This window comes from Mesorhizobium sp. C432A (assembly GCF_030323145.1).
Classification (GTDB): domain Bacteria; phylum Pseudomonadota; class Alphaproteobacteria; order Rhizobiales; family Rhizobiaceae; genus Mesorhizobium.
In genome coordinates, this window is the sequence record NZ_CP100470.1 from 1,533,932 (window position 1) to 1,646,082 (window position 112,151).

The window sequence follows — 112,151 nt, forward strand, 5'->3', positions numbered from 1 at the left end:
TTCAACGCCGGCGCCGTCTACGATCTGACCGAAAGGATGCAGCTTTTCGGCAATTTCTCGCAAGGCTACAGCCTGACCGACATTGGCGGCTTCACCCGCCGGGCCGGGTTGAACTCCAACGCCGAAACCTGCGACGCCTATGGCACCGCCATCCGGCCGCTGCTGCCGTGCACCAACGCGCCGGATTACGCGATCAGCTATGCCGATATCGCGCCTGAACCCCAGCTGGTGAACACCTGGGAAGCCGGTCTGCGCGGCGATTGGGGCGACTATCGCGGCGGCGTCAGCACCTATCTGTCGACCTCGGACAACGGCGTCAGCTACGACATCGTCAACAACCGGGTGTCGCAGCAGAAGGAACGTATCTGGGGCGTCGAAGCCAATCTCGAGGCAGACCTCAGCGGCATGTTCACGGTGGGCGGATCGGTCGGCTATGTCGAAGGCAAATACGATGCGGATCACGACGGCCACATCGAAGCTAACGAGTATGTGCCGAACAACCGTATCCCTTCGACCTACAAGGGCCTGGTCTATCTCACGACCCGTTTCGAGAACGAGCTGACCCTGCGCAGCGAGTTGGAGCTGTTTTCAGGGCGCGACCGCATCGCCACCCAGGAACTGGACGGTGCAGCACTGGTCAATCTCGCCGTCTCGAAGACGTTCGCCAATGAAAGCGTGCTGAACCTTGCCGTGCGCAATGTGTTCGACACCTATTACATCAACCCCTCCGCATCGGCGACGCGCGGCGCCGACGTTCCGGGGCTGGGGCGTTCGGTCGCTCTGTCCTACCAGATCACCTTCTGAGGGCGGCGATGGCGGTGTTTCTCCAACGAAACGGTGCGCTGGTCTCGCTGCTGGCAGAAGCGCCCGCCGATCCGGCGGATGGCGAGCGCTATGTCGAGGCGCTCGGCCGCCTTTCGCTGGAACAGGAGCCGTTCGTGCTCCTGGTCGATATCGGCATCGAGATCGCGCTGAGCGACGCCCAGCGCAAGGCGCAAAACCTCTGGTACAAGGCGCAACGCGAGCAGCTCGAAAAAGCCTGCCGCGCGTGCGCGCTGGTGCGCTCCGCCGCAGACGACAACATGCAGCGCGTCTGGCAAAGCCTGTTCGGTTTTCCGGTGCTCGTCACCCGCAGCCGGGCGGAGGCCGACGCCTTCCTGAGCGGCTACGCACCGAAGGACTATGCCAAATGAGCGCCGACGCAGACCGGCCGGCGTCTGCCGGGCTTTCGCGCCTGCGGCTTTTCGTCGTCCTGGCCTGCCTTTATCTGGCGCAGGCGATCCCGAGCTATCTGTTTGCCGCGGCGATCCCGCCGATCCTGCGCGAGCAGGGGGTGTCGCGCACCGCCATTGGCTTGATCGCGCTGCTGATGCTGCCGCTGGTGCTGAAATTCCTATGGGCGCCGCTGGTCGACCGCTTTCGGCCAATGGCCCGCGCCCATCGCGCCGGCTGGGTCATCATCACCCAGATCGGCGTCATCGCCGGCATCGCCGCCATGCTTTGGATCGAGCCGACCGATGTCGCCGGTATCTTTGCCGTCGGCCTTGTCGTGAGCCTGTTGATGTCGACCCAGGACATCGCCACCGACGGCTACGCGGCCAAATATCTCGACCCGAAGGACAGGCCGATCGGCAATGCGATCCAGGGCGGCGCCGTCGCGCTCGGCGTCGTTCTCGGCGGCACGCTCGGCCTGTTGGCTTATCATCATGCCGGCTGGCAAACCATGGTGGCCATGGTGGCCGCGCTGTCCATCATCCCGCTGGTCGCCGCCTTCGCCATGCGCGAGACCGATCCCGTCGCCAGCGCGCCGCAGGCGGCCATCGACCGCCCCTCGATCCTGCGCTTTCTGCGCCGGCCGGAGGCACGCCAGATCCTGTGGATCGCGCTCATCTACCGCGCCAGCGAGGGGCTGGTGAAGTCGATGGAAGGCTCCTATCTCGTCGATGCCGGCGTGCCGCTCGATATCATCGGTTATCTCTCGGGCGGTGCCGCGCTCACCGTCGGGCTCGGCGGCTCGGCGCTGGCGGCGTGGCTGCTGCACAACAGGGGCGCCGCCTCGGTGCTCGGCCTGCTCGGCGCGCTGCGAACCATCTGCTTCCTGATCTTCGCGCTGCACGCTTTCGGCGCTATCGCCGGCTTCTGGCCGATCTTCGGCGCCTCGTTCCTGCAGACGCTGGTGCGCTACATGGAGATCGTGGCGCTCTACAGCCTGTTCATGTCCGTCACGTCGTCGGACCAACCCGGCACCGATTTCACCATCCTGTCCTGCGCCCAGCTCATCGTCTACCTCGTCGGCTCCATGCTTGCCGGCCGCCTTGCCGACATGCTCGGCTACTCCGCGTTGTTCACCCTGGCGACAGTGCTGTCGGGCATCGCCGTGGTGGCGACCTATCGCATGCTGAATGCCCATTTCGCCGATGCCGCAAAGACCCAGCCAGGAACGCCGATGCCGCTGCCGGAGGTCGCCGAATGAGCGCGGGTTCGCTAGTGCTTATGAATCATGGCTGCAAGACCGGCGGCGGCCAGAGCCAGCGCGGCGCAGCCGGCCAGCGGCGCAAAGGGCCAGAGCGTGAAGGCGAAGCCGCCGGCCAATGCGCCGATGCTCTGGCCGAGCACATGGGTGCTGGTGAGCCAGCCGGCCGCCGCGCCCTGCTCGCCGGGCTCCAGGCGCTTCATCAGCCAGGCGGTGTAGCCGGGTGTAGCCAGCGCAATGCCGGCCGCTGCCACCACCAGAGACGCTGCCGAGGCAACATGGCTGGCCGTGACGGCCAGCGCCGTCATGCCGACGCAAACCATGAGACAGCCGACGATGACGCTGTTGCGCTCCGCCAGCCGCAGGCGCGCCATGAGCAGTCCCTGGACCAGAACCATGACGACGGCGACCAGCATCAGGGCCAGGCCGGTCAACGTCGTGGCCTGCGTCGCACCAAGGCCAAAACGCTGCTGGGTCATCGGGCCGAGCATCATCTGCACCTGTCCGAAGCCGAGCGTCAGGCACAAGCCCATCGCCAGGCAAGGCAGAGCGCGGCGATCGAAGGGCGATATTCCTCGGCCGACGTCGGCCGCCCTGCCGTCGGTCCGTCCGCCGGCTTCCCCTTTGCCCCGCGCGAGCCACAGCAACAGCGGGCTGAACAGGAACAGGATGGGCGGCAGCAGCGGCGACAGGACGGCAGCCGTTGCCGCCAGCGCGCCGGCCAGCCGCCCCATGCTGACGCCGGCGCCAAGCAGTCCCAGCGCGGCCTGTCGCCTGTCATCGGCAACCGAGCGGCTGGCCCAGACCTGCGCCGTCGGCATGACGCCGGACGCGGCAAAACCGTACACGGTTCGCGAAAGCATCAGCAAAGCGATGCCCAGCGCGGCTCCCGTGCCGGCTATCAGCAGAATGGCGAACACCGCCTGGCCGGCCAGCATGGCGAGGCCGAGCAAGCGCAGCAGCCTGGCATGGCCAAGCCGCTCGCCCATGCGACCCCACAGCGGCGAGCCGACCAGAAAGGCCGCCGCGCCGACAGCAGTTGCCGCGCCGATGGCAAACGTGTCGAGCCTCTGCCGCTCCATCACCAGGGGAACGAGCGATACGAAGGCCGACTGGCCGAAGCCGATTGCCGAGACCGCGGTTGCCAGGCGGCGCAGAAGCGAAGATCGATTTTTCATACGGGTCGTCACAAGACCAAGCTTATTTCTTGTTCAGAATAGATAATCAACAGAAATGTTTAAAGACGACAACGTATAAATGCAATGCATGCAGTTATTGGGATTTATGGGGGATGCACATGGAGCAAGTAAAACCAGAATCTTTCTCTGCATTAAGCCCGTTACTCAATGCGTTGCTGCGGGAATGGGATAGCTGGGAATTCGTCGACGCCAGGCAAACCGGGCTGTTTCGGCCGCAGGCAGCCGTGCTGCGTCTGAATTTCCCTGCCTCGCGCGCGGCGGTGCTCGTCGAGGCGCGGCATCGCTCGAAGGTTGGTTACCACGATTTAGCGATGCCGCTCTGGCGCCTCGATATTAGTAACGAGGGGGCCGATGGCGAAGCGACCGAGATCGACCTTTTCAGCCTTTTGGCGCTGATCCTGGCGGATCCCGACATTGCCGGCCGGGCGACAGCGAAAAGCCGACTGACCTTCCTGCGCCGCAGCCTGGCCAGCATCGCCGCAATCGCTGACGCGACTGCGGCGCGTGGATCGTCGCGGCCCTTCTCCGAAGGCGATCCTGATTTCATCGATGCCGAAAGCGCCCTGCGCTTCGGCCATGCCGTGCATCCGGCGCCGATGAGTCGCGAAGAGTTCACGCACACGGATTCCGCGCGCTTCGGGCATGAATACTGCAATGCGTTCAAACTGCGCTGGTGGGCCGTCGACCCGACCATCCTCACTGGGGGCAGCGTCGAGCCGCTAGATGTCACCGAGATGGTCCGCGGGCTTGCCGCCAGCGATCCGCAGCTGCTTGCTCGGGCTGGCAAGCAACAGGGCAAGGTTCTCGTTCCGATGCATCCGTGGCAGGCCGTACGGCTCATGCTGGAAGACCGCGTCGAGCGCCTGTTTTGCGCCGGCCGTATCGTCGATGTTGGGCTCGGCGGACCAGCGTGGCGGGCCACGACCTCGCTGCGCACGGTTCATTCAGCTGAAGCCGAGTGGATGCTGAAATTTTCGCTCAGCCTGCGCCTGACCAATTCCAGGCGCATCGTCGAGGAGCATGAGTGCCGGCGCGGCCTTTCGGTGCACCGGCTGGTCAAGGGCAAGCTCGGCTATGCCTTGCAGCGGCGCTGTCCGACCATGACGGTGCTGGGTGAGCCCGCCTGGTTCGGCCTGCGTGGCGAAGACGGCCGGCTGATGACGGATACCATCGTCTCGTTTCGCGAAAATCCGTTTCGCCGCACGGGCAATCCGCCGGCTGCCGTCCTCGGCGCGCTTTGCGAGCGCCATCCCGGCCGTACCGAAAGCCATCTGTCCGACCTGGTCCACCGTATCGCCCGCGACGAGAAGCGACCTGTCGAGGAAACGGCGCGTTTGTGGTTCGAGCGTTTCCTTCATGCCGCCATCGAGCCGTTTATCGTTGCCTTCTCGGAATTCGGCCTGCTGTTCGGCGCCCATCAGCAGAACCTCGTCGTCGGTCTTTCCGGAGGCTGGCCGAATGCGCTCTATTTTCGCGACTGCCAGGGCACCGGTTATGTCGAGGAATTCCTGCCCAGGCTGCGCAAATTCGTGCCCGAGGCCGGTCAGGCGGGCGATCATGTCTTCCCAGCGGAAGCGGCCGCGAAGCTGTTCGGCTACTATCTGGTCGTCAATGGCGCTTTCGCCGCCGTCGCAGCCCTTGCCGCCGCTGGCCTCACCAACGAAGACGATCTGCTGGCGATATTCCGCCGCTCGCTCGAGCGGCTGGCCGCCACGCCCATGGCTGACCGGTCCTGCGTCGACTATTTGCTTAACGCGCCGACGCTCGCCGCCAAGGGCAATTTCCTGATCGCGCTGCGCGACATCAATGAGAACACCGAAGTGACCGACCCGCTGGCAGGTTACGTCGAGCTTCCGAACCCCCTGCATGTGAGAGAATACGCATGAACATCGAGGCTGCGAAAAACTGGTCACCCGCCACCGTCGCCGGCAACGAAGGATGGCAGCATCTGGCCTCGGCCGCGGAGCCGCTCGCCATCCGTGCCGGCGATGGCCATGTCAGCCTGGTCAACGCTGAGGGAACAGCGGTGGGACAGGCCCGCATCTCCGACGCGGATGGCCGCCTGCTCATCGACGATGTCGCGTTTATTGGCGGCCGCCTCGACCAACCGCAAATCCTGGCAGGTCTCGTTGACGCCGCGCTGCGCCTGCATCCTACCTTCGACCGCGCCTTCCTGCCGGCGGCCAAGACGCTGTGGCCGGTTTCGGCGCTGGCCACCGAGACGGTTCTGGGTGAACCGGAATGCGCCGTCATCCATCGCTCGGTCCTGCGCCAGCTGCCGCTGCTGTGGCGCAGCCAGGCCTCGCATGTCACCTATCCGGCATTGACGACCGCTATCGGCCCGCAAGACCGGCTGCCGCCATTGCGCCAACCGCGCCCCTGCGGCCCGATGTACGAACGCTGGATTCCGGAGATCGGTCTCACCGTGTCGCTGCGCCCGATCGACCGCCGGACCGATCTCGACCTCTTCCATCGCTGGATGAACGATGGCCGTGTCGCCTTCTTCTGGGAACTTGCCCAGAGCCATGAAGAGCTCGACAAATATCTCGCCGAGCAGGAAAGCGATCCGCACATCTTCGGCGTCATCGCCAGCTTCGATGGGGAGCGGACCGGCTATTTCGAGTTCTACTGGGCCAAGGAGGACCGGCTCGGGCCTTATTACGAGCCGCTCGACTGGGATCGCGGCTGGCATGGGCTGATCGGCAATACGCGCCATCTCGGCCGGCCGAAGACGCTGGCTCTGTTCCGTTCCGTCACCCACTATTTGTTCCTCGACGAGCCGCGCACGCAGCGCATCGTCGGCGAGCCACGCGCCGCGCACCAGAAGATGCTGAGCTATTGCGCCGACGCCGCCTACGACAAGGTCAAGGAGTTCGACTTCCCGCACAAGCGCGCGGCGCTGGTCTGCTGCGAACGCGAGCGCTTCTTCCGCGAGGTGCCGCTGTGACGGTGCAGCAACCGATCGCCAAAGCGGAGGAGGCGACACGCTGGGCTGCGATCAACCGCGACGCCGTCGCCAAGGCCATTTCCGAACTGACCTTCGAGGAGTGCCTGTCGCCCCGCGAGCTTTCGCCCGGCCGATGGAAACTGACGCTCGGTCCCGGCGTGACCTATCGCTTTGTCGCGACGCGGCGCCTGTGGGGCCAGATCGCCGTCCGTCCGGAGACGCTGACCCGCGATGCCGGCATCGAGCTGCCGGTCGACGATGCGGTCGCTTTCTTCGCCGACGCGCGCGAGACGCTCGGCATGTCGCCGGCAACATTCTGCACCTATGCGAAGGAGCTTTACAATACGCTGATGGCCGACATGCGGATCGCCAAAGCCCGCGGCAATCGACCAGCCGCCGATCTAGCCGCGCTGCCGGATACCGAGTTGCAGGCATTGCTCGACGGCCATCCGAAGGCGCCCGCCAACAAGGGACGGCTTGGCTGGGGACGGGACGACTTCGAGCGCTACGCGCCAGAATCGGCTGCCGCATTCCAGCTCTTCTGGCTTGCCGCCGCCAGCGATCGCTGCCTGCTGGCGCTTGACTGCGGGCTCGACGAAGAGGCGCTGCTGCAGGCCGCACTCGGCGACTACGAACGCGCAAGGCTCGAAGCGGCCTTCACTGCCGCCGGGGCCTCGCGACCGACGCACAGGTTGCTGCCGGTCCACCCCTGGCAGTGGCAGGCGATGATCGCCTCGCAATATGGTAGCGAGATCGCCGCCGGCCGGCTGGTGCCGCTTGGCCAGTTCGGCGACGCGTTCCTGCCCCTGCAGTCGCTGCGCACGCTTGCCAATGTGGCACGGCCCGAGGCGCTGCACGTCAAGCTGCCGCTGACCGTCCTCAACACCTCAGCGTGGCGCGGCGTGCCGGGCAAATACATGGCGATCGGCGCCGATCTGTCGCGCTGGCTGGCCACGGTGGCGGCCGCGGACCCGGTGCTCAAGGACGTCAAGGTGCTGAAGGAAGTAGCCGGCGCCTTCTATCCGCATCCGCACTATACCGGCGTTGAAGGCGCGCCCTATCAGTTTTGCGAGATGCTGGGCGCCATATGGCGCGAAAGCCCCGAAAAGGATCTGACAGCGGGCCAGCGGCCGATGATGATGGGCGCCCTGCCGCAGCGCGACGCGCATGGCAGGCCGATCGCCAGCGCCCTGATGGAGCAGTCCGGCCTTGGTCCGGAGGCATGGCTCGATCGCCTGTTCTCCACGGCCTTCGTGCCGCTCTACCACTTCATGTGCCGTTACGGCGTCGGCTTCATCGCCCATGGCCAGAACGTCACCATCATCCTCGACGGAGCGACGCCTCTCGGCGTGGCGGTCAAGGATTTCCAGGGCGACCTCGATCTCGTCGACCAGCCGTTTCCCGAACTGGCCGGCCTCGACCCCAAAATCCTGTCGACGCTGAAGCGCCGGCCGCCGGCACATCTTCTCCAGCATCTGCAAACGGGACACATCGTCAGCGTTCTGCGCTTCCTATCCGAGGCGCTGGCCGCCTATGACCGCTTCGACGAGAGGACTTTCTACGCCATCCTGGCCGCCGCCATCCGGCGCTACCAGGCGCAGAACCCGGATCTGTCGGAACGGTTCGCGCTCTTCGATCTGTTTGCTCCGAAGATCCCACGCATCGCCATCAACAAGGTGCGCTTCGCCATCGGCTACGGCGACAGCGGCGAACGCCCTCTGCCCGACCTTGGCACACCGCTCGACAATCCGCTTAACCCCGAGTCAGCCCGGCGATCTCCCATCAGCCCAGCCAGCTCCATAAGGAGTTCGCCATGACCCATACGCTTGACCTCGCAGGCATCGGCATCGGGCCGTTCAATCTCAGCCTCGCCGCCCATCTCGATGCGGTGGACGGCGTCGAAGCGCGCTTCTTCGATCGGGCGACGCGGCTCGAATGGCATCCGGGCATGATGCTGCCGGGCGTCGAACTGCAGACATCCTTCCTCAAGGATCTCGTCACCGCGACGCATCCGACCAGCCCATGGTCGTTCATGTCCTATCTGGTCGCGCAGAAGCGGTTCTATGAATTCCTCAACGCGGATTTCTCAGCCATCCCGCGGCCGGAATTCGCCCGCTATCTCGGATGGGTCGGCGAGAACTTGTCTTCGCTGCGCTTCGCCAGCGCCGTCGACCGGATCGACTTCGACGGAACGAATTTCAGGCTGCGTATCGGCCGCGAGCAGGTGAACGCGCGCAATCTCGCCATTGCCGTCGGGCTGGTGCCTAACATCCCCGCCTGGGCGCGGGCGGCGGCCTCCGATCAATGCTTCCACAACGCCCAGGCCGCCAACCGCCTCGATCGCCTGAGCGGACAGCGTGTCGCCGTGATCGGCGGTGGCCAGAGCGGCGCCGAAGTGCTTCTGCATCTGATCTCCTCCGACGGCTTCGCCGGCCGCGAAATCGAGTGGATCTCGATGCGGCCGAATTTCCTGCCACTGGACGACTCGCCTTTCACCGACGAACTCTTCACGCCGGGCTATGTCGAAAACTTCCATCGGCTGCCGCAAGGGCGGCGCGAGACGATCCTGGAACAGCAGCTGCTTGCCGGTGACGGCGCATCGACGAGCACGCTGAAGGCGATCTATCGCCAGCTTTACACGCTGCGGCACCTCTCGGAGGAAACGACGGCGGTCAACATGACGCCGCACCGCGAAGTGCTGAACGTGACGCGGGAAGGCAGCGAATACCGGCTGATCATGCGCAACGGCTTCGACGGCGCCATCGAGACGCGCACCGTGGATGCGGTGGTTCTGGCCACCGGCTATGCCTTTGCCATTCCTGATTGCATGGCACCGCTCATGAACAGGATCGCGCTGGACGAGCGCGGTCATTACAGGCTCAACGCCAGCTTCGAGGTCGAATGGGACGGGCCCGACGACCGCCGGATCTACGCGCTCAATGCCGGCCGGCTCAGCCATGGCATAGCCGAGCCGCAGCTCAGCCTGATGGCTTGGCGCAGCGCCAAGATCGTCAATTCGCTGCTCGGGCGGGCACAGTTCGATCTCGATCTGCCCGATCCGCCGGTTGCCTGGAGTTCAAGGCACACGATACAAAGCCTGCATCATCTCGGCGCCAATGCGAGGATGACCGAATCGGGCGCCCGGTGATGTTTGTGGAGGCGGGCCGAAGAGCGTGGTACGGCGCGCGTTAAGGTTGACATCGACCCGTAAAGCTTTTCTGTGAGAGAGATCGTTCGGTCCTGCTGGAGGCTCAGCGCATGAAAACCCTTGGCCTCATCGGCGGCATGAGCTGGGAATCGACGGCGATCTATTATCGCCTGCTCAACGAGATCGTGCGCGAGCGGCTGAGCGGGCTGCATTCGGCAAAGCTGTTGCTCTATTCCTTCGACTTCGCCGAAATCGCCGACCGGCAGCATCATGGCGACTGGGACAGTGCGGGCGTGCTGCTGGCGGATGCCGCGCGCAAGCTGGAGGCGGGCGGCGCAGAGGGGCTTTTGATCTGCACCAACACCATGCACAAGCTCGCCGACCGGGTGCAGGCGGCGGTGTCGATCCCGCTTATCCACATTGCCGACGCCACGGCCGTCGCGGTCAAGGGCGCCGGCGTCAAGCGGCCGGCGCTGCTGGCGACCCGCTTCACCATGGAGCAGGATTTCTACAAGGGCCGGCTGACGGAGAAATACGGGCTGCAGCCCGTGGTGCCGGACCAGGCCGGGCGCGACATGGTGCACCAGGTAATCTACGACGAGCTTTGCCGGGGCATCGTCAACGCGGCATCGAAGGCGGCCTATATCGACGAGGTCGCCCGTCTGCGGCGCGATGAGAAGATCGATGGCGTCATCATGGGCTGCACCGAGATCACCATGTTGATTGGCGAGCGCGATTTCGACATTCCGGTGTTCGACACCACGCGCATCCATGCTGAGGCGGCGGTCGCATTCATGCTGCCCTGAAGGGTCAAAACAAGGATCAGGGCTGGGCAGCCACGGCGACATTGCCGCTGCCGGCCACTTTCAGCTTCCATCGATCTGCTTCCGTGCCGGCCAGATTGAGGTGCCCGGTCAGGAAATAAAGGCGACCGGTGTCGGGGCCTTTGGCTGTGCAAAACCGGTCCTGCAGATAGGAGGGAGGCGTCGCCTGATAATACAGGTTGGCCACGATGCTGGCCGGACGCGTGCGCGGCCTAAACAGCCTTCCGCTCCTTCACGAATTGCGCGCCGAAACTGCCGCGCGCTTGACTTCTTTTTGCAGCGACATTCAATGCATCCGGCATTGCTGTGAGGGGATGAAAGCAAGATGGAATTTGCGTTTCCGTGGCCGACCAGCCAGGGCGAATGGCTGGCTTGGTCCAGCGCCGTCGTCACCTTGGCGCTCGGTCTGCTGTTTTTCCTCGCGCCAGGGCTGGCATTTCGGATTCTGCGGCTGCAGGTCCGGCCCGAAAGGGCAGCGGCAATCGCGGAAGGGCGCGGCCGGATGTCGGGCTTCTATCTCGGCGTCAGCCTGTGCTGCATTCTGTTGGCGCAGCCGTGGCTCTATATGGCACTCGGCTTTTCCTGGCTGTTCACCGCTTTTGGCCGTTTGCTGTCGATGATGTCGGACGGCGCCAACACGCCTTTCAACTGGGCGTCGATCGTCGTCGAACTCGTCCTGGCCGCGTTGCCGCTTGCCTTCGTCTTCGGCTTTCTGCCCTGAATCGGCAGCCAATCCAAAGGCTTCGGTTGAACTCTGCGGCCGGATGCGACAATAGTGCCCGAAAAGCATGCGGGACGACGCATTGCGGTCTTAAAATGCCTGTGCTAGACGGCAATCGACTTTCGGCCGGGGATAGCGGAAGCCGCGCCTCCGTGCTTGGAAAAACTTAGTAAGGTCAAAGATTTAGCCAGAGTTTTTGCTCGCGCCAACAATCTGCGGCCCCTCAGACAAGAGAAAAGACGGTCCGTGGCTCAATCGTCATCGCCAATCTCGGGTGTCGCAGAACGCTACGCGGGTTCGCTGTTCGAACTTGCGCTGCAATCGAATTCGGTGGCCAAGGTCGAGGCCGACCTCGACAGTTTCGCCAGGATGCTGGATGACAGCGCCGACCTGACGCGCCTCATCAACAGCCCGGTGTTCTCCAGCGAGGACCAGGCCAAGGCAATCGCGTCGATCGCCGACAAGGCCGGCATCACCGGCCTGACCGGCAATTTCCTGCGCGTCGTCGCCCGCAACCGCCGGCTCTTCGCGGTGCCCGGCATGATCAAGGCTTTTCGCAAGATCGCCGCCGAACAGCGCGGTGAGACATCAGCCGAGGTCACTTCGGCGCATGAACTGACGGCTGCCCAGCAGACCGAACTCAAGGCCGCGCTGAAAGGCGTCGCCGGCAAGGACGTGGCCATCACTGTTACCGTCGATCCGTCGCTGCTCGGCGGGCTGGTGGTCAAGATGGGCTCGCGCCAGATCGATACGTCGCTCAAAACCAAACTCAATTCGCTCAAGCTTGCACTGAAAGAGGTCGGCTGATGGACATCCGCGCCGCGGAAATTTCCGCAATTCTCAAAGACCAGATCAAGAATTTCGGCAAGGAGGCCGAGGTCTCCGAAGTCGGCCAGGTGCTGTCCGTCGGTGACGGTATCGCTCGCGTCTACGGCCTCGACAATGTCCAGGCCGGCGAAATGGTCGAATTCCCCGGCGGCATCCGCGGCATGGCGCTCAACCTCGAAGCCGACAATGTCGGCGTCGTCATCTTCGGCGCCGACCGCGACATCAAGGAAGGCGACATCGTCAAACGCACCGGCGCCATCGTCGATACGCCTGTCGGCATGGGCCTGCTCGGCCGCGTCGTCGACGCGCTCGGGAATCCGATCGACGGCAAGGGCCCGATCAAGGCGACCGAACGCAAGCGCGTCGACGTCAAGGCGCCAGGCATCATCCCGCGCAAGTCGGTCAACGAGCCGATGTCGACCGGCCTCAAGGCCATCGATGCGCTGATCCCCGTTGGCCGCGGCCAGCGCGAGCTGGTCATCGGCGATCGCCAGACCGGCAAGACCGCGATCATCCTCGACACGATGCTCAACCAGAAGGCCGTGCACGACAACGGGCCGGAAAAGGAAAAGCTCTACTGCGTCTACGTCGCCATCGGGCAGAAGCGCTCGACGGTCGCGCAGTTCGTGAAGGTTCTCGAAGAGCGCGGCGCCCTTGAATATTCGATCATCGTCGCCGCCACAGCTTCCGATCCGGCGCCGATGCAGTTCCTGGCGCCGTTCACCGGCGCCACCATGGGCGAATATTTCCGCGACAACGGCATGCATGCGCTGATCAGCTATGACGATCTGTCGAAGCAGGCCGTCGCCTATCGCCAGATGTCGCTCTTGCTGCGCCGCCCGCCGGGTCGCGAAGCCTATCCGGGCGACGTGTTCTACCTGCATTCGCGCCTGCTCGAGCGCGCCGCCAAGCTCAACGACGATCTGGGCGGCGGTTCGCTGACCGCGCTGCCGATCATCGAGACGCAGGCCAACGACGTGTCGGCCTACATCCCGACCAACGTGATCTCGATCACCGACGGCCAGATCTTCCTCGAAACCAACCTGTTCTTCCAGGGCATCCGTCCGGCGGTCAACGTCGGCCTGTCGGTGTCGCGCGTCGGTTCGTCGGCGCAAATCAAGGCGATGAAGCAGGTCGCCGGCTCGATCAAGGGCGAGCTCGCGCAGTACCGCGAAATGGCTGCGTTCGCGCAGTTCGGCTCCGATCTCGACGCCGCCACGCAGCGCCTGCTCAACCGCGGCTCGCGCCTGACCGAACTGTTGAAGCAGCCGCAGTTCTCGCCGCTCAAGGTCGAGGAGCAGGTCACGGTGATCTTCGCCGGCGTCAACGGCTATCTCGACAAGCTGGCGCTGAACCAGGTCGGCAAGTTCGAGCACGGCCTGCTCAGCCATATGCGCTCGGCCGGCAAGGACGTGCTGGACGGCATCCGCAAGGAAAAGGCGCTGTCGGACGATCTGCGCGCCAAGCTGAAGGCCGAGATCGACGCCTTCGCCAAGACCTTCGCTTGAGAAGAAGCCGGACGCTCGGGATCAGGTTTGAAGCATGCCTTCATTAAAAGACCTTCGTAACCGTATCGCCTCGGTCAAGGCGACGCAGAAGATCACCAAGGCGATGCAGATGGTCGCCGCGGCGAAGCTGCGTCGCGCGCAGGAAGCAGCGGAGGCGGCGCGTCCCTATTCCGAGCGGATGGGTGCGGTGCTGGCCAATATCACGCAGGCGATCGGCGGCGGCGGCGATGCCCCGGCGCTGATGACCGGCACCGGCAAGGACGATGTGCATCTGCTCGTCGTCTGCACGGCCGAGCGCGGCCTGTGCGGCGGCTTCAACTCGCAGATCGCACGTCTGGCCCGCGACCATATCCGCCGGCTTCTGGCCGACGGCAAGCAGGTCAAGATCATCTGCGTCGGCAAGAAGGGTTTCGACATTCTGCGCCGAGACTATGCCTCGCTGATTATCGACCGCGTCGACCTACGCGATGTCAAGAAGCTCGGCTTCGTCAATGCCGATGCGATCGCCCGTAAGATCATCCATCTGTTCGGCGAAGGCGGCTTCGATATCTGCACGCTGTTTTATTCGCAGTTCAAGTCGGTGATCAGCCAGATTCCGACCGCGCAGCAGATCATTCCTGCCGGCGTGGCTTCGGCTCCCGCCGAAGCGACCGCCGGTGGCAATGCCGTCTACGAATACGAGCCGGAGCCGGGCGAGATCCTCACCGACCTCATTCCGCGCAACATCTCGGTCCAGGTCTTCCGCGCGCTGCTCGAAAACGCAGCCGGCGAGATGGGCGCCAAAATGAGCGCCATGGACAATGCAACGCGCAATGCCGGCGACATGATCAACAAACTGTCGATCACCTATAACCGCCAGCGGCAGGCGCAGATCACCAAGGAACTGATCGAAATCATTTCGGGCGCCGAAGCGCTCTAGGCGCGACCGCCAGGAGGTCATCGACCTTCTGATGGAGCGTGAGAAACAAAGGACGAGAAGGGTAAAGACGATGGCGAAAGCAGCGACCCCCGCGAAGACGGCCCCCAAAGCGGCCGCAAAGGCTCCGGCAGCAGCGGCGAAGGCCGCTCCGGCCAAGAAGGCGGCCGCGCCCGCCAAGGCCGCGGCCCCGGCAGCGAAGACGACGAGCGTTGCCGTCAAGAGGACCGGCGCCATCGGCAAGGTTCGCCAGGTCATCGGCGCCGTCGTCGACGTGCAGTTCGGCGATCATCTGCCGGCCATTTTGAACGCCATCGAAACCTCCAATGTCGGCAACCGCCTGGTGCTCGAAGTTGCCCAGCATCTGGGCGAAAACACCGTGCGCTGCATCGCCATGGATTCCACCGAAGGCCTGGTTCGCGGCCAGGACGTCTATGACACCGGCGCGCCGATCACCGTTCCGGTCGGCCCGGGCATGCTCGGCCGCATCATCAACGTCATCGGCGAGCCGGTCGACGAAGAAGGCCCGGTCGACGGCATCGAGATGCGCGCCATCCACCAGCCGGCGCCTACCTATGTCGAACAGTCGACGGAAGCGCAGATCCTGATCACCGGCATCAAGGTGCTCGACCTTCTGGCGCCCTACGCCCGCGGAGGCAAGATCGGCCTGTTCGGCGGCGCCGGCGTCGGCAAGACGGTTCTGATCCAGGAGCTGATCAACAACGTCGCCAAGGCGCATGGCGGCTTCTCAGTGTTCGCCGGCGTCGGCGAGCGCACCCGCGAGGGCAACGATCTTTATCACGAGTTCATCGAGTCCGGCGTCAACAAGAAGGGCGGCGGCGAAGGCTCCAAGGCGGCACTGGTCTATGGCCAGATGAACGAGCCGCCGGGCGCGCGTGCCCGCGTCGGCCTGACCGGCCTGACGGTCGCCGAATATTTCCGCGACCAGGGCCAGGACGTGCTGTTCTTCGTCGACAACATCTTCCGCTTCACGCAGGCCGGTTCTGAAGTGTCGGCGCTGCTCGGCCGTATTCCTTCGGCCGTGGGTTACCAGCCAACGCTGGCCACCGACATGGGTGCGCTGCAGGAACGCATCACCACAACGACCAAGGGTTCGATCACTTCGGTGCAGGCGATCTACGTGCCGGCCGACGATTTGACCGACCCGGCGCCTGCGACCTCGTTCGCCCACCTGGACGCGACGACCGTGCTCAACCGCGCGATCTCGGAAAAGGGCATCTACCCCGCCGTCGATCCGCTCGACTCGACCTCGCGCATGCTCGATCCGCTGGTCGTCGGCGAGGAGCACTATGCCGTCGCCCGCCAGGTGCAGTCGATCCTCCAGCGCTATAAGTCGCTGCAGGACATTATCGCCATCCTTGGCATGGATGAGCTGTCGGAAGAGGACAAGCAGACGGTGGCCCGCGCCCGCAAGATCGAGCGCTTCCTGTCGCAGCCGTTCTTCGTCGCCGAAGTGTTTACGGGTGCGCCGGGCAAGCTGGTCGACCTCGCCGACACAATCAAGGGCTTCAAGGGCCTCTGCAACGGCGACTACGATCACCTGCCGGAAGCCGCCTTCTACATGGTCGGCGGCATCGACGAAGCGGTCGAGAAGGCTCAGCGCCTGGCGGCTGAAGCAGCGTAATCAAGGCAATAGGGAGTAGTCAGTAGTCAGTAGTGAATAGCGGCGGGTGATCAGGACAGCTGTCCTCTCCCTACTCCCTACTCACTATTCCCTACTCACTAAATTGACATGGCTGAAGCTTTCAAGTTCGAACTGGTCTCGCCGGAGCGCCTCCTGGTTTCCGAGCAGGTCGAGTCCGTCGTCATTCCAGGCGCCGAAGGTGAAATGACAGTCATGGCGCACCATGCGCCAGTCATGACCACGATCAAGCCGGGCGTCGTCACGCTGAAGACCGCCGGCGGCAAGGAAGAGCGCTATGTGGTGTTCGGCGGCTTTGCCGACATCGTCCCTGCCGGCTGCACGCTGCTCGCCGAATCGGCGGTCGCCGTCGGCGATATCGACCGCGCCGATCTCGCCCGCCGCATCCAGGAAGCCAAGGAAGACGCCGCCGACGCCAAGGACGACCAGAGCCGCAGCAAGGCGGAGCAGTTCCTTAGCCAGCTTACCACGCTCGAAGGCGCGCTGCTGCCGGCGTAAGCCGCAGAATGACTTGAAGAAAAGGCCGGGCTCAGCCCGGCTTTTTTGTTGCGGCCGCCATCCTGGATCGTCTCGCATAGGCGCAGGGCCTTGGCGGGATTTCAGGGCGGGCAGCCAGCATGATCAGATCGGGTGGCGGCATGCCGGCTGCCAGTCAGGGCGAGATGAGCTTGTATTAGGCGATGGCGCCGGCGGAACCGCGATTTGGCTGCGGCGGTACAGTCGGATCGGGGCTTGCCCCTGCTTTCTGGTTGTTCGACAGTCCAGCTGTCTATCGATTTGGGGTGGCCGATGACGGAACAGACAACGCAACCGGAAGCGGCCTCGCGATCCCGGTGGACGACGGCGCTGATCGCGGCCTTTGGCGGTCCGTTCGGCGGGTTCCTTTGGATCGGCGCCGGCCGACCGGCGGTTGCCAGCCTGGTGGTGATCAGCGCCATAAGCATTGCGCTGACATATGTGGGATTCCCGGTTCTGCCGGGGGTCGATCTCGCCTGGCTGGTGGATCTCTCCAGTTTAGGTCTCATGGTCCTGTGGGTAGCGCTCGTCGTGCCTTTCGCGTCACGATACAGACCGAACCGGTGGTATTCACACGGCCTTTCGGTGCTGCTGTTGGCCGTGCTGACCTCCTACGGAGCCGCGTTAGCGATCCGCACATTCCTCTTCCAGCCGTTTTCGACCCCGGCAGGCAGCATGACACCAACGCTGGAACTCGGCGACTATTTCTTCGTCTCGAAGTTTGCCTATGGTTACAGCCGCTACAGTGTTCCTCTTGGGCTGCTGCCCTTCGAAGGCCGGATCTTTGCCGCCGAGCCGAAGCGCGGAGATATTGTGGTGTTCAAATTTCCAGCGGATCCGAGCATCGACTACGTCAAGCGGGTCGTTGGACTGCCGGGCGACAAAATCCAGATGGTCGACGGAATCCTTCGCATCAATGGTGTGGCGGTCAAACTCGAGGATGTTGGTCCGTACAGCTCCGAGGACTCTCCCCAAAGCGCCAGACTGCAGCGTGAAACCCTCCCCAACGGCGTTTCCTATTCCGTCATCAGTCTTACGGACAATTCAATAACCGACAACACGCGGGTGTTCGACGTGCCCGAAGGCCACTATTTCGTGCTTGGCGACAACAGGGATAATTCCTCCGATAGCCGGCTCAGTGTCGGCTTCGTTCCTGCCGAAAACCTGGTCGGTAAGGCAGTGCGACTGTTCTGGAATTCGCAAGGCACGGAGTATTCGTCGCGGCAGAGGCTGGACGCTCCGGCGGGACAATAGGCTTGAAATGGGCGGTTCCGGACCAGCTTCAGCCTACGTTTGTCGGCTCCGGTATGCCGAGCGCTGAGAGCGCAAGCACGATCCCGCCTTGCAGGATATGCTCGCGATGAGCGGCGACCAGTTCGATCAGCGTCTGCCGCTCGGGCTTGCCGCTGGCGAAGCCGGCCCAGTCGAACACCGCCGCTACTCGTTCCAGCATCCGTCGTTCGTCGAGCGCCGCCAGCGCCGCGTCGAGCGGATCGGTAAAGTGGGCTTCCGGCAGGTCCTTGCCGCGCGCCTCGCAGGCGGCGATCCAGGCGGCGATCACCAGCGTCAGATGCTCCGGGACCAGGCCGGCCTGGATGCACTCGATGGCGGTAGCGACAATGCGCTGCGGCAATTTCTGGCTGCCGTCATTGGCGATCTGCGCGGTGCGGTGGGCCAGCGCGGTGTTGGAGAAACGTTCGGCAAGTTCGGCCGTATAGGCTGACGTGTCGAGCCCGGCATCCCCAGGCAATGTCGGGATGGCCTCGGCCCAGAGCCGGTCGACGAACGCGCGGATCGCGGGATCCGCGAAGGCGCGGTCGACGGTGACGTGGCCGCTGAGCAGGCCGATATAGGCGATGCCCGAATGGGCGCCGTTGAGCAGCCGAAGCTTCATGTCCTCGAACGGCCGGACATCCTCGACCATGGTGACGCCGAATTTCTCCCAGGCCGGGCGGCCGGCTGGAAACCTGTTTTCGATCACCCATTGCCGGAACGGTTCGGTCATCACCGGCCAGGCGTCCTCGAGGCCGAGTTCGACCGCGATGCGCGCCCGGTCGGCATCGGTGGTTGCCGGCACGATGCGGTCGACCATGCTCGATGGGAATGCAACGTCATCGGCTATATGACCGGCGAGGGCAGCGTCGCCTGAAGCAGCAGCGCCGGCATCGCGCAGTTTTGCAAACCCGACCAGCAGCCGGTGCAGCGTGGCGCCATTGGCCGGCAGGTTGTCGCAGCAAAGCACGGTGAAGGGCGGCGTGCCGGCGGCCCGGCGTCGCACCAGCGCTTCCGCCAGGAATCCATGCGCTGTCCTGGGAGATCCGGGATTGCCCAGATCGTGGACGATATCGGGATGGTTTTCGTCGAGGCTGCCGTCGGCGGCCCTGAGATAGGCCTTTTCGGTGATGGTCAGGGTGACGATGCGGGTGCGCGGGTCGGTCAGCGCGGCCAGCACCGCGCCGGGGTCTTCCGGCGCGACCAGCATCGACTGGATCGAGCCGATAATGTGCAGCGCTTCGCCATCGCTGCCGCGCACCGCCAGCGTGTAGAGCCCGTCCTGTGGCGTCAGCGCATCGCGCGTGTCGGGGCTGCGCAGCGAGACGCCGACAATGCCCCAGCCGGTCTCGCCGGCCGCTAGGCAGTCATCGACATAGGCGGCCTGATGGGCACGGTGGAAGGCTCCAACGCCGAGATGGACGATGCCTGGGGCGACACTGGCGCGATCATAGGCGGGGACGGCGACCGAGGCCGGCAAGGATTGCACTGTTGCGTTGGAAAGGCGTCTGCTGGTCATGGCGCGGCTTGTCGCTGGATGGTGTGCGGGGCGGGATCTGCTAGCGGCGTAACATCCGCTCTTCCGCCGCACAATGACCTGACGCCGGTTAAAAGTCATCATACAACAATCCAGTTTTTGTATGTTGACATTATTTCTTTCCAATCCTACCGATATCGCCCCTGGGAGGAACGACGTGGCGGGACTGACCGATCCGGATCTGCTTTTTGCCGCCGAAGGGCGCGCGCTGTCGATCGCGCGCGATCTCCATGCCGGCATCAAGGACCTGCCGATCATCAGCCCGCACGGCCACACCGATCCGCGTTGGTATGCGCTCAACGAGCCATTCCCCGATCCCGCGCAATTGCTGGTGGTGCCCGACCACTACATTTTCCGTATGCTGTTCAGCCAGGGCGTGCGGCTGGAAGATCTCGGCGTCCCGACCCTCGACGGCTCGCCGGTCGAGACCGATCCCAGGGCGATCTGGCGGCGCTTCGCCGAGCACTATTACCTCTTCCGCGGCACGCCGACGCGGTTGTGGCTCGACCATGTGCTCGAGCATCTGTTCGGCATCGAAGAGCCGCTCAACGCCAGCGCCGCTAGCCGCCATTACGACACCATCGCGGCGCTTTTGCAGCGCGACGATTATCGCCCACGCGCGCTGTTCGAGCGCTTCAACATCGAGGTCATCGCGACGACCGAGGGCGCACTCGACGATCTCCAATGGCACAAGACGATCCGCGACAGCGGCTGGCAGGGCCGCGTCATCACTGCCTACAGGCCGGATGCTGTCGTCGATCCCGACTTCGAAGGATTTTCGGCCAATCTCGATCGTCTGGGCGAGATCACCGGCTGCGACACCGGCACATGGGCCGGCTATCTCGACGCGCATCGCAATCGCCGCGCTTTCTTCAAAAGCTTCGGCGCAACCTCATCGGACCACGGCCATCCGACGGCCGAGACCGCCAATCTTTCCGATGCGGCGGCGGAAGAGCTGTTCAACCGCATCCGCCGCGGCTCGGACGACGAGCGCGAGCGCAAGCTGTTTCGCGCCCAGATGCTGACCGAGATGGCCAAGATGAGCCGCGACGACGGGCTGGTCATGCAGATCCATCCCGGCTCATGGCGCAACCATTCGCCCGGAATTCTTCAGAGATTCGGCCGCGACAAAGGCTTCGATATTCCGACCCGCACCGACTATGCCGCGGCGCTCAAACCCTTGCTCGACTGCGTCGGGCTGGAGCGCGACCTCTCCATCATTCTGTTCACGCTCGACGAGACCAGCTACGCGCGCGAACTGGCGCCGCTGGCCGGCGTCTATCCGGCGTTGAAGCTCGGGCCGGCCTGGTGGTTCCACGACAGTCCGGAAGGCATGCGCCGGTTCCGCGAGATGACCACCGAGACCGCCGGCTTCTACAACACCGTCGGCTTCAACGATGACACCCGTGCCTTTCCGTCGATTCCCGCCCGTCACGATGTGGCGCGCCGGGTTGACTGCGCCTTTCTCGCCCGTCTCGTCGCCGAGCACCGGCTGCGTGAGGACGAGGCGCATGAGCTGGCGCGGGAGCTTGCCTACACGCTTGCCAAGAAGGCGTACCGGCTGTGAGCCGGGCGCGTGGAATTTTAAAAGGGAGGAAGACAGTCATGTTGCATTTTTCAAAACTGATGGCAGCCACATTCGCCTTCGGCTCGCTGATGATCGGCGTTGCCGGCGCCCAGACCGTACTGCGCTCGGCCGACACCCATCCGGACGGGTATCCGACCGTCGAGGCGGTCAAATATCTCGGCGAGCTCATCAAGGAGCGCACCGCCGGCCGCTATTCGGTCGAGGTCTATCATTCGGCGCAGCTCGGCGAGGAAAAAGACACGATCGAGCAGACGCAGACCGGTGTCATCGATCTGAACCGCGTCTCGATGGGTCCGTTCAACGGCATCGTGCCGGAAACCGCGGTGCCGTCGCTGCCCTACATGTTCCGTTCGGTCGAGCACATGCGCCATGTCATGGACGGGCCGATCGGCGACGAGATCCTCAAGGCCTTCGAGACGCATGATCTGGTCGGCCTTGCCTTCTACGATTCCGGCGCCCGTTCCTTCTACAACACCAAGAAGGACATCACCTCGATCGCCGATCTGAAAGGCATGAAGTTCCGCGTCATCCAGTCCGACGTGTTCGTCGACATGGTCAACGCGCTTGGCGCAAACGCCACGCCGATGGCCTATGGCGAGGTCTATTCGGCGCTCGAAACCGGCGTCATCGACGGCGCCGAGAACAACTGGCCCAGCTTCGAATCCGCCAAGCACTACGAAGTCGCCAAGCACTATACCGTCGACCAGCACCAGATCGTGCCGGAAGTGCTGGTGATGTCGAAATCGAGCTGGGACAGACTGACGCCGGAAGACCAGGCGATCGTCAAGCAGGCGGCCAAGGATAGCGTCGTCAAGATGCGCGAATTGTGGGACGCGCAGGAGAAGAAGTCGCGAGAGATCGTCGAGAAGGCCGGCGTCAAGGTCAGCGAGATCGACAAGCAGCCGCTGATCGATGCGATGAAGCCGGTCTACGACAAGTATCTGAAGACGCCGGAGCTCAAGGACCTCGCGACGCGCATCCAGGCGACCAAGTGATTTTCTGGCGGGGCGGCATGGCGCCGCCCCGCCAATCGCTTTTAGGGGACGGAAAGACCGGGAGGATCGGATGACTGCGGGAACGGCCAGGAGCGGAGCGCCACCGCGCTTCAGCGCGGTGCTTTCGAAGATTTGCGACGGTGCGCTCTATCTCGCGGGCATCGGGATGGTCGCCATGACCGCGCTTGTTGCCTACCAGGTGTTTTCCCGCTTCGTGCTCAACGCGTCACCGAGCTGGACCGAAGTCACCGCCATCATGCTGATGAACTGGTTCATCTTCCTGGGCGCTGCCGTCGGCGTGCGCGAGAATTACCATATGGGCTTCGACGTGCTGCTCTATATCCTGCCCAAGGGCAGCAAATGGGCGCTGCGCACCCTGTCCGACCTGATCGCGTTCGGCTTCGGCTTCGGCATGGTCTGGTACGGCTGCAAGCTGGTCGGGCTGACCTGGCACACTGTCATCCCGGCGCTCGAACTTCCCGGCGGTTTCGACTATCTGCCGCTGGTTGCCGGCGGCTTTCTGATCTGCCTGTTCTCGGCCGAACGCATCGCGCTGCGCTGGTCCGGCGCCGACATCGACAAGGATATCAATCTCGAAGAAGTGCCGGAAATGCCGGCCGTGCAGGAGGCCTAGATGGAACTCTGGATCCTGTTTGGCGTCTTCACGCTTTTGATGTTTGCCGGCACGCCGATCGCCTTTTGCCTGGGTGCGGCGTCCTTCGCCACCGTGCTTTATCTCGGCCTGCCGCCCCTGGTGGTGTTCCAGCAATTGAAGTCGGGCATGTCGGCGTTCTCGCTGATGGCGATCCCGTTCTTCATCTTTGCCGGCGACCTGATGGTGCGCGGCGGCATCGCGCAGCGCATCGTTTCCTTTGCCGGCTCGCTGGTCGGTCATGTCCGCGGTGGGCTCGGTCAGGTCAACATCATCGCCGCGACGTTGTTCGGCGGCATTTCCGGCTCGGCTGTGGCGGAAGCCGCTGCCGTCGGCGGGCTGATGATCCCGCAGATGAAAGCGCGCGGCTACGGAGCCGACTATGCCGTCAACGTCACCTCGATGGCGGCGCTGATCGCGCTGCTTCTGCCGCCGTCGCAGAACATGATCATCTATTCGATCGCCGGCGGCGGCAAGATTTCGATCGCCGACCTGTTCACCGCCGGTATCCTGCCTGGTCTGCTGTTCGCCGCTTCGCTGATGGTCACCGCCTATTTCGTCGCCCGCAGCCGCGGCTACCCGGTCGAGGCTTTTCCCGGCTTCTCGCGTGTCGGCCAGCTGGCGGTCATCGCCATCCCCGGACTTCTGCTCATCGGGATCATCTTCGGCGGCGTTCGCTCGGGCATTTTCACGGCGACGGAAAGCTCCTGCATCGCCATCATCTACGCTTTGCTGGTCACCGTCTTCGTCTACCGGTCGATGGCCTGGGGCGATTTCGTCCATGCCACAAAGGGCGCGGTGCGCACGACCTCAATGGTGCTGCTGATCATCGGCACGGCGGCCTCGTTCAGCTGGCTGATGGCCTATCTCAAAGTGCCGGTGTTGCTGATCGCAGGCATGAACGCCATCTCCACCGATCCGCTGGTGGTGCTGCTTCTGCTCAACGTCTTGATGCTGCTGCTCGGCACCTTCATGGACATGGGGCCGATGATCATCATCTGCACGCCGATCTTCCTGCCGCTGGTCACCCATTACGGCGTCGACCCCGTGCATTTCGGCGTCATCACCATCCTCAATCTCGGCATTGGCCTCAACACGCCACCGGTCGGCACGGTGCAGTTCGTCGCCTGTGCCGTCGGCAAGATTACGGTCTGGGAAGCGATGCGCTCGATCTGGCCGTTCTATGGCGCGGGCATCCTGGTTCTGGGGCTGGTGACCTATATTCCGGCGATTTCGCTCTGGTTGCCGAGCGTGTTCAAATAGGCGTCTTCAAACAGGGGTGCGATATGGCATCGGATAGCGCTGTTGATCTCAGGGTCGAGAGAAAACCCAAACTGTCGGAGACCGTCGTTGCGGCGATCCGCAAGCAGTTGCAGGCGGGCGAGATCCTGCCCGGCCACAAATTGCCGACCGAGGGCCAGCTGACCGAGACCTTCGGCGTCAGCCGCACCGTCATCCGCGAAGCGCTGGCCAAGCTCGCCGCCGACGGGCTGGTCGAGGCGCGCCAGGGCGCAGGCGTGTTCGTCACCGAGCACATCTCAACGATGTTCGGCGCGCTCGCCGCCGACATGGGCAGCAAGGATTCCATCGCGCTCAATGTGCTCGAAGTGCGCCTGGCCGTCGAAATCGAATCGGCCGGGCTCGCCGCCATTCGCCGCAACGCCGCGCAGGAAGCAGCGATCCAGGAAGCGTTCTTCGAATTCGAACGGCTGCTTCTCAACAGCGAGCCGACCGGTCCGGCCGATCTCGCCTTCCACCGGGCAATCGCCAGCGCCACCAACAACCCGTTCTATGTCGAGATGCTCGATGTGCTCGGACGCCGCGCCATTCCCTGCGACGTGACCTCGCCCTGGTCGACGGAACTTGTGCAATCCGACAGCTATCAGCGCGGGCTGCAGCGCGAGCATCTGGTGATCCTGAATGCGATCACGTCAGGCGACGCCGAAGCCGCGCGCGAGGCGATGCGCACCCATCTCACCGCCAGCCAGCAGCGCTACCGCGAGCGCCTGCACGCCCGCCAGGTCTTTTATGCCGACTCGGTCAGGGCGACGGCATCCGAATAACCATTTCAGCCGGAGCAGTAATGTCTCAAAGTCACCCGCATACCGATTTCACCTCGCGTTTCGCCATCGACCCGGTTGCCGCGGCTTCTATGGGCACCGACGAACTGCGGCACAACTTCCATATTGACGACCTGTTCCAGCCGGGACGCGTCAGCCTGACCTATGCCCATTATGACCGCATGATCGTCGGCGGCGCCGTGCCGGAAGGGACAGCGCTGCCGCTGGAAGCGATCAAGCCAACGGGGACCAGGAATTTTCTCGACCGCCGCGAGCTGATCATCGTCAACATCGGCGGCGCCGGCTCGGTGACGGCAGATGGCGACACCCACCAGTTGCAGGCGCGCGACATGCTCTATCTAGGCATGGGCAGCACCGACGTGGCGTTCGCGTCGGCCGACAAGGCAGCGCCGGCCAAATTCTATCTGCTCAGCGCCCCGGCGCATCACGCCTATCCGAACCGGCTGATCCGCATCGGCGACGCCAAGCGGCTCGACCTCGGCAGCAAGGAAACCTGCAATGAGCGCTCGATCTTCCAGTTCATCCATGCCGATGGCGTCAAGACCTGCCAGCTGGTCGTCGGCATGACGCAGCTGGCGCCGGGCTCGGTGTGGAACACCATGCCTTGCCATGTGCATGACCGGCGCATGGAGGCCTATCTCTATTTCGACCTGCCGGAGACGGCGCGCGTCTTCCATTTCATGGGCGAGCCGGACGAAACCCGCCACATCGTCATGGCCAATGAGGAGGCAGTGCTGTCGCCCGGCTGGTCGATCCATTCAGGGGCAGGCACCTCGAATTATTCCTTCATCTGGGCGATGGCCGGCGACAATGTCGACTACACCGATGTCGACCCGGTGCCGCTGGGCGAACTGCGTTGAGCGGCCCTTCCTCCTTCAGCCTGGCCGGCAAGCGCGTCCTGGTCACCGGCGCAAACACCGGCATCGGCCAGGGCATCGCGGTCTCGATCGCGCGCGCCGGCGGCACCGTCATCGGTGTCGGCCGCTCGGCGATGGACGACACGGAAAGACAAGTCGCGGAAGCCGGCGGCCAGTTCGAGACTGTGCGGTGCGATCTCGCCGATCATGTTGCCGCCAAGGCCATGCTCGACCAGGTGTGGGAGAAGACCGGCCCGATCGACGGGCTGGTCAACAATGCCGGCATCATCCGCCGCGCCGATGCGGTCGATTTCTCGGAAACCGACTGGGACGACGTCGTCGACGTCAATCTGAAGACGCTGTTCTTTCTCAGCCAGGGTTTTGCCAGGCGCGTGCTGACCGACCCGAGGCGGCGCGGCAAGATCGTCAACATCGCCTCGGTGCTGAGTTTCCAGGGCGGCATCCGCGTCGCGTCCTATACCGCGTCGAAACATGGCGCGCTCGGCATAACCCGGCTGCTGGCCTGCGAATGGGCGGCAAAAGGCATCAACGTCAACGCCATTGCGCCCGGCTATATCGAAACCAACAACACCGAGGCGTTGCGCGCCGATCCCGACCGCAGTGCTGCCATCCTGGCGCGCATTCCGGCGGGACGTTGGGGCGGGCCGGAAGACATAGGCGATGCCGCCGTGTTCCTGCTGGCGCCAGCGTCCGACTATATGCATGGCGCGGTGGTTCCCGTGGACGGCGGCTGGCTGGCGCGATGAGGAGATGGTCATGATTGAAGCCAAGATTTTCGCACAGCCCGGCGAGAGCGCGTGGACGCCGACGCCGGACGGCAACAGGCGGCGCGTTCTCGTCTCCACCGATGAGCTGATGATGGTCGAGTTCGGCTTCGACAAGGGCGGCGTCGGCGCGCTGCATTCGCACCCGCATGTCCAGGCCAGCTATGTCGCCGAAGGCCGCTTCGAGGTGACCATCGACGGCCGCACCGCGACCATCGAGACCGGCGGCAGCTTCATCGTGCCGTCCAATCTGGTGCACGGCGTCAAGGCGCTGGAGGCCGGGCGCCTGGTCGACAGCTTTACCCCGCACCGCGCCGATTTCCTGGCCTGACCTTTTTCGGCAATTCCAGAAACAGGAAACCCGCGCCTCCTGGGGAGGCGCGGGCTGTTGCCTGTGCGCTCGTGGCGCAGCGGTACTCGAAACATCGCCGCAGGGTTGGACGGTGCCGCAACATGGTGAAGATAGGTTTAACGATGCCAATCAGGTCGACCGGCCCAACATCAAGCTTGCCATCGAGCCCAAGCAGGACAGCAAGCGGCAGTTGCTCAACTTCATCGAGCGCCATCAGGGGCGCAGCGGCATCGTCTACTGCCTGTCGCGCAAGAAGACCGAAGAGATGGCGGCATTCCTCGAAAAGAACGGCGTCCCCGCGCTCGCCTATCACGCCGGCATGAGCAAGGAGGCGCGTGATGCCAACCAGAACGCCTTCATGACGCTGTCGGGCGTCGTCATGGTGGCGACCATCGCCTTCGGCATGGGGATCGACAAGCCTGATGTCGCGTATGTCTTCCACACCGACCTGCCGGGCAGCCTCGAGGCCTATTACCAGGAAATCGGCCGCGCCGGTCGCGACGGCCGGGCGGCGGAGGCGCATATGCTTTACGGCCTTGGCGACATCCGCATGCGCCGCATGTTCATCGACGACGAGGACGCCGCTGTCGAACACAAGCGCCGCTCGCATGGCCGGCTCGATACGCTGATCGGCTATTGCGAGACGGCCGAGTGCCGCCGCCAGGTGCTGCTCGGTTATTTCGGTGAAGAGGCGGTCCCTTGCGGCAATTGCGACAATTGCCTGGAACAGGCGCCGCGCGCCGACGGCACCTCCGAGGCGCGCCTCATCCTGGCGGCGGTGGCGCAGAGCGGCGAGCGCTTCGGCGCCGGCCATGTCATCGACATCCTGATCGGCCACGAGACTGAAAAGATCGCGGCAAGGGGGCATCACAGGCTGGCAGCCTTCGGCAATGGCGCCGCGCACAAGAAGGATTTTTGGCAATCTATGATTCGCCAGCTGGTCGCGAACGGTTTCCTGATGCCGGACCCGGCCGGCCATGGCGGGTTGGCCATCGCGGACAAGGGCCACGCACTCGGCCGGGACGAGGTGCCGTTCCAGTATCGGGTCGAGATGCGCACGCGCGCCGCGCGCCGCGCGGCTCGCGCCGGGCAGAGCCCCCAGAGCGAAAATGTAGATGCGTCGCTGCTCGCGGCGCTCAAGACGCTGCGGCTGCGTCTGGCCAAGGAACGCCAGGTGCCGGCCTATGTGGTGTTTTCGGATCGTACACTGATCGACATGGCCGAGCGTCGTCCGCAAGACCTCGACGATTTTGCCGGGGTGAATGGCGTCGGCGCCGCCAAACTCAAGGAGTTCGGCAAGGCTTTTGTGAGCGCCATTGCCGCGCACCTTTCCGAGACGCCAGGCTGAAAGGGTTTTGCTGGACCAAAGCCCGATCCGGCATCAGTACGCCTTCAACTTGCCCGCCCGCTTATCCTTTCATTTTGGCGCTACCCTGCCGTAGGGGAATGGCCTTCTAAATTGTATGGAACCGTGACGACAACACACATTCCTGAATCTATGCGGTCGATTCTTCGGATGTAGCCGTGACTATGGAAACCCGCTGTTGCGCGCGGATGGCGGTTTTCTCGGCCTTGGAGACGCTACCTCGGCAGCCGCTATCCGCTGACCCGAATGGTATGATTCAGACCATCTTTGTTGTTGAAAACCCGCTTTCGACGGGAGTATAAAACTCGAGGTTACCATTGCTTTTCGTATAGAGGCTGTGGTGGAAACGTGGGTCCAATCCGCAAAGCATTGCCTTGCGTGGAAGTGGTCGAAGCCGGCGGCGGATGGTCCGTTCCTGTGGCCAAGGAAGACCAGGAAATTACCCGATCATTCGTGATTGAACCGTTTGCGCTGTCCTATGCTGAGGGCCAGCGGATACGCCTGCATCTCGACAAGTTCGTTCGTCTGTAGAGAGGCTAAGCCCGATGAAAGACCGGTGGGAACCTGACCACCAGTTCATTGAAAGCGCCCGCCGTAGCCAGCTCCGAGCGGAGAGCCAACTGGACTCCCTGCAATCGACCATCGCCGAAACGCGACGCGTCCTAGAGGCTTCACGGAAGCTCTTGGAAAAGATAGGGAATGGCCGGTGCAGGTTGGGCATGCTTGTGGGGCTTCACCGCACCGGCCACTGCGGGAAGATATGAGGCCCCCCGCGCCGCCTAAGATATAGGCATATTAGCAATCGCGCAATTAACCCTATTGCGCTACCCAGCCGTAGAGGCAAGGAAATCGGAGAAGTTGGTGCCGGTTAACCGCCAGCACGCGAGCAAGTCATTCTGAAAGCATGAAAAACGCGATTTTGCTCGTGCCAATTGAGCGTCTGAAATCTAGTTCCTCCTGCCGATTATCCCTAAGTTAACTGGAATACTTATATCCCCGAAGGGTTGCGAATCAGTCGATTGTCAAGCGCATGCCATGGAGCAAGCAAGGGATCGATTTGAGCAGAAGGGCCGCAGCGGTCGAAGCGCGCTGGGAAATCCGAGCGGCTTCGGCAATTGTCCGCTCTGGCTCGCCCGCTACAACTCGACTCGCGCAGTGTGGACGGAATCACCGGCCATGTGGACGAGAACAATCTGGCGATGTCGTTCACCGAGTTTCGTTCGCGCTACAGCCTCTAAGGGCAAGGTAATCAAGGCGCTCGGATCGCCGCCTCAGGCGGCTTCGCGTTCGGCCTGCGCAGTCGGGTCCGGCTCCTGGCGGCTGTACTGCCGCGGCGAACAGCCCATGACGCGCTTGAATGCCGTGCTGAAGGCGCTTTCGGATTCGTAGCCGAGCGCCAGGGCGATGACGGAAACCGGATCGCCGGAATGCATCAGCCTGTCGCCGGCCAGCATCATGCGCCAGCGCGTCAGATAATCCAGGGGTGAGGCCCCGACCGTCTGCTTGAATCTGAGCGCAAAAGTCGATCGCGACATGCCGGCGCGCTCCGCCAGTTGCTGCAATGTCCAGCCATGCGCCGGGTCCTCGTGCATGGCGCCGATCGCCGCGCCGATCTGCCTGTCGGTGAGTGCGAACAGCCAGCCGACATTGCCTTGCGCGGTCATATGCAGGCGCAAGGCCTCGATCAGGATCATGTGGGCGAGGTGCTCGACGATGAGAAAGCCGCCGGGACGCCGCTGGCGCAATTCCTGCATCATCCGCTCCACCGGCCAGCGAAGCGCCGAATGGTCGCTCTCGCCGCGGATGTGGACGATGGGCGGCAGCATCCGCAACAGGATGCCGGCATGGTCGCCGGACAGCGTGAAGCGACTGCTGACCAGGAGGAAATCGCCGCCGCCATTATGGACGGTGATGCCGCCGGTCCGCGCCGGTGAAAAGATCGTTCGCGCATCGACCGTCGGCAGGCCGAGATCGCTGGCAAGGCGGAAAGGCCGGCAGCGCGGCAACAGGAAGCAGTCGCCCACGTCCAGCCGCACCGCGTCAGGGACGCCCTCGACCGACAGCCAGCATCGGCCGGACACCACGGCGCCGCATTTGATGGCGGCCTGCTGGTCAGGGAACTGGATCGCCCAGTCGCCACCGGTTTCCAGCCCAGCCGACAGGTAATTGCGCGGCTTCAGTAGCGACAGCACGTCTGACAGCGGATCCATGAGCGTTCTCGGACGATTGCGAAGATATCTCGGATTTTACAGTATAGATCGTATGATCGCAACCTTCTATCTCCTTCGGCAACGGGCTGCCTGTACGGCCTTCGCCGAAAACCAAGGAGAAATGATCATGCGTGTGTTCGTTACCGGGGCTACCGGTTTTGTCGGTTCGGCTGTTGTGCGGGAATTGCTCGGGGCGGGCCATCAGGTGCTTGGCCTCGCGCGGTCGGAAGCAGGTGCGGAGTCGATCGTGGCCGCGGGCGCCGAGGCGCATCGCGGCGATATCGAGGATTTCGAGAGCCTGCGCAGCGGCGCTGCCCAATCGGATGGCGTCATCCACACGGCCTTCAACCACGACTTTTCGAGATTCGCCGCCAGTTGCGCAGTTGACCAGCGCGCCATCGAAACGCTCGGCGCGGCGCTCGAGGGTTCCGAGCGGCCGCTGCTTGTCACCTCCGGACTCGCCGGTTTTGCTCAGGGAAGGCCGGCAACCGAAGACGACAAACCTGCGCCTCCATCGGTCTCCATGCCGCGCGCTTCGGAAGCAACGGCCGTGGCGCTCGCAGCGCGCGGGGTGCGCGCATCGACGGTGCGGCTGGCGCCGACCGTCCATGGCGAGGGCGATCACGGTTTCGTGCCGATGCTGATTGCCATTGCGCGTGAAAAGGGCGTCTCGGCCTATGTCGGCGACGGCGCAAATCGCTGGGCGGCGGTGCACCGGTTCGACGCCGCCACCCTGTACAGGCTGGCGCTGGAGAAGGGGGCGGGCGGCGTCAGCTATCATGCGGTTGCCGAACAGGGCGTGGCGAGCAAAGAGATCGCCGAGATCATCGGCCGCCGGCTCGGCCTGCCGGTCGTTTCCATAGGCCCCGAGGAGGCGGCTGCGCATTTCGGCTTTCTCGGGCATTTCATCGGCAGGGACTTGTCGGCGTCAAGTGAGCAGACCCGCACTGCGCTGGGATGGCAGCCGACCGGGCTTGGGCTCATCGCCGATCTCGACCGTCCCGGCTATTTCGAGGCCTGATCAGGCCGGCCAGTCGCGTTGCATTGCACGACCGACAGCCTGGCGATCAGCGGCAGTGCCAGCAACACGGCCAGACGCAGCCCGCCGAGCGGGCAGCACCGTCGTGCTGCTGGAACCGCCGCCACATCTGTATGGCGGCAAGCAGAACGAACACGGCGTAGGCCGACCGCAGCCCGGACGAGCTGCTCGCCCGTCGCCGGAAAGCCGGCGAAGACATGGCCTCGTCATGGCAGACCTACCTTGCTACGGGGATGCGCGCGCGATTCCCGCGCCTAGTTAGAGATCGCCCTTCCTCACCTTGCCGTAAACGATATTCCGGTTCGAGCCATAGTAGACTTTCGCGTCGAAAGGACTCCCGCCGAGGGCGGCATTGATGATGTCCCACATATCGTCGGCCGAACGTAGGATGAGCGGCCAATCCATGAAAGTCTCCATGTAACCATCCGTCGTTATCTCGTCGCTGAAATTGGCAAACAGGAATTCGCCACCGGGCTTGACGAGTTCCATGGCTCTTTGAAGCAGGCGGACGCCGATGGCACGCGGCAGGTAATCGTAAAGCCCCGATGCGTAGACGAGATCGAATGTGCCAAGGGCGTAGGCGCGGCGTAGGATGCCGCGTACGGAACCCTGGACTGCCTCGACTGCCGTGCCGGCAAAGTCGTGGTTCACCGTGGCTACGCTGACGGGGTCCTGATCCAGGCCGATCCAACGTTGCAGTTTATGCCTGGCCAACGCGTCGGAGCGTTCGGCTTCCCTGAGGTGGCCGCAGGCAATCGCCAGCACCTCAGCCTTTTCCACACTGCTGGCCGTCTCGTCCACGGTCCTGGCCAGAATATCCCGCCGCTCGCGCCCCGCCACCGAACTGGCAGCTTCACTGGTGTACGCATAGATTTGCCGACCAAGTAAGGTCGACGAGGCCACGATCTCGTCGGCGATCGGATGCTTGTAGTAAATATCCAGCAGGCCTGCATCGCCCGAATACCCGCGCGGTTTTTCGACCGACCACCGCGTGAACGGGTCCTGGAGCAAATATTCCGCGACCCGATGCTGCTGAGCCAAAGGAACGAGTTTCTGCCAAACCGCGGTAGCAACCTGCCGGCGGAGCTTGTGGAGTCGCCCCGCCAAACGATGGACGACGGGGGCGGCCGGTTTGTTTCGCGCAAAGGCTTGATGAGCAAGGTCCAGTATCAGGGCGAGCTGGGCCGTGCTGTCCCTCAACTCGTCGGAGTCAGCCGCCTCTTCGGAGGTCGCAACATGTTTCTTCATCAGCCTGGTGGTGACCAGGCTGTATTGGTCGAGCTGCAGTTTTGGCTTGATAGGCATGCCGTTTACTCTCCGGTTTACCGCCCCGGTCCCCGGCCAGCAGCATAGGTGCGCCGCCAACCAATGCTAACAATTTTAATAAAATTTTAGCAAAATTTTAATCAACGGGACGGCCATCAATCCTGCAAACTGGCTAAATCCGAACCGCCCGTTTACCCTCGGTTAGCGACATCTGACTTTTCTTGCGGACAGGGACGTCTTCATTCCCCGACCGCAGGCGACGTCGGCTGTTGCATTCGCTACTGCAGATCGCGGAGGAGCGTTGCGATGCAACTGAGCGAGGACGTTGCCCAGAAGGTGGCGGCAGCGATTGGACGTCCGCGGTGGCATTCCGCCGATCCGGAACTCCTGACACTGTTCCTGCAGAAGGATGCCGATGAGAATCGCAGCCTTGTGCGATGGGGTATTGCGGCTGCTGTATTCAGCTATGTGGCCTATGGCCTTTTCGATTGGTTTCTCTTTCCGGATGTCGCCGGCCGGCTTGTTTTGACGCGCGTTACGCTAGGGATCACTTCCCTGGCGCTTGTCGAATTTGTCGCCCGACGGGGCTTTGCCCTTGCCACCTTGCACCTTGTAGCAGCGCTGGCGATTGTCTCCGGTGCCCTTGGGTGGCTCGTCTCCGCTGTTGGAACAGAGCATCAGGATGCCCTCTCCCATTTCATGGTTTTTGGCACAGTGTTCATCCTGGGTGCGAATCTGTTCTTCAACTTCCGTTTTTGGCTTTCAGCCCTTGCCTCCGCGACGGTCGCCGCAAGCTTTGTGTACGCCGCGATGTTCTCCCTTCAGGCCGACATCGCCGGCCGCATCGTGCTGTCGGCCTATTTCGTGAACTGTCTCGTCTTGTCGCTTTATCTTTCCTGGCGGCTGAGCCTGGAGCGGTACCAGACTTTCCTGCACGCGCTTCGGGCGCAGTTCCAGGAGCAGGCTGCTATCAAGAAGGGGCAGAAGCTAACCGAAATCGCCGACACCGATCCGCTCACGGGAATGAAGAACCGCAGGGCGATCATTCGAGAATTCTCGGAGCTGCGCGAAGACTGGGCCGCAGACGACGACGAGATAGGGCTCATTCTGATCGACGTCGACTACTTCAAAAGGTTCAATGACGGACTTGGTCATCAGGCCGGCGACGATTGCCTGATCAAACTCGCCCATGTCCTTTCCGAGATGGCGGCTGCCAACAACGCCATCGCGGCCCGCTATGGCGGAGAAGAATTCGTCATTCTCTGCAAGGTCACCGGGCGGGCTCACCTTCATGAGATAACGAATAAATTCTGTCGCGCTGTAGAGGATTTGGATATCTATCACCCTGATCGGGGCGACAAGCTCAACATCGTCACGATCAGTGCCGGAGCGTCGTTGACGCGCGCCGATCAGAGCATAGAGCTTAGAATCCTGCTGCAGGAAGCTGACCGCGCACTCTACGCTTCCAAGTTTGCCGGTCGGGCTACGTTCACGATTTACGACCCGCACGCCACCAGCCAGGATCGCTCCGGCGAAAATCTTTCAGAACTGCTGAAGGTGGCAGTTTCCAACCAGCTCGTTTCCGTCGCTTACCAGCCAATTCGCGAGCTGGCGTCGGGGCGCGTGCTGGGGCACGAGAGTCTGATGCGGCTATGTGACTTCGACGGCACCATGATCAGTCCGTCCGTATTCATACCCCTTGCCGAGCAGACCGGAGCGATCGTGGAGCTGGGTACGTGGCTGATCGATCGAGCGTGCGGCGACATGGCGGAATACGGTTTGGGCTCGGTCGTGACGGTGAACGTCTCCGTTCTTCAGCTCAAGGCTCCCAACTTTTCGCTCCGGATCACCGAAATCCTTGGCAGGCACGGCCTTGCGCCCCAGAAACTGGCCATCGAAATCACCGAAGGCAGTGACATCTTTCTGGAGGCGCAAGCGGTCAGAAACGTGGAGCGGTTGCGAAAACTGGGCGTTCAGATCTGGCTGGACGACTTCGGAACGGGATTTGCCGGCCTGACATGGCTCCGCCGCTTCAAATTCGACGTGGTCAAGATCGATCGCAGCTTCCTCCACGATTGCCAGACGTCTCGTGGCTTGAGCCTGTTGCGGGACATGGTCGGACTGCTGCGCAATCTCGGCCATGTCGTGCTCGCCGAGGGTGTCGAAACGGAAGAGCAGTATATATTGCTGCAGCGCCTGGGGGTAAATTTGATGCAGGGCTTCCTCACCGGGCATCCAGTCCCGATCGAAGAAGTGAACCAGATCAGACAAGGGCTCGTTGCCTAGCGGCAGCCTCTACGCTGAAGCTTCGGAGGGCATCCTGCTTCGTTCCGGTCCCCCTACGCTACTTCGTAGCTTCGGGCGACACTCCTACGCCCAGATGCGGTTCCGGGTGGCCTGCCACCCGAAGCCCGCAGGGCGTAGGGTGGCGGAGAGGGAGGGATTCGAACCCCCGATGGGCTTGCACCCATGCCGCATTTCGAGTGCGGTGCATTCGACCACTCTGCCACCTCTCCGCGGTCATGGTCGGCCGTTGCCGGCGCGGCGCACTAGATAACGGCTGGGCGGGCAGGTTACAAGGCCAAATCCACGGGGAAATTCAGCTTCCTGTGCGGGCTTTGCCGGGAGGGCTGCGCCGCGGCCACGTCGGCAGATAGGCCAACCGGTCCTCGACCGGAGGGATCGGGCGCGGCAAGGATGGCCAAGGATTCCGCCCGTTTGCCTTGACTCGTACCGAACCTTCGGTTAGGGGAAGCGCGCAATCGGCGTGGAGGGTTCTTCCACGCCGCTTGTTTTTCGAACCCGCAGACTGACAAAAAGACGGCCGAACCGCGTGACGCGGCTCATCGAGGCCGACCGAACAGCGAAAGGCAAAAAATGTTCGCAGTCATTAAAACGGGCGGTAAGCAGTATCGCGTTGCCGCCAACGATCTCCTGAAGATCGAGAAGCTCGAAGCCAATGTCGGCGATATCGTCGAAATCGGCAGCGTCCTCGCCCATGGCGAAGGCGAAAATGTCACCTTCGGCGCCCCGTTCGTCGATGGCGCTCTGGTCACGGCGGAAGTCGTCGAGCAGGGCAAGAACCGCACCGTCATCGCTTTCAAGAAGCGCCGCCGGCAGAATTCGCGCCGCAAGATCGGCCACCGCCAGCTTCTGACCACCGTGCGGATCGCCGAGATCCTGCTGGGTGGCGCCAAGCCTTCCAAGAAGGCCTCAGCCAAGGTGGAAGCCAAGGAAGTCAAGGCTGACGTAGCGCCCGAGGCGAAGGCCGAGGCCGCGCCGAAGGAAGCCAAGGCGAAGAACGAAGCCAAAGCCGAGGCTGCTCCGAAGGATGAAGCCAAGACGGAGACCGCCGTCGCCGCGCCGCTGTTCAAGGCGCCGAAGGGCGAGCCGGACGATTTGGCCGTGATCAAGGGCATCGGCCCGGTTGCCGCCGGCCAGCTGCACGAGCAGGGCATCACCACCTTCGCCCAGCTTGCCAAGCTGTCGGACAAGGACGTGGCCAAGATCGACGCGCACATGCCCTTCAGCACCGACCAGATCAACGACTGGCGCGAGCAGGCCAAGGAACTGGCGAAGAAGTAAAACGAACCGGCGACAAGGTCGCCGGATCGGACTTGAAACGGAACGCGAACGCGTTCATAAGACCATTCAAGCGCCCCAGGGCGCATCGGAGTTAGTTAGATGGCACACAAGAAAGCTGGCGGCTCGTCGCGCAACGGTCGCGACTCGCATTCCAAGCGTCTGGGCGTGAAGAAGTTCGGCGGCGAAGCCGTCATCCCGGGCAACATCATCATCCGTCAACGCGGCACCACCTGGCATCCCGGCGTCAATGTCGGCATGGGCACGGACCACACCCTTTTTGCGCTCGAGACCGGCGCAGTCACCTTCAACAAAAAAGCCAACGGCCGAACCTACGTATCGGTCAACCCGATTACCAAAGCCGCGGAGTAGCCGGTTCCGCACTATAAAACCGGCGCCCATCTCGGGAACCGGTGTCTGGCCAAACCAGTGAATGGAGCCAGGAAAAGGATCAGGGGAGATGGGTTTTCCATCTCCCCTTTTTTCTTGCCTGGAGGACGTCGAATGGTTGCCGAAGCGGAAGACACCGAAGACGAAAGTTACGCGATAGATTGCCCGGTGCTGGCCACGGAGCGGCTGGTGATGCGCGCCCCGTGTGAAGCCGACATCGCGCAACTGGTCGAGCTTGCCGACAACCGTCACGTCGCCGAGATGCTGGCCCGCATGCCGCACCCCTATGGCGAGGCCGAGGCACGCGCCTTCCTGGCCATGACCAGGTCGCGCCGGGCCGGCATCGCCTACGCCCTGACGCTGGCCGGCACCGACATTTTCGTCGGCTGCGCCGGCCTCAACATGACCGATCGCGGGCTGGAACTCGGCTACTGGATCGGCGAGCCCTATTGGAAGCGCGGCTATGCGACGGAGGCCGCGCACGCGTTGGTCGACCTCGCCTTCCAACGGACGTCGATCCAGGTGCTGCAGGCTTCGACGCGGGTGATCAATCCGGCCTCGCGCCGGGTCATCCACAAATGCGGCTTCCAGTATGCCGGCCAGGGCATGCTGAACTCGATCGTCGCCGGCCAGGTGCCGGTCGAGCGGTACCGGCTGGACAGAAAGACCTGGATCAGCCTGCGCAATTGGGTGCATTTTTAGGTGTTTTGATATTCAGGTGAGGCCGGCCTGCAAATGCGGGTTTATGCGCTTCCGGTGCACGTACTTAAGTACGCTCCGCTCCGGTTCTCGAAAACCAGTGTTTTCGGCTCGGCCTGACCTGAATCTCAACACACCTAGGCGCGTGCCTCCAAACGACTGGTTTGGCAACGTTGGTTGTGGATCGGACTCAACTCAGCCCATCTCGACCCAAATCGGGAGATGGTCCGAACCGACCGCTTGACGGTCGACCCACAGGCGCTTCAGCGATCCGGCGAGCGAGGCCGAGGTAAAGATGTAGTCTATGCGCTTGTGGCGGCTTGTGTCTTCGGGTCGCGTGGGATCGACCCAGGTGACGACGTCTGGTGTGTTCAGGCGCTGGGCGACGTCGACGGCGAGATCGGCGGTCAGCGGCATACCGAATTCATGGTCCGGGCGGCCGACGAGTTCGACATATTCGGGCGAGCCGGGCAGCATGTTGAAGTCGCCCATGACGATGAAGGCTTCGGGATAGGGCAGGTCCGGCAGGCCGATCTCGGGAATGCCGGAGAGGCCGCCGCCCTCGAAGGCATAGTTCAACAGGCGCTGGCGCAGGAACCGGATCTGGTTGGCGCGTTCAACCGGACTGCGATGGTCGAGATGCGTGGAATAGAAGCGGATGAAGCCGAGCGGGGTCTCGACCAGCGCCTCGAGTGCGCCGCGCTGGAAGTTCATCGCCTCAAGGCTGCGGCTGCGTGGCAAAAGCAGATTGCGCGACAGATGGATCGGTGTCTTCGACAGCACCATGTTGCCGAGCTGGAAAGTGGTGGTGATGGCGCGGCCGGCCTCCAGGCGCGAGCCGACATTGACCTCGAAATTGCTGCCGTAGGCGGCAAAATATTCGGGCAGCGCCTCGCCGATCTCGGCCACCATGTCGCGGTTGCCGTTCCTCGGATTGTTGCGGGTCACTTCCTGCAGCGCGATCACGTCGGCGCCGCGAACCGCCTCGGTGATGCGGCCGAGATCGTAGCGGCCATCCAGACCGATACCGTACTGGATGTTGTAGCTTACAACCTTCATTCCCGCGCCCCTCAAGCTCCGTACGCGACACTGCTACCGCGTCCCCGACAAAAGGGCATCCGGCGCTTTAGTCGCAAAACGGCCTCGCCCTTGGCCGCGCCTTGGTTTAGAGCAAGGCGCAAGATCTAAAGCAAAGCCGCAAGGCCAACAGAAACTGCGTAGTCCAATGAAATTTCTCGATCAAGCCAAGGTTTATATCCGCTCCGGCGACGGTGGCGCCGGCTCTGTGTCGTTCCGGCGCGAAAAATTCATCGAGTTCGGCGGCCCGGATGGCGGCGACGGTGGCCGCGGCGGCGATGTCTGGCTGGAAGCGGTCAATGGGCTGAACACGCTGATCGACTATCGGTACCAGCAGCACTTCAAGGCCAAGACCGGTGTCCACGGCATGGGCCGCAACATGACCGGCGCCAAGGGCGCCGATGTGACGCTCAAGGTGCCGGCCGGAACCCAGGTGTTTGCCGAGGACAATGAGACGCTGATCTGCGACCTGACCGTGGTCGGCCAGCGCTTCCTGCTGGCCAAGGGCGGCAATGGCGGTTTCGGCAACCAGCATTTCAAGACCTCGACCAACCAGGCGCCTCGCCGCGCCAATCCGGGCCAGCCCGGCGAAGAGATGAATGTCTGGCTGCGGCTGAAGCTGATTGCCGACGCCGGCCTGGTCGGGCTGCCCAATGCCGGCAAGTCGACTTTTCTGGCAACCGTCACCGCAGCCAAGCCAAAGATCGCCGACTACCCCTTCACCACGCTGCATCCAGGTCTCGGCGTTGCCCGCATCGATGCGCGCGAATTCGTCATCGCCGACATTCCGGGCCTCATCGAGGGCGCGCATGAGGGTGTCGGCATCGGCGACCGGTTCCTCGGCCATGTCGAGCGCACGCGTGTGCTTCTGCATCTGGTTTCGGCGCAGGAGGAAAATCCGGGCAAAGCCTACAAGACCGTGCGCGCCGAGCTCGACGCCTATGGCAATGGGCTGATCGAGAAGGTCGAGATCGTGGCGCTCAGCCAGGTCGATATCCTCGATGCCGATGAGCGCAAGAAGAAGGTTGCGTCGCTCAAACGCGCTGCCGGCCGCGCGCCGATGCTGCTGTCGGCGGCCACCGGCGAGGGCGTCGAAGCGGTGCTGCGCGCGCTGATGGCGGTTGTCGGCGAAGCGCGCGACAGGGCTGCCGCTCCCGTCGAGACCCGCTGGGACCGATAGCGATGACGGCGCAGTCGCTGACAAAATACCGGCGCATCACGGTCAAGATCGGTTCGGCCTTGCTGGTCGACCGCACCAGCGGCCTGAAGCGCGACTGGCTTGCCTCGCTTGCCGAGGATATTGCGGTGCTGGCCAATGGTGGCGCCGAGATCCTGGTCGTGTCCTCCGGCGCCATTGCGCTCGGCCGCACCATTCTCGGTCTCGGCAAACGGGCGCTGAAGCTGGAAGAAAGCCAGGCGGCTGCGGCCGTCGGCCAGATCGCGCTGGCCGGCGCGTGGTCGGATGCGCTGGGCAAGGGTTCGCTGAAATCGGGCCAGATCCTGCTGACGCTGGGCGACACCGAAGAGCGCCGCCGCTATCTGAATGCCCGCGCGACGATCTCGACGCTGCTCAAGATGAAGGCGGTGCCGGTCATCAATGAGAACGACACGGTGGCGACCTCCGAAATCCGCTATGGCGACAATGACCGGCTGGCGGCCCGGGTGGCGACGATGATGGGCGCCGACCTGCTTGTGCTGCTCTCCGACATTGACGGGCTCTACACGGCGCCGCCGGCGCGCGATCCCGCTGCGAAATTCATTCCGGTGGTCGACCGCATTACACCCGATATCGAAGCGATGGCGGGGGCGGCCGCTTCCGAACTGTCGCGCGGCGGCATGCGCACCAAGCTCGACGCGGGCAAGATCGCCACCGCCGCCGGCACCGCCATGATCATCACCTCGGGCACCAGGCTGTCGCCGCTGATGGCGATCGAGCGTGGCGAGCGCGCCACCTTCTTCAGGCCGAGCGCCAATCCGGTGAAGGGCTACAAGAGCTGGATCGCCGGCCAGCTCGAACCGGCGGGGCGGCTCACCGTCGATGCCGGCGCCATCGGTGCGCTGCTGTCCGGCAAATCTTTGCTGCCGGCCGGCGTCAGGCTGGTCAGCGGCAATTTCTCGCGTGGCGACACGGTGGCGATCCTGTCGCCCGAGGGCCGCGAGATCGCGCGCGGGCTTGTTGCCTACGATGCCGCCGATGCCGTAAGGATCGCAGGCCTGAAGACCGCCGAGATCGAAACCGTGCTCGGCTACGAGGCGCGCTCGGCGATGATCCACAGGGACGATCTGGTGGTGAGCGATCCGGGTGACCAGATACGGCCTGCCGGCCAGCTATGGGCCGGGGCGAGGTAAGCGGAGGATGAGCCATGCTGAAACTGCATGAACAATCCGGGGATGACACCGTCGCGCTGATGGCCGGTATCGGCCGCCGCGCCCGCGCGGCCGCCCGACCGTTGGCCATTGCGACCGCCGCCGCCAAGAATGCCGCGCTTCTCGCCATGGCCGACGCGATCATCGCGCGCCAGCAGGAGATTCTCGACGCCAACGCCATCGATGTCTCTAACGGACACGAATCCGGACTGTCCGGCTCGTTCATGGACCGGCTGAAGCTCGATCCGGCGGGCACCCGTGCCATGGCGGATGGCATCCGTGAAATCGCCGAGCTCAGGGACCCGGTCGGCGATGTGATTGCCGCCTGGGATCGCCCCAACGGCCTGCAGATCGAGCGCGTGCGCACGCCGCTCGGCGTTGTGGGCGTCATTTATGAAAGCCGGCCGAATGTGACGGCGGATGCCGGTGCGCTCTGCCTCAAGGCCGGCAATCCGGTAATCCTGCGTGGCGGCTCGGACTCGCTCAATTCGTCCGCCGCCATTCATGCCTGCCTGGTCGAGGGGCTGAAGGCCGCCGGCCTGCCGGAAGACGCCATTCAGCTGGTGCCGACCACCGACCGCGCCGCCGTCGGCGAAATGCTGAAAGGGCTTGGCGGCAATCTCGACGTCATCATTCCGCGCGGCGGCAAAAGCCTGGTCGGGCGCGTCCAGAGCGAGGCGCGGGTGCCGGTCTTTGCCCATCTTGAAGGCATCTGCCATCTCTACATCGACCGCTCGGCCGATCTCGACATGGCGGTCAGGATCGCCGTCAACGCCAAGATGCGGCGCACCGGTGTCTGTGGCGCTGCAGAGACTTTGCTGGTCGACCGCGCGGTGGCCTCCACGCATCTGGTGCCGATCCTCGACGCGCTACGCGCCGCCGGCTGCGAGATCCATGCCGATCAGGAAGTGATGAAGCTGTTCTTCGACGCCAAGCCGGCGACCGATGCCGACTGGGTGACCGAATATCTCGAGGCCATCATCGCGGTAAAGCTGGTAGACGGAATTGCCGGTGCCATCGACCATATCGAGACGTTCTCCTCACACCACACAGAGGCGATCATCGCCGAGGATACCAAAGCGGTCGAGCGGTTCTTCAACGAGATCGACTCGGCGATCCTTTTGCACAATGCCTCGACGCAGTTCGCAGATGGCGGCGAATTCGGCATGGGAGCCGAGATCGGCATCGCCACCGGCAAGATGCATGCGCGCGGTCCGGTCGGCGTCGAACAGCTGACCTCGTTCAAATACCGCGTGCGCGGGTCGGGACAGGTGAGGCCTTGAATCATTCGCGTCAGGGCTTGAGGCATTGAGCCCAGACACCCCCCTCTGTCCTGCCGGACATCTCCCCCGCAAGGGGGAGATCAGCTTTTTCTTCCGCTTTCGCCAATCACTAACGTTGCAAGAAAAGTGCCTTTGCCGAAGCTGCTGATCTCCCCCTTGCGGGGGAGATGCCCTGTAGGGCAGAGGGGGTGCCTAGCACCATGCTGTCGTCCCTTCAGCCCGCCATCCCCTCGCACTACCTCCGTATGCCGCATGCCGAGAAAGGCCTCGCCGTCGGCCTGTTCGGCGGATCGTTCAACCCGCCGCATGCCGGCCATGCGCTGGTGGCGGAAATTGCGCTCAGGCGGCTGGCGCTCGACCAGCTATGGTGGATAGTGACGCCTGGCAATCCGCTGAAGAGCACCAGGGAATTGGCGCCGCTGAGCGACCGGCTGCTCCAGTCGGAGCAGGTCGCCAAGAACCCGAAGATCAAGGTCACCGCCTTCGAGGCGGCGCATCATATTCGCTTCACCGCCGACACGCTGGCGCTGGTCAAGGCACGCAATCCCGGCGTCGACTTCGTCTGGATCATGGGCGCCGACTCACTCCGCGATTTCCACCGTTGGCAGCGCTGGCGCCAGATCGTCATGACCTTCCCCATCGCGGTCATCGACCGCCCGGGCGCGACGCTGTCCTTCCTGTCCTCGGTCGTGGCCAAGACGTTCGACTATGCCCGCGTCGACGAGGGTGACGCGCCCCGGCTCGCGCGCATGAAGGCGCCGGCCTGGACCTTCATCCACGGCCCACGCTCGTCGCTGTCATCGAGTGCTATTCGCCAGCAAGCCAAGGGGTAACTCCGTAAGACCAGATCGCCGATGTCGCTTTTACGGCGGCCTTTCGCGATTGGCTGGGCGATGCTGCGCTGGATATGGCCAATTCAGTGAACCAGACCGACATCGACCCCAATCATGGCGCCCCGCCGGCGCCCGTGATCGCCATTGCCAGCGTAATCGTGTCGATGGCGCTGATCGCGGTCGGCAACGGGTTGATGTTCGCCTATATCCCGGTCCGGCTTGGGGTCGAGCGCTTCGATCCGACCTGGGCCGGGCTGATCATCACCGGCCTTTCCGCCGGCGGACTTGCCGGCTGTATCCTGACCGGGCCGCTGGTGCGCCGCGTCGGGCACGCCCGCGCCTTCATGGTGCTGTCGGCGCTGATAGCGCTGTCGAATGCTGCCATTGGCGCCGGCACCTACCCGCTGCTGTGGATCGCGGCGCGCGCGCTTTACGGTTTTGCAATATGCGGCCTGTTCATCGTCGCCCAGAGCTGGCTCAACGATGCCGTCGCAAACGCCATTCGCGGCCGGGTGATGGCGGTGTTTTACGTCGCCTATGTCGCCGGACTTGGCGTCGGCTATGCCCTGCTGGCGGCGGTCGACATCGCGACGGCGCAGGCGCCGCTGATCGGCATTGCCTTCACCGCGGTGTCGATCCTGCCGGTCGGCATGACGCGGTTGGCTCAACCGCCGCCACCTCGCGCAGCCTCCGTGGCGCTTGGCCGCGCCTGGCGGATCTCGCCGGTCGGCGTGGCCGGCATGCTGGCCGTCGGCGGCCTGTCGATGGCGATCGCCGGGTTCGCACCGATCCATGCCACGGCCAAAGGCTACAGCCAGGCCGATGTGGCGCTGCTTTTGTCGGCCATGCCCGTCGGCACGCTGATCCTGCAGATACCGCTCGGCTGGATTTCCGACCGTACCGATCGCCGTTACGTGCTGGCCGGCGCTGCGGCACTGGCCATCGTTGCCGGTATTATGGCTATCGGCTTTGACGGTGGCGCTCTGGCGGTGCTGGTGGTGATCTATGTGATCTGGGACGGCGCTTCGGAATCGATCTATTCGCTGGCCAGCGCGCATGCCGCCGATCGCGCCGGCAAGGACGACATGGTGGCGCTGTCGAGTTCGCTGCTGTTTGCCTGGTCGCTGTCGGGTTTCATCGTGCCAGGTATCGTGACGGCCCTGTCGGCCGTCTATGGAACGCAGGCCTTCATCTATGTGGCGATCATCATCGCCACCGTGTTCTGCCTGTTCGTGCTGTGGCGAGTGGCGACGACGCAGGCCGTTCCCGCCACGGCGACCGGCAGTTTCGCGCCGATGTCGGCGCAGGCGCCATTGCCGGTGGAGCTCGCCTACGCCCCGGAAGATCAGCGCTGAACGGTTTCACAGCTCCTACTGCCTGGTGGCGGCAGTTTCCTGTCGGGCCTCCGGCGGAGGTGCGGGAACCGAAATGGCCTCGGCGTCGAACGCCTGCTTGACGCGTTTGGTGAGATCGATCTGGGTGGCGAAGAAATCCGCCGCCGTGGTCCAGTAGCGCAAGGTGATGGCGACGCTGGCATCGCCCACCGTGGCGACGAAGGCGATCGGCGCCGGCTCTCGCTTGACGCGGCGCTCGCTGCCGGCAACGCCCAGCATGGTTTTCTGCGCCAGGTCGATGTCGTTCCAGGAGCCGATGCTCAGCGTGATATCGCCGCGGCGCACACCATTACGGGTAAAATTGCGCACCGGCTGGTTCCACAGCGTCGAATTGGGCGCCAGCACATAGACGCCGTCTGTCGTGCGGAGCTTGGTGGCGAACAGGCCGATTTCCTCGACGGTGCCGGAAATGGCGCCGACCTCGACATATTCGCCGATGCGGAATGGCCTGAGCGCCAGAAGCATGATGCCTGCGGCGATGTTCTGCAGCGTGCCTTGCAGCGCCAGGCCGATTGCCAGCCCGATGGCGCCGATGGCGGCGATGATCGAGGCCGTCTGAACGCCGAACTGGCCGAGCACCATGATGATGACCAGGATCAGGATGGCGTAGCGCACGATCTTCGAGAAGAAATGGCGCAGCGTCGCGTCGAAACCATGGATATGGCCGAGGCCGGCTGAGATCGATCGTTCTGCGAGCCCGGCGACGAGATAGCCGACGACCAGCAGGATGATGGCGCCGATGGCGGAGAAGGAATAGGAAACGATCAGCGTGCTGAGTTGCGCAAGGCCAGCCTGCACGGTGAGCAGCGTGTTCTGGGGGTCGATTGGCATCAGGAAAATCCGTTTGGGGGTGTGTCGATAACCCCTGCCGCGGCCATGGGTTCCGATTTTTCTCAAGGCTCCGGAACCGGAAGTCGTGCACTGCGTTCGCGCTGGCAGGGCCTCCCGTCTTGAAACTGCAAGGGAACTCTGCCTATCTATAGGGTGTCACCTGATTTCGTGGGTGATTTGGTTGTTCTTGCTGCGAAAGGAAATACACTGAGAACAGCATTGCGGAAGAAGGCTGACATCATGCCTTCGCCGGCCAGGATCAGCGTAGATGACGCCGTGTCCCGTGCCATCAAGACAGTCCTTGCCAGTCTGGAAGACTCCAAGGCCGAAAATATTGTCTCAATCGACATTCAGCGGAAATCGAGCCTCGGCGACTATATGGTCATCGCGTCGGGCCGGTCGCACCGTCATGTCTCGGCTGTCGCCGACCACCTCCTCAAGGCGCTCAAGGATGCCGGTCTCGGCACGGCGCGCGTCGAGGGGCTGTCCGGCGCCGACTGGGTCCTGATCGATTCAGGCGACATCATCGTCCATGTCTTCCGCCCAGAAGTCCGCGAATTCTACAATCTTGAAAAGATGTGGCAGGCGCCGGACCTCGAGGAAGAGACCTTGCACTGAGCTCCGTCTCATGTCGTAACCATCCTGGGTGCGACATGGATTGAAAGCTCGCCGAGGCAGGGATGAAGATAGCAGTTCATGCCGTGGGCCGGATGAAGGCCGGCCCCGAGAGAGAACTCGCCGACCGCTATTTCGAGCGTTTCGCCAAGAGCGGCCCGGCGATCGGGTTCGAATTCTCTGGTGTCGCCGAGATCGCCGAGGGACGAGCCCAGAACGCCAATGAGCGCCGCCGCGAGGAAGGCCAGAAGCTGCAGGCACAGCTGCAGCCGGGCACGGCGCTGTTCCTGCTCGACGAACGCGGCAAAAACCTGTCCTCAGACGATTTCGCCAGCCGTATCGGCCAGCTGCGCGATGGCGGACGCAAGGCGTTGGTCATCGCCATTGGCGGCGCCGACGGGCACGACCAGTCGATTCGCGATCAGGCTGAGCTGATAGTCTCGTTCGGCGCGGCGACCTGGCCGCACCAACTGGTGCGCGTCATGCTGGGCGAGCAGCTCTATCGGGCGGCAACGATTCTTTCGGGACATCCCTACCACCGTTCGTAAATCAGTGGGTCGAGGATCAATCGTCCGGATTTCCGCCCCAATGCGCGGCTGTTTTGTGCTAGGCTTCGGTTCGATCATGGTTGATGGTTCGTTAACGAAGCCACGCATAGAGTCGGGCTTCAATGGCTGACAACGGGAAATCACGAACGGGCTTCCGGCACGCGCGCTGCGGCATCGCTGCAGCAGTGGTTTTGCTGTCGCTCGGGCTTGCGCGGGCCGAAAATACGCTGGACGTGGCGCCCGACCCCGATCTGAGCCGTGCCGAATATGAGAAGGTGTCGGCCGAGATCACGCTGTCGTCCGAACGGCTGGCCAAGCTCGCCGCCGACATTGCTTCGGTCAAGAAGGACCATGCCTCGATCACCGCGGCGCTTATCCAGTCGGCGATGACCGAGCAGAAGCTCGGCCAGGACATCGAGGATATCGGCGCCAGGCTCGAAGGACTGAAGGGCGAGGAACAGAAGATCCGTGTCTCGCTGGCGGCGCGGCGCGACGTGCTGGCCGAGGTGCTGGGGGCGCTGCAGCGCATGGGGCTCAATCCGCCGCCGGCGATCCTGGTCAAGCCGGAAGACGCACTGTCGTCGGTGCGCAGCGCCATCCTGCTCGGCGCAGTGGTGCCGGAACTGCGCCAGCAGACCGACAAATTGCTGGCCGACCTCAGGGAACAGACCCGGGTGACGGCCTCGATCGAGGCCGAGCGGACGCGGCTGACAGCGGCGGTCGGCGAGCAGACGGCGGAAAAGAAACGCCTCTCCATGCTGCTCGAAGCCAAGCAGAAGCTCGAGGCGGACACCTGGACGGCGATGGCCGCTGAAAAGCAGCGGTCCCAGGCGCTTGCGGCCAAGGCCGGCAGCCTGAAAGAGCTGATCGCTTCGCTTGAAGCCGACAAGAGCCGCAAGGCGGCGGATGCCGTCAAGGCAGGCGAACAGAAAGCGGCCGACAGCGATAAGCCGGACGCCGATAACGCCGATGCAGGCACAACCGCGTCGACGGAGCTGGCTTCGCTGCCCGTGCCGGAAGGCAACCGCCTCACCGCCGCCGCGCCGTTTTCGGCACTTCAGGGACAAGTCTCGCTGCCGGTCACCGGCAAGATCAAGCTGCGTTTCGGGGCCGATGACGGTAACGGCGCGGTGATGCTTGGCGACATGGTTGCGACACAATCGGGAGCCATCGTCACGGCACCGGCGGACGGAAATGTGCTTTATGCGGGGCCTTTTCGCTCCTATGGTCAACTCTTGATCCTCAATGCGGGAGACGGCTATCATGTCGTCCTGGCGGGGATGAGCAGAATCAGCGTCGCGTCTGGCCAGTCGGTGCTCGCAGGAGAGCCGGTCGGCGCGATGGGAGAGGCCCGGGTGGCAAGCACCTCGGCCTCGAAGAATGGAAATGCCACGCCGGAACTCTATGTCGAGTTCCGCAAGGATGGAAAACCCGTCGATCCGACCCCATGGTGGGCGGACCGCTTCTCTGGAAGGACGTGAAATGATGCGGAAACTGTCGCTTCTTATTGCCGGTGCGCTGATGGGCGCGTCAGCGATGAGCCTGGTCTATGGCGCCCCCGGCTCGACGGCGAACGCTGCAGGCTCCGAGACCTACAAGCAACTGGCGATCTTCGGCGACATCTTCGAGCGCGTGCGGGCGCAGTATGTGACGCCGCCGGACGACAAGTCGCTGGTCGAAAACGCCATCAACGGCATGCTCACCTCGCTCGACCCGCACTCCTCCTACATGAATGCCGAGCAGGCGCAGGACATGCGCGTGCAGACCAAGGGTGAGTTCGGCGGCCTCGGCATCGAGGTCACCATGGAGAACGACCTGGTCAAGGTGATCACGCCTATCGACGACACCCCGGCTGCCAAGGCAGGCGTGCTGGCCGGCGACTATATCGCCAAGATCGACGGCCAAGAGGTTCGCGGCCTGACGCTCAACGATGCAGTCGAAAAGATGCGCGGCCTGGTCAACACGCCGATCAAGCTGACCATCCTGCGCCAAGGCGCCGACAAGCCGATCGAGCTGACGGTGGTGCGCGATATCATCAAGGTCAAGGCGGTCAAGTTCCGGGTCGAGAACGACATCGGCTACATGAAGATCACCTCCTTCACCGAAAAGACCTATGACGACCTCGAGAATGCCATCGACACCATCAAGAAGCAGGTGCCGAACGACAAGCTCAAGGGCTATGTGCTCGATCTCAGGCTCAACCCGGGCGGCCTGCTCGACCAGGCGGTGAGCGTGTCCGACGCCTTCCTCGACCGTGGCGAGATCGTCTCGACCCGCGGCCGCGACCCGAAGGACGTCACACGCTTCGACGCCAAGGCAGGCGACGACATCGGCGCCAAGCCGCTGATCGTGCTCGTCAATGGCGGTTCGGCCAGCGCCTCCGAGATCGTCGCCGGCGCGCTTCAGGACCTGCGCCGCGCCACAGTGGTCGGCACGCAGTCGTTCGGCAAGGGCTCGGTGCAGACCATCATCCCGCTTGGCGAGAACGGCGCGCTGCGCCTGACGACGGCGCTCTATTACACGCCGTCCGGCAAGTCGATCCAGGGCAAGGGCATCACGCCCGACATCAAGGTCGACCAGCCGCTGCCGCCCGAACTGCAGGGCAGGGACCTGACCCGCGGTGAATCTGACCTCAAGGGCCACATCAAGGGCGCCGACGAGAGCGATACCGGTTCGGGCTCGGCTGCCTATGTGCCGCCGGATCCGAAGGACGATCTGCAGCTGATCTATGCCGAACAGCTGCTGCGCGGCCAGAAGACCGACCCGGCATTCCCGCCGAATCCGGAGAAGGCAGTGCTTAACCAATAAAATCGACTGGTAGCTCTGGCTGCCCAATCGAAGCGATGCAATGCTGCCGGGACCGTGAGGTTCCGGCAGTTTGATTCGGGGGCAGCTGGGCGCTGCGCCTCAAAAGGCGCAGGGGACGCGCCGTCAGTTTTGGATCTGCGCATGGCGAAAAGATTTCGCTGATCACGCGCCCGGGGATGCGGCTTGGCTGACGTCGGCAAGGACATCGAACGCCCGCTCGGACAGACCGTCCGACCGCGTGCTGCGTCGCGCGGGATCAGCGCTGGCGCCGTCGCGGCGACGCTGGTCGTGCTGGCCGCGGTCGGCATCTCCGGCGCGATCGCGCTGCGCGAGAAGCCGTTCCGCAAACCGGAAGCAATCGCGGTCTCGACGCCAAAGGTGACGGCGGCGGCCGAGCCCGCGGCCGCAGCACCCACTGCTCAAGCGACGGCGGCAGCGCCGAAGGCGGAAACGCCCAAGGCCAGCGGTCCGCAGATCATCCATGTGCAAACCCAGGAGGGTGACGGCCCGCCCAATGCAGCCATTGTCATCCACGACCCGTCGACGATCGGCCAGAACCTGAAGATCGCGCATATCCCCGACAGGGCGCTGATCGAGGCCAGCGACACCGGCCCGTTGCCGGTTCGCGCCGCTGACGGCCGGCGGCCGTTCGATGTCTATGCGCGGCCGTGGTCGGGTTCGCGCGGCGCTCGCGTGGCAATCGTCATCGGCGGGCTTGCCGTGTCGCAGACCGGCACGCAGGCGGCAATCGCCAAGCTGCCGGCTGAAGTGACTTTGGCCTTTGCGCCGCAAGGCAACAGCATCGGCCGGTGGATGCAGGCGGCACGGCAGAGCGGGCATGAGGTGGTCATGCAGGTGCCGCTCGAACCGTTCGACTATCCCAATGTCAATCCCGGCCGCAACACGCTGACAGTGGCGGCAAGCCAGGACGACAATCTGAAGAATCTGCGCTGGGCGCTGTCGCGGACCACCAACTATACCGGCGTCATGAACTATATGGGGGCGCGCTTTTCGGCCGACGCGACAGCGATGGGGCCGTTCATGGCCGAGCTTGGCAGGCGCGGCCTTGCCTATATCGATGACGGCTCGTCCGCACGGAGCCTGGCGTCCGATCTCGCCTTGAAGGACGGTGTGCCGTTCGTCGCCGGCGATACGGCAATCGACGCCGTGCAGGACCGCGGCGCCATCCTGAAAAAGCTCGACGCGCTGGAAGCGACCGCGCGTGCGAAAGGCTCCGCCGTCGGCATCGGCTCGGCTTTCGACCTCACCGTCGACACCGTGGCGTTCTGGGCGGTCGAAGCGAAAAAGCGCGGCATCGAGATCGTACCGATCTCGGCGGTGGCCATCGACCCGGAAAAGGGCTGATCATGACGAAGAAACCTGTCGACCCCGAGACGCTGCCATACCGCCCCTGTGTCGGGCTGATGATCCTCAATGGCGACGGGCTGGTCTGGGTCGGGCACCGCATCGCCGAACCGGACAGCGAATTTGCCGGGACCACGCAGCTCTGGCAGATGCCGCAAGGCGGCATCGACGAGGGCGAGGAGCCGCTGCAGGCGGCCGGGCGCGAGCTCTATGAAGAGACCGGCATGCGCTCGGTCACGCTGCTGGCCGAGGCGCCGCATTGGATCAACTACGACCTGCCGCCCGATCTGGTCGGCATCGCCCTCAAGGGCCGCTATCGCGGCCAGACGCAGAAATGGTTCGCCTACCGCTTTCACGGCGAGACCAGAGAGATCCAGATCAATCCGCCGCCAGGCGGCCACACCGCCGAATTCGATGAATGGGCATGGCGGCCGATGCAGGACCTGCCCGATCTGATAGTGCCGTTCAAACGCAAGGTCTATGAGGATGTGGTGGCGGCGTTCCGTCATCTTGCCTAGCTGGATGTGACGGTTCGCACGGCACCTGATTCGTGCTTTATTGATCGGGACACCCGCAGCCACGAGACCCATATGAACGACGCCGGGCAATGGCCTCTTAGCGCAGCGTATGGGCTGCCCCTCACCCGCCTGCCGGCTTTCGTCACTCGAAAAGCCAAGCAGTTGGCTTTTCGTCCGCTTTACGCCGACCGCTCCTCAACTCCCCGTATAGGGATAGGGAGAGATATCCGGCAGGACAATGAGGGGCAGCGCCGACTTCAGCGGGTCTGCGATGCATAAAGCCAAAGATACCATCAGCGAAGCGGCGGCCGGCGCCATTCTCACCATCGATCTCGGCGCTATCCGAGAGAATTACCGGCGGCTCAAGGCAAAGCTCGGCGGCGTGCGCTGCGCCGGCGTCGTCAAGGCCGACGGTTACGGGCTCGGCGCGCGGCAAGTGGCGGCGGCACTGGTTGCCGAAGGCTGCGACAGCTTCTTTGTCGCGCATCTCACCGAGGGTGTCGCGCTGCGCGACGCACTCGGACCGAAGCTGGAAATCCATGTGCTGAACGGGCTGCCGCCGGGCTCGGAACCCGAAGCGGTGGCTGCCGACCTTGTTCCCGTCATCAACAGCACCGGGCAACTGAAGGCGTGGAGCAAAGCCGGCCAGAAGGCCGGCCGCAAGCTCAAGGCCGCCATCCAGGTCGACAGCGGCATGTCGCGGCTGGGCATGGCGCCGGCAGAGGTCGAGGCGCTTACGGCCGATGCTTTCGCCGGCGTCGATGTCGTTCTCGTCATGAGCCATCTGGCCCGTGCGGACGAACCGACCAATGCGGCCAATGACGCGCAACTCAAAGAGTTCGAACGGCTGCGCAAAATGCTGCCCAAGGCGCCGGCGTCGCTGGACAATTCTTCCGGCATCTTTCTTGGGCCGCGCTATCAGTACGACCTCGCGCGTCCGGGCGCTGCGCTCTACGGCATCAATCCGACGCCTGATGAGGCGAACCCGATGCTGCCGGTGGTGCGGCTCGAGGCAAAGATCATCCAGACACGCGGCATCGATAAGGGCGCGGGCGTCGGCTACGGACATGCGTTTCTGGCCAGCGGTCCCTTGCGCGCGGCCACGATCTCGCTCGGCTATGCCGATGGCTGGCACCGGCGCGCGGCTTCGGCTGCCTGGCTCGACGGCGTGCGACTGCCCTTTGTCGGGCGGGTGTCGATGGATTCGATCATACTCGACATCTCGGCCCTGCCGGCCGGCCGGCTGCGCGAGGGCGACCTTGTCGAACTCCTGGGCCCCTCGCAGAGCGTCGATGACGCCGCCGGTCATGCCGGCACGATCGGTTATGAAATCCTGACCAGTCTCGGCCCCCGCTTCCACCGCCGCTATATCAACGAATAGAGCCGCGACACGCCGCCCCTTGGCGGACGCCGCAGAATCCGGCAGACAGGAGGCGGCGGCCCTCTGACGGAAGTCGTCGTGGAGAGTGATGCGATGAAGATCTTCGTGTTGGGCGGCGGCGTTATCGGGGTCACCACTGCCTATTATCTCGCTGAGGCCGGCCACGAGGTGACGGTGTTCGACCGCCAGAAAGGGCCGGCGCTGGAAACCAGCTTCGCCAATGCCGGCGAGATCTCGCCGGGCTATGCTTCGCCCTGGGCCGGCCCCGGCATTCCGCTGAAGGCAATCAAGTGGCTGTTGATGAAGCATGGCCCGCTGGTGGTGCGGCCGGCCTTCGATCCGTATATGTGGACATGGCTCATCAAGATGCTGCGCAATTGCACCGCGGATCGCTACGCCATCAACAAGGCGCGCATGGTGCCGCTCGCCGAATACAGCCGCGACACGCTGAAGGCGCTGCGCGAGGCGACCGGCATCGCTTATGATGAGCGGACCAAGGGCACGCTGCAGCTGTTTCGCACGCAAAAGCAGCTCGACGGCACCGGCGGCGATGTCGAAGTGCTGAAGAAATATGGCGTTCCCTACGAGTTGCTCGATCCCGAAGGCTGCATTGGGGCCGAGCCGGCGCTGGCCGGCGTGCGGGAAAAGTTTGTCGGCGGGCTGAGATTGCCCGGCGACGAAACTGGCGACTGCAAGATGTTCACCGATCGGCTGGCCGAGCTCTGCGTGGCGCGCGGCGTCACGTTCGAGTACGGCACGCAGATCCGGCGCTTCTCCAAGAACCGCAATCGGATCGTCAGCGTCGGCACCGACCAGCGCTCGCGCGCGGCCGACGCTTATGTGCTGGCGCTGGGCAGCTATTCGGCGCGCTTCATGCGCCTGCTCAGGCGCCCGATCCCGGTCTATCCGGTCAAGGGCTATTCGATCACCGTTCCTATCAAGGACGCGGTCGCCGCCCCGGTGTCGACGGTAATGGACGAAACCTACAAGGTGGCGATCACCAGGCTCGGCGACCGCATCCGCGTCGGCGGCACGGCGGAGATTTCCGGCTTCGATCTCAGGCTGCACGAATCGCGCCGGCGCACCCTCGAACATTCGGTCGGCGATCTGTTCCCGGATGGTGGCGACCTCAAGGCAGCGTCCTTCTGGTGCGGACTGCGGCCGATGACGCCGGACGGGCCGCCGTTGGTCGGCCGCACCGAGTTCTCCAACCTCTATCTCAACACCGGGCACGGCACGCTTGGCTGGACCATGGCCTGCGGCTCGGCCAAGGTGCTGTCCGACATCATCTCCAGCAAGGTGCCTGATATCGATGTGCGGGAGCTGGGGCCGGAGCGGTATTTGAGGTAGGGGTGCTTTTTAAAGCTCGCGGGCCAGCACCCCCTCTGTCCTACCGGACAGAGGGGGTGTAAAGGATCGCTACAGAACGGCATTCCTTCAGCCTCGCCAGCCCCTCAAAACGCCTCCTTCACCCAACCCTTCGAGAACAGCCATCGGTAGGCCCACGGTATCGTCACCTTGGTCGATACCGGGTTCGAATGGGCGACATAGTCGTCATAGACCGGCTGCATCCTGGCGTAGAAGGCAGGGTCGAGCACCGTCATGCCGTTCTCCAGATCGTGGAAGAAACTGCGGTTGTTGAGATTGACCGACGAGATCGTCACCAGCCTTTCGTCGATCATCATGATCTTGGAGTGCAGCACGACATCGGGCGCCTTGAATTCGCGGATGTTGATGCGGTCGCCATATCTCTCGACGAACAGCTTGTTGAGCGCGGTCAGCAGCTTGCCGCCAATATCGCCCTTGAGGTCGATGCGGCCGACAATGTCGATCCTGACGCCGCGCGCCAGCGCCCGCTCGATGGCCAGGCTGAGCTTCGGCGTCAGATTAAGGTAGGGATTGACGATCTCGATATGGTGCCGGGCAGTGTCGATCAGCTCGACGAAATAGGTCTCTAGCGCATGGTTGTCCTCGTAGGGCACGGAAATGAAATGGCGCACCGTGCCCGGCGGGCGCCGGCTGTCGGAGCGCACCGGAATGGAGAAGGGTCTTGCGATGTTGGTGTCGGCGTCGCGCAGCCACAATGTCGAGAGATGCGCGGCCAGCGTCTCGACCGTGGCCGGGTCGGCAAACTCGATGTCGAAATCGCTCCAGTTCGAATAGTAGTTGAGCGAGAGGCCGTCGGTCTTGCCGTATTGCTCGAGGTTCGGATAGCGCGACAGGTCGATCGGCCTGTGGAACAGGAAGCCGTCATGAATGTTGCGGCCGCCGATGATGACGCGCGAGCGGGCGGGATCCTCGGCAAGTGTCGCCAGCATCTTGACGTGATGGGTCTTGTGCAGCTGTGACAGCTGCTCGTCGACCGGCGCGCCGTGGTCGGCCCGCCAACGATATTCCTGCAACTCGACATTGGGATAATCGGCCGCCAGCCGGTGCAGCAGCGCGTCGTCCTTGTCGCGCTCCAGCACGTCTGTGACCATGATGCGCACTTTGGTGCCGAGGCCTGCGTGATGGCGGATCAGCCGCTCGATGACGCGGCCGGAAAAATCGGCCTTGAACTCCAGCGACGACAGATAGACCAGCTTGAGTTTCGGCGCGCGCGAGAAATCGAGCGGCAGTTCGGGGTCGGCCTTGTCGAAGGCGCTGTCGGGTAAAGGCGCGCCGAGCAGCGCTTCGACCTTGGCGTTGAAGCCGTCGCGCGACTTGCGTAACAGGCGCGGTGACCCGAGTGGCAGCGAACAGGTCTGCGACAGCCAGCGGCCGGCATAGAAGACGCGGGCGAGTTCATCCAGGCCGGATGGACCGGGCACTGGACAACGCTCGTAGCGGCTGTCGAGCGCGGCTATCGCCGGATAGGCAACCTCTTCGCGCAGGATGGTGAGCGGGGCGCCTGTCGGCGCCAGGCTGGAGCTGAGCTTGAGACTGCAGCGGTTCAAACCATCGCTGGGGAACAGGCTGGCGGTTTGCCCGGCCGACAGGCGGAGGCGGAAGGCGGCACCGCTCGCCACGCTGCGCGAGCCACCGCCGGCGCGAATCGCCAGCGCCCCGTCGCAGGCGCCCGATATCTCAACCGGCTGCTTTCCCGCCTGGCGCATCACGATCTCGATCGAGCGCGCCTGCAGGCCGGAAAAGCTGAACGTCTTTGGCGCGGAGGGCCGCGCGGCGGCGTTGACATAGAGCGTCTGCCGCGACACGCGCCAACGGCCGTTGAAATGGCCTTCGCCGGCTGTGCCGCTCACTGCCGGCATCTGTTCGGCGGTAACCGGCTTCGCCAGCCGTTCCAGCGTCCGGTAGGTGGCCTGGAAATCGCGGTTGGCGATGGCGTGGCGGTCATGTCCGAACGGACCGGTGCCGTTCGCCCTGTCGATGGCGCCGATCTGGTTGTGGGCGAGCAGCGCCAGAAACTGCCTTTCATAGTCGCGGGCGCCGGCATCGCCGAAAAACGCTGCTGCTGCAGTCTGCGGTCCCGGCGTGTCGGCCGATAGCGACGGCCGGCCGCAATCCTTCGCATCGGGAAAGAAATCGCAGCTGTGCCGGATCGGGGCGGCGCAACCGGCAAGGGCCGCCAGCCCCAGCCCGGCCAAGGCCAGGCAGATGGCGCGGTTCATCCGGTCGCACCGTTCATCGTCTTCAGTTCAGCCGGATCGCGCGGCGGCAGGAAGCCTTGCGGAAACACCTTGCAGACGGGAAGCGCGAAAGTGGCGATCAAAAGCTCGGCCTCGCCGCGCATCTTTTTCGGCGCTGTCTTGTCATCACGGATCGCCTTTGCCGAGGCGACGAGCGCGCCGTCGCAGTCGCAATGATTATGGCGCGCGATGTAGCAGGCGTCATGGATTTGGCAGGCGCTGTCGAGGCGATTGACAGGGCGAGCCGAGAGGTCGCCGGTGCGGGTGCCGGGACCGCAATAATTGCCGAAGACGAAAGGCGACGGGCGGGCCATTGCGATACGGACCGGCTTGGGCAGTTCGGCTTCCGGAACTTCGGTCCATGGATTGGCGCAGGCGGAAAGCGCGACAAGCGGCAAGATGGCGAGCACCGCTCGCATTTTGATCCGCACCAGCTTTGCAAAAAAGTGTCCCACCCGGCGCAGCCAATCCTTAATGATAGGCGACATCGCGCTTGTTGCCACACTGGCCGATTTTGTGGCGAAGGCAAGGCGGCGCGGCCATCAGACAAACAGCCCGCGCTCTCTCTCGACCGCCTTGGTGATGAAGTTGGCGACGATCTGCACGCGGCGCAGCGGCCGGACCGATTCATGATAGACCAGCCAGTAGGCGCGGCGGATCGGCGTCACGATGTTGACGGGGATCAGCTCCGGCATCGAGCGGGCGACAAAGGTGTGCAAGATGCCGATGCCGGCGCCCGACCGCACCGCTTCGGCCTGGCCCAGCGCTGAGGAGATGGCGAAGCTGGTGCGCCAGTCCGGGCTGAACTCCGCCGCATAGTCGAGCGACGGGCTGACGATCAGGTCTGGGACATAGCCGATCAGCGTATGCTGGCCGAGTTCGGCAGCGGTCTCGGGTAAGCCGTGCGCCTGCGCATAGTCCCGCGAGGCAAACAGGCCGAGGGTGTAGTCGACCAGCTTTCCCGCCACCAGCCTGCCTTCGCTCGGCCGCTCGACGGTGATGGCGATGTCGGCCTCGCGCCGCGACAGCGAGAAGGAACGCGGCACCGGCACCAGCTGGATGGTGAGTTCGCGGTGCAGCGCGGTCAGCGCGCCAAGACGCGTGGCGAGGAATGCAACGCCAAACCCGTCGGGCGCGCCGATGCGCACCGTGCCTGAGATATCGTCGCCTTCGCCCGACACGGCGGAGCGCGCGGCGATCATGTCGGCTTCCATGCGCTCGGCAATGTCGAGAAAGCGCTGGCCGGCCGGCGTCAGCTCGCTGCCGGTGGTAAGCCGGCGAAACAGTTTTGTCCGTAACGCATCCTCAAGCGCTGCGATGCGGCGCGAGACGGTGGCGTGATTGAGTTCCAGCCGCTTGGCGGCGCCAAGGATCTGCCCGGCGCGGGCCACGGCGAGGAAGATGCGGACGTCATCCCAGTTCATTGGGGTGGTCCGGGCTAGCGGCGAACGCGGCGTTCCCGCCCACCCCCTCTGGCCTGCCGGCCATCTCCCCCGCAAGGAGGGAGATTGGCAGCTCCGCCACCTGCGTCTCTTTTGCTGCGTTGAAGATTTGCGAAGGCGGCGGCCACATCTGATCTCCCCCCTTGCGGGGGAGATGTCCGGCAGGACAGAGGGGGGTGTGACGGAGCGCAACCTTCGGGCCTTTCAGCAATCTGTAATTTGCGGCAATTAATGCACACTCGTCCTTCGTTGTCTATTTCTTGCACAACGGTTGCGTTTCCCCTCGCGTTGCCTTCGCGCCTGCAAAGGCGTTGAATGCTTCATCACAAACTCAGGGAGAGAAACCATGATCGAATACGGTCATTTCATCGGCGGCAAGCATGTCGCCGGGACCAGCGGGCGCAAGCAGGACGTCATGCAGCCCATGGATGGCTCGGTGCGCGGCACGGTGGCGCTGGCTTCGCCGGCGGAACTGCGTGCGGCTGTCCTGAATGCCAAGGAAGCACAGATCAAATGGGCTGCGACCAACCCGCAGCGGCGTGTGCGCGTGCTGATGAAGTTTCTGGAACTGGTTGCCCGCGACTATGACGAACTGGCCGATCTCCTGGCGCGCGAGCACGGCAAGACCATTGCCGACGCCAAGGGCGACATCCAGCGCGGCCTCGAAGTGGTCGAAGTCTGCATCGGTGCGCCGCACATGATGAAGGGCGAGTTCACCGACGGCGCCGGCCCCGGCATCGATGTCTATTCGATGCGCCAGCCGCTTGGCGTCGTTGCCGGCATCACCCCGTTCAATTTCCCGGCCATGATCCCGCTGTGGAAGATTGCCCCGGCGCTGGCCTGCGGCAACGCCTTTATCCTGAAGCCTTCCGAGCGTGACCCTGGCGTGCCGATGCGCATCGCCGAACTGTTCCTCGAGGCTGGCCTGCCGGCTGGCGTCCTCAACGTCGTCAATGGCGACAAGGACGTCGTCGACGCCATCCTCGACGATCCTGATATCAAGGCTATCGGCTTTGTCGGCTCGACGCCGATCGCGCATTACATCTATTCGCGCGGCACGGCGGCGGGAAAACGCGTGCAGTGCTTTGGCGGCGCCAAGAACCACATGATCATCATGCCCGACGCCGACATGGACCAGACGGTCGATGCGCTGATCGGCGCCGGCTACGGCTCGGCCGGCGAGCGCTGCATGGCGATCTCGGTTGCCGTTCCCGTCGGCAACGACACCGCCAACCGGCTGATGGAAAAGCTGATCCCGCGTGTCGAAAGCCTCAAGGTCGGCCCGTCGACGGATTCGTCCGCCGATTTCGGCCCGCTGGTGACGGCGCAGGCATTGGAACGCGTCAAGGGTTATGTCGACACCGGCGTCAAGGAAGGCGCCAAGCTGGTCGTCGATGGCCGCGGCTTCTCCATGCAGGGCTACGAGGATGGCTACTATATGGGCGGCTGCCTGTTCGACAATGTGACCGCTGACATGCGCATCTACAAGGAAGAGATCTTTGGTCCGGTGCTGTCGGTGGTGCGTGCGCCGACCTATGAGAGCGCCATCAAGCTCGCCAACGATCATGAGATGGGCAATGGCGTGGCCATCTTCACCCGTGACGGGGATGCTGCTCGTGATTTTGCTTCGCGCGTCCAGGTCGGCATGGTCGGCATCAACGTGCCGATCCCGGTTCCGATCGCTTACTACACGTTCGGCGGCTGGAAGGCGTCGTCCTTCGGCGACCTCAACCAGCATGGTCCGGACGCGTTCCGCTTCTACACCAAGACCAAGACGGTGACCTCGCGCTGGCCCTCAGGCATCAAGGACGGTGCCGAGTTCGTCATCCCGACGATGAACTGACCGGACGATTTCGAAGATCGGCAAGAAGGCCTGGGTTCAACGTTCCGGGCCTTTCTTTGTACGAAACCGACATTGGCCATCACGTTCAAGCGATGGAACCAAGAGCCGGTCATCTGCCTTAAATTGCATTCCTGCCGTGGTGCAGGCCATCAAAATAGCGCCGGTAGCAGCCGGGGTTCTCGTCTGGCGCAAGGAGGTGTCAGATGACACGACGTCTTGTGGCGGCGATGTTCTTTGCGGTGTTCGCGATGTCCGGCATCGCCCAGGCTAAAGCGGATCAATGCGCGGCGCGGACCGACCTGGTCAAGGCGCTCGGCGAGAAGTTCCACGAAAACCAAGCCGCTCGTGGCCTGGTGAACCCAAATGTGGTGCTTGAGATATTCGTCTCCGACCAGGGCACCTGGACCATCCTGGCCACCGACACACACGGCCAAAGCTGCATCATCACGGCTGGCGAAGGCTGGGACGGGGCGACCATGGCCGCAGTCTTGCCGGGCACCTGATAAAGACCGGTCGGAAGTCTGGAGCAGAGACGGAGTTCAGCGTGTGGCGGCCACTTCGGCATGGCCGCGCAGCAGTGCCATAAGGCGTTTGGCGTCCTTGGCGGCAGCCTCTTCGTCACCGGCCAGGATCGAGCGGATTAGCGCGACGTGGTGTTCGGCCGATTCGGCCAGCCCTGTGTCGGCCTTGTAGCGAAACCAGAAGCGGCGGCTGTGGGTCTGCAGGGGCGCGGCCAGACGGGCCGCAAAAGGGTTGTCGGCGGCCATCGCCAAGGCCTCGTCGAGCGCCTTGTCGGCTTGGATGAAGGCCAGCACATTGCCCGAGATGACGGCCTTCTGCATGGCAAGGGCTGCCTCATGAAACAGGTCGGCGGCCTCACGGGTGACGAAGCGGGCGGCCGAGCGCGCCAGCACCACCTCGACGCCGCGCCTGGCATCCAGCACGCGCAGCCAGTCGCCGGGATGAAGCGGGGCAATTGCGATTCCGGCGCGTGGCCTGACGTCGAGCAGTCCTTCCCAAGCGAGGCGCTGGATTGCTTCGCGGACCGGCGTACGACCGAGCGCCAGCTTTTCGATCAGCGCGCCTTCCGTCACGAAGCTCGCCGGCGCCAGTTCCAGCGTCACGATCATATGCTCGAGTACATGGTAGGCCTTGGCGGCGGCCGGCTCGGGGTATGCTGTCTCACTGGATATCAAAGGTGGGCTCCTGATATATCTTCCATATATCACAACGGATTCCTCATTGACAGCCGGTTTTCCAACAGATATACGGCTGATATATCAGATGGAGAGACGATCATGTGGACCGGAGTTTTCCCCGCCGTCACGACCAAATTCACCGAAGACGACCGCCTCGACCATGCCGAAATGGAGCGCTGCTTTGCGTTGCAGATGGAGGCAGGCTGCGACGGTATCATCGTCTGCGGTTCGCTCGGCGAAGGGCCGATGCTGTCGCATGACGAGAAGATCGAGGTGCTGAAGACGGCGCAGAAAGTTGCAGGCAACAAGCCGGTGCTGCTGACGGTCAACGAGGCGGGCACCCGTGAAGCCGCAAGCATCGCCAGGCGCGCCGCAAAGGAAGGCGCCAACGGGCTGATGGTGGTGCCGAGCCCGATCTATCACACCAACCCGGAAGAGACGGTCGCCGCCTTGCGCGCCGTCGCTCAGGCCGGCGACCTGCCGGTGATGATCTACTCCAACCGCCTCGCCTACCGCGTCGACGTCACCGTCGACCAGATGGAGGAACTGGCCGCCGACAAGCGCTTCGTCGCCATCAAGGAGTCCTCCGACGACATCCGCCGCTCGACAGAGATCATCAACCGCTTCGGCGACCGCTACGATCTGTTCACCGGCGTCGACAATCTCGCCTTCGAGGCGCTGTCGGTGGGCGCCATCGGCTGGGTGGCGGGTCTGGTCGTCGCCTTCCCGCGCGAGACCGTCGCCATCTACCAGCTGATGAAGCAGGGCCGCCGCGAGGAGGCGCTTTCGATCTACCGCTGGTTCCGGCCGCTGCTCGATCTCGATGTCTCGACCTATCTGGTCCAAAACATCAAGCTTGCCGAAGTGCTCGCGATCGACACAAATGACCGCGTGCGCATGCCGCGCCAGCCGCTGTCGGGCGAGCGCCGCAAAGCGGTCGAGAAGATCGTCAAGGACGCGCTGGCGGTACGGCCGAAGCTGCCGCAGTTCTGAAGGCTTTCTTCTCCCCATTCACGGGGAGAAGATGGCGGCAGCCGGATGAGGGGCAGCGCCGACGTGCAAGGAAATTCCAGGGACACAGAGGAGGGCCGCCCCTCCTCATCCGCCCTTCGGGCCCCTTCTCCCCGTGAACGGGGAGAGAGGGTAGATATCGCCATTGTCGGTGGCGGCATTGTCGGCATCTGCGCGGCGGCCATGCTGGCCGAGGCCGGGCGCAGCGTCACGGTCTTCGACCGCACCGGCATCTGCGAGGAGACAAGTTCCGGCAATGCCGCCGCCTTCGCCTTCTCCGACGTGCTGCCGCTGGCGCATAAGGGCATGATGCGGCACTTGCCGAAATGGCTTGCCGATCCGCTCGGGCCACTCAGCATCCCGCCAGCCTATCTGCCGAAGCTGTTGCCTTGGCTGTTGCGCTTCTGGCGCGCCGGCGCACCGGCAAAATATGAGGCGAGCCTTGCTGCTCAGGCAGACATGATGAAGCTCGCCGAGGCCGAATGGATGGGACTGCTCGACCGTTCCGGCACGCGGCCGATGCTGCGCGAAGACGGTTCGCTGGAACTTTATGAAAGCGAGGCCGAGTTTCAGGCCGGCCTCCCGGGCTGGGCGGCGCGCCAGCGCTTCGGCATCGACTTTCGCCATGTCGAAGGCGACGAACTGGCGCGGCTGCAGCCGGGACTGTCGCCGCGCTTCATCAAGGGCACCTTCGTGCCGGGCTGGAAGACCGTCGCCGATCCGAAACTGCTCGGCAAGGCGGTGTGGGCCTATGCCGAAAGGCTGGGCGCGCGTTTCGAAAAGGCGCGCATAGAGCGCGTCGCCGCCAACCCTGATGGCGCGACGCTGACGCTGACCGACGGCACGACCAGGCAGGCAAGACATCTTGTCGTGGCCGCCGGGGCATGGTCGCATCTGCTGGCGAAGGCGCTTGGCGACACCATCCCGCTCGAAACCGAGCGCGGCTACAACACCACACTGCCGAAGGCCGCTTTCGACGTGCAGCGAATGCTGATCTTTTCCGGCCATGGCTTCGTCATCACGCCACTCGACACGGGCTTGCGCGTCGGCGGCGCCGTCGAGTTGGGCGGTCTCGACCGGCCGCCGAATTTTGCGCGCTCGAAGGCCATGCTGGAAAAAGCCAGACAGTTCCTTCCGGGGCTGGACGCGTCAGGTGGCCGCGAATGGATGGGCTATCGCCCGTCGCTGCCGGATTCGCTCCCGGCGATCGGCACGGCGCGAACCGCGCCCAACGTTGTCTACGCCTTCGGCCATGGCCATCTCGGCCTGACCCAGGCGGCGGCCACCGGCCGCTTGATCCGCGATCTTGTTCTCGGGCAGACTTCGCGGATCGATCTTGCCCCCTTCAGCCCGCAACGGTTTTGAGTTCGAGGAAATCATGGCCAGAAAATCCTTCTTTTGCATCGACGGCCATACCTGCGGCAATCCGGTGCGGCTGGTGGCCGGCGGCGGTCCCTTGCTCGAGGGGTCGACGATGATGGAGCGGCGGGCGCATTTCCTGGCGGAGTATGACTGGATCCGCACCGGGCTGATGTTCGAGCCACGCGGCCACGACGTCATGTCGGGCTCGATCCTCTATCCGCCGACGCGCGAGGATTGCGACATAGCCATCCTGTTCATCGAGACGTCGGGCTGCCTGCCGATGTGCGGCCACGGCACGATCGGCACGGTGACGATGGCCATCGAACATGGGCTGATCAAGCCGAAGACACCCGGCGTGCTCCGGCTCGACACACCGGCCGGGCTGGTTATCGCCGAATACAAACAAGTCGGCGACTATGTCGAGGAGGTGCGCATCACGAATGTGCCGTCCTTCCTTTATGCCGAGGGACTGACGGTCGACTGCCCGCTGCTTGGCGAGATCACTGTCGATGTCGCCTATGGCGGCAATTTCTACGCAATCGTCGAGCCGCAGGCGAATTTTCGCGACATGGCTGATTATTCCGCCGGCGATTTCATCGCCTGGAGCCCCGTGGTGCGGCAGCGGCTCAACGAGAAGTACTCGTTCGTGCATCCGGAAAACCCCGGCATCAACCGGCTGTCCCACATGCTGTGGACGGGCGAGCCGACAATGGCGGGCGCCGATGCGCGCAACGCGGTCTTCTATGGCGACAAGGCGATCGACCGCTCACCTTGCGGCACCGGCACCTCGGCGCGCATGGCGCAGCTCCATGCCAAGGGCAAGCTCAAGGCCGGCGACAGTTTTGTCCACGAATCGATCATCGGCTCGCTGTTCAAGGGCAAGGTCGAGAAGGACGTCACTGTTGCCGGCAAGCCGGCCATCATTCCCTCGATCGGCGGCTGGGCGCGGATGACCGGCCTGAACACCATCTTCATCGACGACCGCGATCCGTTCGCGCACGGTTTTGTGGTTAAGTGATACGGTAGGCTGCCGATCATCCACCGAGACCCAAGACTTGGACCCAGGGCGGGACCTCTTGGCGAAACCAGTCAGCGAAAGGTTAGCGCGTTGGGCGAGGCATCCACCGCCATAGTCTGTTGCAACTGGTCAGTACGGAATGTGGCTAAAAAACGAAGCTCGCCAACAACGCAAAGATTCGTCTCATCACCGAATTTTGACCGGGATTTCTTCGAAATGAGGTCGCTGGTCCGGCTGAATCGTCAAAGACATTGCGTTATGCCAATGATAGGGTCCGCGATAGTCCAGGGGTCGGGAGCAAAAAAACGGGCAATCGGAAGGCGTGGCGGAAAACACGCTCGACGTTTGAAAAATCACGTTGCAATCCGGGCTCGAAACTTTACGACTAGGGGAAATACGAAAAGGAATGCGTCTGCATGGGCGACATTCCAGGGGAGCCATGTACACATGCAGTACTTTGTCCAGCAGCTTATCAATGGGCTGACGCTGGGATCGATCTATGGGCTGATCGCAATCGGCTACACGATGGTCTACGGCATCATCGGCATGATCAACTTCGCCCACGGCGACATTTTCATGGTCGGGGCATTCGCCGCCCTCGTTGTCTTCCTCATCCTCGGCTCCTTGTTCTATTCGGTCCCGGTCGTCCTGGCGCTGCTGATCATGATGATCGTGGCGATGCTGCTCACCAGCCTCTACAACTGGACGATCGAGAAGGTGGCCTACCGGCCGCTGCGCGGTTCGTTCCGGCTGGCGCCGCTGATCACCGCCATCGGCATGTCGATCGCGCTGTCGAACTTCATCCAGGTGACGCAAGGTCCGCGCAACAAGCCGATCCCGCCGATGGTCAGCCAAGTCTACAACATCAACGGCATCAGCGTGTCGCTGAAGCAGATCATCATCGTCGTCGTCACCGCCCTGCTGCTGGCGCTGTTCTGGTACCTGGTCAACAGGACTTCCCTCGGCCGGGCGCAAAGGGCGTGCGAGCAGGACCGCAAGATGGCGGCGCTGCTCGGCGTCGATGTCGACCGTACGATCTCGATCACCTTCATCATGGGTGCAGCGCTTGCGGCCGTCGCGGGCACGTTGTTCCTGATGTATTACGGCGTCATCGCCTTTTCCGACGGCTTTGTGCCGGGGGTCAAGGCCTTCACCGCAGCCGTTCTCGGCGGCATCGGGTCTCTGCCGGGCGCGGTGCTTGGCGGGCTTTTGATCGGCTTCATCGAGAGCATGTGGTCGGCGTATTTCTCGATCGACTACAAGGACGTCGCGGCGTTCTCGATCCTGGCGATCGTGCTGATCTTCCTGCCTTCCGGCATTTTGGGCCGGCCAGAAGTCGAAAAGGTCTGAGACAATGGCGGTTTCCGTATCCTCGGAGCGCGACACCGTCGCCTCCCCCGTGCAGCGTGCATTGCGCGAAGCGTTCTATGCCGGCGCCATCTCGCTGGGGTTGTTCATTCTCTTCATCGGCCTGAAGACCGACCAGAACATAAGCAACCAGCTGATCCTGGTGCAGCGCTGGTTGCTGCTCATCACCGTGGTCGTGCTGACCATGCTTGGCCGCTTCTTCTACATTGCATATGGCCAGCCGTTCATGGCCAATCAGAAGATCACCAATGTCGCCACCGGCCTGTTGCCGGCGAGCGTCGCGTCGCGCTTCTTCCTGCTTCCGGCCTTCATCGTCGCCGTCGTGCTGGCGGTTGTCCTGGTTGCGTTCGGCAGCGCCCTGCCGGTGTTGGTGGGACCCGATCTGGCCGGCTACCTTCAGTTCCTGCGCGCATTGGCCGTCATTTACGCGCTCGCTTGCGTGATCTTCTATTTCCGCTCCTTCATCCACGCCAATTTCACCAAGCTCGGGATTGCGGCGCTGGTGCTATACCCGATCCTCGTCGTCGTGGTGCTGTCGATCTACGCGTGGTCGATAACCGGCGGCCTGCAGGGCTCGTTGAAGTGGGTCGACAATTTCGGCATCCAGATCCTGATCTATGTGATGCTGGCCTGGGGACTGAACATCGTCGTCGGCCTCGCCGGCCTGCTCGATCTCGGCTACGTCGCCTTTTACGCGGTCGGCGCCTATGCCTATGCGTTGCTCGGTTCGCAATACGGCCTGTCGTTCTGGATCCTGCTGCCCGCCGCCGGCGCCATGGCCGCCTTCTGGGGCGTTATGCTCGGCTTTCCGGTGCTCAGGCTTCGTGGCGATTACCTGGCGATCGTGACGCTGGCCTTCGGCGAGATCATCCGCCTGGTGCTGATCAACTGGCGTGAAGTCACCAACGGCTCGGCCGGCATCTCCGGCATCCCGAAGGTCACCTTCTTCGGCCTGATGACGTTTAATTCGACCGACCCGAACTACATCGGCAAGGTGCTGCACATTGCCCAGTCGAGCGCCTACTACAAGATCTTCCTCTACTATCTGATTCTCGGGCTGGCGCTGCTGACCGCCTTCGTCACCATCAGGCTCAGGCGCATGCCTGTCGGCCGCGCCTGGGAGGCGCTGCGCGAGGACGAGATTGCCTGCCGCTCGCTTGGCATCAACACCACCACCACCAAGCTCACCGCCTTTGCCACCGGCGCCATGTTCGGCGGTTTTGCCGGCGCCTTCTTCGCCGCACGGCAAGGCTTCGTCAGCCCTGAATCCTTCGTCTTCCTGGAATCGGCGATCATCCTGGCCATCGTGGTGCTCGGCGGCATGGGCTCGCTGGTCGGCATCGCGGTCGCCGCGCTGGTGATGATCGGCGGCACCGAGGCGCTGCGCGAACTCGATTTCCTGAAAAGTGTCTTCGGAAAAGATTTCACGCCGGAGCTTTACCGCATGCTTTTGTTCGGCATGGCGATGGTCATCGTCATGCTGTGGAAGCCGCGCGGCTTTGTCGGCAGCCGTGAACCGACGGCCTTCCTCAGTGAACGAAAAGCGGTCTCCTCCTCCTTCACCAAGGAAGGGCACGGCTGATGAGCGCGACCTCCATTCAGAAGACCAATCCGGGTATGAAAGACGCCATCCTCCAGGTCGAGCATCTTTCGATGAAGTTCGGCGGCCTGATCGCCATCGGCGATCTGTCGTTCCAGGCCAAGCGCGGCGAGATCACCGCTCTGATCGGACCCAATGGCGCCGGCAAGACCACCGTCTTCAATTGCATCACCGGCTTCTACAAGCCGTCGGAAGGCATGATTACGCTCAACCGGGCCGACGGCTCGAGCTTCCTGCTCGAACGGCTGCCCAATCATGAGATCCCGGCGCGCGCCAAGGTGGCGCGCACCTTCCAGAACATCCGCCTGTTCTCGGGCATGACGCTGCTGGAGAATCTGCTGGTTGCCCAGCACAACAAGCTGATGAAGGCATCCGGCTATACGATCCTGGGCCTGTTCGGGATCGGCGGCTACCGCAGAGCCTCGGCTGAATCGGTGGAGCTTGCCAAGCACTGGCTGGAGAAGGCCGATCTTGTCGATCGTGCCGACGATCCGGCCGGCGACCTGCCCTATGGCGCGCAGCGGCGCCTCGAGATTGCGCGCGCCATGTGCACAGGGCCCGAACTTCTGTGCCTCGACGAGCCTGCGGCCGGTCTCAATCCGAAGGAGTCGGCTGCGCTGAATTCGCTGCTGATGGACATCAAGAGCAGTACCTCGATCCTGCTGATCGAACATGACATGTCGGTGGTCATGCAGATTTCCGACCATGTCGTGGTACTTGAATATGGCCGCAAGATTTCCGACGGCAGCCCGCAATCGGTGCGTACCGACCCGCGCGTCATCGCCGCCTATCTCGGCGTCGACGACGAGGAGGTCGAGACGGTGCTGACCGAGGTTGGCGATGAAGACGTCATCGAGCAGCTGGACATCGGGCCGGATTCGGCTCACGGACCAGGCACATCGTCTTCCTATCTCGCCGGCCCGGTAAGCGACACGATCGGCCACAGCCAGGGCGAGCGGGTCACAGTGTCGAAGGGAGCTTCAAAGGCCACCCAATACGATACAAGAGCCAACTCCGCGCCAAGAGCACCGTCCGAGCGTCTAACGGCCAAGTCCAAGCCGGCGGCCACCAAATCCCCGACAGGCAAGCCGCGCGGAGGGCGTAAGTGATGGCCGAGACAACGCTGCTCGACATCAAGGGCGTCGAGACCTACTACGGCAACATCAAGGCGCTGAACGGCGTCGATGTCCACGTCGACCAGGGCGAGATCGTCGCGCTGATCGGCGCCAACGGCGCCGGCAAGTCGACGCTGATGATGACCATCTTCGGTGCGCCGCGCGCTCGTGCCGGCTCAATCACTTTCGCCGGCACCGACATCACCCAGATGCCGACGCACGAGATCGCCCGCATGCGCATTGCGCAGTCGCCGGAAGGCAGGCGCATTTTCCCGCGCATGACGGTGATGGAAAACCTGCAGATGGGCGCCGGTCTCGACAATCTCAAGCACTATGACGAAGATGCCGAGAAGGTGTTCGCGTTGTTCCCGCGCCTCAAGGAGCGCATTGCCCAGCGCGGCGGCACGCTGTCGGGCGGCGAGCAGCAGATGCTGTCGATCGGACGTGCGCTGATGGCGCGGCCCAAGCTGCTGCTGCTCGACGAGCCGTCGCTGGGTCTGGCGCCGCTGATCGTCAAGCAGATCTTCGATGCCATCCGCGAGCTGAACCGCACGCAAGGGCTGACCGTGTTCCTGGTCGAGCAGAACGCCTTCGGCGCGCTCAAACTCGCCACGCGCGGCTATGTCATGGTCAACGGCAACGTGACCATGAGCGGCACAGGCAAGGAATTGCTCGCCAATCCGGAAGTGCGGGCGGCCTATCTCGAAGGCGGCCATCACTGATTTTGGAGCGGAATGTATGCATACGGTATTCCGCTCCAACTTGTTTGTTTGTCGCATGACCTTTGTCCGAAAAGTCTGCAACTTTTCGGGATCATGCTAGGGAGTCTTCATCATGCAAGGCATTCTTCACGAGGAACCTTCCATCTGGCAGTTCTTCTTCGTCACCTGTCTGCTCGGCGGCTGGGCGGCATGGATGACCGGCAAGGCCAGCGCCCAGACATGGCGCAGCCTGCCGGCGCTGTTCGCCTATCTGCTGGGTCTCGGCATCGGCATCAGGTTCATCCATCATGCCTTGTTCGGCGGCACGATGTTTTCGCTGCAATACTATGTCGTGGACACAATCGTGCTCATGATATTGGGGTTTGTCGGCTATCAATACACGCGTACGAACCAGATGGTGACGCAGTATAATTGGCTTTACGAACGGGCTTCGATCTTAAGCTGGAAACCGAAAGGTTGACGTTCATCATTAACGCCGTTCCGGGGATGAATCGGCGTGACAAGGGCCTGAAAATCGGCAAAGTACGCTTTCTGCGATAAGGGTGGGCATCGCATGAAAGTTTCATCCACGCCCACCTCGTAAATGGGAGCGTTTAAATGAAGAAATCACTTTTGTCCGCCGTTGCCCTGACCGCGCTTGTCGCGTTCGGTGGCAATGCATGGGCTGACGTTATCGTCGGCGTCGCAGGTCCGATCACCGGTCCGAATGCGGCCTTCGGTGCGCAGCTGCAGAAGGGTGCGGAAGCGGCCGTTGCCGACATCAACGCAGCAGGCGGCATGAACGGCGAGCAGATCAAGCTCGAAGTCGGCGACGACGTCTCGGATCCGAAGCAGGGCATTTCGGTCGGCAACAAGTTCGTCGGCGACGGCGTGAAATTCGTGATCGGCCACTTCAACTCGGGCGTCTCGATCCCGGTTTCGCAGGAAGTCTACGTCGACAACAACATCGTCGAAGTGACGCCTGCGGCGACCAACCCGAAATTCACCGAGCGCGGCCTGTGGAACGTGTTCCGCACCTGCGGACGCGATGACCAGCAGGGCGGCATCGCCGGCGGCTATATCGCGACCAACTTCAAGGACGCCAAGGTTGCCGTCATCCACGACAAGACCCCCTATGGTCAGGGCCTTGCCGACGAGACCAAGAAGGCGATGAACGCAGCCGGTCTGACCGAAGTCATGTATGAAGGCGTCAATGTCGGCGACAAGGACTTCTCGGCGCTGATCGCCAAGATGAAGGACGCCGGCGTCACCCTGATCTATTGGGGCGGCCTGCATACCGAAGCCGGCCTGATCATCCGCCAGTCGGCGGACCAGGGCCTCAAGGCTACCTTGATGTCGGGCGACGGCATCGTGACCGACGAGCTGGCTGCGATCGCCGGCGATGCGGTTATCGGTACGCTCAACACCTTCGGTCCAGATCCGCGTCTGATCCCCGAGAACAAGGCACTGGTCGAGAAGTTCCGCGCCCAGGGCTTCGAGCCGGAAGCCTACACTCTCTACTCCTACGCCGCCATGCAGGTGATCGCCGAGGCCGCTGCCGTGGCCAAGTCGAACGACCCCGTGGAAGTGGCCAAGGCGCTGCACGAGAAGGGTCCGTTCAAGACCGTTCTGGGCGATCTCGCCTATGACGCGAAGGGCGATCCGAAGCTCCCGGGCTACATCATGTACGAATGGAAGAAGGGTCCGGACGGCAAGATCTCCTGGTTCCCGAAGTCGTAATTCGGGACACAGCTCTATGGAATGCCCGGCGCTCGCGCCGGGCATTTTTCTTTGGTGACAGGGCGCAGCGAGGGTGGCTGGATAAGCCGCTAGCCGGGTCGAATTTGTGCGGGCACGACAATTAGCGTCACCTCGCGACGCCAATCGCACGCATCTTTTCGATCGGTGGTGCTAGAATCGCATTTAAATCGGTTTAACCTCTCCCCGATTTTGGTTGCACTGCAGCATTTTCGCGTTAATCATGCCTCTGCCCCACCCTCCTGTCCGGAGCCTGCTTCCTTGGCCATCACGAAGATCCTCGTCGCCAACCGGTCCGAAATTGCCATCCGCGTCTTTCGCGCGGCCAACGAGCTCGGCCTCAAAACCGTGGCGATCTGGGCCGAGGAGGACAAATATTCGCTGCATCGGTTCAAGGCCGATGAAAGCTACCAGGTCGGGCGCGGGCCGCATCTGGCCAGGGACATGGGGCCGATCGAAAGCTATCTGTCGATCGAGGAAGTGATCCGCGTCGCCAGGCTGTCCGGCGCCGACGCCATCCATCCAGGCTATGGCCTTCTGTCGGAAAGCCCTGAATTCGCAGATGCCTGCGCCGAGGCCGGCATCATCTTCATCGGACCGAAACCCGACACGATGCGCCGGCTCGGCAACAAGGTCGCCGCGCGCAATCTGGCCATCGAGGTTGGCGTGCCAGTGGTGCCGGCAACCGAACCGCTGCCGGACGACATGGAAGCAGTCAAGCAGCTCGCCAAGACAGTCGGCTATCCGGTGATGCTCAAGGCATCGTGGGGCGGGGGCGGGCGCGGCATGCGCGCCATCCGCACGGAAGCCGACCTCGCCCGCGAGGTGATGGAAGGCAAGCGCGAGGCCAAGGCCGCCTTCGGCAAGGACGAGGTCTATCTCGAAAAGCTGATCGAGCGCGCCCGCCATGTCGAAGTCCAGGTGCTCGGCGACACGCATGGCAACGCTGTACATCTGTTCGAGCGCGACTGCTCGATCCAGCGCCGCAACCAGAAGGTCGTCGAACGGGCGCCGGCGCCCTATCTCAGCGAGGTATTGCGCCAGGAGCTTTGCGGCTATGCGCTCAAGATCGCGCGGGAGACCAGCTATATCGGCGCCGGTACGGTGGAATTCCTGCAGGACGCCGACACCGGCAAATTCTACTTCATCGAGGTCAATCCGCGCATCCAGGTCGAGCACACCGTCACCGAGCAGGTGACCGGCATCGACATCGTCAAGGCGCAGATCCACATACTGGACGGCTTTGCCATCGGCACGAAAGAGTCGGGCGTGCCGGCGCAGGCCGACATCAGGCTGAACGGTCACGCGCTGCAGTGCCGCATTACGACCGAGGATCCGGAGCATAGTTTCATTCCGGACTACGGCCGCATCACCGCTTATCGCGAAGCCGCCGGTTTCGGCATCCGCCTCGACGGCGGCACCGCCTATTCGGGCGCGGTCATCACCCGCTTCTACGATCCGCTGCTGGAGAAGGTGACTGCCTGGGCCCCGACACCGGCCGAGGCGATCGCCCGCATGAACCGGGCCCTGCGCGAGTTCCGCATCCGCGGCGTGGCCACCAACCTCACCTTCCTCGAGGCAATCATCAACCACCCGCGCTTCGCCGACAATTCCTACACGACCAGGTTCATCGACACGACGCCGGAGCTGTTCGCGCAGGTGAAGCGGCAGGACCGCGCCACCAAGCTGCTCAACTATCTGGCCGACGTCAGCGTCAACGGCCATCCCGAAACCCGCGGCCGACCGATGCCCAAGACCGATGCGGCAGCGCCTGTCGTGCCCTATCTCAACGGCAATGTGCCTGATGGCAGCAAGCAGAAGCTAGACGCGTTGGGGCCGGAGAAATTCGCTGCCTGGATGCGTGAGCAAAAAGAGGTGCTTGTCACCGACACGACGATGCGCGACGGTCACCAGTCGCTGCTCGCCACCCGCATGCGCACGCATGACATTGCCGGCATTGCCGGTACCTATGCGCGCGCGCTGCCGCGGCTGCTGTCGCTGGAATGCTGGGGCGGCGCCACTTTCGACGTCGCCATGCGCTTCCTCACCGAGGATCCGTGGGAGCGGTTGAGCAAAGTGCGCGAAGCGGCCCCCAACCTTTTGCTGCAGATGCTTCTGCGCGGCGCCAATGGCGTCGGCTACACCAACTATCCCGACAATGTCGTGCAACATTTCGTCAGCCAGGCAGCGGCCGGCGGGGTCGACCTGTTCCGCGTCTTCGACTGCCTGAACTGGGTCGAGAATATGCGCGTCGCCATGGACGCGGTGGGCGCGGAGGGCAAGCTGGTCGAAACGGCGATCTGCTACACCGGCGACATCCTCGATCCGGCGCGCGCCAAATACGACCTTAAATACTATGTCGGGTTGGCGAAAGAATTGCAGGCAGCCGGCGCCCATATCATCGCCGTCAAGGACATGGCCGGGCTTTTGAAGCCTGCCGCCGCCCGCGTGCTGTTCAAGGCGCTGCGCGAAGCCACCGACCTGCCGATCCATTTCCACACCCACGACACGTCAGGCCTGTCGGCGGCGACGGTGCTGGCGGGCGTGGAAAGTGGCGTCGACGCCATCGACGCGGCGATGGATTCCTTCTCCGGCAACACCTCGCAGCCTTGCCTGGGCTCGATCGTCGAGGCGCTGAAGGGAACCGAGCGCGATCCCGGCCTCGATCCGCAATGGATCCGCAACATCTCCTTCTACTGGGAAGCGGTGCGCAACCAGTATGCGGCCTTCGAAAGCGATCTCAAGGGGCCAGCCTCGGAAGTCTATCTGCACGAAATGCCGGGCGGCCAGTTCACCAATCTCAAGGAGCAGGCGCGTTCGCTCGGGCTGGAAACGCGTTGGCACGAGGTGGCACAAGCCTATCACGACGTCAATTTGATGTTCGGTGACATCGTCAAGGTGACGCCGTCGTCCAAGGTGGTCGGCGACATGGCGCTGATGATGGTGAGCCAGGATCTAACGGTTGCCGACGTCGAAAACCCGGCCAAGGACATCGCCTTCCCGGACTCGGTCGTCTCGATGCTGCGCGGCGATCTCGGCCAGTCGCCCGGCGGCTGGCCTGCGAAGCTGCAGAAGAAGGCACTGAAGGAAAGCAAGCCGATCACCGAGCGCCCGGGCTCGCTGCTCAAGCCAGCCGACCTCAAGGCCAGCCGCAAGGAGATCGAGCAGAAGCTGGAGCGCAAGCTCTCGGAGTACGAATTCGCCTCCTGGCTGATGTATCCGAAGGTGTTCACCGACTTCGCCGCCGCGCAGGAAACCTACGGGCCGGTCAGTGTGCTGCCGACGCCTACCTATTTCTACGGCATGAAGTCGGAAGACGAGATCTTCCTGGACATCGAGAAAGGCAAGACGCTTGTGGTGCGCTGCCTTGCGATCGGCGACGTCGATGAGAAGGGCATGGTCACCGTGTTCTTCGAGCTCAACGGCCAGCCGCGCCGTGTCCGGGTGCCGGACAGGGCGCATGGCGCCTCGGCGGCCAAGGCTCGGCGCAAGGCCGAGCCCGGCAACGAGGCGCATGTCGGCGCGCCGATGCCGGGCGTGGTCTCCGCCCTTTCGGTTGCCGCCGGCCAAGCGGTCAAGGCCGGCGACGTGCTGTTGTCGATCGAAGCCATGAAGATGGAGACGGCCCTGCATGCCGAGCGCGACGGCACAGTGGCCGAAGTGCTGGTCAAGGCCGGCGATCAGATCGATGCGAAGGATCTGTTGATCGCGTTTGGCTGACGCGCGGATCCATCACACTGGGGACGGCTGGCAGCAGCCGTTGATGGAGCATCGATAATGGCTTGACCCGCCGCGCCTGCTCGGGCATCGAACCCGCTCCCAATTTACCGCGCCAGAATCGCGGTGCTTAAAAAGTAGCGGAGAAAAAACATGGCCGACGACATCACAGATACCAGCCAGACTGTTGCCGCCGGCCAGTTGCGCGCCTTCATCGAGCGCATCGAGCGGCTCGAGGAAGAAAAGAAGACCATCGCCGACGACATCAAGGAAGTGTTCGCCGAGGCCAAGGGCACCGGCTTCGACACCAAGGCGATGCGGTCGATCATCCGGCTGCGCAAGAAGGACCAGGCCGAGCGCCAGGAAGAGGAAACCATCCTCGATCTCTACAAGGCCGCGCTCGGCATGGTGTAAGGCTGTCTGGAAATTCTACTCCGGCTGATATCGCCAGAGCGAATTTCGAAACAGTCTCGGGCCAAGGAATGATGCTGGAACGGGCATCGAACCATGAGCGAATTCGACTTCGGCGCCCGCCGCGCCTCTGAATTCCGCCAACGCAGCTTCTGGGCGCTGTTCGCCGAACGGCATCCGGAGGAACGCGCTTCCATGGCGCGGCGCGGACCCTGGTTCTGGCAGCGCGGGCTGCCCGACTTCGCTCTGGTCCTGTCCATGTATGTCGCGCCGGCGCAAAGCCAAGTTGGCGTCTTTTTCGGCCGTAACGAGAAGTTCGGCGCGACCGGGGTCTGGTCGCGGCTGAAGCCGTTCCAACCGGCAATCGAAGACAGGCTGAAGCTCAGGCCGGAGCAGAGCTGCGAGGCCCTCGGCATCAATTCGATGTGGCGGGTGAACTGCTATGCCGAGGACAACTGGCCGGCCATGGCCGACTGGCTGGTGACGGAATGCTCGCGCTTCGAGCGCGCCGTCACCGACGTGCTGAGAGAGGGATAGCTATTAGGTGTTGGTGCAAAGCATCGGATCCTTCTTCGGCTCGCGCTGGCAAGGCGCGGTTCCGGTCGAGCGGTTGTTCTGGCGCGATCTAGTCCTTGTCGGCACGGCGATCAACATCACCTCGTCGGTGGCCGCGCTCATTCTGCTCGGCTTGAAGCTGCCGCTCGCCGTCGTCCTGGCGGTGCATTTCGCGCCCGTGCCCTACAACATCTTTCTGACCTTTGCCGTCTGGCGAACCACGGAAAAATCCAGTGGCGCCAAGGCTTCGTTGATGACGCTCGGGGCTACGCTTTGGCTGATCCTGGTGGTGGTTGTCTGAGAAGATTCACACGAAAAAGGGCGGCCGAAGCCGCCCTTTGAAGATGGTGGTCAAGCCGCGGCTTAAGCCGCCGGCTCGAATTTCAGCGCCACGCCGTTGATGCAATAGCGCAGGCCGGTCGGCGGCGGGCCGTCCTCGAAGACATGGCCGAGATGGCTGCCGCAGCGGGCGCAGTGGCATTCGGTGCGGACCATGCCGTAGCTGCGGTCGACGGTGTTTTCGACCGAACCGGGCACCGGATCATTGAAGCTCGGCCAGCCGGTGCCGCTCTCGAACTTGAGCTTGGATTCGAACAGCGGCTGGTCGCAGCCGACACAGGAAAAGGTGCCGGCGCGCTTTTCGTAGAGCAGCGCGCAGCTTCCGGGCCGTTCGGTGCCATGGCCGCGCATGACCGCATATTGCTCGGGCGTCAGGCGGGCGCGCCATTCGGCGTCGGTGCGCGTGACAGGGTAGGTGTGGGTGTCCATTTGATCTCCTCAGCCTTGGCGGCTTGTTGTTGGTTGCAAGCTATATTCGCTTAGAGATAGGCGTTTGTTACGTGTTTTGCTCGCATTTTCAGCCGAGCTCCTACCCAATCGCCTGAAGATAGCGGGCGATCGACGCATGAAATGCCGTTCTTGCGTCGCCGATGATGTTCTGCTGCCACCACGCGCCGTAGATGTCGTCGAATTCGAAAGGCTCAAGTGCCGCCGCGATGCGTCGCACGGCCGGCGCATTGAGCGGAATGTAGTTCGGATAGCTGTACATGAAGCTGACATGGCGACGCGTCGGCGTCACCTGCAATATGTCGCCGGACAGCAGGGCGTTACCGTCATCGCGTTTCCAATGCAGCACCTGGCCGCCGGCAAAATGGCCACCGCAACGCACGAGTGTCAGCGACGGGTTTATGGCCAGCGTCTCGCCCGCCCAGCTGACGATGGCGTTGTGCGGCCGCATAATCCACTGGCGGTCGTCGGCATGGAGATAGATCGGCACGCCGCCAAACGCCTCGCTCCACTCGACCATCACCGAATAATAGTGGCAGTGCGAAATGGCGATCGCGGCCAGGCCGCCGCGACGGTTGATTTCGGCTACCGCCTCGTCGCTCACCATCGAGATGCAATCCCACAGCACATTGCCGTGCGGCGTCTGCGCCAGCAGCGCCCGCTGGCCGATAGCAAAGCGCGGCTCGATGCCGAAAGCGAGAACGCCGGCATCGTCCTTCATCACAAGCCTATGCCCGGCAGAGAGTTCTTCCCCAGTGATCCAGGCCTGGCCTTCCCAGCGCACATATTGCCGCTCGTCCTCGCAGATCGGGCAATTTTCTGGAGGGGTCTGCGTTGCCGCGAACTGGACGCCGCATTGCGGGCAAAGAAAGCAGGTCATCGGTTTTCCTCTCATATCAATGCTTGCGTGAAAGCTGCTTGGTCGCGGCTTCCAGCCCGCCCATCGTCAGCGGGAACATGCGGCCGCCGAAGAGATCGCGGATCATCGCGATCGAATGGGTGAAGCCCCAGTTTTTCTGGTTTTCGGGGTTCAGCCAGACCGCATTCGGCCATTGCTGGATGAGGCGGCCAAGCCAGACGCTGCCGGCTTCCGGGTTCCAATGCTCGACCGAACCGCCGGGATGCGCGATCTCGTAAGGGCTCATCGAGGCATCGCCGACGACGATCACCTTGTAGTCGGGGCCGTATTTGTGAAGCAGATCGAAGGTCGGGATGGCCTCGGCATGCCTGCGCCGGTTGTCCTTCCAGACGCCCTCGTAAAGGCAGTTGTGGAAGTAAAAATATTCGAGCCGGCGGAATTCGGCGCGGGCGGCCGAAAACAGCTCCTCGACGCTTTTGATGTGGTCGTCCATCGAGCCGCCAACATCGAAGAACATCAAGAGCTTCACGGCGTTGCGCCGTTCGGGTCGCGTCTGCACATCGAGATAGCCGTGCTCGGCGGTGGCATGGATGGTGCCGGGCAGGTCGAACTCTTCCTCCGCACCCTCGCGCACCCAGCGGCGCAGGCGCTTCAGCGCCACCTTGATGTTGCGGGTGCCGAGCTCGACGGCGTCGTCGAAATTTTTGAACTCGCGCTTGTCCCAGACTTTCACCGCACGGCGATTGCGGCTTTCATGCTGGCCGATGCGCACGCCTTCGGGATTGTAGCCATAGGCGCCGAAAGGCGAGGTGCCGCCGGTACCAATCCATTTCGAGCCGCCCTGGTGGCGGCCTTTCTGCTCCTCCAGCCGCTGCTTCAGTGTCTCCATCAGCTTGTCGAAACCGCCGAGCGCCTCGATCAGTTTCTTCTCTTCCTCGGTCAGGTGCTTTTCGGCGAGCCGGCGCAGCCATTCCTCAGGGATGTTGGCGACATCGACGGCATCCGGTCCGGCGAGCGCCTCGATCCCATTGAAGACATGCGCAAACACCTGGTCGAAGCGGTCGATATGGCGTTCGTCCTTCACAAGCGCGGCGCGGGCGAGGTAATAAAAACCCTGGACGTCATAGTCGACCAGCCCGGCCTCCAGCCCTTCCAGCAGCGACAGATATTCCCTGAGCGAAACGGGAACCCGCGCGGCCTTTAGTTCGAGAAAGAAGGGGAGGAACATGGTTGGCCGTTATCTATGCCGAACGGTCACGGCGGAGTCGCCACGGGCACTGTCGATTTCGCCGGATTGCAGAAGATTTGCCACAGTACGTGGGTTGGGCATGGGCAAGTGCTTTGCGATGCGGGCTTCCGCCCATTCGCGCATAGCCGACGCGGCATCGGCTATCGCTTCAGCCGGGTTTGCGCCGGCCCCGTGGCAGCCGGCGAGATCGGGCATCCGCACTCCCCAAACGCCGTCACTGCCATCCAGGATTCCGACATAGCGGATCATTCGGCTCCTTCCGCGTTATTTCGATCGCGCTCGCATCATAGCAGATCATACTCGATAAACCCTGTCCGCCGCGCGACATGGTCGTAGAGCTTGCGCGCTGTGGCGTTGGTTTCGTGGGTCATCCAATAGACGTTCTTGACGCCGATCTTGCCGGCTTCCTGCTTGACCGCTTCAATGAGGGCCGCACCGATGCCCTTGCCGCGCACATCAGGGTCGGCGAACAGGTCCTGCAGGTAGCAGTTGTTTTTCTCCGACCAGCCGGAGCGGTGATAGAGATAATGGGTCAGGCCGACCGCCTTGCCGTCAAGCGTGGCGATAAACCCCTTCGGTTCGAATTCACCTTCCGTGAACAGTCGTTTCCAGGTGATGTCGTAGACCTCGTCCGGCAGCTTGGTCTCGTAGAAGGTGAGGTAGGCAGTCCACAGCCGCCGCCAGTCGGCATGGTCGGCCAGCGCCAGCGGGCGGACGGTGATCTCGGTCATTTCGGTTCCTCCAAAGCATGACCCGTTCCGGCGGAATCAGATCAGGTGCAGCTTCGCCTATACCACCGGCGAACTGTACTCGCGAAATGCGGTCGCCAGCATCTGCAGCGCGTCGCGCGCGCGCGGCGCCAGATTGTGCGAATGCAGCACCACTTCGGAAGGGTCAAGCGATGGAAGACCAAGTTTGCGGCCAACCTCGATCAGGCCGGGCGGAGCGACGCAGTGAGCCAGCGCCGAAACGGCAAAGCCCGCCGATATCGCAATGTTGACGGCCGCGCCGCCGCCGCCGACGAAGGCCTCCTCCCAGGCGATGCCTGCTTTGTCCAGCGCCTCGACCGCCCGCACGCGGTCCGGACAGTTGCACACGGTGCTTAAGAGCGCGAGGCGCAACGGCGTTCCGCGCTGCCACTCGAAGGAAGGTGCTGCGAACCAGCCATAGTGGTTGCGCGACAAGGTCCGGCCAGGACGGCTGTCGCCTTCGCGGTGCACGATGACTGCATCGAGCTCGCCGTGATCGAAAGCTTCCTTGAGCACCGTGCTGGTGTCGATCCTCAAACTGAGCGTCAGCGATGGATCGTGCGCATGGAGCTGGGCAATCAGAATGGACAGCGCCGGACCGGCGGCATGATCGACAAAGCCGAGCGCAAGCCGGCATGGTGCTGACGCAAACTCCGCCATGGCGCGCTCGTGCGCGGCAAGGAAGTCGCGCGCGGCGGGGAGGAAGACGGCGCCTCGTGCCGACAGGCTGACGCGGCGCGGCGTTCTTTCGATCAATCGCGCGCCGAGCTTCTCCTCGAGACGGCGCAGCTTGACGCTGATCGTCGCCTGCGTGCTGCCCAGCGCCAATGCCGCCTGGGTGAAGCTCTGCAGATCGGCCACCATCACGAAGGTTCGTACGGCGTCCACATCAAGACTGGTCATCGCAGCACTCCATTGGGCCAATCATTCCGTTTTGTCATTTCTGATATAGCCGAGCATAGTCTTTTTTCATGGTCAAGTCTCCTCTATGTCAAACTGGTCGCGGTTTGAAGAGCGCCTCCTGCTCGGATGGAAAGAGATCGATATGCCAATTCAACGAAACACCATCGCGCTCACCGGCGTGTGCTTGGCGTCGCTCTTGTTCGGGCTCGAAATCTCCAGCGTGCCGGTGATCCTGCCGAAACTGGAAAGCGTGCTCGCCGCCAATTTTAGGGATTTGCAGTGGATCATGAATGCCTACACCATCGCCTGCACGACGGTGCTTATGGCGACGGGGACATTGGCCGACCGTTTCGGCCGCAAGAGCGTGATGGTGATCACCACCGTCGCCTTCGGCCTCGCCTCGCTGCTGTGCGGCCTAGCGCCGAGTGCGGCGCTGCTGATCGCCGCCCGCTTCCTGCAAGGTCTCGCCGGCGGCGCGATGCTGACCTGCAGCGTCGCCGTGCTGTCGCATCAGTTCCAGGACGGCCGCGAACGCGGCAAGGCTTTCGTCGCCTGGAGCGTCGTCTCAGGCATCGGGCTCGGTTTCGGGCCCGCCATCGGTGGCTTGATCGTGGCGCTGTCGAACTGGCAATGGGTGTTCCTCATCCACGTGCCGCTGGCGATCCTGGCGCTCGCCTTTATCGGCGCCGGCGTCACGCAATCGCGCGATCACAATGCCCAGAAACTCGACTGGGCCGGCATGCTGACGCTGTCGGCTTCTGTCTTCGGCTTCTCCTATCTGATCACGCAGGGTGCGGATCTCGGGACCAGCGCCCGCATCGGCGTGATATCAGCCTCCGTGGCTGCGTTCATCGCTTTCCTTGTCGCCGAGAGGGTCAATCCCTATCCGATGTTCGATTTCTCCGTGTTCCGCATCCGCCAGTTTTCCGGCGCGATCATGGGCGCCATCGGCATGAATTTCAGCTACTGGCCATTCATCATCTATCTGCCGATCTATTATTCGGGCGTGCTTGGCTATGACAGCACGACGACCGGCCTGCTGCTGCTCGTCTACACGCTGCCCTTCATGGTGATGCCGCCGATCGCCGAGCGGCTGCGCGCGCGCTATCAAGCGCGGACTGCCATCCCGCTCGGCCTTTTGACATTGGGGATCGGGTTCATCGCCATGTGGATCGGCTCCGGGCTCGAGGGCGCCACCTGGCTGACCATGCTGCCCGGCACGCTGATTGCCGGCATCGGCATCGGTCTCACCAATTCGCCGACCACCAACACCACGACCGGCGCGGTGTCGCCGGATCGCGCCGGCATGGCGTCCGGCATCGATATCAGCGCACGCCTGATCACGCTCGCCATCAACATTGCGGTGCTCGGCCTGTTGCTGACGCAGGGGATCGTTTCCCACCTGCGGACCACACTCGGCGCGGCTTTGGAGCCGAACGAGTTGCGGGCGCTGGCGGAAAGGATCGCCACCGGCAATCTGGAGGGCCTTGCGCAGAGGACACCGAAGCTCGCAACCCTCGACCCATCCGGCGCCATCGTGCATGCCGCCCTGGTCAATGGCTTCGGCTGGGTCATGCTCTATTGCGGGATCGGCGTTCTTGCCCTGTCGGTCATCGGTTTCGTCATCTTCGGACCGAAACGCGTCGCGCCGCAGGAGAGAGGGTTTGCTCCCGCCGAGTAAGCTGCGGAAGCGTGCTCATAGCTGTTAGCTAACCGCCGATCCTCACCCCTGCCTTCGCGCCATGAACGCCAGGCGCTCGAACAGATGCACATCCTGCTCGTTCTTCAACAGCGCGCCATGCAGCTTGGGCAGCGCGTTCTTCGGATCGGCGCGCAAATCCTCGGGTGCGATGTCGTCGGCGACCAGCAGGCGGATCCAGTCGAGCGCCTCGGAGGTCGACGGCTTCTTCTTCAGCCCCGGCACATCGCGGATCTCGTAGAACTGGGTGAGGGCTGCCCGTACCAAATTCTGCTTTATGCCGGGATAGTGCACGTCGACGATTTTGTGCAGCGTCTCGACATCGGGAAAGCGGATGTAGTGGAAGAAGCAGCGGCGCAGGAAGGCGTCGGGCAGTTCCTTCTCATTGTTGGAGGTTATGATGACGATGGGGCGCACAGCGGCGCGGATCGTCTCGCCGGTTTCGTAGACGAAGAACTCCATTCGATCGAGTTCCTGCAGCAGGTCGTTGGGGAATTCAATATCGGCCTTGTCGATCTCGTCGATCAACAGCACGACCTTCTTGCCAGCCGCGAAGGCGTCCCAGAGCTTGCCGCGCTTGATGTAGTTTTTGATGTCGTTGAACCTGGCATCGCCGAGCTGGCTGTCGCGCAGCCGCGAGACAGCATCATATTCATACAGTCCCTGCTGCGCACGGGTGGTCGACTTGACGTGCCATTCGATCAGGTCGAGGCCGAGCGCCGATGCCACCTGGCGGGCAAGCTCGGTCTTGCCGGTGCCCGGCTCGCCCTTGACCAGCAATGGCCGCTCCAGCGCGATCGCGGCGTTCACCGCCACCATCAGATCCTTGTCGGCGACATAGGCCGCCGTGCCTTCGAAACGCATACTTGCTCCTCGGTTGGTGAGCGCGACCGTAAGGACGCTGCTTGACCTGTGCAAGGGCGAGCCGGCTGCGACGCAAGCGTGTGAGATCGAAATGGAAACATCGGCTCATGTCACTAGCGCTTGACCGACCAGCCGCCTATATTGGGCTTGGCGGTCTGCGCTTCCCGGCAGGAGAACATTTTCCCCGGGGCCTTAACGATCCTTAGGGAGCTGTCCCTGGGAAGACCCGTGGGTTTTCTCATACGGCGCCCACCTACTTTGTAGGTTCCCGGGATCGCTCTCTCCACCGGTTGTGTGGATCGTCACTTACCTGTATCCGCCCAGTTTGGCGGATGATGTGGTAGAAAACGTCGCTCATGAAACGTCACCCAGATCCGACCTTTTCTATCGTCCGCGCATGACATCTCCCAAAGCCCTGAAAAAGCAGCTGCGCCTCGAGGCACTCGGCCGCCGCGATGCGCTCGATCCGCTGTGGCGGGTGGAGATCGCGCTTGAGATGGCCGAGACGGCGCGCGACCACCTCGCCATCGAGCCGGGTCAGATCGTTTCAGCTTTCTGGCCGATGCGATCGGAAGTCGACATCAGGCCGCTGATGTTCGCCTTGCGCGAGAAGGGGGCCAGGCTTTGCCTGCCGGCCATCCTCGACAAGACCACCATCGTCTTTCGCGAACTGGTGCGCGGCGCGCCGATGGTCGAGATGGGTTTTGGCACGGTCGGTCCGCATGCGGAGGCCGAGGTTCTCGATCCCGCGGTGATGCTGGTGCCGCTCGCGGCCTTCGACAGCCGCGGTCATCGCATCGGGTATGGCGCCGGCTATTACGACCGCGCCATCGCCAAGCTGATCGACAAGGGCCAGCCGCCACGACTGATCGGCATCGCCTTCGATTGCCAGGAGGTGGGTCTGGTGCCGGATGAGGCGCACGACGTCATCATCCCGGAAATACTGACCGAGAGCGGTTTGCGCCGCTTCGATATCGCTTAAAAGACCGCGATCCCGCTTAACGCGTTTCCAAGACGTGCCGGATAGTATTCCGGCAACACAGTCCGAGCCGATGGCGGCCATCATGTTTGTCTTCGCACGCTTCCTGCTGATGCCGTTCGTCCTCATAGCGGTGACGCTGTTCGCGATGGCATTGCACATTTCCGGAACGGCCCTGCACCACCAGTTCGCCTGGCATCAGACGGTTGCCACAGTGACGGATGTCAGTTCCTACAGCGAAGCCCAGGGTAATGGCCTCACCACGAAAGGCATCAACGTCGCTGTCACCTATGTCGCGAACGATGCACCGATGACGTGGTCCGGCAAGGGAAAGGACATCGGCCTCTACACGGCGTCGAAAGGCGACGCGGTGGAGTTGTATTACAACCCTGCCAATCCATCGATCCTCGATACCGCGGCGATGAAGGGCTGGCGCGGCGGGCTGTTGCTCCTGGCCGCTACTGGTGGGTTCACTGTTTTCTACGTGTGGTTCTTCTGGCTGCGCGGACGCACCGCACCGCCGGCGTCACCGATGATACCTTCGGCAGTTCGCGTCGCGGGCGCGAGCGCAAAGCCGTCTCAACAGCAGCGTGGTACTTTCGGCCGGCGTTAGCGCCAATCGCCCGGGTAGCGCTTGCCTAGCGTCCGTGCCTCTGGATAGAAGTGGGCATGAGACTTCTCTTCCTCGGCGACATGGTGGGCAAATCGGGACGTACGGCGGTGCGGGAACAACTGCCCAGCCTGATCTCGGATTTCAAACTCGACTTCGTCATCGTCAATGGCGAGAACGCCGCCGGCGGCTTCGGCATCACCGAAGACATTTTTCGCGACACCATCGCCGCCGGTGCCGATGTCGTCACCACCGGCAACCATGTCTGGGACCAGCGCGACGCACTGATCTTCGCGCCGCGCGAGGAGCGCTTTTTGCGCCCGTCCAACTTCCCCAAGGGAACGCCGGGGCGCGGCTCCGGCGTCTATATCGCCAAAAACGGTGCGCGCGTGCTGGTCGCCAACATCATGGGCCGGGTGTTCATGCATCCCGAGCTCGACGATCCGTTCCAGGCTGGCGAGCGCGAGCTGGCCGCCTGTCCGCTGGGCGAGCAGGCCGATGCCGTGGTCATCGACTTCCATGCCGAAGCGACCTCGGAGAAAATGTGCTTCGCGCATTTCGTCGACGGCCGCGCCAGCCTCGTCATCGGCACCCATACGCACCAGCCGACGGCCGACCACCAGATCCTCAATGGCGGCACCGGCTACATGTCCGATGCCGGCATGTGCGGAGACTATGATTCCTCGCTCGGCATGGACAAGGAAGAGCCGCTCAACCGCTTCCTGTCGAAAGTTCCGAAAGGCCGCTTCGAGGCGGCCACCGGACCGGCGACATTGTGCGGCGTCGGCGTCGACATTTCCGACCGGACGGGCCTGGCCGAAAAGATCGCGCCGTTTCGCCGCGGGCCTCGGCTTGAAGAAACCGCGCCATCCTTCTGGTCGTGACATTGATATGGTGGAATATAGTACCTAACTGGCGACGAAACTGCTCTAGATCGTAGAGGGGACGACCTCCATGCAGCTCGTTGAATTCCTGGCGCCGCATTTTCAATTTGTTTCCGATCCAACCGCGTGGGTCGCGTTGCTGACGCTGATCGTGCTCGAGGTCGTGCTCGGCATCGATAATCTGATCTTCATCTCGATCCTGACCAACAAATTGCCGGAAGCGCAGCGCGCCCGCGCCCGGCGTCTCGGCATCTCGGCGGCGCTGATCATGCGGCTGGTGCTGCTCGCAACCATCTCCATCATCGTGCAGCTGACGACGCCGGTGTTCACAGCGTTCGGCCATGGCTTTTCCTGGCGCGACCTGATCCTGATCGCCGGCGGCCTGTTCCTGGTCTGGAAGGCGACCAAGGAAATCCACCACACCGTCGATCCCGACGACCACAAGGATACGATGATGGGCGAGACGCTGCAGATCTCGCTTGCCGGCGCCATCTTCCAGATCCTGCTGCTCGATCTCGTCTTTTCGATCGATTCGATCATCACCGCCGTCGGCATGACCGACGAGATTGCCATCATGTACATCGCCGTGATCGTGGCGGTGAGCGTGATGATGCTGGCGGCCGGGCCGCTGGCCAATTTCATCGCCAAGAACCCGAGCATCGTCATGCTGGCGCTGGGCTTCCTGCTGATGATCGGCATGACGCTGATCGCCGACGGCATGGGCTATCATGTGCCGAAGGGCTACATCTACGCCGCGATGGGCTTTTCCGCCCTGGTCGAGGGCCTCAACATGCTGGCGCGGCGAAGGAAGAAATCCAGCGGTGGGCATTGAGGCTGGGCGATCGGGGCGATCCTAGCGCCCCGGCACGCCCTTCGGATAACGGTCGCCGATCAGGCCAAGCGACAGGCCCTGTTCCAGCCATGCCTTTGCGCCGGCAAGAACCAGTGCGAAGCCGTCGGTCGAGCCGACCGCCTGCTTGACCTGCTCGTCGGCGGTGCCGGCGAAGCCGAAATTGCTGACCTCAAGAAAGGTCGCACCGTCAGGCGTTTCGGCGCCGGGCATCTCCGTGAATGTCCAGACCACAGTGGTCGGCGGATCGCTCCATTGCATGACGATCTTCTTGTTCTCGACGATCTCGCTGACATTGACCATCGCCGAGGCCCCGTACATGCGCCACTCCCAGTGAACCTCTTTGCGGCTATCCAGCCGGCCGCTACTGTGGGTAAACCAGAATTTCGTGGTGATGGCCGGGTCGACGATCGCCTCGAAGACCTCGGCGACCGGCCGCCTGATCAGCATGCCGGCTTCGGCAGTCGGCGTTTTGTGAATTTCCATCGATGCTCCTTTCCTTGTCCGGTTTGCGCTCACCAGGCGTCAGGCTCGCGCACCATGTCAACGATGCTGGCCGGGTTGGCGATCCAGAAGCCGCGAAAGCCTTCGCCCAGGGGCTCGACCGCGTCGCAACGGACGACGCCGGCCTTGGCGAGATGATCCGCAATGGCTGCAGAATTGTCGGTGAAAAGCTCAAGCCAGACTTCGGCCTGGCTCAGCATCGGCGCCTCGTCGATCCACAGACGGTTTGGGCCAAGCTCGAAGCCGATGGCCGGCGTCTTGGCGGTGAATGGATTCAAGCCGACGACGTCGCGATAGAAGGCGATCGTCGCCTCGTACTGATGTGACGGGACTTTCATGGCGATGTTGATTCCACCTGTCATTTTCGCGGTCATTGCGGGCTCCGTTGCGCGGTTCATCTGTTTGTCTCGTTGGCCGGCTCGCCCCTCATCTCGCCGCGGTAGTAGCCGTCGCGCAGGTTGATGCCGTATTCGACATAGGCCTTCATGCAAGCCAGCATCTGCGACCAGCCCTCGCAATTGAGGTAGGATTTCTGCAGGCCGACCACGCCTTCCGGCCAGCCGGATTCAGCAATGGTCACAAGGGTGCCGCCATCGTCCAGCGGCTCGAAGTTCATCTCGATGCGTGTCTTGTAGGCCGGCCTGTCCTCGGCATCTGTGGCATCCCAGCGCAACACGATGCGGCTGTCCTTGACCACTTCATCGACCTCGACCGGCACTTTTCCCCACCAGACGACACCGATGCCGGCTTCCAGCGGGCCGCTGGCGCCGCCGATGGTGGTGAAATAGCCGCTGAGCTTCTCCGGATTGACGACTGCGTCGAAGACTTCTGCGACCGGTTTGCCGATGCGTCCGGAAACTCTGAATCCAAGAGACATATCCACAGCTCCTTCCTTGATTGGCTCGACGATATGTTATAGAAACATAACATGTCAAGCCAAACCGCGGACGATCACGTTTTCAAGGCGTTGGCGCATCCGCGCCGTCGCGAATTGCTGGATCGGCTGAAGGATGCGCCGCAGACGACCGGCATGTTGTGCGAGGCGTTTCCCGACATCGATCGCTGCACCGTCATGCTGCATCTCAAGGTGCTGGAAGAAGCCGAACTGGTGGTGGCAAAGCGCCAAGGGCGAGAGCGCTGGAACCATCTCAACGCCCTGCCGATCAAGCACATCCACGACCGCTGGATCAGCCAGTATGCCGGCCATGCGCTCAGCATTATCGACCGGCTGAAATCCGATCTGGAGGGCTGAACCGGCGCGGCTGGACGAATTGAGCCGATTTATCTATAAGCCGGCCATTCCGACAGAGAACGCCGTGCATCCATCGCGTTGCACCTTAGACGGCTCTGAAATTTGAATTCGAGTACCCGGGAAGACGAGGTGAGACCACCTCGCTTCGGGATGCTCTAGCCGAAGACGACAGGGGTGCCATGGCTGGCCATTCACAGTTCAAGAACATCATGCACCGCAAGGGCCGCCAGGATGCGGTGCGGTCGAAAATGTTTTCCAAGCTGGCGCGCGAAATCACCGTCGCCGCCAAGAGCGGGACGCCCGACCCATCGATGAACCCGCGTTTGCGCCTGGCCATCCAGAACGCCAAGGCGGTGTCGATGCCGAAGGACAACATCCAGCGCGCCATCAACAAGGCGTCGATGGGCGATGCCGAGAATTACGAAGCGGTGCGCTATGAAGGCTATGGGCCAGGCGGCGTGGCGCTGATCGTCGAGGCGCTGACTGACAACCGCAACCGCTCGGCCTCCAACGTGCGCGCCGCCTTCACCAAAGCCGGCGGTGCGCTTGGTGAAACCGGCTCGGTGTCGTTCATGTGGAACCGCGCCGGCGAGATTTACTATCCGGCCTCCGCCGGCAGCGCCGACAAGGTGATGGACGCGGCGATCGAGGCCGGCGCCGATGACGTCGAGTCCGACGAGGAAGGCCACACCATCTACTGCGCGTTCGAGAGTATGGGCGAAGTGTCTAAGGCGCTGGAAGCCTCGCTTGGCGAGGCCGAATCGGTGAAGCCGATCTGGCAGCCGCAGAACAATGTCCCGGTCGACGAAGAGCGGGCGCAATCGCTGATGAAACTGGTGGCAACGCTCGAGGACGATGACGACGTGCAGAGCGTCTACGCCAATTTCGAGGTTGACGACGAGACCATGGCCAAGCTCAGCGCGGCATGATCGACCAGGACATTGGCGGAACTCAATCCGACATGAGCGAGCTGCACATCATCCGCATCACCTATTGCACGCAGTGCCAGTGGCTGCTGCGGGCCGGCTGGATGGCGCAGGAGCTGCTCTCCACCTTCGGCACGGATCTCGGTGAAGTGACGCTGGTGCCGGGCACAGGCGGCATCTTCACCGTTTCCTGCAACGATGTGCTGATCTGGGACCGCAAGCGCGACGGCGGCTTTCCCGATGCCGCCAGGCTCAAGCAGCTGGTGCGCGACGTCATCGATCCGGACCGGGATCTAGGCCATTCCGACCACAAGGGTCACACGCAAAACGACCCCGCTTGAGGCGAGGTCTTCTGCATTTCGGAGTGCCATTCTTCAGAGTAATGCGAAGATGAAGCTGGCCATCGACACGATGGCGGTGATGGTGCGGACGTGGTTCCACATCACCCATTGATTCAGATGGTTCGCCCACACGGCTGCGCCATCGGCGCCGGCCGGGTCGACGGCGGCGAGCGCATCGTTGAGCGGCACATTGAAGACCATGGTCACGATCGGGTTGCCGATCAAATAGATCACGGCGCCGGCAAGCAGCCAGTATGAGCCGGACTGGCTCCACCCCATGAGAACGGCGGCGATAAGCACCAGACAGAGCAGGCCGGTGCCGAACAGCGCCGTCATGAAGGTGGGCGTGATCACCGTGATGTTGATCGAATTCATCGCTGCGATGCCTTGGGGGACCGGCAGCCGGGCAAGCGCCGCCATGATAAAGTTGGAAAAGGCGAAGAACACGCCGCCGACGACGCCCGAGCCGATTGCAGCGATGATGGTGAGGGTGGGAAAAAGCTTGATCATCTCAGTTGCTCCAGATGCCGGTTGCAGCGGTTTCATTTGCGTAGGCGGAAAAGTCTTTCGGCGCGCGGCCGAGCACACGCTGGACGCCGTCGGTCAGCGTCTCGTTGCGGCCGTCAAGCACTTCGGTGAACAGCTCGTTGAGAAGCCAGGCGATTTCGGGCGGCAGTTCGTATGCCGCCGTCGCGGCGGTGAATTCGTCATGCGAGCTCTTGATATAGCGGATGTCGCGGCCGGTCGCCTTGGCGATCTCGGCAACCGCGTCGGCGAAGCTTAGCAGCCGCGGCCCGGTCAGCTCATAGAGCTGGCCGACATGACCCGGTTCGGTCAGCGCAACGAAGGCAGCATCGGCGATGTCGTCGACATCGACGAAGGGCTCGCCAACAGGGCCGACAGGCAAAGCCACTTCGCCTTGCCGCAAGGACTCGACGAGAAAACCTTCGCTGAAATTCTGCGAAAACCAAGCGCAACGCAGGATCGTCCAGTCAGCGCCCGAGGCTTTGACCATCTCTTCGGCGCGCTGGGCTTCGGTCTCGCCGCGGCCGGAGAGCAGCACTATGCGGGTGACGCCATTTGCCACCGCAAGCCTGGCGAAGGCGCCGACGGTCTCGGCGGCGCCCGGCACGGCGATGTCGGGATAGTAACTGATGTACACGGCGCCCAAGCCCTGCATGGCAGGCTCCCAGGTCGCCGGAACCTCCCAGTCGAAGCGGGGGCTGCCGGAACGCGAGCCGATGCGCACGGGAATGCCCTGTGAGGTCAGCCGCTCGGCGAGGCGACGGCCGGTCTTGCCAGTGCCACCGAGGATCAGGACTGGTTTGGTGTCGGTCATTGTGGGTTTCCTTTGTTTACAAACATGAGTAATCCTCACATTTGCAAAACGTGATAAACCCTCGTATTTTGGGAGTCAAGCCGTTTGTTGGCAGATTTTGTCGAGGCCGGAGGCCGTCATGGAAGACACAGCAACGCCCGCATCTGCCCAGGAGCAGGTCGCATCGCCGCGACGGGCGCCCACCCAGCAGCGCAGCCGCGAGCGGGTCGAGCGCATGCTGGCCGCAGCCTCGGCGCTGATTGCCGAGCAAGGCAGCGACGCCATGCGCATGGGCGAGGTGGCGGAACGGGCCGCGGTGTCGATCGGCTCGCTCTACCAGTTCTTTCCCGACAAGCGGGCGATCGTCTGGGCGCTGGCCGAGCGCTACACCGCCGAAAGCCAGGCCTGCATCTCCTCGGCGCTCAAGGATGTCGTCGACGCCGAGGGCCTGCGGCAGGCGTTTTCGGAGCTGGTCGATATCTACTACCAGCTGTTCCTGGCCGAGCCGGTGATGCGCGACATCTGGTCGGGCACCCAGGCTGACAAGGCGCTGCGCCAGCTCGAACTTGCCGACAGCCGGGCGAATGCCGAATTCCTGACCACGGTGCTGAAGCGGCTGCATCCCGGTGCCGATCCGGTGGCGCTGGAGACGACGGCCTTCCTTGTCTGGCAGATGGGCGAGGCTGCCGTGCGGCTGGCGATCTCGGTCGACCGGCAGGAGGGCGACAGGCTGGTCGCCGCCTACAAGCGCATGGCGCTGCGGGAATTAGTCGGCGCCTGACCGGTGTCGCCCGCCTTCATTTTGTCTCGCCTGGCAACGGCATGGCCGCGAGATTTCGCTTCGACGGCCCGATGCTCCAGCCGCCAAGCCTTCGGGCTCAAGCCTGTCACGCGCAGGAACTCGCGGTTGACGTTCGATTTGCTGAGAAACCCGGCGTCGAACATGATGCGGGTGATGGGTTCGTCGCTGGCCGCCAGCAGGCGGCAGGCTTCGCCGATGCGCTGGTCGTTGACATATTGCGACACGCTCGATCCGTGGATGCGGTTGACCGTCGACGACACTTGCCGCGCCGGCAGGCCGAGGCGCCTGGCGATACGGCCGAGGTTGAGGTCAACGTCCCTGTAGAGTTCTTTTGACCGCATCAGCGCGTCGACCGCCGCCGCGACCGCGGAATCCTCGCTCGTCGCCCGTGGCGTAGCTTGCTCGGTGACCGCGTCGGCGTCCTTCGTCGACAGTTCGCTTGCCAACACTGCCGGCGCCAAACCCTCGATCGTGATCAAAGGCGATTTCGTCCGCGCCACGATCCGCTGAACAAAAAACCCGCCACAAGGGCGGGTTCCTGATCTGCGAAAGCCGATAGGCTTAAAGGCCGAACCCTTCGAAGCGCTTCTTGAACTTCGACAGGCGGCCGCCGCGGTCGAGCAGGGTTTGCTGGCCGCCGGTCCAGGCCGGGTGCGTGGTCGGGTCGATATCGAGGTTCATCGTATCGCCTTCCTTGCCCCAGGTCGAACGGGTCGAGTATTCTGTGCCATCGGTCATGACGACCTTGATGGTGTGGTAGTCGGGATGGATATCGGCCTTCATTGTCGTGCTTCCTGGCTTGTGGCGCTACAGACGGGCCCGTGGCCTGCGTCGATGCGCCCCTTTTTAAAACTCGAAGCCGCAGCTATTGAAAAGCCACGGCTTCTAAAACGGTCGGCGAGCCTATACATCAGCCGGAATTGAATCACAAGGCCACGGCAGGCGCATATTGAACGCGCCCACCTGGAAGCGGCCAGAGGAAACGGTCATGGCGGACATCAGCGGCGAGCAAGACGGGCGCAGGCGCTCGCTCGGGCCGCTCAGGCGCCTGTATCCCTATATATTCCGCTACCGCAAACTGGTCATAGGCGCCCTCATTTCGCTCGCCATCGCCGCGGCGACGACGCTGGCGCTGCCGCTGGCCGTGCGGCGCATGATCGACCACGGTTTCAGTGCTTCCGGCACCGTCTTCATCGCCGAATATTTCGCCGCTTTGGTTGCGATGGCAGCCATTCTGGCGGCGGCGTCGGCCGGACGCTACTACTTCGTCATCACGCTCGGCGAGCGGGTCGTCGCCGACATCCGCAGCGACGTGTTTTCGCATGTCACGACGCTTTCGCCGTCCTTCTTCGACACCGCGCAATCGGGCGAGATCGTCTCGCGGCTTGCCGCCGACACGACGCAGGTGAAATCCGCCGTCGGCGCCACCGCCTCGGTGGCGCTGCGCAACGTCATCCTCGGCCTTGGCGCGGTGGCGATGATGGTCGTCACCAGCCCGAAACTGTCGGGCCTGGTGATCGCGGCCATTCCGCTCATCGTGCTGCCGCTGGTCGCGTTCGGCCGTTCGGTGAGGCGCCGGTCACGGCAGGCGCAGGACACGCTGGCGCAAGCGACCGCCTATGCCAGCGAGCAGATCGGCGCGGTGCGTACGTTGCAGGCGTTCACCAACGAGACGCTGGTCACCGGGCGGTTCTCGGCCGCGGTGGAAGCCGCCTTCCAGGCGGCGCGCTCGTCGATCTTCTCCCGCTCGCTGCTCACCTTCTTTGCCATCTTCATGATCTTTTCCTCGGTCGTGGCGGTGTTGTGGTTCGGCTCGCGTGACGTGCTTGCCGGCACGATGTCGCCCGGCACGCTCGGCCAGTTCCTGCTTTACTCCGTGTTTGCCGCAGGCGCGCTGGGCGCACTGTCGGAAGTCTGGGGCGAGCTTGCCCAGGCGGCGGGTGCGGCCGAAAGGCTGACCGAGATACTCGACGAGACGCCGGCGATTCAACCGCCGGCCAATCCGCTGCCGCTGCCCGCCAAGGCGACAGGCGCGATCAGTTTCGACGACGTCTCCTTCTCCTACCCGGCAAGGCCGGACCGTGCCGCCGTCCACGGCTTGAGTTTTCAGGTCAAGCCCGGCGAGACGGTGGCGATCGTCGGCCCGTCGGGCGCCGGAAAGAGCACCGTCTTTTCGCTGATCCTGCGCTTCTACGATCCCGAAACCGGCCGCATCGCCATTGACGGCGTCGACGTGCGCGAAGCCGATCCGGCTGAAGTGCGGGAGCGCATTGCGATCGTGCCGCAGGATGTCACCATCTTTGCGGCAAGCGCGCGCGACAATATCGGCTTTGGCCGGCCGGGCGCGACGAATGCCGAGATCGAGGCCGCCGCCAGGGACGCGCTGGCCGACGAGTTCATCCTCAGGCTCGACAAGGGCTACGACAGCCAGGTCGGCGAGCGCGGTGTGACCTTGTCCGGCGGCCAGCGCCAGCGCGTGGCGATCGCCCGCGCCATCCTGCGCGACGCGCCGATCCTGCTGCTCGACGAGGCCACGTCGGCGCTCGACGCCGAAAGCGAAACGCTGGTGCAGACGGCGCTGGAACGGCTGATGCAGGGCCGCACCACCATCGTCATCGCCCACCGGCTGGCGACCGTGCTGAAGGCCGACCGCATCCTGGTCATGGATGGCGGCCGCATCGTCGAGGAAGGCACGCACCAGAGCCTGGTCGCCAAGGGCGGAATCTATGCAAGGCTGGCCAAGCTGCAGTTCGAAACCGGAGCAAGCGCCTTCAGGGGTGCCGCGGAGTAGCAACCCGCAATCAGGCGGGACCATACCGCTTGCGGAGATGCTCGGTGAAATACGCGGCGTTGAGCTTTTCCCCGGTGGCGCGCTCAAGCAGTTCGGGCGTCGACCAGCGGGATCCCTGCGACCAGATATTGTCGCGGCGCCAGTCATTGATGGCGGCGAAATTGCCCTTGGCGAGGTCGCTGTCGGCTGAAGGATGGTCGCGCGTCAGCGCAGCCCATTGCTGCGCCGCCATCATAGCGCCCAGCGTATAGGACGGGAAATAGCCGAAGGCGGCGCCTGGCCAATGCACGTCCTGCATCGGTCCGTCGGCTGGATTGTCGATGGTCGAAAGGCCAAGATACTCCCGCATCTTGGCGTCCCAGGCTTCGGGCAGGTCGGCCGCCTGCAGCCGCCCCGAGACCAGCTCCTGCTCCAACTCGTAGCGCAGGATGACATGCAGCGGGTAGGTTACCTCGTCGGCGTCGACGCGGATCAGGCCGCGCTCGACCCGGTGCACATGCAGCAGGATGTCGTCCAGCGACCAGGCCTCGCCGAGATGCTTTTCCACCACCGGCAGCGCCCAGCGCCAGAATTCGGGGTTGCGGCCGATCTGCTTTTCGACGAACAGGCTCTGGCTTTCATGCACCGCCATGCCGCGCGCCTTGCCCAGCGGCCAGTGCGCCCAGGCCTTCGGCAGGTTCTGCTCGTAGAGCGCGTGGCCGGTCTCGTGCAGCACGCCCATCAAAGCCGACAGGAAATCGGACGTTTTGTAGCGGGTGGTGATGCGCACGTCGCTCGGCACGCCGCCGCAGAAGGGATGGTGCGATACGGACAGAGAACCGTGGGTGAGGTCGAAGCCGACCGAAGCCATCATGGCGAGACCAAGCTCGCGCTGCCGGTCGATCGCATAGCTGCCGGAGAGCGGCTTCACGGGATGCCTGGCCAGGCGCGCTTCCTGCGCGGCCAGGGCTTCCGGCACGAAGCCCTTCAGGAATGTCTTCAGCTCGGTGAAGACCGGCGTGATGTCGGCGGCGCGGTTGCCAGGATCGTATTGCTCCATCAGCGCGTCGTAGGGATCGAGGCCGAGCGCGTCGGCGCGCAGGGCGGCTTCCTCGCGCACCAGCGCGATGACACTTTCGAGCGCCGGCAGGAATCCGGCCCAGTCGTTCTTGGCGCGCAGGTCGCGCCAGAGTTGCTCCGAGCGCATGCGCGCTACCGTCTGGCGCTCGACGAATTCGACCGGCAGGCAGGTCAGGTTGGTGTATTGCCGGCGCAACTCCCGAACCGCCGCTTGCTGCTCCTCGTTGAGCGCTTCAGCTTCTGCAGCGGCGAGCCAGTCGGCGATCTCCGGCGCGGTAGCCCTGATATGCAGCATGCCGGCAAGCGAAGACATCGCTTCGGCGCGCTTCTCGCCGCCGCCGACGGCCATGTGGGTCGCCTCGTCGGCGCCGAGGATAGCGAGCGCATGTTCCAGCGCTTCGAGCTTGTGGCCGAGATCATCGAGCTTCTGAAAAGACATGACAGGTTCCGCGTTTTGGACCGCGGGAAAAGATACCAACGCGCCAGGATTGGCAACCCTCAAAGGTGGCTATGCAGCTTGCGCCGGTGAGCTGGTGCGTGGAATGCTGGCTGACGGTGGAACACCGCCATGGAGGGGAGACTAAGATGATCGGCAATATCCTGGTCGGGCTGGTGGCCCTGATCCACCTCTTTATCGTCTATCTGGAGATGGTGGCGTGGGACACACCGCGCGGGCACAGGGCGTTCAACCTCAAGCCGGACTTCGCCAGCGCATCGAAGGTGCTCGCCGCCAATCAGGGGCTCTACAACGGCTTCCTTGCTGCGGGGCTGATCTGGGGCCTCTATCTCGGCGCGGCGGGATTCCAGATCAAGGTGTTCTTCCTGCTTTGCATCGCCGTCGCCGGCCTCTATGGCGCGGCGACTGCCAGCCGGAAGATCCTCTATATTCAGACCGTGCCGGCGGTGCTGGCCCTCGCTGCGCTGTGGCTGGGCTGGTGACAAAAAAGACGCCCTCGGAACCAGATCCCGCGGGCGTCAGACAGTCCCTTCCTCATTCCTGGAGATATCAGAGCGGACCTCAGCCGTTCGGATAATTCCCACCGTCGGAGCCATCACCGATCATGAAGCCGCTGCCGGTGTCGGACATCAGCCTCTGATCGACATTGTCAAGGCGGCGCAGCAGATCGTGATATTGCGCGGCCGGGATCCGGCCATGGTCAGGAGCGGCGACCCGTTCGGCGGCCTGGCCGATATGCGCCGCACGCAGATGCAGCCGCTGCGCTTCCGAGGTCGAGATGATCTTCGTCTCGCGTGCATCCGTGATGCCCTGTTCGACGCCCTGCACCTGCTCGATCAGGCCGGTCACGCGCGGACCGGTCATGTCGGTCGGGTCGCTGGCGTCGAGGGCGCCCTTGTGATGTCCGGCGGCATGGGCGCCGGCGAGTGGAACAGTGATCAGAAGTGTCGTGAGGGTTGCGGTCCTGAGAGTCTTCAAAGAGCGCATGATGTGCGTCTCCTCCTGCTGTGGAAGGGGCAAGCGCTTTCGCTCCGCCTTCCGGAAGCGGGCCGTCCGGTTCCGTCGCGTCGCGATGGGAGGCATCGCCGGCGGTTCTCGGCCCTGCGCGTCAAAGTAGGAGCCCGGAAACGCGAAATGTTTTCAGGCCTTGCCGGCCTGGCGTTGCGCCCTAGAGTTGAGCCGGCAAACAATTTCGCGGGACTGAAAATCACCGTTCGGTGAGCTTCAGTTCAATGCGTCGGTTCTTGTTGCGGGCGTCTTCGGTGTCGGCGGGGTCGAGCGGCTGGAATTCGCCGAAGCCGGCCGCAACCAGCCGGTTGGCGGGCACGCCGTTCTCGATCAGGAACTTGACCACCGAGGTCGAACGCGCCGTCGACAATTCCCAATTGTCGCGATAGCGGCCGGCGCCGGACAGCGGCTTGTTGTCGGTGTGGCCGTCGACGCGCAGCACCCAGTTGATCTCGGGCGGGATTTCCTTTTGCAACTCGATGATGGCATCGGCGAGCTTCTTCATCTCGACTTTGCCGGCATCGTTGATCACTTCCGACCCGGTCGGGAACAGAACTTCCGACTGGAAGACGAAGCGGTCGCCGACGATGCGGATGTTCTCGCGGTCGGCGAGGATTTCGCGCAGGCGGCCGAAGAAGTCGGAGCGATAGCGGTTCAGCTCCTGCACGCGCTGCGCCAGCGCGACGTTGAGCCGACGGCCGAGATCGGCGATCTTGGTGTTGGAATCGCGGTCGCGCGTTTCAGAGACGTTGAGGGCATCCTCGAGCGCGCCGATCTGCTTGCGCAGCGCCGCGATCTGCTGGTTGAGGATCTCGACCTGGCTCAGCGCCTGCTGGCTGATCTGGCGCTGGCTGTCGAGTTCGCCGCCGAGTTCCGCGGCGCGCTGGGTGGCGGCGTCGCCGGCGCCGGCACCTTGCGCCAGCAGCTGCTCGAGCCGGCTCTTCTCAGCTTCGGCGGCCGACAGCGACGCCTGCAGATTGGCCAGCGAATCGTCCTTGTCCTGCGCGCTCGAGCGCTCCAGCGCCAGCAACTGCGTCAGTTCGTTGATCTGCGAGTTGAGGCGCGTGAGCGCCGTATCCTTGCCGGAGAGTTCGCGTCCGAGCAGGAACTGCGCCAGCACGAAAACGGTGAGCAGGAACATGATGGCGAGCAGCAGCGTCGACAGCGCGTCGACGAAGCCCGGCCAATAGTCGATCCGGCGATCGGTGCGCCGGCCCCTGGCGAGAGCCATGCTAGTGGACCCCGGGTTTCTTCAGCGCGTCGGCGATCTTTTCCAGCGTGTTGCGCATCGCCTTCTGCTCGTCCGACTGGGCCTCGACCCAGTCGCGCATGATCTGCTGCTCGGAGCGCATGTTCTTGACCAGGCCGGAAATGCCGTCGGCGAGATTGGCCATGGCGGTGGCGACGCGCGGATTGGAGCCGCCGCCGCTTTCCTGCATGCTGCGCAGCCGTTCCGACAGGACCCGGATCTCGTCGGAGGATTCAGTCTTGGCCGGGTCGGCGACGGCGATGTCGGAGGAGAGATCGGTGACCGAGGACAGCCAGTTTTCAAGCTCGGTATAGAAGCGGGTCTGGGCGCGGCCGGCCTGCAGGTCGAGGAAGCCTAGCACCAGCGACCCGGAAAGGCCGAACAGCGAGGACGAAAAGGCCGTACCCATGCCGGCCAGCGGCGCCGACAGCCCCTGCTTCAGCGAATCGAGCACGGCGGCGGCGTCGCCGGTGCCGGGATCGAGCGATTCGATGGTTTCGCGGATCGAGCCGATGGTGTTGAGCAGGCCCCAGAAGGTGCCGAGCAAACCGAGGAACACCAGCAGGCCGACAAGATAGCGCGACGTGTCGCGGCTTTCGTCGAGGCGGGTGGCGATCGAATCCAGCATGGTGCGCATCGAAGACGTCGAGAAGGCCACCGTCGAGGAGCGGCCGATCATCGCCTTCATCGGCGCCAGCAGCACCGGCTCGGTGGTTTCGGAACCGGCGCGGAAGGAATTGACCCAGCGCACTTCGCGAAACAGTCGTCCGACCTGGGCGAAGGCGAGCAGGATGCCGACCACAAGGACGCCGACGATCAGGCCGTTGAGGCCGGGATTGCTCCCGAAAGCGGTCGAGATCTGGCGGGTGAGGATGGCGGCGATGAAGGCGACGATGACCAGGAAGATGACCATGGTCAGGAGGAAGACCTGCGGGCTCGACAGTTTGTGCGGATCGTACATCAGGACATCAGAACGCCTGCCCACGCCGAAGGATCTGAGAAAAGCCATCCGTGCCCCGTTTCCGATGCTCTATTTGCCTTGACGCAATTCCGAACGGGAAGCCGCTCATACTTCCCTGGAACTGCTCCAGTGCCGCCGATCACGTAATTCGCGACTCTAAACGGAATTGTGACCAAATTGAATGGCGCTTGGCAATATTGCCCGACTGTCGGGCCGCACCACGCCGTTCAGAGGCGGTTGACGACCAGGCAGTCGACCATGGCGGCAAGATGCAGCCCGGCGCCGGTGACGACAAAGCCGTGCCAGAGGGCATTGTGAAAGCGCAGGCGTTTCCAGGCGAAGAAGATGACGCCGCAGGAGTACACGATGCCGCCGGCGACAATCAGCGCGATCGAGGTCGTCGGCAACGTCGCCACCAGCGGCTTGACCAGGACGACGCCGCTCCAGCCGGTGGCGAGATAGAAGACAATGGCCAGACGATCGAAGCGGCCGGGCAGGAACACTTTCATGGCAATGCCGGTCAAAGCAGCGGTCCAGACAAGGACAATCATCGGCAGCGCCAGCGGCGAGCCGTCGAGCTGGGCCAGAAAGGGCGTGTAGGTCGCGGCGATCAGGAGATAGATCGCCGCATGATCGAAGCGCCGCAAGATCCACTTCGCCGGCGACGTCACCGGCCACAGATTGTAGGTCAGCGAAATCGACAGCACAGTCAGCAGCGACACCACGAAGAAGGCGGCGGCGATGTATTCGCCGGGACCGGCATGGAAGGCGGCCAGCGCCAGCAACGCCGAGCCGGCGGCTATCGCCAGCACGATGCCGACCGCGTGGACGATGCCATCGGCGATCATCTCCGCACGCGAATAGTGCCAACGCCCGACAAAAGGGATTTCAATTGGCTGGTCTGGCTGCGCTTCTCGCGAGGATAGTGAAGGTATGCTCGTCATAAAAGATCCTGCGTCACCCTTATCTGGGCGGCCGCCGGGCAGTATTTCAAGCTTTGATTGCGGTTTTGCGACTGCGGCGCTTCAGCGCGCCGCGCCGGCATGCCAAGTGATCAGCGCGCCGAAAGCGGCTTCTTCACCGCCTTGAGCAGCGCGCGCTGGATGACCTCGTTGCCAGCGACGAGCGAACCCGCCTCGAGCATATCCTGGCCGCCATCCATGTCGGAGACGAAGCCACCGGCCTCGCGGATCAGCAGCAGGCCGGCGGCAATGTCCCAGGCCGACAGGCCGGTTTCCCAAAAGCCGTCCATGCGGCCTGCGGCGACATAAGCGAGATCGAGCGCGGCGGAACCCAGGCGGCGCACGCCCGAGACCTCGGCCATCACATTGCGCAACTCGACGAGGAAATTGCCGTGCTGGCCGCGGCCGAGATGCGGCACGCCGCAGCCGATGACGCAGTCGGTGAGCTTGCTGCGGCCGGCAACGCGCAGCCGGCGATCGTTCATGAAGGCGCCGCCGCCGCGCTCGGCGGTGTAGAGCTCATCCATTGCCGGATTGTAGATGACGGCGGCGACCAACTGGCCCTGTCGCTCCAGCGCGATCGAGATGGAAAAGATCGGAATGCCGTGCAGGAAATTGGTGGTGCCGTCGAGCGGGTCGACGATCCAACGGTGCTGGTCGTCGTCCCCTGCGATCATGCCGCGCTCTTCCATAAGGAAGGCATAGCCCGGCCGTGCCTTCGACAGTTCGGCAAACAGGATGTCCTCGGCCTTGCGGTCGGCTTGGCTGACATAGTCGCCCGGTCCCTTCATCGACACCTGCAGGTTCTGCACCTCGCCGAAATCGCGCGACAGCGAGCGGCCGGCCTTCATGGCGGCCTGGACCATGACATTGAGAAGTGCGGAGCGTGCCATCGTATCTGTTCCTGCCTACGCGTCAGTCTGCGCGGCGCATGTAGGTGAGTTCGTTGGTGTCGACGACGATGCGTTCGCCGGCGCCGATGAATGGCGGCACCAGCACGCGGATGCCGTTTTCCAGCACCGCCGGCTTGTACGAGGACGCGGCCGTCTGGCCCTTCACCACCGGGTCGGCCTCGGTGATGGTCAGCGTCACCTGGTCGGGCAGCGAAATGCCGATCGGCCTGTCCTCATAGAGCTGGACCGTCACCATCATGCCGTCCTGCAGGAAGGCGGCGCGGTCGCCGACGAAATCCTTCGCCAGCTCGAGCTGCTCGTAGCTCTGCGTGTCCATGAACACCAGCGCGTCGTCCTGGGCGTAGAGGAAGGAAAAATCCTTCAGATCGAGCCGGATCTGCTCGACGGTCTCGGCCGAGCGGAAGCGCTCGTTGAGCTTGGTGCCGTTGATCAGGTTCTTCAGTTCGACCTGGTTGTAGGCACCGCCCTTGCCGGGCTTGACGGTGTTGGTCCTGACCGCCACCCAAAGGCCGCCATCGTGCTCGATGACATAGCCGGGACGGATTTCGTTGCCATTGATCTTGGCCATGATGAGATTGATCCGGGATGCTACCAACGGCTTGGCCGTTGGTATGGGGATGGTCGCTGGACAAGCGATTTCGGGCCCCCAAGACCACAAATCGGCAGGAGAGGCAAGGGATGCCAGATCGCCCGACAGCGGCTGGTAGCCTCAAACCTGGGCTGCAATGACTTTGCCGACGGCCTCGACTATGGCATCCGCAGCCTCAGTCAGCCGGTTGAGATGAGGCGAACGAAGTGCGGCGACCTGCAAGGAAAGGTCGACATCTTCCGTGTTGACCAGCATGAGGCCGTCGGGAAGTCCGCGCCTTGCAAGACGCAACGGCACTAGCCCAAGGCCGTGCCCCCGACGGACCCATTCCATCTGCAAGGCCGGATCCTGTATCTCCGCCGCGATCTCGAAATAACGCCTTCCGCCGACCAGAACGGACATGAGTTTCTGGCGCGCGTCGCAAGGGGCCGGACTAAGCACCCACGGCATGGGTGTCCGGCCACCGTCTTCCGGATCGGGGACGGTGGACGCAGCTATGACGCCAAGACGTTCAGTGCCAAGCGCTTCCGGAACTGGCTTATCCGACGATCGCAGAACAATCGTCACATCGAGCTCGCCGCGTTCGAATTGATCGATCAGTTCGGCGCTCCAGCCGGTCTTGAGCCGTAGCGACACTTTCGGGAACGCCGCCGCGGCGTTGGCGATGGCCCCGGCGATGTCGCGGTCCGAGAGGCCATGGGCGAGACCCAGGCGGAACAGTCCTTCCGGCTCGGTCTTTCCGGCGAAGGATTTCAGCGCTTCTACGGAAGCGATGATATCGCGGCCGCGCGCCAGCACTTCCAGCCCCGTCGGCGTCAGTCGCGGCGGCTTTTGCCGGCGGTCGAGCAGCGTCGTGCCAAGCATGTCCTCCAGCCGCTGGATTTGCCGGGTCACAGCCGGCTGGGTCAGCGGCAGGCGCCGGGCGACCTTCTGGATCGAGCCCTCCTCGGCAAACAGGGCGAGCGTGCGCAATTCCTCAAGCATAGCCAGAACCATGTCTCGTAGGCATAATCATTGTAAACATTATGAATTTAAAATCCATCGCCTGGCAAGCAATTTTCCTTTCAAACGAAAGGAGGACGACAATGAAGGCAATCGAACTGCAGAGCCCAGGCGGCATCGACAATCTCAAGATGGTCGAACGGCCAATGCCGGAACCCGGCCGCCAGGAGATGATCGTCAAGGTCAGGGCCACGGCGCTCAACTACCGCGATGTCGAGATCGCGCGCGGCAGCTATCACACGACATTCCCCTTGCCGCTGGTGCCGCTTTCCGACGGCGTCGGCGAGGTCGTTGCGCTTGGCTCCGAGGTCAGCCGCTTCAAGGTCGGCGACCGGGTCTGCGGCACGTTCTGGCAGCGATGGGTCGGCGGCAGCTTCGCCATGGCCGAACCCTCATACCAGCGCGGTGGCCCCATCGATGGGCTGCTAAGCGAATTCGCCCGGCTGGACGAACAGGCGGCGGTCATCGCCCCGGCGCAGCTCAGCGATGTCGAGGCGGCGACGTTGCCTTGCGCCGCGGTCACTGCCTGGCATGCGTTGTTCACCGAGGGCAAGCTCAAGCCAGGCGAAACCGTGCTCAGCCTCGGCACCGGCGGCGTGTCGCTGTTTGCCGTGCAGTTGGCAAGGGCGGCCGGCGCGCGCGTCATTGTTACGTCGAGCAGCGATGAGAAGCTTGCCCGGGCGAAGGGGCTTGGCGCGCATGATGGCGTCAACTACCGCGACAATCCGGATTGGTCGTCGGCCGTGCTGGCGCTGACCGATGGCCGCGGCGCGGACCACATCATCGAAGTCGGTGGTCCCCAAAGTTTCGCGCAGTCGCTCAAGGCGTCGGCGCGCGGCGCCCAGATCAACGTCATCGGCTATCTCGGCGGCAGCGAAGGGGTGATTAATCCGCTCGACATCTTCCGCCGCCAGGTGAAAGCACGCGGCATACCGGTCGGCTCGCGCGAGTCCTTCGAAGCGATGAACCGGGCGCTCGCCGTCAATCGGCTGCGGCCGGTGATCGACCGGGTCTTCCCATGGGCAGAGGCAGCGCAGGCCTTTCGCCATCTCGAACACGGCTCTCCCTTCGGCAAGGTCGTGCTGGATCATACACAGTGACGTTGCGTGTCAGGGCAGGCGGTTGGCCTTCTGCAAGGCTTGCTTTGTCTGATCGTCGGTCAGCCCTTGCAGGAAATCGTCCATCTCCGGATCGATAAGGCCGGCGCGGCGGGCGACCACATACCAGGCCCCGGCCAGGATCAGGTCGGGGTCGGTTCCGATGCCGCCCATATAGAGCTTTGCCAACCGGTTCTGGGCAGCGACATTGCCGCCTTCAGCTGCCTGCTTCATCCAGTTGAAGCCGGATTTCAGGTCGCGAACACCGCCCCGGCCCTCGATCATCCAGGCGGCAAGATCGATCTGCGCGGTGTCGTAGTTCTGCCTGGCAGCCTGTGCCAGCAAGCTGCGGGCCTTTGCATCGTCGCGGGTCTTGCCGCCGACGCCATTGGCATAGACCTGCGCCATCGCATACTGGGCGTCGGCAAGCCCTGTCGCCGCGGCACGCTCATAATAAGGCACAGCCCTGGCGATGCCGGCATCGCCCGGATCCTGCTGCACGAGCAATTGCGCGAAGTTGAACTGCGCCAGCCGGTTGCCGGCCTCGGCGGCGGCCTGCATCAGCGCATAAGCTCCCTTCTCGTCCTTCTTGACGTAGCGGCCGTCGAGCAGCATCAGCGCATACTGGAACTGCGATTCAGGAATCCCCTGCTCGGCGGCCTGCGCATACCATTTGGCGGCTTCCGCTGGGTTGAGCGGCACGCCCAACCCGCGCGACAGGATCTCGGCCACCAGCGTTTGCGCCGCCGGGTCGCCATTCTGAGCCCGCACCAACGCCAGATTGTAGGCCGTCTTGTAAAGGCCGCGCTGGAAAGCGCCATAGGCGGGGTCCGCCGGCTTGGCGCCGAAACGTTCGGGGTTGATCGCGTCGGCCGACGGCAGCGGCGCGGTTGTCGCCGGCTGCGGCAGCGGGGTGTCGATCGGCTTGTCGATATGGACGCCGGAATCCGTGGCACCGGCTTTTGGGGCACCCGCATCGGGGGCGACCGCATCCGGCACGCTGAGGGCGGGTGCGCTGGTGTCCGGCCTCGGCTGCGGCAGCGGAACGGTCTCCGCCGCGATCGCTGCCCCGCTCATCAACGCCGCAACGAGAACCGCGAGAGGAAGTCCATGTCGGCGCACGTCAGCCCTCGAAGCGCGGCGCGGTTTGGTCGAGCAGCGCATTGGCGGCGGCAATCGCCGCCTTCGGATCGGCGCCTTCGGCAAAGACGGCGCTGGACAGCGCCACGAACTCGGCGCCAGTGGCGGCCACCGCTTCTACCGAGGCGATGGCGGAACCGGCCATGACAATGCAAGGGATCTCAATCACGTCCGCCCACCATTGCCCGAGCGACAGGTTGCGCGGATGCGGTTCCGGCTTGTTGTCGTAGCCGAAGCGGCCGAAGAAGATGTAGTCGGGTCTGGTTTCGCCGAGTTCCAGCGCGTCGTCGCGCGTCTTGGCGCCACCGGCGCCGACCATCATCTTGCCCTGGAAGTGTTCGATGGTCTCGGCGAGCGCGTCCTTGGAAACCTCGACATGAATGCCGTCGGCCTGGACACGGCCGGCAATGCGGGTATCGCCGGCGATGATGACGGCGATGCCGGCCGCTTGCGCGGCCGGTACGATCTGTTCTGCAAAAGCCTGGAAGGCAGCCTCGTCCATGCCGTTTTCAGGCAGGATCAGCGAAGCGATATCACCGCCGTCGAAGGCAGCCGCAATGCGGCGCGCCGGAGCGTCCCTGGGTGCGATCAGCACGATGCGGCAGCGGTTGGGGGGTGTTGCGTCGTTCATTGGCTTTCGATCCCGGGTTTCGCCTATGCCGGGCGAAGATGGTTGCATTGCGGCATAGAACAAAGCGCCCGCCTTGAACAGGCGGGCGGGGATCGATGCGATGGCTTTGGTTTACGATCGCCGGCGAGCCGACGCTCTGCGGCTCATTTGACGGCTTGCGGGCTTTCGGCCGGCGATTTGGCCCTCCACAAAGTCCAGCCGAGATTCATGCCGGCGGCGGCGATCAGGATGGCGGCTGCGCCGACGAACTGGGCCGGATGCAGCCGGTGGCCGAAGGCCATCACATCGACCAGGATCGCAACGACAGGATAGATGAAGGACAGCGACCCCTGCAGATGCGTCGGCAGTTTCTGGATGGCGGCGTACATCAATATGTACACCAGGCCGGTGTGAACGACGCCAAGCGTGGCCAGCATGGCCCAGCTCCAGGCATCGGCGGGCAAATGCGAGAGGTTGGCAAAGGGCGCCAGCATGACGACGCCGACGCAGACCTGGATCAGCGCGATCAGATGCGGCGGGGTGCCCTTGAGCTTCTTGGCGACGATTGCCGCGACAGCCCAGAAGAAGGCCGCTCCGAGCGCCATGACGATGCCGATGACATAATCTGTGCCGGTTATGCCGGAACCGACACCCGCATCGGGCCCTGTCTGCACGATTAGCAGCATGCCGGCGAAGGCGATGCCGAGCCAGGTCAGCTTGGCCAGTGTCAGCCGCTCGCCGAAGAACAGCGCGCCGAAGCCGACCAGCATGAAGGGCTGCGTGTTGTAGACCGCCGTGGCAATCGAGATCGAGGCGCGGGAGAAGGCGCTGAACAGCAACAGCCAGTTGATGACGATAGCCGCGCCGCCAAGAGCGGCGATGGCAACAATGCGCAGCGTCAGCCTGCCGCGCAGCAGCCCGAGTGCCGCGCAGGTGATCAGCAGCGCCACCGCGCCGAAGGCGCAGCGCCAGAACACCACGTCCATAACGGGCTGGCCCGACATGACGACAAACCAGCCGATCGTGCCGACAATCGTCATCGCCGCCGTCATCTCGATCGTGCCGCGTACCGTGTTGTCCATGACAATACCTCTATCTGTTGAGGCCATAATCTCATGCCGTCTTGAGGGTTTATATACCCTATGAAAGGTGATATGGGGGCAGGACCTTATTTAATAAGGCGCGCGCTGCCCTTTTGCGAGGAGATGAAAATGCTGGACGAGTTGGACAGAAAGCTTCTCGACATCCTGATCCTGGATTCGCGGACTTCGTTGAAGGATCTGGCGCAGCAGGTCGGGCTGTCATCGCCGAGCGTCTCGGAACGACTGCGGCGGCTCGAGGAACGCGGCGTCATCCGCGCCTTCACCATCGAGATCGACCCGGAGGCGCTGGGGTTTCCGTTGCAGGCGATCGTGCGGGTGCGGCCACTGCCGGGCAAGCTGCACATCGTGCAGAAGCTGATCGAGGAGATCCCGGAATTCGGCGAATGCGACAAGGTCACCGGCGACGACTGTTTCGTGGCCCGGCTCTACGTGCGCTCCATCGGCGAGCTCGACAAGCTTCTCGACCGCATCGCCGACAAGGCGGAAACCAGCACCGCCATCATCAAGGCGCAGCCGATCCGGCGCCGTCCTCCACCGCTGAACTAAAGCTCCAATTTGTAACCGATGTGGCTGGCCTTGAAGCCGAGCCGGTCATAGAAGCGATGCGCGTCCTGGCGGCTCTTGTTGGTGGTCAGCTGGATAATCTTGCAGCCGCGTTCACGGCACTGTTCGATCGCCCATTCCAGCAGACGCTGTCCCAGCCGTTCGCCGCGGCGGTCTGCGACGACGCGCACAGCCTCGATCTGGCCGCGCAAGGCGCCCTGCAGCGACAGCCCGGCGAGATAGCTGATCTGCAACGTGCCGATGACGCGGCCGCTATCCGTCATCACGGCAAGAAACTGGTTGGGGTCGGCGTCGATGGCGGCAAAGGCGTCGCGATAGGCCTTGGCGAGTGGCTCGGTCGCATCCTCGCGGCTGCGGCCAAGCGGATCGTCGGCGAGCATGGCTACGATGGCAGGCAGGTCGGCCGCTTCGGCGCGGCGGATGTGGGGTTCGCTCATTGTCAAAAACCTGGGGTCAAAAACCTGGGGTCAAAACCTGGGGTCAAAACCTGGGGCCAAAACCTGGGGCCAAAACCTGATGCATCGGACGGCGCCCTTATGCATCGGCGGCGATCTTGCCGTAAATCCGGAACCGTCGCTTTACGCACAGTTGATCGACACGGCCGGCATTTTCCCGGTCGCGGCGCAAGGGTTTCTGGGCTATTGCAGGGCAACCGTCTTCCCTCCAGCATTTCCAGTTCATGTCAGGTCTGCTCGCCGATCCGTGGTTTTATGCCGCCGCCATTCCGGCGGTGATACTTGTCGGGCTGTCGAAAGGCGGCTTCGGCGGCGCTGTCGGCTTCGTTGGCGTGCCTTTGATGGCGCTGGCCATGCCGCCGGTGCAGGCGGCGGCCATCCTGCTGCCGATCCTGTGCCTGATGGACATCGTTTCGGTGTGGACGTGGTGGGGTGTGTATGACAGAAAGATGCTGGTCGACATGATGCCGGGCGCGGTGATCGGCATTGGGCTCGGCTGGCTGACGGCAGCGCTCGTCACCGAAGAGATGGTGCGGCTGATCGTCGGCGCTGTCGCGCTGATCTTCGTGCTGCGCTGGCTCTATCTCCAGTTCCGCCACGGTTCCGACCATGCGGCGGCGCCCAACCGCATCGCCGCCGCCTTCTGGGGCACCGTCGCCGGCTTCACCAGCTTCGTCGCCCATGTCGGCGGGCCCCCCTTCCAGGTCTATGCGCTGCCGATCCGGCTCGATCCGAAGGTGCTGTCAGGGACATCGGCGATCTTCTTTGCCGCCACCAACGCGCTGAAGCTGATCCCCTACTTCGCGCTTGGCCAGTTCGACACCGCCAACCTGACGGCGTCGGCCGTGCTGATGCCGCTGGCGCCGCTGGCCACCATCGCCGGCGCCTGGCTGGTGCGGCGCATGCGGCCGGAGATTTTTTATCCCTTCACCTACGCGACCGTGGCCGTGGTCGCGGTCAAGCTGCTTTGGGACGGGATCGCCGGCCTGCTCTAAATCCCGCTCAGGCGGCTGCCGGTTTGGTTCGCGGGGCGCTCGCAAAGGTCAGCGATGCACCACCAACGACCACGACCGCCATGGCGCCGAGAGTGGCGATGTCGTGCGCGGTCGGCTTCAGCACCATGTCGGCGACGACGACGATCATGATGACGAAATCGAACTTGACGATCCGTATCATGCGGCGCCCAAACGCTATGGCAGCCGGGGTCATGCCGTCCGCGGCAAGCATTGTGGCAAGCTTTTCGAACGAAGGCTTCAGCACGAGGATACCGGTCAGAAACGCGGCGGCGTAGCCGCAAAGGCCGATGACGACCCAAAGGTCGGAGAAGCCGGTCCATAGCGAAGTCAGCACCAGACCAGAAGCCAGGGTCGCGATAGACGCCGGCACGAACAGACGCAAGCCGAGTTTGTCCGTCGTTCTCAGCATGACCATCAGCGTCTCGTCGTCGCCGTCGCGATCGGCGAGTATCGAAACCAGCAGCATGGCGAAACCGCCGCCGAGCCAGAGGATCGCTGCCATGACATGCAGGAATTTGAAGAGAGAATACCAGTCCATTGCCGCTCCTTGTGCATCGTTCCGGGGGTAAACGCTGCTTTCGCGCGTCTGCTTCCGAAGGAGGGCGGATTATCTCCGTACATGTATCCAGAAGATGCCGCGTGGGTGCCGGCTTGTTGCGGTGGCGCCGTCGCCGGATTTTACCGCCAGCCCGCACAATACCCGGCATTTGCCGGATAGACGCCGTGTCGGCATTGGCTGGTTTCGCGGCATGATCCTGAAACCTGCGGGGACTAAGCCGCTCGCGACCGACGCTCCATTTTGGCCGCGCGCGGTCGGACCAAGTCTGCAACAACCAACGAGGGTATCCCATGCAAGGCGTAGCACGAAATTTCTTCACCCTGGCCGTCATCTATTCCCTGTGCGGCATGGCGCTCGGCCTGCATATGGCGATCTCCAATGACCATGGGCAGATGCCGACCCACGCGCACACCATGGTGGCGGGCTGGCTGATGTCGGCGGTGTTTGCCTTCTTCTACCACCTGTTTCCAGCGGTCGGGCAAAAGACGATTGCCGTCGTGCATTTCTGGCTGACGGCAATCTGCGGCATCGCACTGATGATTGGGCTTTACTTTGAACTTGCCGGCCATCCGGAGATCGAGCCGGTGCTGGCTTCCTCCTCGATGGGGTTTTATGCGGCAATGCTGCTGTTCGCCTTCATTTCCTTGCCGGCTGTGTGGAAGAAGGCATGAACAAGCCGACGATCAGGCTTAGGGCACCGTTGTGCTGATACGGCACAGAAGGGCAGCGGTCGATCAAGAAATATCCGCGCCGTTAAGGGTTCATTAAGCTTTACAGGTGTTTACTATGTCCATCCAGTGATCTGGATTCTTACCGAGTGGTTGGAGCCACTTCGTTTGACGCCTCCCTGTTAAACTCCTGAGAGCCGCCTTATCCGCGGCTCTTTTTTTGTCTGCTTTTGGTCCGCTTGGCGCCCCTGCGCAGGCGTTAACCGTTTGTTAAACATGTGCTTGCCTTCGCCGGCGGCGAAGCGCATTTTCAAGCTTCAGTCATCTAGGGTGCCGGCGTGACGGCGAGAAGCCGAATCAGCCGACGGGGCAGTGCAGGGGCGTATCGATGAACGAGCCTTCGAAGGGCATCGCGAAAACCATCAAGCTGGCGGAACGCCGGGTTTTCTCCCAATCCTTCAAACCGCTCTACCAGGAAGGCATGGGCCTGGTCGAACAGGCAGCCGAGTATCTTGACGGCAAGGGCCGGGCCGAGGCCAAGAAGCTGTCCAGGCTGGCGGCGACGCTCTATGCGGCCGAATCGATGCGGCTGACCACAAGGTTGATGCAAGTCGCCTCCTGGCTGCTTTTGCAGCGGGCGGCAAATTCCGGCGAGATGACCCGCGACCAGGTCGCTTCGGAAAAATCCAAGGTGCGTCTCGACACCGCCTCGGCGCATGACGAAGCGGTCGGCTGGGGCGAACTGCCGAAGGATTTCCTCGACCTCGTCACCCGCTCGCTGCGCCTGCAGGCGCTGGTGCGCCGCATGGACGAAGAGATCTATGGCGGCGCGTTTGCCGAGACGCCTGCCGCCGCCCGCCGCGCCAATCCGGTTTCCGACCAGATCACGCTGCTGAACACGGCTTTCGCTCGAGGTTAAACGCCTCCGTTTCCGGTTTGTTCACATTTCGCTGACATCGCTGTGCGCCGGAGGTAGACTTCGCGCATGAGGGAAGCGATTCGCATTATCGGTATCGATCCGGGGCTGAGGCGCACCGGCTGGGGCATCGTCGAGAGCCTCGGCAACTCGCTGCGCTTTATCAGCTCCGGCACTGTACGCTCCGACGACAAGGCGGCGCTGGCGACACGGCTCTGCCAATTGCATGACGGGCTGGCCGAGATCCTGCATGCGGCCATGCCCCAGGAAGCGGCCGTCGAGCAAACCTTCGTCAACAAGGATGCGGTGGCGACACTGAAGCTCGGCCAGGCGCGCGGCATAGCCATGCTGGTGCCGGCGCGCGCCGGCCTTGTTGTGGCCGAATATGCCCCCAATGCCGTCAAAAAGGCGGTGATCGGCGTTGGCCATGGCGACAAGAAGCAGATCCACATGATGGTAAAGGTGCTGTTGCCGAAAGCCGTTTTCGACACCGAACATGCCGCAGACGCGTTGGCTATCGCCATCTGCCACGCGCATCACCGGCAAAGCGTCGCCTACAGGATGGCGCTGGCATGAGGGATCACGCATGATCGGCAAATTGAAAGGCACGCTGGACGAGATCGAGGAGGATTTCTGCCTCGTCGATGTGCACGGCGTCGGCTATGTCGCCTATTGCTCGGCGCGCACGCTGGCCGCGCTGCCTTCGCCCGGCGAGGCGGTGGTGCTGTTCATCGAGACCTATGTGCGCGAGGACATGATCCGGCTCTACGGTTTCCAGTCGGTGCTTGAGCGCGAATGGTTCCGGCTGTTGATGAGCAATGTGCAAGGCGTCGGCGCCAAGGTGGCGCTGGCCATCCTGTCGACGCTGGCGCCGGCAGACCTCGCCAATGCGATCGCGCTGCGCGACATCGCCATGGTCAGCCGCGCGCCCGGCGTCGGCAAGAAGGTGGCCGAGCGCATCGTCACCGAGTTGAAGAACAAGGCGCCGGCCTATGCCGGAACCGCCTCCGGCACCATCGGCCTTAAGCAGGAGCTCGGCGAAGGCGTGGCGCCGGCGCCGATTACCGACGCCGTCTCGGCGCTGGTCAATCTCGGCTATTCGCGCGACACAGCAGCCAATGCTGTCGCGGCGGCGCTGAAGACGGCCGGCGAGGACGCCGATGCCTCGAAGCTCATTCGTTTCGGGCTGAAGGAACTGGCGCGGTGAGTGATTGCTTGTCCGGTCCTTTGCCCTGTGCGAGGAAGGCCGCATGAGCCTTTCACCCCGCCTCATTGCCCCGGAAAAGCGCGGCGAGGATGCTGAGCAGACCTTGCGGCCGCAGACGCTCGCCGATTTCGTCGGCCAGGCCGCAGTGCGGGCCAATCTCAAAGTCTTCATCGAGGCCGCCAAGGGCCGCAGCGAGGCGCTTGACCATGTGCTGTTCGTCGGGCCGCCGGGGCTTGGCAAGACAACGCTGGCGCAGATCATGGCGCGCGAGCTCGGCGTCAATTTCCGCTCGACCTCCGGTCCGGTGATCGCCAAGGCCGGCGATCTCGCCGCACTTCTCACCAATCTCGAAGACCGCGATGTGCTGTTCATCGATGAGATCCACCGGCTCAATCCGGCAGTCGAGGAGATCCTTTACCCGGCGATGGAGGATTTCCAGCTCGACCTGATCATCGGCGAAGGTCCGGCGGCACGCTCGGTCAAGATCGATCTTGCCCGCTTCACGCTCGTCGCCGCCACCACCAGGCTCGGCCTTTTGACCAACCCGCTGCGCGACCGTTTCGGCATTCCGGTGCGGCTCAATTTCTATTCTGTCGAGGAACTGGAGCAGATCGTGCGGCGCGGCGCCCGCATCCTGCAAATGCCGCTTGGCGACGATGGCGCGCTGGAGATCGCACGTCGCGCCCGCGGCACGCCGCGCATCGCCGGCCGGCTGCTGCGCCGGGTGCGCGACTTCGCCTCCGTTGCCGGCGACGGTCACGTCGACAAGCAGGTTGCCGACGAAGCCCTGACGCGGCTGGAGGTCGACGCGCTCGGCCTCGACGCGCTCGACCGCCGCTATCTCTCGATGATCGCGCGCAATTTCGGTGGTGGGCCGGTCGGCATCGAAACCATCGCCGCCGGCCTGTCCGAGCCGCGCGACGCCATCGAGGACATTATCGAGCCCTATCTGATCCAGCAGGGTTTCATCCAACGCACGCCACGCGGCCGCGTGATGACCGCCAATGCCTGGCGCCATCTCGGCCTCGACGCACCGAAGGATCTGGCGCAGCAGCAGATCAACCTGTTCCAGGAAGAGTAACGGACATT

The 112,151-nt window shown here is 63.4% G+C and carries 113 protein-coding genes, 1 tRNA gene, 1 other RNA gene and 2 pseudogenes (1 of these 117 cut by a window edge); 78 read left to right on the forward strand and 39 right to left on the reverse strand.

Going from position 1 to position 112,151, the window contains the following annotated elements; genetic code table 11:
• The 3 genes in view from NLY33_RS07315 to NLY33_RS07325 are tightly spaced (at most 8 nt apart) and all read left to right on the forward strand, a layout consistent with a single transcriptional unit that may run on beyond the window.
• A protein-coding gene (locus tag NLY33_RS07315) for a TonB-dependent receptor (protein WP_023708218.1) crosses the window boundary here: on the forward strand, positions 1-804 show its 3' end. 1,401 nt of this gene lie to the left of the window's left edge; 804 of the gene's 2,205 nt are visible here — the last part of the coding sequence; the start codon falls outside the window, past its left edge; it ends in the stop codon at positions 802-804.
• 8 nt (positions 805-812) lie between these two features.
• A complete protein-coding gene (locus tag NLY33_RS07320) occupies positions 813-1,193 on the forward strand; it encodes a hypothetical protein (RefSeq protein WP_023704946.1) in 381 nt (126 codons plus the stop codon).
• A complete protein-coding gene (locus NLY33_RS07325; protein ID WP_023704945.1) occupies positions 1,190-2,473 on the forward strand; it encodes an MFS transporter in 1,284 nt (427 codons plus the stop codon). Before NLY33_RS07320 ends, NLY33_RS07325 begins: the two co-directional genes overlap by 4 nt.
• Before the next feature lie 11 nt (positions 2,474-2,484).
• Here NLY33_RS07325 and NLY33_RS07330 read toward each other — a convergent pair whose 3' ends face one another.
• Positions 2,485-3,651, reverse strand: coding sequence for an MFS transporter (locus NLY33_RS07330; RefSeq protein WP_023704944.1), 1,167 nt, complete (start codon positions 3,649-3,651; stop codon positions 2,485-2,487).
• A 245-nt stretch (positions 3,652-3,896) separates the two neighbouring features.
• Between NLY33_RS07330 and NLY33_RS07335 the strand changes: the two genes are divergently transcribed.
• The 5 genes from NLY33_RS07335 (at position 3,897) to NLY33_RS07355 (ending at position 10,573) form a co-directional block, all read left to right on the forward strand.
• Complete coding sequence (locus NLY33_RS07335; RefSeq protein WP_286439542.1) at positions 3,897-5,558, forward strand: IucA/IucC family protein; 1,662 nt, start codon at positions 3,897-3,899, stop codon at positions 5,556-5,558.
• On the forward strand, positions 5,555-6,619 hold the full coding sequence (locus NLY33_RS07340) for a GNAT family N-acetyltransferase (protein ID WP_023704943.1): 1,065 nt from the start codon (positions 5,555-5,557) through the stop codon (positions 6,617-6,619). Before NLY33_RS07335 ends, NLY33_RS07340 begins: the two co-directional genes overlap by 4 nt.
• Positions 6,616-8,436, forward strand: a complete 1,821-nt coding sequence (locus NLY33_RS07345) for an IucA/IucC family protein (protein ID WP_050587679.1) — start codon at positions 6,616-6,618, stop codon at positions 8,434-8,436. The genes NLY33_RS07340 and NLY33_RS07345 overlap by 4 nt, the downstream gene beginning before the upstream one ends.
• Positions 8,433-9,767 carry a lysine N(6)-hydroxylase/L-ornithine N(5)-oxygenase family protein gene (locus tag NLY33_RS07350; RefSeq protein WP_023668667.1) on the forward strand — a complete coding sequence of 445 codons (1,335 nt, stop codon included), beginning with the start codon at positions 8,433-8,435 and terminating at the stop codon, positions 9,765-9,767. The genes NLY33_RS07345 and NLY33_RS07350 overlap by 4 nt, the downstream gene beginning before the upstream one ends.
• Positions 9,768-9,877: 110 nt before the next feature.
• On the forward strand, positions 9,878-10,573 hold the full coding sequence (locus NLY33_RS07355) for an aspartate/glutamate racemase family protein (protein ID WP_023684097.1): 696 nt from the start codon (positions 9,878-9,880) through the stop codon (positions 10,571-10,573).
• Between the two features lie 16 nt (positions 10,574-10,589).
• Here the strand turns inward: NLY33_RS07355 and NLY33_RS07360 are convergent, their stop codons facing one another.
• Positions 10,590-10,778: a hypothetical protein gene (locus tag NLY33_RS07360; protein ID WP_023698227.1), complete on the reverse strand. Its 189-nt coding sequence runs from the start codon at positions 10,776-10,778 to the stop codon at positions 10,590-10,592.
• A gap of 138 nt (positions 10,779-10,916) precedes the next feature.
• Here NLY33_RS07360 and NLY33_RS07365 point away from each other — a divergent pair, with 138 nt between their 5' ends.
• From NLY33_RS07365 to lepB, 7 genes are all read left to right on the forward strand, one after another.
• The gene (locus NLY33_RS07365) at positions 10,917-11,312 is read left to right on the forward strand and encodes an AGROH133_08824 family phage infection protein (protein ID WP_023684099.1); all 396 of its coding nucleotides are present in this window, start codon (positions 10,917-10,919) and stop codon (positions 11,310-11,312) included.
• 246 nt (positions 11,313-11,558) lie between these two features.
• Positions 11,559-12,119, forward strand: a complete 561-nt coding sequence (locus NLY33_RS07370) for a F0F1 ATP synthase subunit delta (protein WP_023704941.1) — start codon at positions 11,559-11,561, stop codon at positions 12,117-12,119.
• The gene (gene atpA / locus NLY33_RS07375; protein ID WP_023684101.1) at positions 12,119-13,648 is read left to right on the forward strand and encodes a F0F1 ATP synthase subunit alpha; all 1,530 of its coding nucleotides are present in this window, start codon (positions 12,119-12,121) and stop codon (positions 13,646-13,648) included. The genes NLY33_RS07370 and atpA overlap by 1 nt, the downstream gene beginning before the upstream one ends.
• Positions 13,649-13,682: 34 nt before the next feature.
• Positions 13,683-14,567, forward strand: a complete 885-nt coding sequence (locus NLY33_RS07380) for a F0F1 ATP synthase subunit gamma (protein ID WP_023668672.1) — start codon at positions 13,683-13,685, stop codon at positions 14,565-14,567.
• 70 nt (positions 14,568-14,637) lie between these two features.
• Positions 14,638-16,209, forward strand: a complete 1,572-nt coding sequence (gene atpD, locus NLY33_RS07385; protein ID WP_023704940.1) for a F0F1 ATP synthase subunit beta — start codon at positions 14,638-14,640, stop codon at positions 16,207-16,209.
• 108 nt (positions 16,210-16,317) lie between these two features.
• Complete coding sequence (locus NLY33_RS07390) at positions 16,318-16,725, forward strand: F0F1 ATP synthase subunit epsilon (RefSeq protein ID WP_023668674.1); 408 nt, start codon at positions 16,318-16,320, stop codon at positions 16,723-16,725.
• Between the two features lie 525 nt (positions 16,726-17,250).
• Positions 17,251-17,997, forward strand: coding sequence for a signal peptidase I (lepB, locus tag NLY33_RS07395; protein WP_032892998.1), 747 nt, complete (start codon positions 17,251-17,253; stop codon positions 17,995-17,997).
• Positions 17,998-18,025: 28 nt separating this feature from the next.
• On the opposite strand, the gene NLY33_RS07400 is transcribed toward lepB, so the two are convergent.
• A complete protein-coding gene (locus tag NLY33_RS07400) occupies positions 18,026-19,534 on the reverse strand; it encodes a mannitol dehydrogenase family protein (RefSeq protein WP_023704939.1) in 1,509 nt (502 codons plus the stop codon).
• A 175-nt stretch (positions 19,535-19,709) separates the two neighbouring features.
• Between NLY33_RS07400 and uxaC the strand changes: the two genes are divergently transcribed.
• The 10 genes and pseudogenes from uxaC to NLY33_RS07450 all read left to right on the forward strand — a co-directional run bounded on the left by uxaC (position 19,710) and on the right by NLY33_RS07450 (position 28,759).
• Complete coding sequence (gene uxaC / locus NLY33_RS07405; RefSeq protein WP_023708217.1) at positions 19,710-21,119, forward strand: glucuronate isomerase; 1,410 nt, start codon at positions 19,710-19,712, stop codon at positions 21,117-21,119.
• A 38-nt stretch (positions 21,120-21,157) separates the two neighbouring features.
• Positions 21,158-22,135: a TRAP transporter substrate-binding protein gene (locus tag NLY33_RS07410; protein ID WP_023684104.1), complete on the forward strand. Its 978-nt coding sequence runs from the start codon at positions 21,158-21,160 to the stop codon at positions 22,133-22,135.
• A gap of 70 nt (positions 22,136-22,205) precedes the next feature.
• Positions 22,206-22,769: a TRAP transporter small permease gene (locus tag NLY33_RS07415; RefSeq protein WP_023668678.1), complete on the forward strand. Its 564-nt coding sequence runs from the start codon at positions 22,206-22,208 to the stop codon at positions 22,767-22,769.
• Positions 22,770-24,050 carry a TRAP transporter large permease gene (locus NLY33_RS07420; RefSeq protein WP_023704938.1) on the forward strand — a complete coding sequence of 427 codons (1,281 nt, stop codon included), beginning with the start codon at positions 22,770-22,772 and terminating at the stop codon, positions 24,048-24,050.
• A 23-nt stretch (positions 24,051-24,073) separates the two neighbouring features.
• Positions 24,074-24,850 (forward strand): FadR/GntR family transcriptional regulator, encoded by a 777-nt coding sequence (locus NLY33_RS07425; RefSeq protein ID WP_023684107.1) that lies wholly within the window; start codon positions 24,074-24,076, stop codon positions 24,848-24,850.
• A 20-nt stretch (positions 24,851-24,870) separates the two neighbouring features.
• The gene (gene kduI, locus NLY33_RS07430; protein WP_023704937.1) at positions 24,871-25,728 is read left to right on the forward strand and encodes a 5-dehydro-4-deoxy-D-glucuronate isomerase; all 858 of its coding nucleotides are present in this window, start codon (positions 24,871-24,873) and stop codon (positions 25,726-25,728) included.
• Positions 25,725-26,492, forward strand: a complete 768-nt coding sequence (gene kduD, locus NLY33_RS07435; RefSeq protein ID WP_023704936.1) for a 2-dehydro-3-deoxy-D-gluconate 5-dehydrogenase KduD — start codon at positions 25,725-25,727, stop codon at positions 26,490-26,492. Before kduI ends, kduD begins: the two co-directional genes overlap by 4 nt.
• Before the next feature lie 10 nt (positions 26,493-26,502).
• Positions 26,503-26,841, forward strand: coding sequence for a cupin domain-containing protein (locus tag NLY33_RS07440; protein WP_023684110.1), 339 nt, complete (start codon positions 26,503-26,505; stop codon positions 26,839-26,841).
• A 157-nt stretch (positions 26,842-26,998) separates the two neighbouring features.
• Positions 26,999-28,210, forward strand: a pseudogene (locus tag NLY33_RS07445) (RecQ family ATP-dependent DNA helicase); the annotation flags it as partial.
• Between the two features lie 396 nt (positions 28,211-28,606).
• Positions 28,607-28,759 (forward strand): hypothetical protein, encoded by a 153-nt coding sequence (locus NLY33_RS07450; protein WP_023668683.1) that lies wholly within the window; start codon positions 28,607-28,609, stop codon positions 28,757-28,759.
• Positions 28,760-29,499: 740 nt separating this feature from the next.
• Here NLY33_RS07450 and NLY33_RS07455 read toward each other — a convergent pair.
• Entirely contained in the window at positions 29,500-30,438 is a 939-nt protein-coding gene (locus NLY33_RS07455; RefSeq protein WP_023704934.1) for an AraC family transcriptional regulator, read from the reverse strand.
• A 127-nt stretch (positions 30,439-30,565) separates the two neighbouring features.
• Here NLY33_RS07455 and NLY33_RS07460 point away from each other — a divergent pair, with 127 nt between their 5' ends.
• A complete protein-coding gene (locus NLY33_RS07460; protein ID WP_023704933.1) occupies positions 30,566-31,459 on the forward strand; it encodes an SDR family oxidoreductase in 894 nt (297 codons plus the stop codon).
• Between the two features lie 276 nt (positions 31,460-31,735).
• On the opposite strand, the gene NLY33_RS07465 is transcribed toward NLY33_RS07460, so the two are convergent.
• Entirely contained in the window at positions 31,736-32,782 is a 1,047-nt protein-coding gene (locus NLY33_RS07465; RefSeq protein ID WP_023684116.1) for a class I SAM-dependent methyltransferase, read from the reverse strand.
• A 267-nt stretch (positions 32,783-33,049) separates the two neighbouring features.
• On the opposite strand from NLY33_RS07465, the gene NLY33_RS07470 reads away from it, so the two are divergent.
• Positions 33,050-35,029, forward strand: coding sequence for a putative bifunctional diguanylate cyclase/phosphodiesterase (locus NLY33_RS07470; protein WP_023704932.1), 1,980 nt, complete (start codon positions 33,050-33,052; stop codon positions 35,027-35,029).
• A gap of 140 nt (positions 35,030-35,169) precedes the next feature.
• On the opposite strand, the gene NLY33_RS07475 is transcribed toward NLY33_RS07470, so the two are convergent.
• A tRNA-Ser gene (locus tag NLY33_RS07475) sits at positions 35,170-35,259 on the reverse strand.
• Between the two features lie 361 nt (positions 35,260-35,620).
• Between NLY33_RS07475 and NLY33_RS07480 the strand changes: the two genes are divergently transcribed.
• From NLY33_RS07480 to NLY33_RS07490, 3 genes are all read left to right on the forward strand, one after another.
• Complete coding sequence (locus NLY33_RS07480) at positions 35,621-36,328, forward strand: 50S ribosomal protein L21 (protein ID WP_023704931.1); 708 nt, start codon at positions 35,621-35,623, stop codon at positions 36,326-36,328.
• Positions 36,329-36,427: 99 nt separating this feature from the next.
• Positions 36,428-36,697 carry a 50S ribosomal protein L27 gene (gene rpmA / locus NLY33_RS07485; protein WP_015315190.1) on the forward strand — a complete coding sequence of 90 codons (270 nt, stop codon included), beginning with the start codon at positions 36,428-36,430 and terminating at the stop codon, positions 36,695-36,697.
• Between the two features lie 132 nt (positions 36,698-36,829).
• Positions 36,830-37,417, forward strand: coding sequence for a GNAT family N-acetyltransferase (locus NLY33_RS07490; RefSeq protein ID WP_023688901.1), 588 nt, complete (start codon positions 36,830-36,832; stop codon positions 37,415-37,417).
• 192 nt (positions 37,418-37,609) lie between these two features.
• Here NLY33_RS07490 and NLY33_RS07495 read toward each other — a convergent pair whose 3' ends face one another.
• Positions 37,610-38,473 carry an endonuclease/exonuclease/phosphatase family protein gene (locus NLY33_RS07495; RefSeq protein ID WP_023704930.1) on the reverse strand — a complete coding sequence of 288 codons (864 nt, stop codon included), beginning with the start codon at positions 38,471-38,473 and terminating at the stop codon, positions 37,610-37,612.
• A 166-nt stretch (positions 38,474-38,639) separates the two neighbouring features.
• On the opposite strand from NLY33_RS07495, the gene obgE reads away from it, so the two are divergent.
• The 5 genes from obgE to NLY33_RS07520 all read left to right on the forward strand — a co-directional run bounded on the left by obgE (position 38,640) and on the right by NLY33_RS07520 (position 44,329).
• A complete protein-coding gene (obgE, locus tag NLY33_RS07500; RefSeq protein WP_023668691.1) occupies positions 38,640-39,671 on the forward strand; it encodes a GTPase ObgE in 1,032 nt (343 codons plus the stop codon).
• Between the two features lie 2 nt (positions 39,672-39,673).
• A complete protein-coding gene (gene proB, locus NLY33_RS07505; RefSeq protein WP_023704929.1) occupies positions 39,674-40,840 on the forward strand; it encodes a glutamate 5-kinase in 1,167 nt (388 codons plus the stop codon).
• 14 nt (positions 40,841-40,854) lie between these two features.
• Complete coding sequence (locus tag NLY33_RS07510) at positions 40,855-42,141, forward strand: glutamate-5-semialdehyde dehydrogenase (protein ID WP_023704928.1); 1,287 nt, start codon at positions 40,855-40,857, stop codon at positions 42,139-42,141.
• Between the two features lie 200 nt (positions 42,142-42,341).
• Entirely contained in the window at positions 42,342-42,974 is a 633-nt protein-coding gene (locus NLY33_RS07515; protein ID WP_023688904.1) for a nicotinate-nucleotide adenylyltransferase, read from the forward strand.
• A gap of 86 nt (positions 42,975-43,060) precedes the next feature.
• Entirely contained in the window at positions 43,061-44,329 is a 1,269-nt protein-coding gene (locus NLY33_RS07520; protein WP_488473618.1) for an MFS transporter, read from the forward strand.
• A gap of 15 nt (positions 44,330-44,344) precedes the next feature.
• Here the strand turns inward: NLY33_RS07520 and NLY33_RS07525 are convergent, their stop codons facing one another.
• Positions 44,345-45,199, reverse strand: a complete 855-nt coding sequence (locus NLY33_RS07525) for a mechanosensitive ion channel family protein (RefSeq protein WP_286439560.1) — start codon at positions 45,197-45,199, stop codon at positions 44,345-44,347.
• Between the two features lie 240 nt (positions 45,200-45,439).
• On the opposite strand from NLY33_RS07525, the gene rsfS reads away from it, so the two are divergent.
• From rsfS to NLY33_RS07565, 8 genes are all read left to right on the forward strand, one after another.
• Positions 45,440-45,817, forward strand: coding sequence for a ribosome silencing factor (gene rsfS, locus NLY33_RS07530; protein ID WP_023668698.1), 378 nt, complete (start codon positions 45,440-45,442; stop codon positions 45,815-45,817).
• 62 nt (positions 45,818-45,879) lie between these two features.
• Entirely contained in the window at positions 45,880-46,362 is a 483-nt protein-coding gene (gene rlmH / locus NLY33_RS07535) for a 23S rRNA (pseudouridine(1915)-N(3))-methyltransferase RlmH (RefSeq protein WP_023684125.1), read from the forward strand.
• Between the two features lie 122 nt (positions 46,363-46,484).
• Positions 46,485-47,843: a murein hydrolase activator EnvC family protein gene (locus tag NLY33_RS07540; RefSeq protein ID WP_023668700.1), complete on the forward strand. Its 1,359-nt coding sequence runs from the start codon at positions 46,485-46,487 to the stop codon at positions 47,841-47,843.
• Between the two features lies 1 nt (position 47,844).
• A complete protein-coding gene (locus tag NLY33_RS07545; RefSeq protein WP_023668701.1) occupies positions 47,845-49,170 on the forward strand; it encodes a S41 family peptidase in 1,326 nt (441 codons plus the stop codon).
• A 183-nt stretch (positions 49,171-49,353) separates the two neighbouring features.
• On the forward strand, positions 49,354-50,535 hold the full coding sequence (locus NLY33_RS07550) for a divergent polysaccharide deacetylase family protein (RefSeq protein WP_023708216.1): 1,182 nt from the start codon (positions 49,354-49,356) through the stop codon (positions 50,533-50,535).
• A gap of 2 nt (positions 50,536-50,537) precedes the next feature.
• Positions 50,538-51,053, forward strand: a complete 516-nt coding sequence (locus tag NLY33_RS07555; protein WP_023704925.1) for an RNA pyrophosphohydrolase — start codon at positions 50,538-50,540, stop codon at positions 51,051-51,053.
• A 271-nt stretch (positions 51,054-51,324) separates the two neighbouring features.
• Positions 51,325-52,434: an alanine racemase gene (gene alr, locus NLY33_RS07560; protein ID WP_031196447.1), complete on the forward strand. Its 1,110-nt coding sequence runs from the start codon at positions 51,325-51,327 to the stop codon at positions 52,432-52,434.
• Positions 52,435-52,527: 93 nt separating this feature from the next.
• Positions 52,528-53,784: a D-amino acid dehydrogenase gene (locus NLY33_RS07565; protein WP_023668705.1), complete on the forward strand. Its 1,257-nt coding sequence runs from the start codon at positions 52,528-52,530 to the stop codon at positions 53,782-53,784.
• A 104-nt stretch (positions 53,785-53,888) separates the two neighbouring features.
• Here NLY33_RS07565 and NLY33_RS07570 read toward each other — a convergent pair whose 3' ends face one another.
• The 3 genes from NLY33_RS07570 to NLY33_RS07580 form a co-directional block, all read right to left on the reverse strand.
• The gene (locus NLY33_RS07570; protein ID WP_023704923.1) at positions 53,889-56,042 is read right to left on the reverse strand and encodes a phospholipase D-like domain-containing protein; all 2,154 of its coding nucleotides are present in this window, start codon (positions 56,040-56,042) and stop codon (positions 53,889-53,891) included.
• Positions 56,039-56,479: a phospholipase A2 family protein gene (locus NLY33_RS07575; RefSeq protein WP_023684130.1), complete on the reverse strand. Its 441-nt coding sequence runs from the start codon at positions 56,477-56,479 to the stop codon at positions 56,039-56,041. The genes NLY33_RS07570 and NLY33_RS07575 overlap by 4 nt, the downstream gene beginning before the upstream one ends.
• A gap of 123 nt (positions 56,480-56,602) precedes the next feature.
• Positions 56,603-57,484 carry a LysR family transcriptional regulator gene (locus NLY33_RS07580; RefSeq protein ID WP_023668708.1) on the reverse strand — a complete coding sequence of 294 codons (882 nt, stop codon included), beginning with the start codon at positions 57,482-57,484 and terminating at the stop codon, positions 56,603-56,605.
• Positions 57,485-57,848: 364 nt separating this feature from the next.
• Between NLY33_RS07580 and NLY33_RS07585 the strand changes: the two genes are divergently transcribed.
• Positions 57,849-59,345, forward strand: a complete 1,497-nt coding sequence (locus NLY33_RS07585) for a CoA-acylating methylmalonate-semialdehyde dehydrogenase (protein WP_023698411.1) — start codon at positions 57,849-57,851, stop codon at positions 59,343-59,345.
• Between the two features lie 203 nt (positions 59,346-59,548).
• Positions 59,549-59,848, forward strand: a complete 300-nt coding sequence (locus NLY33_RS07590) for a hypothetical protein (protein WP_023688917.1) — start codon at positions 59,549-59,551, stop codon at positions 59,846-59,848.
• A 36-nt stretch (positions 59,849-59,884) separates the two neighbouring features.
• Here the strand turns inward: NLY33_RS07590 and NLY33_RS07595 are convergent, their stop codons facing one another.
• Positions 59,885-60,574, reverse strand: coding sequence for a GntR family transcriptional regulator (locus NLY33_RS07595; RefSeq protein WP_373420159.1), 690 nt, complete (start codon positions 60,572-60,574; stop codon positions 59,885-59,887).
• Positions 60,575-60,643: 69 nt separating this feature from the next.
• Here NLY33_RS07595 and NLY33_RS07600 point away from each other — a divergent pair, with 69 nt between their 5' ends.
• The 13 genes and pseudogenes from NLY33_RS07600 to NLY33_RS07660 all read left to right on the forward strand — a co-directional run bounded on the left by NLY33_RS07600 (position 60,644) and on the right by NLY33_RS07660 (position 75,461).
• Positions 60,644-61,537, forward strand: coding sequence for a dihydrodipicolinate synthase family protein (locus NLY33_RS07600; protein WP_023704922.1), 894 nt, complete (start codon positions 60,644-60,646; stop codon positions 61,535-61,537).
• Positions 61,538-61,582: 45 nt separating this feature from the next.
• A complete protein-coding gene (locus tag NLY33_RS07605; protein WP_031196448.1) occupies positions 61,583-62,920 on the forward strand; it encodes an NAD(P)/FAD-dependent oxidoreductase in 1,338 nt (445 codons plus the stop codon).
• Between the two features lie 13 nt (positions 62,921-62,933).
• On the forward strand, positions 62,934-63,935 hold the full coding sequence (locus NLY33_RS07610) for a 4-hydroxyproline epimerase (RefSeq protein WP_023704920.1): 1,002 nt from the start codon (positions 62,934-62,936) through the stop codon (positions 63,933-63,935).
• A gap of 447 nt (positions 63,936-64,382) precedes the next feature.
• Positions 64,383-65,285 (forward strand): branched-chain amino acid ABC transporter permease, encoded by a 903-nt coding sequence (locus NLY33_RS07615; RefSeq protein WP_023668715.1) that lies wholly within the window; start codon positions 64,383-64,385, stop codon positions 65,283-65,285.
• A gap of 4 nt (positions 65,286-65,289) precedes the next feature.
• A complete protein-coding gene (gene livM, locus NLY33_RS07620) occupies positions 65,290-66,885 on the forward strand; it encodes a high-affinity branched-chain amino acid ABC transporter permease LivM (protein WP_023668716.1) in 1,596 nt (531 codons plus the stop codon).
• A pseudogene (locus NLY33_RS07625) lies at positions 66,885-67,991 on the forward strand (ABC transporter ATP-binding protein); the annotation flags it as partial. The gene livM and the pseudogene NLY33_RS07625, both read left to right, overlap by 1 nt.
• Positions 67,992-68,011: 20 nt before the next feature.
• Positions 68,012-68,740, forward strand: a complete 729-nt coding sequence (locus tag NLY33_RS07630) for an ABC transporter ATP-binding protein (RefSeq protein WP_023704919.1) — start codon at positions 68,012-68,014, stop codon at positions 68,738-68,740.
• A gap of 112 nt (positions 68,741-68,852) precedes the next feature.
• Positions 68,853-69,200: a DUF6867 family protein gene (locus NLY33_RS07635; RefSeq protein WP_023668719.1), complete on the forward strand. Its 348-nt coding sequence runs from the start codon at positions 68,853-68,855 to the stop codon at positions 69,198-69,200.
• Positions 69,201-69,337: 137 nt separating this feature from the next.
• Entirely contained in the window at positions 69,338-70,459 is a 1,122-nt protein-coding gene (locus tag NLY33_RS07640; protein ID WP_023668720.1) for a branched-chain amino acid ABC transporter substrate-binding protein, read from the forward strand.
• A gap of 279 nt (positions 70,460-70,738) precedes the next feature.
• The gene (gene pyc / locus NLY33_RS07645; RefSeq protein WP_023708214.1) at positions 70,739-74,197 is read left to right on the forward strand and encodes a pyruvate carboxylase; all 3,459 of its coding nucleotides are present in this window, start codon (positions 70,739-70,741) and stop codon (positions 74,195-74,197) included.
• Positions 74,198-74,347: 150 nt separating this feature from the next.
• Positions 74,348-74,608 (forward strand): DUF2312 domain-containing protein, encoded by a 261-nt coding sequence (locus NLY33_RS07650; protein WP_023668722.1) that lies wholly within the window; start codon positions 74,348-74,350, stop codon positions 74,606-74,608.
• A 93-nt stretch (positions 74,609-74,701) separates the two neighbouring features.
• On the forward strand, positions 74,702-75,142 hold the full coding sequence (locus NLY33_RS07655) for a hypothetical protein (protein WP_023694568.1): 441 nt from the start codon (positions 74,702-74,704) through the stop codon (positions 75,140-75,142).
• A 7-nt stretch (positions 75,143-75,149) separates the two neighbouring features.
• A complete protein-coding gene (locus NLY33_RS07660) occupies positions 75,150-75,461 on the forward strand; it encodes a hypothetical protein (protein WP_031196451.1) in 312 nt (103 codons plus the stop codon).
• 62 nt (positions 75,462-75,523) lie between these two features.
• Here the strand turns inward: NLY33_RS07660 and msrB are convergent, their stop codons facing one another.
• The 6 genes from msrB to NLY33_RS07690 all read right to left on the reverse strand — a co-directional run bounded on the left by msrB (position 75,524) and on the right by NLY33_RS07690 (position 79,706).
• Complete coding sequence (gene msrB / locus NLY33_RS07665) at positions 75,524-75,928, reverse strand: peptide-methionine (R)-S-oxide reductase MsrB (protein ID WP_013529102.1); 405 nt, start codon at positions 75,926-75,928, stop codon at positions 75,524-75,526.
• Positions 75,929-76,028: 100 nt separating this feature from the next.
• Positions 76,029-76,826, reverse strand: a complete 798-nt coding sequence (locus NLY33_RS07670) for an MBL fold metallo-hydrolase (protein ID WP_023704917.1) — start codon at positions 76,824-76,826, stop codon at positions 76,029-76,031.
• Positions 76,827-76,842: 16 nt separating this feature from the next.
• On the reverse strand, positions 76,843-78,033 hold the full coding sequence (locus NLY33_RS07675; RefSeq protein ID WP_023704916.1) for a vWA domain-containing protein: 1,191 nt from the start codon (positions 78,031-78,033) through the stop codon (positions 76,843-76,845).
• Between the two features lie 9 nt (positions 78,034-78,042).
• Entirely contained in the window at positions 78,043-78,303 is a 261-nt protein-coding gene (locus tag NLY33_RS07680; protein WP_050485875.1) for a type II toxin-antitoxin system HicB family antitoxin, read from the reverse strand.
• 35 nt (positions 78,304-78,338) lie between these two features.
• A complete protein-coding gene (locus NLY33_RS07685; RefSeq protein WP_023668728.1) occupies positions 78,339-78,785 on the reverse strand; it encodes a GNAT family N-acetyltransferase in 447 nt (148 codons plus the stop codon).
• 57 nt (positions 78,786-78,842) lie between these two features.
• Positions 78,843-79,706, reverse strand: coding sequence for a LysR family transcriptional regulator (locus NLY33_RS07690; RefSeq protein ID WP_023704914.1), 864 nt, complete (start codon positions 79,704-79,706; stop codon positions 78,843-78,845).
• 142 nt (positions 79,707-79,848) lie between these two features.
• On the opposite strand from NLY33_RS07690, the gene NLY33_RS07695 reads away from it, so the two are divergent.
• On the forward strand, positions 79,849-81,387 hold the full coding sequence (locus NLY33_RS07695) for an MFS transporter (protein WP_023704913.1): 1,539 nt from the start codon (positions 79,849-79,851) through the stop codon (positions 81,385-81,387).
• Between the two features lie 42 nt (positions 81,388-81,429).
• On the opposite strand, the gene NLY33_RS07700 is transcribed toward NLY33_RS07695, so the two are convergent.
• Positions 81,430-82,269, reverse strand: a complete 840-nt coding sequence (locus tag NLY33_RS07700) for an AAA family ATPase (protein ID WP_023704912.1) — start codon at positions 82,267-82,269, stop codon at positions 81,430-81,432.
• Positions 82,270-82,418: 149 nt separating this feature from the next.
• Between NLY33_RS07700 and ssrS the strand changes: the two genes are divergently transcribed.
• The 5 genes from ssrS (at position 82,419) to NLY33_RS07725 (ending at position 85,574) form a co-directional block, all read left to right on the forward strand.
• A non-coding RNA gene (gene ssrS / locus NLY33_RS07705) (6S RNA) lies at positions 82,419-82,574 on the forward strand.
• 92 nt (positions 82,575-82,666) lie between these two features.
• The gene (locus tag NLY33_RS07710) at positions 82,667-83,251 is read left to right on the forward strand and encodes a 5-formyltetrahydrofolate cyclo-ligase (protein WP_023704911.1); all 585 of its coding nucleotides are present in this window, start codon (positions 82,667-82,669) and stop codon (positions 83,249-83,251) included.
• Between the two features lie 82 nt (positions 83,252-83,333).
• Entirely contained in the window at positions 83,334-83,861 is a 528-nt protein-coding gene (locus NLY33_RS07715) for a DUF3592 domain-containing protein (RefSeq protein ID WP_198020355.1), read from the forward strand.
• Positions 83,862-83,917: 56 nt separating this feature from the next.
• Positions 83,918-84,742, forward strand: a complete 825-nt coding sequence (locus NLY33_RS07720) for a TIGR00282 family metallophosphoesterase (RefSeq protein ID WP_023704909.1) — start codon at positions 83,918-83,920, stop codon at positions 84,740-84,742.
• Between the two features lie 70 nt (positions 84,743-84,812).
• Positions 84,813-85,574, forward strand: a complete 762-nt coding sequence (locus NLY33_RS07725; RefSeq protein ID WP_023704908.1) for a TerC family protein — start codon at positions 84,813-84,815, stop codon at positions 85,572-85,574.
• Between the two features lie 21 nt (positions 85,575-85,595).
• Here NLY33_RS07725 and NLY33_RS07730 read toward each other — a convergent pair whose 3' ends face one another.
• The 3 genes from NLY33_RS07730 to NLY33_RS07740 are packed head-to-tail and all read right to left on the reverse strand — an operon-like array spanning position 85,596 to position 86,973.
• Positions 85,596-86,078, reverse strand: a complete 483-nt coding sequence (locus tag NLY33_RS07730; RefSeq protein WP_023704907.1) for an SRPBCC family protein — start codon at positions 86,076-86,078, stop codon at positions 85,596-85,598.
• 29 nt (positions 86,079-86,107) lie between these two features.
• Entirely contained in the window at positions 86,108-86,470 is a 363-nt protein-coding gene (locus NLY33_RS07735) for a VOC family protein (protein WP_023704906.1), read from the reverse strand.
• A gap of 20 nt (positions 86,471-86,490) precedes the next feature.
• A complete protein-coding gene (locus tag NLY33_RS07740; RefSeq protein WP_023704905.1) occupies positions 86,491-86,973 on the reverse strand; it encodes an SRPBCC domain-containing protein in 483 nt (160 codons plus the stop codon).
• A gap of 51 nt (positions 86,974-87,024) precedes the next feature.
• Here NLY33_RS07740 and NLY33_RS07745 point away from each other — a divergent pair, with 51 nt between their 5' ends.
• The 3 genes from NLY33_RS07745 to NLY33_RS07755 all read left to right on the forward strand — a co-directional run bounded on the left by NLY33_RS07745 (position 87,025) and on the right by NLY33_RS07755 (position 88,615).
• Positions 87,025-87,348 carry an ArsR/SmtB family transcription factor gene (locus NLY33_RS07745; protein ID WP_023668739.1) on the forward strand — a complete coding sequence of 108 codons (324 nt, stop codon included), beginning with the start codon at positions 87,025-87,027 and terminating at the stop codon, positions 87,346-87,348.
• Between the two features lie 179 nt (positions 87,349-87,527).
• Positions 87,528-88,277 carry a YebC/PmpR family DNA-binding transcriptional regulator gene (locus NLY33_RS07750; protein WP_023668740.1) on the forward strand — a complete coding sequence of 250 codons (750 nt, stop codon included), beginning with the start codon at positions 87,528-87,530 and terminating at the stop codon, positions 88,275-88,277.
• Between the two features lie 32 nt (positions 88,278-88,309).
• Entirely contained in the window at positions 88,310-88,615 is a 306-nt protein-coding gene (locus NLY33_RS07755) for an Rdx family protein (RefSeq protein ID WP_031196453.1), read from the forward strand.
• A gap of 33 nt (positions 88,616-88,648) precedes the next feature.
• Here NLY33_RS07755 and NLY33_RS07760 read toward each other — a convergent pair whose 3' ends face one another.
• On the reverse strand, positions 88,649-89,125 hold the full coding sequence (locus tag NLY33_RS07760; protein WP_023704903.1) for an anthrone oxygenase family protein: 477 nt from the start codon (positions 89,123-89,125) through the stop codon (positions 88,649-88,651).
• A 1-nt stretch (position 89,126) separates the two neighbouring features.
• Positions 89,127-89,954, reverse strand: coding sequence for an NAD(P)H-binding protein (locus NLY33_RS07765; protein WP_023704902.1), 828 nt, complete (start codon positions 89,952-89,954; stop codon positions 89,127-89,129).
• Positions 89,955-90,072: 118 nt separating this feature from the next.
• On the opposite strand from NLY33_RS07765, the gene NLY33_RS07770 reads away from it, so the two are divergent.
• Positions 90,073-90,714, forward strand: a complete 642-nt coding sequence (locus NLY33_RS07770; protein ID WP_023704901.1) for a TetR/AcrR family transcriptional regulator — start codon at positions 90,073-90,075, stop codon at positions 90,712-90,714.
• On the opposite strand, the gene NLY33_RS07775 is transcribed toward NLY33_RS07770, so the two are convergent.
• Together NLY33_RS07775 and rpmE are read right to left on the reverse strand one after the other, a co-directional pair.
• Positions 90,675-91,214 (reverse strand): helix-turn-helix domain-containing protein, encoded by a 540-nt coding sequence (locus tag NLY33_RS07775; RefSeq protein WP_050587678.1) that lies wholly within the window; start codon positions 91,212-91,214, stop codon positions 90,675-90,677. The two genes, NLY33_RS07770 and NLY33_RS07775, sit on opposite strands and share 40 nt — an antisense overlap.
• An 82-nt stretch (positions 91,215-91,296) precedes the next feature.
• A complete protein-coding gene (gene rpmE / locus NLY33_RS07780) occupies positions 91,297-91,518 on the reverse strand; it encodes a 50S ribosomal protein L31 (RefSeq protein ID WP_023668748.1) in 222 nt (73 codons plus the stop codon).
• Between the two features lie 205 nt (positions 91,519-91,723).
• On the opposite strand from rpmE, the gene NLY33_RS07785 reads away from it, so the two are divergent.
• Entirely contained in the window at positions 91,724-93,526 is a 1,803-nt protein-coding gene (locus tag NLY33_RS07785) for an ABC transporter transmembrane domain-containing protein (protein ID WP_023668749.1), read from the forward strand.
• A gap of 10 nt (positions 93,527-93,536) precedes the next feature.
• Here the strand turns inward: NLY33_RS07785 and NLY33_RS07790 are convergent, their stop codons facing one another.
• A complete protein-coding gene (locus NLY33_RS07790) occupies positions 93,537-95,024 on the reverse strand; it encodes a carboxypeptidase M32 (RefSeq protein WP_023704899.1) in 1,488 nt (495 codons plus the stop codon).
• Between the two features lie 146 nt (positions 95,025-95,170).
• Here NLY33_RS07790 and NLY33_RS07795 point away from each other — a divergent pair, with 146 nt between their 5' ends.
• Entirely contained in the window at positions 95,171-95,524 is a 354-nt protein-coding gene (locus tag NLY33_RS07795; protein WP_023668751.1) for a DUF1304 domain-containing protein, read from the forward strand.
• Positions 95,525-95,603: 79 nt separating this feature from the next.
• Here the strand turns inward: NLY33_RS07795 and NLY33_RS07800 are convergent, their stop codons facing one another.
• The 7 genes from NLY33_RS07800 to NLY33_RS07830 form a co-directional block, all read right to left on the reverse strand.
• The gene (locus NLY33_RS07800; RefSeq protein ID WP_023704898.1) at positions 95,604-96,029 is read right to left on the reverse strand and encodes a hypothetical protein; all 426 of its coding nucleotides are present in this window, start codon (positions 96,027-96,029) and stop codon (positions 95,604-95,606) included.
• 220 nt (positions 96,030-96,249) lie between these two features.
• Positions 96,250-97,281 (reverse strand): peptidoglycan -binding protein, encoded by a 1,032-nt coding sequence (locus tag NLY33_RS07805; protein ID WP_023684164.1) that lies wholly within the window; start codon positions 97,279-97,281, stop codon positions 96,250-96,252.
• Position 97,282: 1 nt separating this feature from the next.
• Positions 97,283-98,308 carry a MotA/TolQ/ExbB proton channel family protein gene (locus tag NLY33_RS07810; RefSeq protein WP_023668754.1) on the reverse strand — a complete coding sequence of 342 codons (1,026 nt, stop codon included), beginning with the start codon at positions 98,306-98,308 and terminating at the stop codon, positions 97,283-97,285.
• Between the two features lie 179 nt (positions 98,309-98,487).
• The gene (trhA, locus tag NLY33_RS07815) at positions 98,488-99,204 is read right to left on the reverse strand and encodes a PAQR family membrane homeostasis protein TrhA (protein WP_023704897.1); all 717 of its coding nucleotides are present in this window, start codon (positions 99,202-99,204) and stop codon (positions 98,488-98,490) included.
• Between the two features lie 110 nt (positions 99,205-99,314).
• The gene (locus NLY33_RS07820) at positions 99,315-100,115 is read right to left on the reverse strand and encodes an inositol monophosphatase family protein (RefSeq protein WP_023684166.1); all 801 of its coding nucleotides are present in this window, start codon (positions 100,113-100,115) and stop codon (positions 99,315-99,317) included.
• Positions 100,116-100,137: 22 nt separating this feature from the next.
• Positions 100,138-100,704 (reverse strand): elongation factor P, encoded by a 567-nt coding sequence (gene efp, locus NLY33_RS07825; RefSeq protein ID WP_023668757.1) that lies wholly within the window; start codon positions 100,702-100,704, stop codon positions 100,138-100,140.
• A gap of 141 nt (positions 100,705-100,845) precedes the next feature.
• Positions 100,846-101,709, reverse strand: a complete 864-nt coding sequence (locus tag NLY33_RS07830; RefSeq protein ID WP_023709278.1) for a LysR family transcriptional regulator — start codon at positions 101,707-101,709, stop codon at positions 100,846-100,848.
• 101 nt (positions 101,710-101,810) lie between these two features.
• On the opposite strand from NLY33_RS07830, the gene NLY33_RS07835 reads away from it, so the two are divergent.
• The gene (locus NLY33_RS07835) at positions 101,811-102,827 is read left to right on the forward strand and encodes a zinc-dependent alcohol dehydrogenase family protein (RefSeq protein ID WP_023704896.1); all 1,017 of its coding nucleotides are present in this window, start codon (positions 101,811-101,813) and stop codon (positions 102,825-102,827) included.
• 9 nt (positions 102,828-102,836) lie between these two features.
• Here NLY33_RS07835 and NLY33_RS07840 read toward each other — a convergent pair whose 3' ends face one another.
• From NLY33_RS07840 to NLY33_RS07850, 3 genes are all read right to left on the reverse strand, one after another.
• Entirely contained in the window at positions 102,837-103,901 is a 1,065-nt protein-coding gene (locus NLY33_RS07840; RefSeq protein WP_196814837.1) for a tetratricopeptide repeat protein, read from the reverse strand.
• A gap of 46 nt (positions 103,902-103,947) precedes the next feature.
• Entirely contained in the window at positions 103,948-104,595 is a 648-nt protein-coding gene (locus NLY33_RS07845; RefSeq protein ID WP_023704894.1) for a thiamine phosphate synthase, read from the reverse strand.
• 143 nt (positions 104,596-104,738) lie between these two features.
• Entirely contained in the window at positions 104,739-105,656 is a 918-nt protein-coding gene (locus NLY33_RS07850) for a DMT family transporter (RefSeq protein ID WP_023704893.1), read from the reverse strand.
• A gap of 129 nt (positions 105,657-105,785) precedes the next feature.
• Here NLY33_RS07850 and NLY33_RS07855 point away from each other — a divergent pair, with 129 nt between their 5' ends.
• A complete protein-coding gene (locus tag NLY33_RS07855; RefSeq protein ID WP_023704892.1) occupies positions 105,786-106,223 on the forward strand; it encodes an Lrp/AsnC family transcriptional regulator in 438 nt (145 codons plus the stop codon).
• Here the strand turns inward: NLY33_RS07855 and NLY33_RS07860 are convergent.
• A complete protein-coding gene (locus NLY33_RS07860) occupies positions 106,220-106,678 on the reverse strand; it encodes a GNAT family N-acetyltransferase (protein WP_023668764.1) in 459 nt (152 codons plus the stop codon). The genes NLY33_RS07855 and NLY33_RS07860 overlap by 4 nt on opposite strands.
• Before the next feature lie 242 nt (positions 106,679-106,920).
• On the opposite strand from NLY33_RS07860, the gene NLY33_RS07865 reads away from it, so the two are divergent.
• The gene (locus tag NLY33_RS07865; protein ID WP_023668765.1) at positions 106,921-107,691 is read left to right on the forward strand and encodes a sulfite exporter TauE/SafE family protein; all 771 of its coding nucleotides are present in this window, start codon (positions 106,921-106,923) and stop codon (positions 107,689-107,691) included.
• 7 nt (positions 107,692-107,698) lie between these two features.
• Here the strand turns inward: NLY33_RS07865 and NLY33_RS07870 are convergent, their stop codons facing one another.
• Positions 107,699-108,250, reverse strand: coding sequence for a DUF2269 family protein (locus NLY33_RS07870; protein ID WP_023694595.1), 552 nt, complete (start codon positions 108,248-108,250; stop codon positions 107,699-107,701).
• Positions 108,251-108,561: 311 nt separating this feature from the next.
• Between NLY33_RS07870 and NLY33_RS07875 the strand changes: the two genes are divergently transcribed.
• From NLY33_RS07875 to ruvB, 5 genes are all read left to right on the forward strand, one after another.
• On the forward strand, positions 108,562-108,942 hold the full coding sequence (locus tag NLY33_RS07875; protein ID WP_023668767.1) for a hypothetical protein: 381 nt from the start codon (positions 108,562-108,564) through the stop codon (positions 108,940-108,942).
• Between the two features lie 385 nt (positions 108,943-109,327).
• Complete coding sequence (gene rcdA / locus NLY33_RS07880; RefSeq protein WP_023668768.1) at positions 109,328-109,858, forward strand: protease adaptor protein RcdA; 531 nt, start codon at positions 109,328-109,330, stop codon at positions 109,856-109,858.
• Between the two features lie 66 nt (positions 109,859-109,924).
• Positions 109,925-110,431, forward strand: a complete 507-nt coding sequence (gene ruvC, locus NLY33_RS07885; protein ID WP_023668769.1) for a crossover junction endodeoxyribonuclease RuvC — start codon at positions 109,925-109,927, stop codon at positions 110,429-110,431.
• A 10-nt stretch (positions 110,432-110,441) separates the two neighbouring features.
• Positions 110,442-111,062: a Holliday junction branch migration protein RuvA gene (gene ruvA / locus NLY33_RS07890; protein ID WP_023668770.1), complete on the forward strand. Its 621-nt coding sequence runs from the start codon at positions 110,442-110,444 to the stop codon at positions 111,060-111,062.
• Between the two features lie 43 nt (positions 111,063-111,105).
• Positions 111,106-112,143, forward strand: coding sequence for a Holliday junction branch migration DNA helicase RuvB (ruvB, locus tag NLY33_RS07895; RefSeq protein WP_023708211.1), 1,038 nt, complete (start codon positions 111,106-111,108; stop codon positions 112,141-112,143).
• Positions 112,144-112,151 lie beyond the last annotated feature (8 nt).

Coding starts and splice junctions, on each gene's coding strand:
- NLY33_RS07320 (WP_023704946.1), top strand. CDS start 813: ATGGCGGTGTTTCTCCAACGAAACGGTGCGCTGGTCTCGCTGCTGGCA.
- NLY33_RS07325 (WP_023704945.1), top strand. CDS start 1,190: ATGAGCGCCGACGCAGACCGGCCGGCGTCTGCCGGGCTTTCGCGCCTG.
- NLY33_RS07330 (WP_023704944.1), bottom strand. CDS start 3,651: ATGAAAAATCGATCTTCGCTTCTGCGCCGCCTGGCAACCGCGGTCTCG.
- NLY33_RS07340 (WP_023704943.1), top strand. CDS start 5,555: ATGAACATCGAGGCTGCGAAAAACTGGTCACCCGCCACCGTCGCCGGC.
- NLY33_RS07350 (WP_023668667.1), top strand. CDS start 8,433: ATGACCCATACGCTTGACCTCGCAGGCATCGGCATCGGGCCGTTCAAT.
- NLY33_RS07355 (WP_023684097.1), top strand. CDS start 9,878: ATGAAAACCCTTGGCCTCATCGGCGGCATGAGCTGGGAATCGACGGCG.
- NLY33_RS07365 (WP_023684099.1), top strand. CDS start 10,917: ATGGAATTTGCGTTTCCGTGGCCGACCAGCCAGGGCGAATGGCTGGCT.
- atpA (WP_023684101.1), top strand. CDS start 12,119: ATGGACATCCGCGCCGCGGAAATTTCCGCAATTCTCAAAGACCAGATC.
- NLY33_RS07380 (WP_023668672.1), top strand. CDS start 13,683: ATGCCTTCATTAAAAGACCTTCGTAACCGTATCGCCTCGGTCAAGGCG.
- atpD (WP_023704940.1), top strand. CDS start 14,638: ATGGCGAAAGCAGCGACCCCCGCGAAGACGGCCCCCAAAGCGGCCGCA.
- NLY33_RS07390 (WP_023668674.1), top strand. CDS start 16,318: ATGGCTGAAGCTTTCAAGTTCGAACTGGTCTCGCCGGAGCGCCTCCTG.
- lepB (WP_032892998.1), top strand. CDS start 17,251: ATGGTCCTGTGGGTAGCGCTCGTCGTGCCTTTCGCGTCACGATACAGA.
- NLY33_RS07400 (WP_023704939.1), bottom strand. CDS start 19,534: ATGACCAGCAGACGCCTTTCCAACGCAACAGTGCAATCCTTGCCGGCC.
- NLY33_RS07410 (WP_023684104.1), top strand. CDS start 21,158: ATGTTGCATTTTTCAAAACTGATGGCAGCCACATTCGCCTTCGGCTCG.
- NLY33_RS07415 (WP_023668678.1), top strand. CDS start 22,206: ATGACTGCGGGAACGGCCAGGAGCGGAGCGCCACCGCGCTTCAGCGCG.
- NLY33_RS07420 (WP_023704938.1), top strand. CDS start 22,770: ATGGAACTCTGGATCCTGTTTGGCGTCTTCACGCTTTTGATGTTTGCC.
- NLY33_RS07425 (WP_023684107.1), top strand. CDS start 24,074: ATGGCATCGGATAGCGCTGTTGATCTCAGGGTCGAGAGAAAACCCAAA.
- kduI (WP_023704937.1), top strand. CDS start 24,871: ATGTCTCAAAGTCACCCGCATACCGATTTCACCTCGCGTTTCGCCATC.
- NLY33_RS07440 (WP_023684110.1), top strand. CDS start 26,503: ATGATTGAAGCCAAGATTTTCGCACAGCCCGGCGAGAGCGCGTGGACG.
- NLY33_RS07455 (WP_023704934.1), bottom strand. CDS start 30,438: ATGGATCCGCTGTCAGACGTGCTGTCGCTACTGAAGCCGCGCAATTAC.
- NLY33_RS07460 (WP_023704933.1), top strand. CDS start 30,566: ATGCGTGTGTTCGTTACCGGGGCTACCGGTTTTGTCGGTTCGGCTGTT.
- NLY33_RS07465 (WP_023684116.1), bottom strand. CDS start 32,782: ATGCCTATCAAGCCAAAACTGCAGCTCGACCAATACAGCCTGGTCACC.
- NLY33_RS07470 (WP_023704932.1), top strand. CDS start 33,050: ATGCAACTGAGCGAGGACGTTGCCCAGAAGGTGGCGGCAGCGATTGGA.
- NLY33_RS07480 (WP_023704931.1), top strand. CDS start 35,621: ATGTTCGCAGTCATTAAAACGGGCGGTAAGCAGTATCGCGTTGCCGCC.
- rpmA (WP_015315190.1), top strand. CDS start 36,428: ATGGCACACAAGAAAGCTGGCGGCTCGTCGCGCAACGGTCGCGACTCG.
- NLY33_RS07490 (WP_023688901.1), top strand. CDS start 36,830: ATGGTTGCCGAAGCGGAAGACACCGAAGACGAAAGTTACGCGATAGAT.
- NLY33_RS07495 (WP_023704930.1), bottom strand. CDS start 38,473: ATGAAGGTTGTAAGCTACAACATCCAGTACGGTATCGGTCTGGATGGC.
- obgE (WP_023668691.1), top strand. CDS start 38,640: ATGAAATTTCTCGATCAAGCCAAGGTTTATATCCGCTCCGGCGACGGT.
- proB (WP_023704929.1), top strand. CDS start 39,674: ATGACGGCGCAGTCGCTGACAAAATACCGGCGCATCACGGTCAAGATC.
- NLY33_RS07510 (WP_023704928.1), top strand. CDS start 40,855: ATGCTGAAACTGCATGAACAATCCGGGGATGACACCGTCGCGCTGATG.
- NLY33_RS07515 (WP_023688904.1), top strand. CDS start 42,342: ATGCTGTCGTCCCTTCAGCCCGCCATCCCCTCGCACTACCTCCGTATG.
- NLY33_RS07525 (WP_286439560.1), bottom strand. CDS start 45,199: ATGCCAATCGACCCCCAGAACACGCTGCTCACCGTGCAGGCTGGCCTT.
- rsfS (WP_023668698.1), top strand. CDS start 45,440: ATGCCTTCGCCGGCCAGGATCAGCGTAGATGACGCCGTGTCCCGTGCC.
- rlmH (WP_023684125.1), top strand. CDS start 45,880: ATGAAGATAGCAGTTCATGCCGTGGGCCGGATGAAGGCCGGCCCCGAG.
- NLY33_RS07540 (WP_023668700.1), top strand. CDS start 46,485: ATGGCTGACAACGGGAAATCACGAACGGGCTTCCGGCACGCGCGCTGC.
- NLY33_RS07545 (WP_023668701.1), top strand. CDS start 47,845: ATGATGCGGAAACTGTCGCTTCTTATTGCCGGTGCGCTGATGGGCGCG.
- NLY33_RS07555 (WP_023704925.1), top strand. CDS start 50,538: ATGACGAAGAAACCTGTCGACCCCGAGACGCTGCCATACCGCCCCTGT.
- alr (WP_031196447.1), top strand. CDS start 51,325: ATGCATAAAGCCAAAGATACCATCAGCGAAGCGGCGGCCGGCGCCATT.
- NLY33_RS07565 (WP_023668705.1), top strand. CDS start 52,528: ATGAAGATCTTCGTGTTGGGCGGCGGCGTTATCGGGGTCACCACTGCC.
- NLY33_RS07570 (WP_023704923.1), bottom strand. CDS start 56,042: ATGAACCGCGCCATCTGCCTGGCCTTGGCCGGGCTGGGGCTGGCGGCC.
- NLY33_RS07575 (WP_023684130.1), bottom strand. CDS start 56,479: ATGCGAGCGGTGCTCGCCATCTTGCCGCTTGTCGCGCTTTCCGCCTGC.
- NLY33_RS07580 (WP_023668708.1), bottom strand. CDS start 57,484: ATGAACTGGGATGACGTCCGCATCTTCCTCGCCGTGGCCCGCGCCGGG.
- NLY33_RS07585 (WP_023698411.1), top strand. CDS start 57,849: ATGATCGAATACGGTCATTTCATCGGCGGCAAGCATGTCGCCGGGACC.
- NLY33_RS07590 (WP_023688917.1), top strand. CDS start 59,549: ATGACACGACGTCTTGTGGCGGCGATGTTCTTTGCGGTGTTCGCGATG.
- NLY33_RS07600 (WP_023704922.1), top strand. CDS start 60,644: ATGTGGACCGGAGTTTTCCCCGCCGTCACGACCAAATTCACCGAAGAC.
- NLY33_RS07605 (WP_031196448.1), top strand. CDS start 61,583: ATGAGGGGCAGCGCCGACGTGCAAGGAAATTCCAGGGACACAGAGGAG.
- NLY33_RS07610 (WP_023704920.1), top strand. CDS start 62,934: ATGGCCAGAAAATCCTTCTTTTGCATCGACGGCCATACCTGCGGCAAT.
- NLY33_RS07615 (WP_023668715.1), top strand. CDS start 64,383: ATGCAGTACTTTGTCCAGCAGCTTATCAATGGGCTGACGCTGGGATCG.
- livM (WP_023668716.1), top strand. CDS start 65,290: ATGGCGGTTTCCGTATCCTCGGAGCGCGACACCGTCGCCTCCCCCGTG.
- NLY33_RS07630 (WP_023704919.1), top strand. CDS start 68,012: ATGGCCGAGACAACGCTGCTCGACATCAAGGGCGTCGAGACCTACTAC.
- NLY33_RS07635 (WP_023668719.1), top strand. CDS start 68,853: ATGCAAGGCATTCTTCACGAGGAACCTTCCATCTGGCAGTTCTTCTTC.
- NLY33_RS07640 (WP_023668720.1), top strand. CDS start 69,338: ATGAAGAAATCACTTTTGTCCGCCGTTGCCCTGACCGCGCTTGTCGCG.
- NLY33_RS07650 (WP_023668722.1), top strand. CDS start 74,348: ATGGCCGACGACATCACAGATACCAGCCAGACTGTTGCCGCCGGCCAG.
- NLY33_RS07655 (WP_023694568.1), top strand. CDS start 74,702: ATGAGCGAATTCGACTTCGGCGCCCGCCGCGCCTCTGAATTCCGCCAA.
- msrB (WP_013529102.1), bottom strand. CDS start 75,928: ATGGACACCCACACCTACCCTGTCACGCGCACCGACGCCGAATGGCGC.
- NLY33_RS07670 (WP_023704917.1), bottom strand. CDS start 76,826: ATGACCTGCTTTCTTTGCCCGCAATGCGGCGTCCAGTTCGCGGCAACG.
- NLY33_RS07675 (WP_023704916.1), bottom strand. CDS start 78,033: ATGTTCCTCCCCTTCTTTCTCGAACTAAAGGCCGCGCGGGTTCCCGTT.
- NLY33_RS07680 (WP_050485875.1), bottom strand. CDS start 78,303: ATGATCCGCTATGTCGGAATCCTGGATGGCAGTGACGGCGTTTGGGGA.
- NLY33_RS07685 (WP_023668728.1), bottom strand. CDS start 78,785: ATGACCGAGATCACCGTCCGCCCGCTGGCGCTGGCCGACCATGCCGAC.
- NLY33_RS07690 (WP_023704914.1), bottom strand. CDS start 79,706: ATGACCAGTCTTGATGTGGACGCCGTACGAACCTTCGTGATGGTGGCC.
- NLY33_RS07695 (WP_023704913.1), top strand. CDS start 79,849: ATGCCAATTCAACGAAACACCATCGCGCTCACCGGCGTGTGCTTGGCG.
- NLY33_RS07700 (WP_023704912.1), bottom strand. CDS start 82,269: ATGCGTTTCGAAGGCACGGCGGCCTATGTCGCCGACAAGGATCTGATG.
- NLY33_RS07710 (WP_023704911.1), top strand. CDS start 82,667: ATGACATCTCCCAAAGCCCTGAAAAAGCAGCTGCGCCTCGAGGCACTC.
- NLY33_RS07715 (WP_198020355.1), top strand. CDS start 83,334: ATGTTTGTCTTCGCACGCTTCCTGCTGATGCCGTTCGTCCTCATAGCG.
- NLY33_RS07720 (WP_023704909.1), top strand. CDS start 83,918: ATGAGACTTCTCTTCCTCGGCGACATGGTGGGCAAATCGGGACGTACG.
- NLY33_RS07725 (WP_023704908.1), top strand. CDS start 84,813: ATGCAGCTCGTTGAATTCCTGGCGCCGCATTTTCAATTTGTTTCCGAT.
- NLY33_RS07730 (WP_023704907.1), bottom strand. CDS start 86,078: ATGGAAATTCACAAAACGCCGACTGCCGAAGCCGGCATGCTGATCAGG.
- NLY33_RS07735 (WP_023704906.1), bottom strand. CDS start 86,470: ATGACCGCGAAAATGACAGGTGGAATCAACATCGCCATGAAAGTCCCG.
- NLY33_RS07740 (WP_023704905.1), bottom strand. CDS start 86,973: ATGTCTCTTGGATTCAGAGTTTCCGGACGCATCGGCAAACCGGTCGCA.
- NLY33_RS07745 (WP_023668739.1), top strand. CDS start 87,025: ATGTCAAGCCAAACCGCGGACGATCACGTTTTCAAGGCGTTGGCGCAT.
- NLY33_RS07750 (WP_023668740.1), top strand. CDS start 87,528: ATGGCTGGCCATTCACAGTTCAAGAACATCATGCACCGCAAGGGCCGC.
- NLY33_RS07755 (WP_031196453.1), top strand. CDS start 88,310: ATGAGCGAGCTGCACATCATCCGCATCACCTATTGCACGCAGTGCCAG.
- NLY33_RS07760 (WP_023704903.1), bottom strand. CDS start 89,125: ATGATCAAGCTTTTTCCCACCCTCACCATCATCGCTGCAATCGGCTCG.
- NLY33_RS07765 (WP_023704902.1), bottom strand. CDS start 89,954: ATGACCGACACCAAACCAGTCCTGATCCTCGGTGGCACTGGCAAGACC.
- NLY33_RS07770 (WP_023704901.1), top strand. CDS start 90,073: ATGGAAGACACAGCAACGCCCGCATCTGCCCAGGAGCAGGTCGCATCG.
- rpmE (WP_023668748.1), bottom strand. CDS start 91,518: ATGAAGGCCGATATCCATCCCGACTACCACACCATCAAGGTCGTCATG.
- NLY33_RS07785 (WP_023668749.1), top strand. CDS start 91,724: ATGGCGGACATCAGCGGCGAGCAAGACGGGCGCAGGCGCTCGCTCGGG.
- NLY33_RS07790 (WP_023704899.1), bottom strand. CDS start 95,024: ATGTCTTTTCAGAAGCTCGATGATCTCGGCCACAAGCTCGAAGCGCTG.
- NLY33_RS07795 (WP_023668751.1), top strand. CDS start 95,171: ATGATCGGCAATATCCTGGTCGGGCTGGTGGCCCTGATCCACCTCTTT.
- NLY33_RS07800 (WP_023704898.1), bottom strand. CDS start 96,029: ATGCGCTCTTTGAAGACTCTCAGGACCGCAACCCTCACGACACTTCTG.
- NLY33_RS07805 (WP_023684164.1), bottom strand. CDS start 97,281: ATGGCTCTCGCCAGGGGCCGGCGCACCGATCGCCGGATCGACTATTGG.
- NLY33_RS07810 (WP_023668754.1), bottom strand. CDS start 98,308: ATGGCTTTTCTCAGATCCTTCGGCGTGGGCAGGCGTTCTGATGTCCTG.
- trhA (WP_023704897.1), bottom strand. CDS start 99,204: ATGACGAGCATACCTTCACTATCCTCGCGAGAAGCGCAGCCAGACCAG.
- NLY33_RS07820 (WP_023684166.1), bottom strand. CDS start 100,115: ATGGCACGCTCCGCACTTCTCAATGTCATGGTCCAGGCCGCCATGAAG.
- efp (WP_023668757.1), bottom strand. CDS start 100,704: ATGGCCAAGATCAATGGCAACGAAATCCGTCCCGGCTATGTCATCGAG.
- NLY33_RS07830 (WP_023709278.1), bottom strand. CDS start 101,709: ATGCTTGAGGAATTGCGCACGCTCGCCCTGTTTGCCGAGGAGGGCTCG.
- NLY33_RS07835 (WP_023704896.1), top strand. CDS start 101,811: ATGAAGGCAATCGAACTGCAGAGCCCAGGCGGCATCGACAATCTCAAG.
- NLY33_RS07840 (WP_196814837.1), bottom strand. CDS start 103,901: ATGAGCGGGGCAGCGATCGCGGCGGAGACCGTTCCGCTGCCGCAGCCG.
- NLY33_RS07845 (WP_023704894.1), bottom strand. CDS start 104,595: ATGAACGACGCAACACCCCCCAACCGCTGCCGCATCGTGCTGATCGCA.
- NLY33_RS07850 (WP_023704893.1), bottom strand. CDS start 105,656: ATGGACAACACGGTACGCGGCACGATCGAGATGACGGCGGCGATGACG.
- NLY33_RS07855 (WP_023704892.1), top strand. CDS start 105,786: ATGCTGGACGAGTTGGACAGAAAGCTTCTCGACATCCTGATCCTGGAT.
- NLY33_RS07860 (WP_023668764.1), bottom strand. CDS start 106,678: ATGAGCGAACCCCACATCCGCCGCGCCGAAGCGGCCGACCTGCCTGCC.
- NLY33_RS07865 (WP_023668765.1), top strand. CDS start 106,921: ATGTCAGGTCTGCTCGCCGATCCGTGGTTTTATGCCGCCGCCATTCCG.
- NLY33_RS07870 (WP_023694595.1), bottom strand. CDS start 108,250: ATGGACTGGTATTCTCTCTTCAAATTCCTGCATGTCATGGCAGCGATC.
- NLY33_RS07875 (WP_023668767.1), top strand. CDS start 108,562: ATGCAAGGCGTAGCACGAAATTTCTTCACCCTGGCCGTCATCTATTCC.
- rcdA (WP_023668768.1), top strand. CDS start 109,328: ATGAACGAGCCTTCGAAGGGCATCGCGAAAACCATCAAGCTGGCGGAA.
- ruvC (WP_023668769.1), top strand. CDS start 109,925: ATGAGGGAAGCGATTCGCATTATCGGTATCGATCCGGGGCTGAGGCGC.
- ruvA (WP_023668770.1), top strand. CDS start 110,442: ATGATCGGCAAATTGAAAGGCACGCTGGACGAGATCGAGGAGGATTTC.
- ruvB (WP_023708211.1), top strand. CDS start 111,106: ATGAGCCTTTCACCCCGCCTCATTGCCCCGGAAAAGCGCGGCGAGGAT.